This window comes from Nibrella viscosa (genome assembly GCF_039541875.1).
In the GTDB taxonomy this organism is placed as follows: domain Bacteria; phylum Bacteroidota; class Bacteroidia; order Cytophagales; family Spirosomataceae; genus Nibrella; species Nibrella viscosa.
In genome coordinates, this window is record NZ_BAABHB010000005.1 from 55,500 (window position 1) to 170,842 (window position 115,343).

Annotated in this window: 94 protein-coding genes and 6 tRNA genes (2 of these 100 cut by a window edge); 44 read left to right on the plus strand and 56 right to left on the minus strand. The window is 52.0% G+C overall.

The features are described 5' to 3' along the window. The 30 genes from tuf to ABD931_RS14165 form a co-directional block, all read right to left on the minus strand. Positions 1-665: the 5' portion of an elongation factor Tu gene (gene tuf / locus ABD931_RS14025; protein ID WP_345268118.1), read on the minus strand. Its footprint begins 523 nt before the window's first position; 665 of the gene's 1,188 nt are visible here — the first part of the coding sequence; its start codon is at positions 663-665; its stop codon lies off the left edge, out of view. Between the two features lie 128 nt (positions 666-793). Beyond that, positions 794-868: transfer RNA gene (locus ABD931_RS14030), tRNA-Thr, on the minus strand. 161 nt (positions 869-1,029) lie between these two features. Further along, a tRNA-Gly gene (locus tag ABD931_RS14035) sits at positions 1,030-1,102 on the minus strand. A 70-nt stretch (positions 1,103-1,172) separates the two neighbouring features. After that, positions 1,173-1,258, minus strand: a tRNA-Tyr gene (locus tag ABD931_RS14040). Between the two features lie 173 nt (positions 1,259-1,431). Beyond that, complete coding sequence (locus tag ABD931_RS14045) at positions 1,432-2,466, minus strand: outer membrane beta-barrel protein (RefSeq protein WP_345268120.1); 1,035 nt, start codon at positions 2,464-2,466, stop codon at positions 1,432-1,434. 4 nt (positions 2,467-2,470) lie between these two features. Beyond that, positions 2,471-3,307 (minus strand): hypothetical protein, encoded by an 837-nt coding sequence (locus ABD931_RS14050; protein WP_345268122.1) that lies wholly within the window; start codon positions 3,305-3,307, stop codon positions 2,471-2,473. After that, complete coding sequence (locus tag ABD931_RS14055; RefSeq protein ID WP_345268124.1) at positions 3,285-3,881, minus strand: RNA polymerase sigma factor; 597 nt, start codon at positions 3,879-3,881, stop codon at positions 3,285-3,287. The genes ABD931_RS14050 and ABD931_RS14055 overlap by 23 nt, the downstream gene beginning before the upstream one ends. A 149-nt stretch (positions 3,882-4,030) precedes the next feature. Next, positions 4,031-4,306 (minus strand): CAMCR motif-containing small membrane protein, encoded by a 276-nt coding sequence (locus ABD931_RS29440; RefSeq protein WP_502258373.1) that lies wholly within the window; start codon positions 4,304-4,306, stop codon positions 4,031-4,033. 11 nt (positions 4,307-4,317) lie between these two features. After that, positions 4,318-4,860: a DUF420 domain-containing protein gene (locus tag ABD931_RS14060; RefSeq protein WP_345268126.1), complete on the minus strand. Its 543-nt coding sequence runs from the start codon at positions 4,858-4,860 to the stop codon at positions 4,318-4,320. A gap of 7 nt (positions 4,861-4,867) precedes the next feature. After that, positions 4,868-5,431 carry an SCO family protein gene (locus ABD931_RS14065; RefSeq protein ID WP_345268128.1) on the minus strand — a complete coding sequence of 188 codons (564 nt, stop codon included), beginning with the start codon at positions 5,429-5,431 and terminating at the stop codon, positions 4,868-4,870. A 149-nt stretch (positions 5,432-5,580) separates the two neighbouring features. After that, a complete protein-coding gene (locus tag ABD931_RS14070; RefSeq protein WP_345268130.1) occupies positions 5,581-5,913 on the minus strand; it encodes a cytochrome C oxidase subunit IV family protein in 333 nt (110 codons plus the stop codon). A gap of 20 nt (positions 5,914-5,933) precedes the next feature. Next, positions 5,934-6,716 (minus strand): cytochrome c oxidase subunit 3, encoded by a 783-nt coding sequence (locus tag ABD931_RS14075; protein ID WP_345268132.1) that lies wholly within the window; start codon positions 6,714-6,716, stop codon positions 5,934-5,936. 17 nt (positions 6,717-6,733) lie between these two features. Further along, the gene (locus ABD931_RS14080; protein WP_345268134.1) at positions 6,734-7,327 is read right to left on the minus strand and encodes a cytochrome c oxidase subunit 3; all 594 of its coding nucleotides are present in this window, start codon (positions 7,325-7,327) and stop codon (positions 6,734-6,736) included. A gap of 3 nt (positions 7,328-7,330) precedes the next feature. Then, the gene (gene cyoE, locus ABD931_RS14085; RefSeq protein ID WP_345268136.1) at positions 7,331-8,230 is read right to left on the minus strand and encodes a heme o synthase; all 900 of its coding nucleotides are present in this window, start codon (positions 8,228-8,230) and stop codon (positions 7,331-7,333) included. Positions 8,231-8,233: 3 nt separating this feature from the next. Further along, positions 8,234-9,256 (minus strand): COX15/CtaA family protein, encoded by a 1,023-nt coding sequence (locus ABD931_RS14090; protein ID WP_345268138.1) that lies wholly within the window; start codon positions 9,254-9,256, stop codon positions 8,234-8,236. Further along, positions 9,231-11,114, minus strand: coding sequence for a cytochrome c oxidase subunit I (locus ABD931_RS14095; RefSeq protein WP_345268140.1), 1,884 nt, complete (start codon positions 11,112-11,114; stop codon positions 9,231-9,233). Before ABD931_RS14095 ends, ABD931_RS14090 begins: the two co-directional genes overlap by 26 nt. Before the next feature lie 25 nt (positions 11,115-11,139). Next, positions 11,140-12,270, minus strand: a complete 1,131-nt coding sequence (locus ABD931_RS14100) for a cytochrome c oxidase subunit II (protein ID WP_345268142.1) — start codon at positions 12,268-12,270, stop codon at positions 11,140-11,142. 25 nt (positions 12,271-12,295) lie between these two features. Then, complete coding sequence (locus ABD931_RS14105) at positions 12,296-13,606, minus strand: quinol:cytochrome C oxidoreductase (protein WP_345268144.1); 1,311 nt, start codon at positions 13,604-13,606, stop codon at positions 12,296-12,298. A 41-nt stretch (positions 13,607-13,647) separates the two neighbouring features. Beyond that, the gene (locus tag ABD931_RS14110) at positions 13,648-14,256 is read right to left on the minus strand and encodes a c-type cytochrome (protein WP_370469322.1); all 609 of its coding nucleotides are present in this window, start codon (positions 14,254-14,256) and stop codon (positions 13,648-13,650) included. 12 nt (positions 14,257-14,268) lie between these two features. Further along, on the minus strand, positions 14,269-14,802 hold the full coding sequence (locus ABD931_RS14115) for a DUF3341 domain-containing protein (protein ID WP_345268146.1): 534 nt from the start codon (positions 14,800-14,802) through the stop codon (positions 14,269-14,271). A gap of 25 nt (positions 14,803-14,827) precedes the next feature. Continuing rightward, positions 14,828-16,255, minus strand: a complete 1,428-nt coding sequence (nrfD, locus tag ABD931_RS14120; RefSeq protein ID WP_345268148.1) for an NrfD/PsrC family molybdoenzyme membrane anchor subunit — start codon at positions 16,253-16,255, stop codon at positions 14,828-14,830. A 33-nt stretch (positions 16,256-16,288) separates the two neighbouring features. Beyond that, positions 16,289-19,387 carry a TAT-variant-translocated molybdopterin oxidoreductase gene (locus ABD931_RS14125; protein WP_345268150.1) on the minus strand — a complete coding sequence of 1,033 codons (3,099 nt, stop codon included), beginning with the start codon at positions 19,385-19,387 and terminating at the stop codon, positions 16,289-16,291. A 43-nt stretch (positions 19,388-19,430) separates the two neighbouring features. Next, complete coding sequence (locus tag ABD931_RS14130) at positions 19,431-20,741, minus strand: c-type cytochrome (protein WP_345268152.1); 1,311 nt, start codon at positions 20,739-20,741, stop codon at positions 19,431-19,433. A gap of 295 nt (positions 20,742-21,036) precedes the next feature. Next, positions 21,037-21,107, minus strand: a tRNA-Cys gene (locus ABD931_RS14135). 101 nt (positions 21,108-21,208) lie between these two features. Then, on the minus strand, positions 21,209-23,005 hold the full coding sequence (rpsA, locus tag ABD931_RS14140) for a 30S ribosomal protein S1 (protein ID WP_345268154.1): 1,797 nt from the start codon (positions 23,003-23,005) through the stop codon (positions 21,209-21,211). Positions 23,006-23,208: 203 nt separating this feature from the next. Continuing rightward, entirely contained in the window at positions 23,209-23,721 is a 513-nt protein-coding gene (locus tag ABD931_RS14145) for an HNH endonuclease (RefSeq protein ID WP_345268156.1), read from the minus strand. 128 nt (positions 23,722-23,849) lie between these two features. After that, positions 23,850-24,311 carry an SsrA-binding protein SmpB gene (smpB, locus tag ABD931_RS14150; RefSeq protein ID WP_345268158.1) on the minus strand — a complete coding sequence of 154 codons (462 nt, stop codon included), beginning with the start codon at positions 24,309-24,311 and terminating at the stop codon, positions 23,850-23,852. 132 nt (positions 24,312-24,443) lie between these two features. Further along, complete coding sequence (locus tag ABD931_RS14155; protein ID WP_345268160.1) at positions 24,444-25,061, minus strand: OmpH/Skp family outer membrane protein; 618 nt, start codon at positions 25,059-25,061, stop codon at positions 24,444-24,446. Positions 25,062-25,143: 82 nt separating this feature from the next. After that, positions 25,144-25,482, minus strand: coding sequence for a hypothetical protein (locus ABD931_RS14160; protein WP_345268162.1), 339 nt, complete (start codon positions 25,480-25,482; stop codon positions 25,144-25,146). Positions 25,483-25,486: 4 nt separating this feature from the next. Next, positions 25,487-27,928 (minus strand): penicillin acylase family protein, encoded by a 2,442-nt coding sequence (locus ABD931_RS14165; protein ID WP_345268164.1) that lies wholly within the window; start codon positions 27,926-27,928, stop codon positions 25,487-25,489. A 282-nt stretch (positions 27,929-28,210) separates the two neighbouring features. Here ABD931_RS14165 and ABD931_RS14170 point away from each other — a divergent pair, with 282 nt between their 5' ends. The 3 genes from ABD931_RS14170 to ABD931_RS14180 all read left to right on the plus strand — a co-directional run bounded on the left by ABD931_RS14170 (position 28,211) and on the right by ABD931_RS14180 (position 32,027). Beyond that, positions 28,211-29,095, plus strand: a complete 885-nt coding sequence (locus ABD931_RS14170; RefSeq protein WP_345268166.1) for a glycerophosphodiester phosphodiesterase family protein — start codon at positions 28,211-28,213, stop codon at positions 29,093-29,095. Between the two features lie 70 nt (positions 29,096-29,165). Next, on the plus strand, positions 29,166-30,689 hold the full coding sequence (locus ABD931_RS14175) for a GH3 auxin-responsive promoter family protein (RefSeq protein ID WP_345268168.1): 1,524 nt from the start codon (positions 29,166-29,168) through the stop codon (positions 30,687-30,689). Positions 30,690-30,785: 96 nt separating this feature from the next. Further along, a complete protein-coding gene (locus ABD931_RS14180) occupies positions 30,786-32,027 on the plus strand; it encodes a 4-hydroxy-3-methylbut-2-enyl diphosphate reductase (RefSeq protein WP_345268170.1) in 1,242 nt (413 codons plus the stop codon). Here the strand turns inward: ABD931_RS14180 and ABD931_RS14185 are convergent. Then, on the minus strand, positions 32,015-33,628 hold the full coding sequence (locus ABD931_RS14185; protein WP_345268172.1) for a glycoside hydrolase family 10-like protein: 1,614 nt from the start codon (positions 33,626-33,628) through the stop codon (positions 32,015-32,017). The genes ABD931_RS14180 and ABD931_RS14185 overlap by 13 nt on opposite strands. A 32-nt stretch (positions 33,629-33,660) precedes the next feature. Beyond that, complete coding sequence (locus ABD931_RS14190; protein WP_345268174.1) at positions 33,661-33,813, minus strand: DUF2256 domain-containing protein; 153 nt, start codon at positions 33,811-33,813, stop codon at positions 33,661-33,663. A gap of 260 nt (positions 33,814-34,073) precedes the next feature. Between ABD931_RS14190 and ABD931_RS14195 the strand changes: the two genes are divergently transcribed. After that, positions 34,074-34,544: an Lrp/AsnC family transcriptional regulator gene (locus ABD931_RS14195; RefSeq protein ID WP_345268176.1), complete on the plus strand. Its 471-nt coding sequence runs from the start codon at positions 34,074-34,076 to the stop codon at positions 34,542-34,544. A gap of 82 nt (positions 34,545-34,626) precedes the next feature. Here the strand turns inward: ABD931_RS14195 and ABD931_RS14200 are convergent, their stop codons facing one another. Beyond that, on the minus strand, positions 34,627-35,865 hold the full coding sequence (locus ABD931_RS14200; RefSeq protein ID WP_345268177.1) for a tetratricopeptide repeat protein: 1,239 nt from the start codon (positions 35,863-35,865) through the stop codon (positions 34,627-34,629). A gap of 119 nt (positions 35,866-35,984) precedes the next feature. Between ABD931_RS14200 and hpt the strand changes: the two genes are divergently transcribed. Genes hpt through ABD931_RS14215 form a run of 3 tightly spaced genes read left to right on the plus strand, consistent with a single transcriptional unit; the run spans position 35,985 to position 37,162 of the window. Next, entirely contained in the window at positions 35,985-36,515 is a 531-nt protein-coding gene (hpt, locus tag ABD931_RS14205; protein ID WP_345268179.1) for a hypoxanthine phosphoribosyltransferase, read from the plus strand. Positions 36,516-36,518: 3 nt separating this feature from the next. Next, positions 36,519-36,809: a nucleotidyltransferase family protein gene (locus ABD931_RS14210; RefSeq protein ID WP_345268181.1), complete on the plus strand. Its 291-nt coding sequence runs from the start codon at positions 36,519-36,521 to the stop codon at positions 36,807-36,809. Further along, complete coding sequence (locus tag ABD931_RS14215) at positions 36,806-37,162, plus strand: HepT-like ribonuclease domain-containing protein (RefSeq protein ID WP_345268183.1); 357 nt, start codon at positions 36,806-36,808, stop codon at positions 37,160-37,162. Before ABD931_RS14210 ends, ABD931_RS14215 begins: the two co-directional genes overlap by 4 nt. A gap of 39 nt (positions 37,163-37,201) precedes the next feature. Here the strand turns inward: ABD931_RS14215 and ABD931_RS14220 are convergent, their stop codons facing one another. Beyond that, positions 37,202-38,422: an NADH-quinone oxidoreductase subunit D gene (locus ABD931_RS14220; protein ID WP_345268185.1), complete on the minus strand. Its 1,221-nt coding sequence runs from the start codon at positions 38,420-38,422 to the stop codon at positions 37,202-37,204. Positions 38,423-38,587: 165 nt separating this feature from the next. On the opposite strand from ABD931_RS14220, the gene rpmG reads away from it, so the two are divergent. The 15 genes from rpmG to ABD931_RS14295 all read left to right on the plus strand — a co-directional run bounded on the left by rpmG (position 38,588) and on the right by ABD931_RS14295 (position 60,824). Continuing rightward, on the plus strand, positions 38,588-38,770 hold the full coding sequence (gene rpmG / locus ABD931_RS14225) for a 50S ribosomal protein L33 (RefSeq protein ID WP_345268186.1): 183 nt from the start codon (positions 38,588-38,590) through the stop codon (positions 38,768-38,770). A 5-nt stretch (positions 38,771-38,775) separates the two neighbouring features. Next, positions 38,776-38,931 carry a DUF4295 domain-containing protein gene (locus ABD931_RS14230; protein ID WP_345248985.1) on the plus strand — a complete coding sequence of 52 codons (156 nt, stop codon included), beginning with the start codon at positions 38,776-38,778 and terminating at the stop codon, positions 38,929-38,931. Positions 38,932-39,125: 194 nt separating this feature from the next. Then, positions 39,126-40,082, plus strand: coding sequence for a signal recognition particle-docking protein FtsY (ftsY, locus tag ABD931_RS14235; protein ID WP_345268188.1), 957 nt, complete (start codon positions 39,126-39,128; stop codon positions 40,080-40,082). Positions 40,083-40,097: 15 nt separating this feature from the next. Next, the gene (locus ABD931_RS14240) at positions 40,098-40,436 is read left to right on the plus strand and encodes a nucleotidyltransferase domain-containing protein (RefSeq protein ID WP_345268190.1); all 339 of its coding nucleotides are present in this window, start codon (positions 40,098-40,100) and stop codon (positions 40,434-40,436) included. Beyond that, positions 40,426-40,800 carry a HEPN domain-containing protein gene (locus ABD931_RS14245; protein WP_345268192.1) on the plus strand — a complete coding sequence of 125 codons (375 nt, stop codon included), beginning with the start codon at positions 40,426-40,428 and terminating at the stop codon, positions 40,798-40,800. The genes ABD931_RS14240 and ABD931_RS14245 overlap by 11 nt, the downstream gene beginning before the upstream one ends. Positions 40,801-40,840: 40 nt before the next feature. Further along, the gene (locus tag ABD931_RS14250) at positions 40,841-41,308 is read left to right on the plus strand and encodes a hypothetical protein (RefSeq protein WP_345268194.1); all 468 of its coding nucleotides are present in this window, start codon (positions 40,841-40,843) and stop codon (positions 41,306-41,308) included. Between the two features lie 136 nt (positions 41,309-41,444). Then, positions 41,445-42,755, plus strand: a complete 1,311-nt coding sequence (gene rimO / locus ABD931_RS14255) for a 30S ribosomal protein S12 methylthiotransferase RimO (protein ID WP_345268196.1) — start codon at positions 41,445-41,447, stop codon at positions 42,753-42,755. A gap of 68 nt (positions 42,756-42,823) precedes the next feature. Next, a complete protein-coding gene (gene bshC / locus ABD931_RS14260) occupies positions 42,824-44,386 on the plus strand; it encodes a bacillithiol biosynthesis cysteine-adding enzyme BshC (protein ID WP_345268198.1) in 1,563 nt (520 codons plus the stop codon). Between the two features lie 5 nt (positions 44,387-44,391). Continuing rightward, positions 44,392-44,991: a 5-formyltetrahydrofolate cyclo-ligase gene (locus tag ABD931_RS14265; protein ID WP_345268200.1), complete on the plus strand. Its 600-nt coding sequence runs from the start codon at positions 44,392-44,394 to the stop codon at positions 44,989-44,991. A gap of 397 nt (positions 44,992-45,388) precedes the next feature. Next, the gene (locus ABD931_RS14270) at positions 45,389-48,598 is read left to right on the plus strand and encodes a SusC/RagA family TonB-linked outer membrane protein (RefSeq protein ID WP_345268202.1); all 3,210 of its coding nucleotides are present in this window, start codon (positions 45,389-45,391) and stop codon (positions 48,596-48,598) included. A 19-nt stretch (positions 48,599-48,617) separates the two neighbouring features. Then, positions 48,618-50,477 (plus strand): RagB/SusD family nutrient uptake outer membrane protein, encoded by a 1,860-nt coding sequence (locus ABD931_RS14275; protein WP_345268204.1) that lies wholly within the window; start codon positions 48,618-48,620, stop codon positions 50,475-50,477. A gap of 83 nt (positions 50,478-50,560) precedes the next feature. Further along, positions 50,561-54,064, plus strand: coding sequence for a VCBS repeat-containing protein (locus tag ABD931_RS14280; protein ID WP_345268207.1), 3,504 nt, complete (start codon positions 50,561-50,563; stop codon positions 54,062-54,064). Positions 54,065-54,121: 57 nt separating this feature from the next. Further along, positions 54,122-57,562: a ThuA domain-containing protein gene (locus ABD931_RS14285; protein WP_345268209.1), complete on the plus strand. Its 3,441-nt coding sequence runs from the start codon at positions 54,122-54,124 to the stop codon at positions 57,560-57,562. Positions 57,563-57,787: 225 nt separating this feature from the next. Next, positions 57,788-59,368, plus strand: a complete 1,581-nt coding sequence (locus ABD931_RS14290) for a sulfatase family protein (protein WP_345268211.1) — start codon at positions 57,788-57,790, stop codon at positions 59,366-59,368. 25 nt (positions 59,369-59,393) lie between these two features. After that, positions 59,394-60,824 (plus strand): sulfatase-like hydrolase/transferase, encoded by a 1,431-nt coding sequence (locus ABD931_RS14295; protein WP_345268213.1) that lies wholly within the window; start codon positions 59,394-59,396, stop codon positions 60,822-60,824. 56 nt (positions 60,825-60,880) lie between these two features. On the opposite strand, the gene ABD931_RS14300 is transcribed toward ABD931_RS14295, so the two are convergent. Next, positions 60,881-63,298 carry a TonB-dependent receptor gene (locus ABD931_RS14300; protein ID WP_345268215.1) on the minus strand — a complete coding sequence of 806 codons (2,418 nt, stop codon included), beginning with the start codon at positions 63,296-63,298 and terminating at the stop codon, positions 60,881-60,883. Positions 63,299-63,685: 387 nt separating this feature from the next. On the opposite strand from ABD931_RS14300, the gene ABD931_RS14305 reads away from it, so the two are divergent. From ABD931_RS14305 to ABD931_RS14315, 3 genes are all read left to right on the plus strand, one after another. Next, on the plus strand, positions 63,686-64,678 hold the full coding sequence (locus tag ABD931_RS14305; protein WP_345268217.1) for an aspartate-semialdehyde dehydrogenase: 993 nt from the start codon (positions 63,686-63,688) through the stop codon (positions 64,676-64,678). 150 nt (positions 64,679-64,828) lie between these two features. Next, a complete protein-coding gene (locus tag ABD931_RS14310) occupies positions 64,829-67,519 on the plus strand; it encodes a TonB-dependent receptor (protein ID WP_345268219.1) in 2,691 nt (896 codons plus the stop codon). A 103-nt stretch (positions 67,520-67,622) separates the two neighbouring features. Next, the gene (locus ABD931_RS14315; RefSeq protein ID WP_345268221.1) at positions 67,623-68,435 is read left to right on the plus strand and encodes a polysaccharide deacetylase family protein; all 813 of its coding nucleotides are present in this window, start codon (positions 67,623-67,625) and stop codon (positions 68,433-68,435) included. Here the strand turns inward: ABD931_RS14315 and ABD931_RS14320 are convergent. The 3 genes from ABD931_RS14320 to ABD931_RS14330 form a co-directional block, all read right to left on the minus strand. Next, the gene (locus tag ABD931_RS14320; RefSeq protein WP_345268223.1) at positions 68,418-69,656 is read right to left on the minus strand and encodes an acyltransferase family protein; all 1,239 of its coding nucleotides are present in this window, start codon (positions 69,654-69,656) and stop codon (positions 68,418-68,420) included. The two genes, ABD931_RS14315 and ABD931_RS14320, sit on opposite strands and share 18 nt — an antisense overlap. A 163-nt stretch (positions 69,657-69,819) precedes the next feature. Further along, positions 69,820-69,903, minus strand: a tRNA-Leu gene (locus ABD931_RS14325). A 139-nt stretch (positions 69,904-70,042) separates the two neighbouring features. After that, positions 70,043-71,452, minus strand: a complete 1,410-nt coding sequence (locus ABD931_RS14330) for an MBL fold metallo-hydrolase RNA specificity domain-containing protein (protein WP_345268225.1) — start codon at positions 71,450-71,452, stop codon at positions 70,043-70,045. Between the two features lie 208 nt (positions 71,453-71,660). Here ABD931_RS14330 and pbpC point away from each other — a divergent pair, with 208 nt between their 5' ends. From pbpC to ABD931_RS14350, 4 genes are all read left to right on the plus strand, one after another. Beyond that, a complete protein-coding gene (pbpC, locus tag ABD931_RS14335; RefSeq protein WP_345268745.1) occupies positions 71,661-73,925 on the plus strand; it encodes a penicillin-binding protein 1C in 2,265 nt (754 codons plus the stop codon). A gap of 65 nt (positions 73,926-73,990) precedes the next feature. Continuing rightward, positions 73,991-74,425 carry a nuclear transport factor 2 family protein gene (locus tag ABD931_RS14340; RefSeq protein ID WP_345268227.1) on the plus strand — a complete coding sequence of 145 codons (435 nt, stop codon included), beginning with the start codon at positions 73,991-73,993 and terminating at the stop codon, positions 74,423-74,425. Between the two features lie 84 nt (positions 74,426-74,509). Next, the gene (locus tag ABD931_RS14345; RefSeq protein WP_345268229.1) at positions 74,510-80,017 is read left to right on the plus strand and encodes an alpha-2-macroglobulin family protein; all 5,508 of its coding nucleotides are present in this window, start codon (positions 74,510-74,512) and stop codon (positions 80,015-80,017) included. A gap of 87 nt (positions 80,018-80,104) precedes the next feature. Then, the gene (locus tag ABD931_RS14350; RefSeq protein ID WP_345268231.1) at positions 80,105-80,614 is read left to right on the plus strand and encodes a gamma carbonic anhydrase family protein; all 510 of its coding nucleotides are present in this window, start codon (positions 80,105-80,107) and stop codon (positions 80,612-80,614) included. An 8-nt stretch (positions 80,615-80,622) separates the two neighbouring features. Here the strand turns inward: ABD931_RS14350 and ABD931_RS14355 are convergent, their stop codons facing one another. Continuing rightward, on the minus strand, positions 80,623-81,276 hold the full coding sequence (locus ABD931_RS14355; protein ID WP_345268233.1) for a DedA family protein: 654 nt from the start codon (positions 81,274-81,276) through the stop codon (positions 80,623-80,625). Between the two features lie 91 nt (positions 81,277-81,367). Next, positions 81,368-83,275, minus strand: a complete 1,908-nt coding sequence (locus tag ABD931_RS14360; RefSeq protein ID WP_345268235.1) for an ABC-F family ATP-binding cassette domain-containing protein — start codon at positions 83,273-83,275, stop codon at positions 81,368-81,370. 199 nt (positions 83,276-83,474) lie between these two features. Here ABD931_RS14360 and ABD931_RS14365 point away from each other — a divergent pair, with 199 nt between their 5' ends. From ABD931_RS14365 to ABD931_RS14375, 3 genes are all read left to right on the plus strand, one after another. Beyond that, the gene (locus tag ABD931_RS14365; RefSeq protein WP_345268237.1) at positions 83,475-84,467 is read left to right on the plus strand and encodes a formylglycine-generating enzyme family protein; all 993 of its coding nucleotides are present in this window, start codon (positions 83,475-83,477) and stop codon (positions 84,465-84,467) included. Position 84,468: 1 nt separating this feature from the next. Then, a complete protein-coding gene (locus ABD931_RS14370) occupies positions 84,469-84,795 on the plus strand; it encodes an antibiotic biosynthesis monooxygenase family protein (RefSeq protein WP_345268239.1) in 327 nt (108 codons plus the stop codon). 89 nt (positions 84,796-84,884) lie between these two features. Further along, positions 84,885-86,225: a Gfo/Idh/MocA family oxidoreductase gene (locus ABD931_RS14375; protein WP_345268241.1), complete on the plus strand. Its 1,341-nt coding sequence runs from the start codon at positions 84,885-84,887 to the stop codon at positions 86,223-86,225. 83 nt (positions 86,226-86,308) lie between these two features. Here the strand turns inward: ABD931_RS14375 and ABD931_RS14380 are convergent, their stop codons facing one another. Beyond that, positions 86,309-87,343: an FAD:protein FMN transferase gene (locus ABD931_RS14380; RefSeq protein WP_345268243.1), complete on the minus strand. Its 1,035-nt coding sequence runs from the start codon at positions 87,341-87,343 to the stop codon at positions 86,309-86,311. A 48-nt stretch (positions 87,344-87,391) separates the two neighbouring features. Here ABD931_RS14380 and ABD931_RS14385 point away from each other — a divergent pair, with 48 nt between their 5' ends. After that, positions 87,392-87,901 carry a PEGA domain-containing protein gene (locus tag ABD931_RS14385; RefSeq protein WP_345268245.1) on the plus strand — a complete coding sequence of 170 codons (510 nt, stop codon included), beginning with the start codon at positions 87,392-87,394 and terminating at the stop codon, positions 87,899-87,901. Between the two features lie 20 nt (positions 87,902-87,921). On the opposite strand, the gene aroC is transcribed toward ABD931_RS14385, so the two are convergent. Beyond that, complete coding sequence (gene aroC, locus ABD931_RS14390; RefSeq protein ID WP_345268247.1) at positions 87,922-89,001, minus strand: chorismate synthase; 1,080 nt, start codon at positions 88,999-89,001, stop codon at positions 87,922-87,924. Then, positions 88,998-90,284, minus strand: a complete 1,287-nt coding sequence (locus tag ABD931_RS14395; RefSeq protein WP_345268249.1) for a BatD family protein — start codon at positions 90,282-90,284, stop codon at positions 88,998-89,000. The genes aroC and ABD931_RS14395 overlap by 4 nt, the downstream gene beginning before the upstream one ends. 211 nt (positions 90,285-90,495) lie before the next feature. Between ABD931_RS14395 and ABD931_RS14400 the strand changes: the two genes are divergently transcribed. After that, on the plus strand, positions 90,496-90,699 hold the full coding sequence (locus ABD931_RS14400) for a hypothetical protein (RefSeq protein WP_345268251.1): 204 nt from the start codon (positions 90,496-90,498) through the stop codon (positions 90,697-90,699). Between the two features lie 60 nt (positions 90,700-90,759). Here the strand turns inward: ABD931_RS14400 and ABD931_RS14405 are convergent, their stop codons facing one another. The 4 genes from ABD931_RS14405 to ABD931_RS14420 all read right to left on the minus strand — a co-directional run bounded on the left by ABD931_RS14405 (position 90,760) and on the right by ABD931_RS14420 (position 95,826). Then, a complete protein-coding gene (locus tag ABD931_RS14405) occupies positions 90,760-92,097 on the minus strand; it encodes a dihydroorotase (RefSeq protein ID WP_345268253.1) in 1,338 nt (445 codons plus the stop codon). A 19-nt stretch (positions 92,098-92,116) separates the two neighbouring features. After that, positions 92,117-93,097 (minus strand): porphobilinogen synthase, encoded by a 981-nt coding sequence (gene hemB / locus ABD931_RS14410; protein ID WP_345268255.1) that lies wholly within the window; start codon positions 93,095-93,097, stop codon positions 92,117-92,119. A gap of 10 nt (positions 93,098-93,107) precedes the next feature. Then, on the minus strand, positions 93,108-93,788 hold the full coding sequence (locus ABD931_RS14415) for a response regulator transcription factor (RefSeq protein WP_345268257.1): 681 nt from the start codon (positions 93,786-93,788) through the stop codon (positions 93,108-93,110). A 112-nt stretch (positions 93,789-93,900) separates the two neighbouring features. Beyond that, positions 93,901-95,826, minus strand: coding sequence for a sensor histidine kinase (locus ABD931_RS14420; protein ID WP_345268259.1), 1,926 nt, complete (start codon positions 95,824-95,826; stop codon positions 93,901-93,903). A gap of 202 nt (positions 95,827-96,028) precedes the next feature. Between ABD931_RS14420 and ABD931_RS14425 the strand changes: the two genes are divergently transcribed. Together ABD931_RS14425 and ABD931_RS14430 are read left to right on the plus strand one after the other, a co-directional pair. Continuing rightward, positions 96,029-96,835, plus strand: a complete 807-nt coding sequence (locus tag ABD931_RS14425; protein ID WP_345268261.1) for a T9SS type A sorting domain-containing protein — start codon at positions 96,029-96,031, stop codon at positions 96,833-96,835. A gap of 125 nt (positions 96,836-96,960) precedes the next feature. Continuing rightward, a complete protein-coding gene (locus ABD931_RS14430) occupies positions 96,961-97,200 on the plus strand; it encodes a hypothetical protein (protein ID WP_345268263.1) in 240 nt (79 codons plus the stop codon). 21 nt (positions 97,201-97,221) lie between these two features. Here ABD931_RS14430 and ABD931_RS14435 read toward each other — a convergent pair whose 3' ends face one another. Next, entirely contained in the window at positions 97,222-97,716 is a 495-nt protein-coding gene (locus tag ABD931_RS14435; RefSeq protein ID WP_345268265.1) for a rhodanese-like domain-containing protein, read from the minus strand. Then, positions 97,713-98,432, minus strand: coding sequence for a DUF2490 domain-containing protein (locus tag ABD931_RS14440; RefSeq protein ID WP_345268267.1), 720 nt, complete (start codon positions 98,430-98,432; stop codon positions 97,713-97,715). The genes ABD931_RS14435 and ABD931_RS14440 overlap by 4 nt, the downstream gene beginning before the upstream one ends. 183 nt (positions 98,433-98,615) lie before the next feature. On the opposite strand from ABD931_RS14440, the gene ABD931_RS14445 reads away from it, so the two are divergent. The 7 genes from ABD931_RS14445 to ABD931_RS14475 all read left to right on the plus strand — a co-directional run bounded on the left by ABD931_RS14445 (position 98,616) and on the right by ABD931_RS14475 (position 108,680). After that, the gene (locus tag ABD931_RS14445) at positions 98,616-101,639 is read left to right on the plus strand and encodes a serine hydrolase domain-containing protein (protein ID WP_345268269.1); all 3,024 of its coding nucleotides are present in this window, start codon (positions 98,616-98,618) and stop codon (positions 101,637-101,639) included. A 135-nt stretch (positions 101,640-101,774) separates the two neighbouring features. Further along, entirely contained in the window at positions 101,775-105,437 is a 3,663-nt protein-coding gene (locus tag ABD931_RS14450; RefSeq protein ID WP_345268271.1) for an Ig-like domain-containing protein, read from the plus strand. 108 nt (positions 105,438-105,545) lie between these two features. Continuing rightward, entirely contained in the window at positions 105,546-105,995 is a 450-nt protein-coding gene (locus ABD931_RS14455) for a nucleoside deaminase (RefSeq protein ID WP_345268273.1), read from the plus strand. A gap of 80 nt (positions 105,996-106,075) precedes the next feature. Further along, positions 106,076-106,690, plus strand: a complete 615-nt coding sequence (locus ABD931_RS14460; RefSeq protein WP_345268275.1) for a superoxide dismutase — start codon at positions 106,076-106,078, stop codon at positions 106,688-106,690. Between the two features lie 92 nt (positions 106,691-106,782). Continuing rightward, positions 106,783-106,858: transfer RNA gene (locus ABD931_RS14465), tRNA-His, on the plus strand. A gap of 79 nt (positions 106,859-106,937) precedes the next feature. Next, positions 106,938-107,603, plus strand: coding sequence for a carotenoid biosynthesis protein (locus ABD931_RS14470; protein WP_345268277.1), 666 nt, complete (start codon positions 106,938-106,940; stop codon positions 107,601-107,603). Positions 107,604-107,801: 198 nt separating this feature from the next. Continuing rightward, a complete protein-coding gene (locus tag ABD931_RS14475) occupies positions 107,802-108,680 on the plus strand; it encodes a MerR family transcriptional regulator (RefSeq protein ID WP_345268279.1) in 879 nt (292 codons plus the stop codon). Positions 108,681-108,798: 118 nt separating this feature from the next. Here the strand turns inward: ABD931_RS14475 and ABD931_RS14480 are convergent, their stop codons facing one another. Further along, positions 108,799-109,746 carry a D-2-hydroxyacid dehydrogenase gene (locus ABD931_RS14480; protein ID WP_345268280.1) on the minus strand — a complete coding sequence of 316 codons (948 nt, stop codon included), beginning with the start codon at positions 109,744-109,746 and terminating at the stop codon, positions 108,799-108,801. Between the two features lie 94 nt (positions 109,747-109,840). Further along, positions 109,841-110,803 carry a YheT family hydrolase gene (locus ABD931_RS14485; protein WP_345268282.1) on the minus strand — a complete coding sequence of 321 codons (963 nt, stop codon included), beginning with the start codon at positions 110,801-110,803 and terminating at the stop codon, positions 109,841-109,843. Positions 110,804-110,860: 57 nt separating this feature from the next. On the opposite strand from ABD931_RS14485, the gene ABD931_RS14490 reads away from it, so the two are divergent. Beyond that, positions 110,861-111,304 (plus strand): hypothetical protein, encoded by a 444-nt coding sequence (locus tag ABD931_RS14490; RefSeq protein ID WP_345268284.1) that lies wholly within the window; start codon positions 110,861-110,863, stop codon positions 111,302-111,304. Between the two features lie 19 nt (positions 111,305-111,323). On the opposite strand, the gene ABD931_RS14495 is transcribed toward ABD931_RS14490, so the two are convergent. The 5 genes from ABD931_RS14495 to ABD931_RS14515 form a co-directional block, all read right to left on the minus strand. After that, positions 111,324-112,094 (minus strand): glycosyltransferase family 2 protein, encoded by a 771-nt coding sequence (locus ABD931_RS14495; RefSeq protein WP_345268286.1) that lies wholly within the window; start codon positions 112,092-112,094, stop codon positions 111,324-111,326. A 46-nt stretch (positions 112,095-112,140) separates the two neighbouring features. After that, positions 112,141-112,971 carry a glycosyltransferase family 2 protein gene (locus ABD931_RS14500; protein WP_345268288.1) on the minus strand — a complete coding sequence of 277 codons (831 nt, stop codon included), beginning with the start codon at positions 112,969-112,971 and terminating at the stop codon, positions 112,141-112,143. A gap of 1 nt (position 112,972) precedes the next feature. Beyond that, a complete protein-coding gene (locus tag ABD931_RS14505) occupies positions 112,973-113,950 on the minus strand; it encodes an aldo/keto reductase (RefSeq protein WP_345268290.1) in 978 nt (325 codons plus the stop codon). Positions 113,951-114,032: 82 nt separating this feature from the next. Beyond that, positions 114,033-114,818, minus strand: a complete 786-nt coding sequence (locus tag ABD931_RS14510) for a TauD/TfdA family dioxygenase (protein ID WP_345268292.1) — start codon at positions 114,816-114,818, stop codon at positions 114,033-114,035. A gap of 59 nt (positions 114,819-114,877) precedes the next feature. After that, positions 114,878-115,343, minus strand: partial view of a glycosyltransferase gene (locus ABD931_RS14515; RefSeq protein WP_345268294.1) — the end only. Its footprint extends 515 nt past the window's final position; the window shows 466 of its 981 coding nt (coding positions 516-981); its start codon lies off the right edge, out of view — the gene reads right to left on this strand; the stop codon is at positions 114,878-114,880.

Sequence of the window (115,343 nt, forward strand, 5' to 3'; positions counted from 1 at the left end):
GTGATTGAGAACACGTCTTCAACCGGCATCAGGAACGGCAGATCGGTCTGACGAGGAGGCAGCGGAATAAAGCTGTCAACCGCATCCATCAGCTCTTCAATCGTTGATACCCACTTAGAGTCACCATTCAGACCACCCAGGGCAGAACCCTGAATAACCGGGATGTTGTCGCCGTCGAAATCGTAGAAGCTCAGCAGTTCGCGAATTTCCATTTCTACCAGTTCCAACAGTTCCGGATCGTCTACCATGTCGACTTTGTTCATGAAGACAACCAGCTGAGGTACACCTACCTGACGAGCGAGCAGGATGTGCTCCCGAGTTTGGGGCATCGGACCGTCAGTAGCGGCAACTACCAGGATAGCACCGTCCATCTGAGCCGCACCCGTAACCATGTTCTTCACATAGTCGGCGTGACCAGGGCAGTCAACGTGTGCATAGTGACGGTTAGCTGTCTGATATTCTACGTGAGAGGTATTGATGGTAATACCACGCTCTTTTTCTTCAGGGGCGTTGTCAATAGAAGAGAAGTCTCTTTTCTCGGCCAGACCCTTTTCGGCCAGCACTTTTGTAATGGCAGCCGTCAACGTCGTTTTACCGTGGTCAACGTGACCGATCGTACCGATGTTTACGTGCGGTTTTGAACGGTCAAAAGTTTCTTTTGCCATGTTTAAAAAACGCTTAAGTGAACTGTAATTGGTTTTTGGATGAATTTGCCTATTATGAAGAAAGTGCCCATAGGGACACTTATCTGTAAAGCCGGGTCACCCTGGACATCCTTATCAGTTTGACGGCTTGGAGCCTTCTATCGGATTTGAACCGACGACCTCTTCCTTACCAAGGAAGTGCTCTACCACTGAGCTAAGAAGGCTTGTTTGTAATGCATAACGAACAATGCAGAATGAACATGATTACCCCACTATTCATTGTACATTATTCTATTTGCTCCGAGCGGGAGACGAGTCTCGAAGTGGACCGCCACCCTGGCCGCAACCTGCAGCTTGGAAGGCTGCCGCTATGGCCTTACTCTTGAGCGGGAGACGAGTCTCGAACCCGCGACCTGCAGCTTGGAAGGCTGCCGCTCTACCAACTGAGCTACTCCCGCTTCTTAGTCGGCAGTTGACAGTATTCAGTGTGCAGAAAATTGCTTACTGAGAACTGCCTACTGAAGACTTTGGTGGGGAGTGGAGGATTCGAACCTCCGAAGGCATACGCCAGCAGATTTACAGTCTGATCCATTTGGCCACTCTGGAAACTCCCCGAAAAATTAACCTGTTAAAGAACGCTTTTGGGCTGCCCGCCCGTTTGGAGTTGCAAAATTACACGGTTTTGGCTTCTTGTCAACATCTATCCTAAAATTATTTCCTGACCTGTTATCAAAAAGAGACCGCTCCTCTGCCTGGAGCGGTCTCACATTACTAAAGTTATTCCTTTTTAAAGGCCTATGCCAAAACTAATAGCTCTGACATCTGGACCATAGCCAGGTCTGAACAAAGGATTTAAGTCGTACTTTACAAAAAAGTTGGTTTTAGCGATTCCTAAATGAGCGATAAGGCCGTACCGAAAGTTGTTCAGGTAAAAGTTTGAGTGGTTGCGCTCTTTATTGTTGTTCAGTTCTTTTATCTTGGTGTAGCTGTCGATTCGGTAGCCGCCGTATACCCCGGCACCCAGATGAAAGAGTTTGCGACCACTTGAGCTGTAAAACGTCACGCGTGGCACAAATGGTATGTTAATGGTTGTCACTGTTAATTTGCTTTTCTTCAGGTCCCGGCCCGCATCCACAAAGGCTACACCGGTAGGCGTTTTTACTGCAATATTGTCCTGTTCAAACATAAAGTTATTCCAGGAGACTTCCAGTGCATAGTACAACCGGAGTGAAGCCGTTTTTCCCCGCACAACAGTCGGCATCTGCCCTACACCCAGGCTGACATACCGGGAGCCAATTGGTCGTAGTTCATAGGCTTCGGACGAGTAGGCAGGACTCGATGTTTTCTGGATTAGGCCGTTCAACCCAATCCCAACTCCTTCAATATTCAGATTCCAGTTTGCCCGCCGGCGACGTTCCTGATTTCGTCGGTATTCTCTGTCCGCATCAGTGCCATCTTTGCTCTCGTCTTTCCGTTCAACTTTACTCTGTTTGTCGCGATCTTTTACAGTAACCGTTACTTTGCCGTCTTTGCGGGTTATAACAATTACAGTATCCCGTAAATAGCGTTGTGTGCTCTTTTCGTCGATTACCAGGTATTTCTCACGACTGTCGGTGCTGTCCATCATCAGCCCCATTTCAGAAATGAGCTTATTGATGTCGTAATTGGAGAGCTGACGAATACCATTCTTATCATCAGAGTGGATGACCAGACGGGTCTTGTTACCGAACAGGATGACTAATGAGTCGGCCGGAGTAGCTATAGCAGCGGCTGCCCATCGGCTCATCAAAAGTAATAAGGCGGTGGTGAGAATATATTTCATGTTCTTATTTTTCTGCGTTTTTCTTAAAGGTGTTAGACCGTATATTCTCATACGAGTCAGCAATTTTCTCCCGACTTTCGTCCACAGTTTTAGTGGCTTTAGCCAGTAGGGCGCCCGGCTGTACACCTACCTCCTGCCAGTCGATAGGCTCACCTTCCCGAAGGTTATTTAACTGGTGGAGAATACGACTTACTTTGGTCCGTTTCTTTTTACCTGTTTGCTCTGCAAGACTTATTTGTGGCTCTGGCTCTTTAGCCGCCGGGCTAAGCATCTTCTGCGGGGGAACAAGCTGAACCACCAGCGTTTTTTCCTCAGCCGTGGGCGGTGCAGGGCTTACCTCCTGAGAAGGCACGGGAGTGACCTTAGCAATAACTACTGGTTCCGATTCGGTTGTACCTGACGTATTATCCGGTTGTGTTACCTCCTGTTTCCCTATTTCCACCGGCGCTTTTGGCAAATTTGGTGAAGCATGAGCTATATTCGCTGCCTTTTTATCCACTTTGGATTCTACAGAGGCAATAGCCGTTTCACCTGTATCTCGGCTTTCTGATTTTTGAGGTTTCTCTTTCGGCAGCGATTGTTCTGTTCGAAGTTGCGGTTTGGCCTCTCGGTTGGCAATTGCCGGCTTCTGTGCAGTATCTACATTAGTTTGCCAAACCCAGTAGCCGGCCAAGCCAATCAGCAGCAGGCAGGCTGCGGCTGAGGCATACCACCAGACAGCAACGGGGCGCATCTGCGTTCCCTGTCGCGCCTGAAGTCGTGCCCAGGCATCAGCGTTGGGTTTTAAGGATGCCTCTTCCAGTTTGCGGCCAAACAATTCATCTATGGGATGCTTTTGCATAATGGCTGTTGTTTACACGTATCTGTTCCTCTAGTTTCTTTAAATTTTGCTGGAGTAAGGCCCTTGCCCGGTGTAACTGGGACTTCGACGTACTTTCGGTTATGCCCAGCATCTCGGCTATCTCGGCATGGGTATATCCTTCAATGGCGTACAGGTTGAATACAGTTCGATAGCCATCGGGTAGCTGGCTAACCAGTCGCAGCAACTCCCCGGCGTTCAAAGCGTCATCGGCCCATTGGTAATCCGGCTCCTCGGCTACATCATCTATCGATATTTCCTGCCGCCAGGCTTTAGTCCGGCGCAGATACATCAGCGATTCGGTAACCATGATTCGCCGTATCCAGCCTTCCAGACTACCATCTTCCCGAAACTGCTGGATTTTCTCGAACACCCGCATGAAACCATCAATCATTACCTCCTCCGCATCAGCCCGGTTTGCCACGTAGCGGGTGCAAACGGCGAGCATCCGGGCTGCGTATTTTTCGTACACAACTTTCTGCGCCCGGCTTTCGCCCCGCTGAAGTGCCTTGACGAACTGACTTTCGGTTGTAAAGAATGGTAGAATTCGCATCATGCCTGCGTGCTAATCATCTACAAGATGATACAAGGTACTGCTGAGGTTGCACGGCTACCTAAAATTTTTGATAAATAATGAAGGTAACAAAAATAGGGGCCCTAAGGCCCCCTTCTATTTAACTTTTGTAAAGCTCCGATTCTACACACTTATGAGAGTGCCCGTTTCACCCTACTCATAACAGCAAGGCGCTGTTCGTGTTCTTTCCTGCTATTTCTGTACCATAAATAGGCAATGGCGGCCACCATCAGATAAGGTACGGCCAACAGATACAGAATACCTGTATTAAGGTTTGAGGCCACAACGCTACGACCGTTACTGACCGTACTCTCCACTGAGCCGCGACACATCGCGCACTGCGCCATCAGTTCCGGTGCTATTAACACTAATACGGCAACGGCTGCTACTAGTTTCCAACCCTTCATACCTGTTTTGATTAATGAGTGTAATACGGTGCAATCATCAGGTAAACAACTACGCCGGTGATGCTCACATACAACCAGATTGGGTACGCCCATTTCACCACCCGCCGGTGCTGTGCGTACTGCCCCGACAACGCATAATACAACGCCCGCAGTACAAACCAAACAACTACCACCGACAAGACAATGTGCGAAATCAGCAGGAAGTAATACACCGGCCGTATCCATCCTTCACCTCCGAAAGCTGTCGACTCGTTCGAGAGGTGGTAGAGTACATAACTAACCAGGAAAACCGACCCCAGTACAAAGGCCATAAGCATAGTTAGACGGTGGGCGGCAATGTTCTTTTGCCGAATAAAATACAATCCGGCCATTAACAGAATAGCAGTCAGTGAATTGATAATGCCGTTCAGATGGGGCAGGTAGGTAGTCCAGCTACCCAAATCAACCTTCTGACGGATACCTAACAGGACGGCTACCGCAACCGGAATGGCAACCGCCAAAATGTTGATAAGTTGATTTGCTTTTTTCTGTTTGCTAATTAAAACAGTTTCCATAGGTGGGTTACTGAGTTTTGTACATGTCCAGTAAAACGCGGATTTCAAGTATCAGCCGGTCTACATCTTCGGGATCTGTTCCGTCGTAAAACCCTCTGATATACCCTTCCTTGTCTACCAATACCAACTTCTCGCTATGGATAAAAGTTTCGTCGGGCTTACCATAACTAACTCCGTGATCGACAACGGGTAAAAAGTACCCTCGCTGCGCCATATTATAAATTTGCGCTTTGTCGCCTGTGAGGAAATACCACTTTCCCGGAATCGCTTCATACTTGCGGGCATAGGCCTGCAGCTTCTCCGGGCTATCGTGCTCCGGGTCTACCGAAAATGACAAAAAGACCAGATCCGGATTATCGCGAAAAATATCCTGAACACGGGTAAGCTGCGACGAAAGCTTTGGGCAAATGGTACCGCAACGGGTAAAGAAAAAATCGGCAACGTGAATCTTACCTTTGGTAACAGATTGATCAACCGCTTTGTCGTTTTGGTCTGTGAGCCGAAAGCCGGGGACTGTATGAAAGACAGTATCTATCACGTTTTCCCCTTTCAAATTAACTTGCTTCCGCATTAGCGGCTCGCCTGTTGTAGAATCAATACGGGGAATGTATTTGGGCAGAGTAAAGTGGTTACGCCCAAAAAGCTTCAAAAAAATAAACAGTAAAGCCGGGACCAGCAGTACAAGCAGCAGCGTCCCGGCTTTCCACGATTTAAACATAATTACCTAAGTCCAAAAATACTGCCGCCTTCGACCAGCAAGGCTACAAGGAGCCAAACAACAAACAAACAAGGCAACAAAATTGACCAAATTAAACTTTTAACCTCGTGCTTCAGGTGCATGAATTCACCCACAATGTAGAATGCCTTTACAATCGTCATCCCACAGAAGATTGCTATACGCAACGTTCCGGCAGGCATTGTAAACGCAATGAGGAACTCTAGTGCTGTGATTCCAGCCAGGATCCAGAACGTACGCCAGATAATAGCGGTTTGCGGTGGATTTACATCTGTTCCGCTATGATTGTCAAATTCAGGGTTATGATGACCAGCCATAAAATGTTATGCTTCTGAGCTTATACCAGATAAAAGAACGTAAAGACGAATACCCAAACCAGATCGACAAAGTGCCAGTACAGACCTACTTTTTCAACCATTTCATAGTGGCCCCGGCGATCATACAGGCCGGTAGCTGTACGGTAAAAAATCAGGATGTTCAGTACAACACCACTAAGAACGTGGGTGCCGTGGAAACCTGTAATAAAAAAGAACAGGTCGGCAAAGGCCGGCGGACCATACTGGTTTTCGATCAGATTAGCTCCAAAAATGGTGCGCTGTATCCACTCACCACTTACCAGTTCGCGAACAACTGTTCCCTTATCTGTACCGTGAATAAAGTGCGACCACTCCCAAGCCTGGCTACCCAAAAAGGTAAGACCACCCAGAATTGTCCACAGCATATATTTTTCTACATCCGCCCGATCCCGACGATGGCCGGCCTCAACCGCCAAAACCATAGTTACACTACTAAAGATAAGGATGAAGGTCATTAAGCCCACAAAAACGAGCGGCAATTCAACTCCATGGAAAAAAGGCACGGAATTGTACACTTTTTCAGGGATAGGCCAGTACAGGTTAGAAAACTGGAAGATTTCGCCGTGAATGGCCGGGTCCCAGGCCGGATAACTAAATCGGATTAAGCCATAGGTAACAAGCAGGGCCGAGAAGGTGAACGTATCCGAGATGAGAAAAAACCACATCATCAGCTTGCCGTAGCTGGCGTTCATCGGCTCAACACCGCCCATCCAGGTCTTTTTGTCGAATGTCGTTGTTGCGTCAGTCGTTGCAGTAGCCGCCATGCGTCAGAGTCTAATTATCAATGAAAGTAAACTAAGAAGAAAAATAAATACAACCACAGAATATCCAGAAAATGCCAATAAGCTGCACAAATCTCGATCTGCTCCAGGCTTTTGGCATGAACTTTTAGCCGAAACGTAGCCCTAAGGGCAAACAGCAGCACCAAAAGTCCCGTGATCAAGTGAAAGGCGTGAAGACCCGTAAATACATACATAAACGAGCCGGCCGGGTTACCCACAAAATACACATCCTGAGCAACCAGGCTTTTCCAACCTTCAAATTGCATCACCAAAAAGGCAATTCCGAATGCAAAAGTAACAGATATTGCTATTTTCAGGCTGGTAAAGTTATCTTTTTTTGCAGCCAGAAGTGCCCAATGCATAGTCAGACTACTAATGACCAAAACAACAGTGCTATAGCTGAATACAGCCGGTATGTCATACTCAAGCCAGTTACCCTCTGCCCGCCGGACCAGATAAGCACTGGTCATAGCGGCAAATAGCATAATGATGCTGACAATGAACAACCACAGGATAAACTTACGTGGATTCATTGAAAGCGTCTCTTCCGGCTCTTCCTGTACCCACTTCACGCTTTCTATTTCTTCTTTCATACGTTATATTTTGTCTAAAACGTAAGCTATTTGAACAACTGGCAAATAAATAAAGGAGCCGAACATTAATAGCCGCGCGGCTTTATCACTGCCGTTTTTTACCAATCTGTAATTCAGGTATAGGAAGAGTATGCCGAAAATGGTAGCTATCCAGGCTGCCGTAAGCCCCGTCAAACCTAATTGAGTGGGTAAAATACTCAGCGGTAGCAATACCATAGTAAACAGCATTACCAAGAGTGCAGTTTCGAATGATTTGGTACGATTCAACGGCAATAACCGGAATCCAGCTTTTTTATAATCATCATCCAGCACCCAGGCTATAGCCCAGAAGTGAGGGAACTGCCACACAAATTGAACCGCAAAAATAACCAATGCCTCCAGGTTAATTATTCCACTGGAAGCTACCCAGCCAATTAGGGGGGGTAGCGCTCCGGGAATGGCACCAACAAATACAGCAACAGGCCCTACCCGCTTCAGGGGTGTGTATACGTAGCCGTACAGGAAAAAAGAAAGAAACGAAAGAGCAGCCGCCAGCGGATTGTAAAATATAGTTTGAATGGTAAGCCCAAAAAACAATAAAGCCGCTATAAAAATCTGAGCATTTCGTTTACTTAACCGCCCTGATGGTAGTGGACGAGTGCCTGTTCGCTTCATCAGCTTATCCAACTCCACCTCCAGCACCTGATTCGTTGCATTGGCTGCTCCGGTAATCAGCAGTCCGCTAAGCGTAAATAGCAAAACCTTGCCAAAATCATATGGTTGTTTAGCAGCTAATAGGTACCCGATAGCCCCCGAAAAGCCGACAATGACTGAAAGCCGAAGCTTTAGCAGTTCAACATAAGCCTTTAACTGAGCTCTCCACCGTATCTGCGACGATTCAACTTGCTCCTCTACCATAATCATAACCTAAACCGCTTCTCCAGATTTTACCCCTGCATACCGTCTCGCAGGGAACAGGTACTCTTTATTCAGTAACAATAGAAGCACAAATTGGATTCCCAACGCCACTATTGCCAGGGTAAGATGCACCGGTTGTAAAAAGGTAGGTATAGCGAAGTACGCCATAATGGCCCCCGTGATGATTTCAACTCCGAGCAGAACAATTACCCAATTAGCCAGCAAAGCGATTACACCGGTATTAGTCTTCTGCGTCTTGAACTTGATTAACCAGTAGAGCTGGGCACCGAACACCAGGAGCGAGAATGACCGGTGAATATAAAAGCTCAGGCCCAGGTTCTCAACCCAAAGCTGTCGGGCCTGCTCACCAATTTGACCACCAATATGGTCAACGGCTTCACGAACCTGAGTTCCCAGTAATACCTGGGCCAACAACAGCAAAGTACTAATAGCCAGCCAGCGATTCAGGTTAGCCTTGTTTTGAATCGTAGCAATTTGAACATGCGCAGCATACGTTCTGGCGGTGACATACAGCAGCATACCAACGATGACAATGGCCAGCAGCATATGAAGTGTGATTATCCAGGGCGTAAGCACACTCGAAACCACCACAGCCCCAAGCCACCCCTGAACACCTACTAGTATAAAAGCCAGAAAGCTAAGAGCAGTTACCGGAAAATCGTGTTTACGATACCGTAAAGAAGCCAGAAAAGTAAGAAAGATAAAAAACCCAGTAAACACGCCAAGCAGGCGGTTCAGATACTCCGTCCAGGTTTTCACCACATTGAACGATGTGTTGGCGTATCCCCGATGGCTGTAAATCTCCTGATAATTAGGGGGTAATTGGGATACGTCGGTGGGCGGCACCCATTGGCCGAAGCATTTCGGCCAGTCCGGACAGCCCATTCCGGAACCGGTGCTTCTGACTATTCCTCCTACCAGAATCAGTAGGTAAATTACAACAACAGTCAGCAGCGCCAGTCTCCGGAACAGACGGTCACTTGTATTAGTGAGGTTGTTTGAATTGATCATTGAAGTTTTGGGCCTCAATCTCTTTCTCCAAAGCAATCAACTCGTTCTCATGCGGAAGGTTGGATTCAGGAGTCTGAGAGTACGGCACGTTCTGAGGAATAAAGTCCTCTTTGGCACCCGGCTTACTATAGTCATACGGCCAGCGGTATACCGCCGGAATCTCGCCCGGCCAGTTACCGTGACCCGGATTAATCGGCGCAGTCCACTCCAGCGTATTAGCTTTCCAGGGGTTCTGTGGTGACCGGCGGCCTCTGAACATGCTATAAATAAAATTGAACAGGAACAGGAACTGCGCGCTAAAGGTAATAATAGCCGCAATGGTCACAAAGCTGTTCAAGTCGCTAAAGACATTTTTCGTAAACTCATAGCTGGTAAATGCATAATACCGGCGGGGGAAACCTGCAATACCAATATAATGCATTGGGAAGAACACCATGTAGATACCAATAAACGTAAACCAGAAGTGAATATATCCCAGTTTCTCGTTCATCATCCGACCAAACATCTTCGGAAACCACTGGTATACACCAGCCAGCAGACCGAACGCCGACGACGCACCCATCACCAGGTGAAAGTGCGCCACTACAAAATAGGTATCGTGTAGTTGAATATCCAGCGCACTATTACCCAATATGATACCCGTTACACCACCTGAAATAAAGAACGATACCAAACCAATAGAGAACAGCATAGCCGGGGTGAACCGCAGATTACCTCTCCATAGGGTAGTGATGTAATTGAAGGCTTTTACTGCAGAAGGAACTGCAATAATTAGCGTCAGGAACATGAATATAGAGCCCAGGAATGGGTTCATACCCGTTACAAACATGTGGTGCGCCCACACAATAAACGCCAAAAACGCAATACCTAACATTGAGGCTATCATGGCACGATAGCCGAAGATTGGCTTACGTGAGTTAACCGCAATAATCTCTGAGGTAATACCCAGAGCCGGCAGCATCACAATATATACTTCCGGGTGACCCAGGAACCAAAAAAGGTGCTGGAACAGAATCGGGCTACCACCTACGTTTGGTAGCGCTTCGCCGTTGATAAAAATTTCTGACAGATAAAAGCTCGTTCCAAAGCTCCGGTCAAAAATTAACAACAAAGCGGCCGATAATAAAACCGGAAATGAAATTAAACCCAGAACAGCCGTCAGGAAAAACGCCCATATTGTAAGAGGAAGTTTGCTGAACGACATACCACGGGTTCTCAGGTTAATTACCGTAGTGATATAGTTGATACCACCCAACAACTGAGATACGATAAACAGAGCCATACTCACCAGCCATAGCGTCATACCCAGTTCTGAGCCTTTGTGGGCCTGCGGCAACGCACTCAACGGTGGGTACACTACCCAGCCACCGGCAGCCGGTCCTGATTCCAGGAATAGGGAAGCAAACATGATTACACTGGCTAAGAAGAAGAACCAGTATGAAAGCATATTCAGGAAGCCGGAAGCCATATCGCGGGCCCCCACCTGTAGGGGAATCAGGAAGTTACTAAAGGTACCACTCAAACCGGCAGTCAGAACAAAGAATACCATGATGGTGCCGTGCATTGTCACCAGAGCCAGGTAGAAATCAGGATCTAGATTACCGCTCTCATTCAGATAATGACCCAGGATAGGCCGAAGGAACTCAAGCTTAATTCCCGGAAAGCCAAGCTGAAGCCGGAATATAACGGAAAAGCTAATTCCAATTACGGCCCAGAATATTCCGGAAATCAGGTACTGCTTAGCAATTGTTTTGTGGTCTTCCGAGAAAATATACTTTCTCCAGAAACTCTGCGGCTCGTGATGTTCATGTTCTTCGACATGGACTGAGCTCGTCAGATTAGTCTCTACAGTTGCCATATTATGTTACGTTTATCAGTTCAGATTAATGTAAAGAGGCACTTGCGGCAGCCCCACCACCTTCTACCATTGTTGCGGCTGTTGTATTCTCAGCAGGAGCCGCTTCCGGCAAATATTTAGCTGCTTTTCCTTTCAGATTATCCGGTATACGGGATGCATACTCGGGGAATGTGGTCAGCAGAGGCTTCTGTTCTGAAACCCACTTATTGTAAGAATCTTCATCCTCAACAATTAACCGGATGCGCATAGAAAAGTGGCCCCGACCACAAACCTCAGTGCAGGCTATCTCATACGTAAAATCCTGGTTGTTAAGCAGATTCCGCATTTCATCCGTTGTTTTATCGGCAACGAACCAGAAGCGGGTCGGCATACCCGGAACCGCATCCATCTTCACCCGCATGTGGGGGATAAATACGCTGTGGAGTACATCACGAGCCCGAATTTTCAACAGAATGGGTTTGTTCACCGGAATGTGCAATTCTGTAGTCGATGTGAAATCATCGAAAGTAGCTGCATCTGAGAAGTCCAATCCTAACTCGTTGTTATTGTCAATCAACTTATAGTTAAAGGCCCCCAGCTTATTATCGTCGGCACCTGGATAGTGAATGATCCAGTTAAACTGCTTGCCCACTATTTCATACATCATTGAATCAGCCGGTGCTTCCGACATAATGTCGCGCCAGGCTCTCCAGCCGGTGAATACGAGCAACGCCATTACCACCGCCGGAATTACCGTCCAGATCAACTCCAATTTGTGGTTTTCCGGGTAGTAAGTAGCCCGCTTGCCTTCCCGGTACTGGTATTTCCAGGCGAAGTAGAAGAGCAATGCGTTTGTGATCACAAACGCAGCCGTGACAATGGCCATCGATAGCCAGAACAGACCATCTACCCGACGCCCGTGTGGTGAAGATGCTTCAGGCAAGAAATATTGCTGAGCATGTAGAAAAGACCAGACAATACCAATTATTCCTGTAACAAGGAACACAATGAACATAGCCCCGTTGATACGGTTGCTAAAGAGATCAACACGACTACCAGTGTCTTCCACAGCAGGAGTCGCTCCATTTACCCCTCTGAGTACTTTGGACAGTCTCGCAATGACGAGGATAGTCAGTACAAGAAAAACAAGTGATAATAAACCAACAATATAAACCATAATGCTACTTGATTAACAACCGGGATTAAATATCGTGGTGTACCGTTTCCTCCAGCATAGGGTGGTTTACCGGTACCAGATTCGCTTTAGTCAACTGGTTTGCTACCGACCAGATAAAGGCACAGGCAAAGAGCAGAATCATACCAAATTCCAGAGGGCCAAAACCACCGTGTTCACCTACTGTACCAGGCATGATATTGTTGTAAAAATCAAAGTAGTGACCAATGATTACGCCCCAGCAGGCAATCTTGAGGAAGATGTGCGTACGCTTTGCGTCTCTTGTCATTAGAACAAGGAATGGAAAGGCAAAGTTTAAGAAAACATTGATAAAAAATGGAATCTTATAGATGCCACCAAAGCCGCTAAACCGCTCCTCATAATAGATAATCTCTTCGGGCAGGTTGGCATAGTAAATCAGCATGAATTGGGCAAACCAGACATACGTCCAGAAGATACTGAATGCAAAAACAAACTTGCCCAAATCGTGCAGATGACTTGCGTTCACGGCTTGCAGGTAACCCCGCTCTTTCAGGGTAACAACCGTAAGGGTAATAACGGCCAGACCCGCTACATGCCAGCTTGCCAGTGTATACCAGCCAAACATCGTACTGAACCAGTGAGTATCAATTGACATCACAAAATCCCAGGCCGATGTTGATGACGTTACGGCAAATACCACCAGAAAAATGGTTCCGTACCGAATGCTTTTGTTATACTGATCCAAACCGCCCAGTTCATCTTCCTGTAATGACTGCTTACGCAGCATAAACCAGAGACCATACCACAGGGCAAAATACAGCACCATCCGTATCAGAAAAAATGGCGTATTCAGGTATCCTCGTTTACCATCAATAATTGGATCAAAAAGCTCATTGGCCGGATCATAGAGTTCTCCATGCGTCCAATGAAATAAGTCATGACCAGCAACCAAAAAGGTAATGAGCATAATAATACCCGTGAACGGCAAAAAAGCAGGCATTGCTTCAGGAATTCGCTTAAAGGCTACATGCCAGCCAGCTTGAGCCAGATAGGTATAGGAAAGAAAAAACATGCCTACAACCGCTAATCCGGTAAAATATACACTATTGAGCCAAATGTTAGCCCATAGACGAGTTGTCCAGTGGAACTCGTGTGGCCCACTTATTCCTCTTGCTGCTTCAGCAGCTTCAGGAGCTATTTCGTGCGTATCATGACCTCCAATACCGGAGGCCAGTAAAAACGCGCCTAAACCTATCAGAACTAAACCCGCTATGCCTCCGATGAGCAGACGGCGTTTGGTTTCCGAAGTAAACTCGTATTGTTCCTCTACGGATGGTGCTGCGTGAACCGATGCCATTAGTTAAGTTTATCAGTTATCTCAAATCTATATAGCAGAAATTACCCTCCCTGCTGAAGCTTATGAACATAATGAACGATTTTCCAGCGTTCCTCGGGTGTCATTTGGGAGCCATGCGGCCACATACGACCCTTACCGTGGGTGATGACATGATAGATATGACCATCATTCATGGTAGCGTAGTCGCCAACCGAATAGTTAGGTACACCTTTATATACCTGACCAACCAGACCATCCCCTTTACCGGCTTCACCATGACAATGCGTACAATACCGGCTGTACAGAATCTTTCCTTCTTCCAGTGTCTTATCGTTTAGCGGAATAGGGTTTCTCAGAACCTGTTCAGCAATGGCAATGCTGTCTTTAGGAATGTTATAGATCATCAGATCTCTCACTGCACTATCGCCTGTACCAAAAATGGTATGATAGTTGGGACGCGCTACCGTACCTCGGGCAGGTATGCGCATATTCAAACCGTTAGGATTAATCTTATTGGGTTCAAGCTGCTTGTAAGGCTCATACCCAACCGGATCATACATATTAGGAGCATATTCCATACCGGTATTGTCATGGCTACTCGTACAGGAAAGACCCATTACGGTAACCACGGCAAAGACCAAAGCAGGAATTGTATGTCTTATGCGAATCATTTGAAACCTGGTTTAAAACTGCTTAACGTTTACTTCTGCGGCCCCTGACTGTTTCAGGATATTCTCTATATCTCCTTCAGCCAGCTTGTTTTTGCTCAGGTCGATAGCCATAGCAAATTTGTTATCTGTTGTCCGGAGGTCGAACATCAGCGGCTTAACCGTTGGACCCAGGCCATTTGAGATGATGAACGTACCAACCATCCCTAAGGCACAAAGAAGAACCGTCAACTCAAAAATGATAGGAATGTAAACCGGGAACGAGTAAGGGTCTTTACCCCCTACTATCATTGGCCAGTCGAACCGTTCTGTATAAGCAGTAAGCAGGAGAGCGGTAATTGTACCTGAGAGGGCAAAAAGAAATGCTGCGATTCCCAACCGAGTGCGTGGGTGGCCAAGTACTACATCCAGCCCGTGGATTGGGAAAGGCGTATACACTTCGTGAATGCGTACTCCCGCTTCCTTAACCTTAACTACTGCTTTTAGGACTACATCGTCGTCATCATAGATGCCGACCAGAAATTTACCGTTACCGTTTGTGTAAGCCATAATGACTTTATATCAGCGTATTTATTTATTCGACATCTTTGTTGAACGTCGGGTTCGTAACTCGTTCGCCCTTTGCCACACCGGAAACCGACTTGGGCAGTCGCTCCGACGAAGATTTAATAATTGCTTTAACTTCGGCCATGTTTACTACCGGCAGGAACTTAGCGAACAGCAAAAACAAGGTAAAGAATAGACCAAAGGAGAAAATATAGTCACTAATATCAAACAGGGTCGGGTGGAACATTGCCCAGCTCGACGGCAGGTAATCTCGGTGCAGCGATGTTACGATGATTACAAAGCGCTCGAACCACATACCGATGTTTACGACCACCGACAGTACAAATGTCCAGACCACACTCCGACGGATCGACCGTACCCAGAACAACTGCGGAGAAATTACATTACAGGTCATCATGGCCCAGTATGCCCACCAATATGGACCAAAAGCCCGGTTAATAAAGGCATAGCTTTCAAACTCTACCCCTGAGTACCATGCCATAAAGAACTCCGTCAGGTAAGCGACACCCACAATTGAGCCAGTCAGAGTGATAACTTTATTCATCGACTCGATGTGCTCAACGGTAATGTAATCTTCCAGTCTGAAAACGACGCGAATAATAAGCATCAGGTTTTGCACCATGGCAAAACCGGAGAAGATAGCACCAGCAACGAAGTACGGGGGGAAGATGGTTGTGTGCCAGCCCGGAATAACCGAGGTAGCAAAGTCCATACTTACAATAGTGTGTACCGAAAGTACGAGTGGCGTAGATAAACCAGCCAGGATCAAGCTCATGTACTCGTAGCGAGCCCAGGTCTTGGCCGAACCATTCCAGCCAAGAGACAGCGCACCGTAGATGTACCGTGATACCCGGCTTCTGGCCCGGTCACGGATGGTGGCCAGATCAGGCACCAGACCCATATACCAAAACACCAGGGATACCGTAAAATAGGTACTGATGGCAAATACGTCCCAAACCAGTGGCGATTTAAAATTCACCCACAGCGAACCGAAGGTGTTCGGCAGTGGCAGTGCCCAATAAGCCATCCAGGGCCGTCCCATGTGCATCAGAATAAAGCTGGCGGCACAAATAACGGCGAAGATGGTCATAGCCTCCGCAGCGCGGTTAACGGCCGTCCGCCACTTCTGACGGAACAGCAACAGAATGGCTGAAATCAGTGTACCGGCGTGACCGATACCCACCCACCACACGAAGTTGGTAATGTCCCAGGCCCAACCTACTGTTTTGTTCAAGCCCCATACGCCGAGACCTTCCCACCAGGTATAGAATAAACAAGCCGTTCCGTACAGCAGTACAACAACAGATATGGTGAAAGCAATGGTCCACTCACGGGTAGGACGGCCTTCTACCTGTCTGCTTACATCCTCCGTAACATCAGCGTATGTCTTCCCTCCGGTGACCAGCGGAGTTCTTACGGGCGAACTTATATGCATAGTTTTACTTTATTAAGCTGTTTCGATTTAACCTTACGCATGCCTGTCCTCAGTCAACTCTTTTCTGAGTTCTTCATCCTTATTCCGGATTTTTCTGAGATAAGAGATTTGCGGTCTTGTGTTAATCTCTTTAAGTACGTGGAAAGCCCGCTCCTTTGCTTCGTATGCTAAAACTTTGGAAATCGTACTTTCCGGGTTGTTCATATCACCAAAAATGATGGCATTCGTTGGACAGGCCTGCGCACAGGCAGTCTGTATTTCATCCGGCAACGGCCGTCTCCGCTCTTTCTTGGCAGTAAGTTTACCCTCCTGAATACGCTGTACGCAGAATGAACACTTCTCAATAACCCCGCGTGAACGTACTGTCACATCCGGGTTAATCACCATTTTACCCAGATCGTTGTTATAGTGAAAATCAAACTTATCTTCGTCAAAATACTTAAACCAGTTAAACCGGCGCACTTTGTACGGACAGTTATTCGCACAGTAGCGAGTTCCCACACAACGGTTGTACGTCATCTGGTTCAGACCTTCTGTACTATGGGTAGTTGCCAATACCGGACAAACCGTCTCACAGGGAGCGTTTGAGCAGTGCTGGCAAAGCATCGGCTGGAAGATAACTTCCGGATTAGCCGAAGCAACTTCAAGCCCTTTCAGATCTTCAGGTTCAGCATCGCTGCTGTAGTACCGGTCAATCCGAATCCAGTGCATCTCCCGGCGGTTAATTACCTCCTGTCGACCCACAACCGGAATGTTATTCTCCGACTGACAGCCAATCACACAGGCATTACAACCAGTACAGGAGTTCAGGTCAATAACCATACCCCAGGAATGGTTCGGTTTACCATAACCATGCCACAAAGATAGATTGTCGGCAACGACAGGGCCTTCTGATGTTTCTACCTTAGGTACATAGCTACCAGCGGCTGGGTTCTTCTTGTAACTAGCCAGACGAGCTTCCTGCAGAACGGCCAAACGACCCATTACGGTGTCATGCGTCTGCGTTTGGGCAATTTCGTGACGGCCTCCTGCTTTCTCTACTTTGACGTTGGTAGCTGCAAAATTCAGGTAGCCATCTACAAAGCTTGCCAGCGGATATACATTCTGTCCTACGCCATTTGCGGCTTTTCCCGCTTTCTGACGACCATAACCGATAGCAACGGCAACCGTTCTATCCGGCTGACCTGGCTGAATCAGCACCGGCAGCTCAATAGTTGGCCGACCTTCAATCTGAATATTTACCAGATCAAACTGCTCAACACCAAGTTCACCGGCTGTTTTTTGCGACATGGCAGCGTAGTTATCCCAGCAGGCTTTTGATACCGGATCGGGTAACTCCTGAAGCCATGGATTATTCGCCTGACTACCCGTTCCTACGCTAACTGTCTCGTAGATCGCCAACTCCAAACTATTGGTCGGCTTGTACCGTTGAGCAATTGCAGAAGCGGCAGCGCCCAGGTTTCCGGCAAAAGTAGCCCCACCCCCTCCGGCAGAAGCGGCGCCCTTACCGGGCTCAAACACCCCGTTGTACAGCGCCTTAACCCAGAAATCATCAAACGAAGAATAACCCGTTGCCCGTGGATAAATGTTTGTGCGCCAATAATTTCTCAGATAATCCTGATAATCGTTGGGTAACCCGGCCCACGTTAGCAGACTTGACTGCATCTGACGGGTCTTAAAAATATATGTAATTGCCGGCTGCGTCAGGCTGTAGAATCCAGCTTTAGGTTCTGCATCATTCCAGCTCTCCAGGTAGTGAGGAGTAGGCGTGATGTATTTAGCTAAACTGGCAGTCTCATCGGCCCGATCAGCAAACGATACCGTTAATGGAATTCGAGGCATTGCTTCGGCCAGTTCGAGTCCCCGCGGATGGTCGTAAACCGGATTGGCGTTGAAGAACAAGGCTCCCTGAATCCGGCCGGCTTTTGTATCATTAATAAATGTGTTCATCTCCACATCATTACCCTGACGGTAATTAACGGGAGTGCTCAGGTCAATGGTAGTACCGTAGCTGCCCAGGAGGCTATTCAGGGCATTGACTACCACCTGAACGTTTGGATCATTGGAGCCACAAACAACCAGCGCCCGTCCGCGTGAAGCAGCCAGATCGGTAGCCGCCTTATCCAGATTAGGAACATCTATAGTTGCTGTGCTGACAGGGGATCCGCCCAGTTTTGCCGCTACTTTGTTGTAAAGAGCAGCAACCACCAACCCTTCCTGCGAGGGTTGGTAGGGAGTCCGGTAATCAGCATTTGCTCCGGTTGTCGTAAACGTAGGCTCAAACTGATAATGGCGAGACATATCCCGCTTATCAGGTCCCAGCTTACGTGTTCTGGCATACGGCATTGCATACTCCAGTGGATTAAGCCAGGTACCCAGAAAATCAGCGTTTATACCAACAATAATGTTGGCCCGGCTAAAGTCAAAAGAAGGAATGATTGCGCGGCCGAAAGACGTTTGATTAGCCTGCACAATGGCAAAGGCCGAGTTGGCATCATACATAATATGACGCGTAGTCGGGTAGCGGTTAATAAAGTCAGCGATAACAGCTTTGGTAGCCGGACTCAGAATTGTGTTACTAACTATACGAATAGCACCACCACGCGCAGCAATAGCCCCAAGCTGATTCACAATCTCCCGGTCGGCGGTAGCCCAATCGATGTCGGCATCACCGCGCTTAGGACCTCTGAGCTTGTCATTATCATACAACGAAAGTACCGATGCCTGAACCCGGGCAGTGGTTCCTCCAAACGTAACACCTGATTGGGGATTCCCTTCTATTTTGATTGGCCGGCCCTCACGCGTCTCTACCAGAACGCTGGCATAATCTCCACCGTCGTAATACGTAGACGCGTAATAGTCGGAAATAGAGGGAAACGTGTTCTCTGGTTTATTCAGATAAGGAATAGCCTTTCTGATGGGTGTTTCCCGACAGGCAGCCAGCGATACGGCCGCCATACCAAACCCTAAAGCTTTCAAGAAGTCACGGCGGTGGGTACCTGTACCGTCTACTATATTTTCGAGGTCATTCGTCGGTGCTAAAGGAAACTCCTGCTGAGCATTCTTGACAAAGGCTTCGTCATTACGAAGTTCCTCAAGCCCCCTCCAGTACCGTTTTTTTGTATGTTCCATACGTTCGATTAGACAAACAGAAACTCTCTATTTCAGTGGGTGATTAATAGTGACACTTAGAGCACTCCAGACCACCGATATTCGCCACTTTAAGTGGTGCCTTGCTTTGCTTTCGGTGAAGTGCAACCAGCTTATCGTAGTAAGCGTTGTCTTTTGTGTTTACCTCTGTGTTCCGGTGGCAGTCTATACACCAGCCCATTGTCAGCGACGAGCGCTGCTCAACAACTTCCATTTTTTCAATCTCGCCGTGGCAGGTCTGGCACTGCACATTGCCGACGTTGACGTGCTGTGCGTGGTTAAAATACGCCAGGTCCGGCAGGTTATGGACCCGCACCCACTCAATGGGCCGGTCCTGTTCAATGGCTGCGTAAATCTTCTGTATTTCTGGCGATTCTTTCTTAATTACGCCATGGCAGTTCATACAGATATTGGCGGAAGGAATCGTAGCGTTCTTTCCTTTATTTACACCAACGTGGCAATAATTACAGTCGATCTTGTACTGACCGGCGTGCAGTTTGTGCGAGTAAGCAATAGGCTGCTTGGGCGCATACCCCTGCTGAATACCTACGCTGTACAGTCCATCAATAGACTCTTTGGTTACCACAAAGATGAACAACCAGATGACGATAGACCGAACAGTCGAGTTATTGACCGTGTTAGCCAGCCCGGTTTTCAGTCGCTGAAGGAACGGCGTCGTTTCTGCACCGGCTGTTCCGACCACCGGCGCACTTATCGCCTTAGACAGCAGCGTTACGATCAGTAACAGTACACCTAATACCAGCAGCATGACAACCAGCAGCGCAACCAGCACGAAGGTAAACAGACTGGACGGTCCGGCACCAAAACCACCGGAGCCATTTTCTGCGGATGCACCACCACCACCTCGCTCCTGAGCCGCACCACCAACAGCAGCTTGCGCCGGTGCGGCATTAGCTTCTTCAATGTAAGCCAGGATGCCGTCAATGTCTGCATCCGTCAGGTTCGGGAAGCTGGACATTGGGATTTTGTTAAACTTATTGTAGACCTGGTTAGCATAAGGGTCTCCCGAGGCAATCACTGCCTGCGAGTTGCGAATCCAACGGTGCAACCAGTCTCTGCCAGGTGTCCGGGTCAGTACACCCTTCAAACCCGGACCCACCACCACTTCATCCGTTACGGCGTGGCATTGGGCACAGTTATTGTTAAAGAGGGTTTTACCAGCAGCTGCATCTCCCCCACCCGATGGAGCTGGCGTAGCTGCAGCGGGGCCTCCACCACCCGTTGCTACCGAGTCCTGCGCATTGACCTGACCGCTGCCGACCAGCATGGTCAGAGCCAGAGCCAACGCTCCGCATGACTTCGTTAAACGGCTCATATTGAACAAATTAGTGAGATTATTTACGTACATACCTACCTCTGATTTTCATTGGCACACAAAAGTAATGCAGGATTGCCTTTTATCAAAAATTGCGGTTTGATATTTTGGCATATAGATTTATTTATACTTTTTCTAACCAGTGGCGTCCTTCTAAAGCTAAGATTCTGACGCAATAACTTTTTGTGAAAGCTGATTTGTTTCAAAAAAAATTACCATTCAGCGCGACTTTGCAGGAAAGCACCGGCTGAATGGTAATCTTGTAAAAATGAAACTTTGATTAAATTATCCTGAGAGGTTCCGAGCGGATTCGAACCGCTGTAGAAGGTTTTGCAGACCTCTGCCTAGCCACTCGGCCACGGAACCTTATATGAAGCGTATCTCCTTCGTTCAAGTGATCTAATCGGAGGGCAAAGCTACGATTAAATTGCTTATAAAGGCGATACGCTTCCGAAAAATTCTACTTCTTAGCTATTCCGGCGACCTTCTAACTGCTCCTTCAGAGCAGACAGAGCTTCCAGATCACCTAAGGTAGCACCACGCTCTTCTTTCTGAGCAGGCTTGTCGGTCTTAGCCGCCGGACGGGGCTGCTGCTTACCGACGTCTTTCTTCGGCTCGTCTTTCTCCTGCCAGGTCCTCGTGTGCGACAGCATGATCCGCTTCTCATCTTTCGAGAACTCCTGCACTTTAAAGTCGAGTGATTCACCTACATCAGCCCATGATCCGTCTTCCTTCTGCAATTGCTTCAGGGAAGCAAAGCCTTCAATGCCATATGGCAACTCCAGCGTCGCTACTTTGTCGTTCTTGGCCAAGATGGTACAGCGGTGTACTGAACCCGGCGTAAATACCGACTCGAACGTATCCCACGGATTCTCCTCAAGCTGCTTGTGGCCCAGTGCCAGACGACGGTTCTCTACGTCCAGTTCCAGAACCACTACTTCCAGATCTTCGCCTACTTTGGTAAAGTCTGACGGATGCTTGATCTTCTTGGTCCACGACAGGTCGGATACGTGTACCAGACCGTCGATACCTTCTTCCAGTTCCAGGAAAAGACCAAAGTTTGTCAGGTTCCGAACAATACCTTTGTGACGGGTACCGACAGCATACTTGGCCGTCAGGTCCGGACGAGTCCAGGGATCTTCGGTCAGTTGCTTAATACCTAATGACATCTTCCGCTCGTTGCGATCCAGCGTCAGCACCACAGCCTCAACTTCGTCACTAACTTTAAGAAACTCCTGCGGGTTGCGCAGGTGCTGTGACCAAGACATTTCAGACACGTGGATCAGGCCCTCAACACCTGGCATGATCTCCAGGAACGCACCGTAATCAGCAACATTAACAATCTTGCCTTTTACGCGGGAACCAACCTGAATGTCCTGCGACAGTGAATCCCACGGATGCGCCTGAAGCTGCTTCATACCGAGAGAAATCCGCTTCTTGTCCTCGTCGAAGTCGAGTACCACCACGTTGACCTTCTGGTCAAGGTTGAGCACTTCAGACGGGTGATTGATGCGGCCCCAGGATATATCTGTGATATGCAACAGACCGTCGACCCCACCCAGATCGATAAACACACCGAAGTTGGTCATGTTCTTGATAACACCCTCAAGTACCTGACCTTTCTCCAGATTGTTCAGAATCTGAGCGCGTTGTGCTTCCAGATCTTTCTCGATCAGGACTTTATGCGATACTACAACGTTGTCGTTCGCGTAGTTAATCTTAACCACCTTCACTTCCATCTTCTTACCAACGAAGATGTCGAAATCGCGGATCGGCTTCACATCTATTTGAGAGCCTGGTAAGAAGGCCTCAATACTGTAAATATCAACGATAAGACCACCTTTAGTCCGACGCTTCACAAAACCATCAATAACAAGGTCTTCGTCCAGCGCCCGCTGGATTTTCTGCCAGGCAGTAATTACCTTGGCTTTTTTACGCGACAGCACCAATTGACCATTAGGATCTTCCTGGTTTTCTACGTAAACTTCAACTTCATCTCCAATCTTTAGGTCCGGCATATCACGGAATTCGGAAGCCGGCACCAGGCCATCTGATTTGAAACCGATGTTCAGGATTACTTCACGATCTGTAATGCCAACCACCGATCCCGTAACGACTTCTTTCTCGTTTACCTGCGCGAGGGTGTTGTCGTAAAGTTCTTCCATCCGGCTTCTTTCTTCAGCCGAATAACCGCTACCGAATCCTTTGTTGTCTGCCCTGTCCCAATCAAAAGCAGGCAGTTCGCTTTTCTGCGTTTTGCTCATAAAAAATGGTTACGTGACCCAAAACAGCTACATCAGCCTACTGGGTCGGGGCAAGCTGACTTTTAGTAAAACATGAGTTTTGAAAAAGGAACGCAAAGATAGTGAGGTTTTGCGCAAAAAAGCGCTCATCAGCACAAAAAAATGCAGAGCACCAATACAATACACTATGAGGCTCCCTCCTCCGCTTTCCTGAACCAGAGAGATCAGTACGCTTTTTCGCGCTTGCTGAGGAAAGGCATCCAGCTTTCCTCAATAGAACCGGAGAAGTCCCGGAGGAAAACGATAAAAGAAGGCTTAAACGGCTTCTGTCGCATCTTCATATTAGCCTCTTCCGGCGTAAAATCACCCTTCCGCGAATTGCAGCGCTTGCAGGCGGTAAGCAGGTTATCCCAATTGGTTTTGCCGCCTTTCGACTTGGGAATAACGTGGTCAAGTGTGAGGTCTTCGGTAGTGCCGCAGTACTGGCAGCGGTGATTGTCCCGCTTGAAAATATTCTGGCGAGTGAGCATGACGCCCTTGTAGGGTAAATGAACGTAGCGGTGCAGGCGAATCACCGTTGGCATAGGGTAGGTAGTGTCAACGGTGCGAAGAGCGTACGAATCAGACTCGGCGACGAGTTCGGCTTTGTTGAGGAAAACCAACAAAAAGGCTTTGGGAACAGAACAAATGCTAAGTGCGCTATAATCTTGATTTAAGACCAAAACTTTCCTGCCCATATCTTGGATAAAACACCTCTGGTTCGTAGCAAGTTAGCTATTTATCCTATTAACCGCAAGTAATCTCCTATGTTAAAAATTTTTTACCAAATCCTTAAATAAGCCTGTTTGGAAACTTCGTGTAGCTGTTAATAGCGTTCCCGGCTTAGTTCCCGCTCTACATCCCGTTCTTTGATGCTCTCGCGCTTATCGTACAGCTTTTTACCTTTAGCCAGGGCAATTTCCAGCTTGGCAAAGCCCCGTTCGCTGGTAAACAACCGCACCGGTACGATCGTCAGCCCCTGATCTTTTAGTTTCTCGCCCAGCCGGCGCAGTTCCCGTTTGGTCAGGAGAAGCTTGCGGTCGCGTAGGGGTTCGTGGTTATAATAGGTGCCTTCGGTATACTTGGAAATGTTCATCTGACGGATATACAGTTCATCGTTCAGAAAGAGGCAATAGGCATCCTGGAGGTTGACTTTTCCCTGCCTGATTGATTTGATTTCGGTACCCGTCAGGGCGATGCCGGCTGTGAAGGTTTCCAGAAAGCTATACTCAAAGGAAGCCCGGCGGTTGCGTATATCGACTTGTTTGACAATAGATGCGGAAGCCATTACAATAGGGGATTTGCGATTTCGGATTACCTGACCCGCGTTGCGTAACAAATAATAGACATTCTGGCGCTGGATTAAAATACAAAGCCAGCGGCAGATTGTTGCCGCTGGCCCGGTACAAAATCGCTTTATTTATTTCTTAGCCGGCGTTTTGGCAGTAGCCTGTTTATCCTGGTACTGCTTGTTTAACCCTTCGATTACTTTCCGGGTAACGTCATTATCCTGCTGCGCATACAAAATACCGCCCCCTTTAGTGTAACCAAGTACGAATTCGTATTGATTCTGCTTATTAACCTGGTTGAGGTATTCATAAATGCGGTTATACAGCTCTTCGTTCTTCTGCTGCTCTTCTTCGGCCAGGCGCTGCGCCGAGCGTTCGCGATAGGCCAGAAAATCCTGCTGCTTCTTTTGCAAAGAGGCTTCGGTGGCCCGAGCCTGCTCCATGGTCATGGTCTGGGCCCGCTGCTGAAAGTATGCCACTTCATTCTGTAGCGAGCGGCCCCGGTTGTTGAGGTCGTTGTCCAGTTGAAAACGCTTACTTTCAAGCACTTTGCGAGTGTCTTTAAAGAAGTCGTAGTTCGTCAGCAACGAATCAACGTTGACATACACAATTTTTTTGGCCTCCACTTCGGCCTTGGCGGGTTCAGCAGGGGTCGTCGTTTCTACAGAACGATCTTTAAAATGCAGGTAGTACAGTACGGCTACGGCAATCGCTAAAACAATGTTTAGGGCTAACGAGGCATTCTTCACGAGGTGAATTTGATTTTGGTTACTAAATATCTGACAAAGATACCGGATTAACCGGAAAAAGAAGCGGATACTATTCGGATTTTCAGCGCAAAGCCCGCCGGACCTGATACCCGGCCATGCCCGCCAGACCACCCACCAAACCGCCGATCACCGGCGTCAGCAGGAGCAAAACAACAGGCAGATCGGCCTTGAACAGAAGCTGACTCATGCGTCCGGTCAGAATACCATCGGTCCGAATGTGCAGCCAGAGGGCATACACCAGCCACACCAGCGCAATGCCTGCAAAGCCCTCCAGAAACGCACGGCCACTGCTTTGGCTCAGCCACCAGCAGATACCGAAAGTTACGGGCGCAATAATCCACCACGGCAGGAACAGTTGGGCAATAGTGCTGAGCACTATTATTATAAGGATGGAGCGCATGGATTTACCGGGCTGGCGATAAGGTTAAAACGGATTGAATACGCGGATTTTTATCGGTAGGCGATTGAAGGTACAGCAGTTCGTTCAGTTCACCCCGGCGCCAGGTTTCAAGCAGGTTGAGGTAGTACGGACTACCCGGATTACCCGACTGCCCGCCCGGGTACACACCAAAGCCTTTAGGCTGTGGCCCCAGCGCCACCACCATCCGCCACGATGGGCCGTTGCGTTCCGTTGTGGCATTTACTACACTACTTCCTCCGCCGTTCTGCACATCCAGGGCGCTAAAGGCATCGAGGCCGGGAATCAGGTGGCGAATATCCGTGCCTTTGTGCTTTCCCCAGGCCCATTCCGCGCCAAACGTACCGTGCTGCCGTACCAGCGAATCGACCGTTTGGCGGAAGCTGGTATTGACCAATTCAGGCATTGTTTCTTTCCGGTCGGTGGTTTTGACATTGTCGAACCAACGGGCGTTGGGCTCTTTGGTGATGAGTTGAAGCGTGCGGTCATACGTTGGGTAGCGCATGGGCTGTTCGCCGTCACGGCTGAACTCATCATCCCAGATTGATTTATACAGCCGGTTCAGCCATTCAGTAAACAGGGTTGCCCCGAGGGCGTCGACAGTATTGTAGTAATTCCAGCTACGCAGGGTTGAAAGGGCTTTTTGCTGCGGCTCATTCAGCCCCTGCGGATTAACCAACGGCAGCATCACCGGCAGGAAATTGGCCGCCCGCAGGTTGTAATTGTCGTTCTGCAACTGCCGTAAACTGTCGGGAGTTGCCTGCTTCATGGTGGTCAGTCGGTTGTTGATGCGAATACCCCGCTCGGCCGGCGCAAAAGTCCAGTTCAGGTAATACGGGTAGGAAGGGTCCGTAGAAAACTGATTGGCCGAGCTGACAAAGCCACGGGGCGGGTTTTTCACGCGGGGGTTCTGAGCCGCCGGAATCCAGCCCTGCCAGTCGTGGACTGGGTTGGTACCGTCGAGCAGAAATTTGCCCTGCTCCTTCCATTTCAGCGGAAATTTCCCGTTAGGGGAGATGGCAATATCGTTGTTGGCATCAGCGTACACAAAGTTCTGGGCTGGTGAGGCATACTGCGCCAGTGCAAAGACATAATCATCGTAGTTTTTGGCCCGGTTCAGAATATAAAAGCAGTTCAGTTCGTTGGAAACCTCATGGGCTATCCAGCGGGCTGCGTACCCAACCGGTACGTTAGACCGGAAGGGCTTTTCCTCCGCCTGGTACACTACCGGACCGTGGTGGGTATACCGAACTGTGTCTACCACGTCGGGCATCCCTTTTACCTTGATTACCTCTACCCGCTCCCGCACCGGTTTCCACTGATTGTTGTGCCAGTACTCTTTCCGGGTAGCGTCTTTGAACCTGATCTTATAAAAATCCAGCACGTCGGAGGCAACGTTGGTTACCCCCCAGGCCACCTGTTTGTTGAAGCCGATGATCACCCCCGGCGTGCCCGGCAGCGAAGCCCCGTACACATTAACTGTGGGCGATACAAGCTGTACCTGATACCAGATAGAAGGCAGGCTTAACTGTAAGTGTGGGTCATTGGCCAGAATCGGGTAGCCGGTGGCCGACTTGTCTGATCCCACCGCCCAGTTATTACTCCCAATGGTTGGGTCATGTTCTTTCCAGCGGAACGCCAGCGTACTGCCCGGTACCGAATCGGCTGGGGGCGTTGGTACTTTCAGGGGTGTAAAATCCCATTTGGTACCGGCCGGAATAATGGGCGACTCCTGCGACGGGTAGTCAGGAAACAAATTCGCCACTACATCCTTGCCGTACTTTTGTAGAATATTCGTCATCAGCAGGTCATCGGCCCCGGATGCCAGTGTCTGCGTCATCTGCTTGAGCAGCAGGGCACACTTAAGCGGAGTCCACGGCTCAGGTGCATAGCCCAGCAGTTTATACTCGATCGGGTATTTTTCAGGCGACAACTGACGAATGTAAGCGTTGATCCCGTCCGTATAGGCCTGCACAACGGCCGCACCGGCTTCATTGGCCGTCATGCCTTTCAGCGCCTGCTCAGCCCCGTAAACCATACCCAGCCGCCGGTTGTAGCGGTCCAGTTCAACAGCTCGCTCGCCAACAATTTCTGAAACCCGGCCGGCGGCCGCGTGGGTTTGGAACTCCATTTGCCAGAGCCGGTCGCGGGCGGTTACAAAACCCTGGGCGAAGTAAGCATCCCGGTCGTTTTGGGCGAAGATGTGCGGAACCCCGGTATCGTCGTACACAACCGTTACCGGCTGAGACGTACCGCTAATGGCCAGTGTCTGATCGGTGCGGTCCGATTTGGCTTCGGCGTTTTGCCAGAACCCCTTAAACGGACTGAGCAGCGGCCCAAAGGCCGGAACAGAACCCCAGTTCCGGCTCAGCGCCACAACCAGAACGGCTGTAAAGAGCAGTAATGCAACAGGTTTAATATAGCTCATTCAATTCAGGTCAGGTGCTATCTGTGCTGCAAAGTAAAATGATATTCTTCTCATAAAAAATATAACGCAGCTCCGGCTCTGAATTATATCGCCACCCAATATGCTTCCATAAAACCTATCAATGTCCAATACTGAGTAGTCTTCAATAAGTTAGTTACAGTAAGAGCGTATTAGGAAATTAAGTTTGGTGGAAATACGATATTGTAATGTATTGAAACACGATAAATTAGGCAGCCAACCCGGTTTCCCTTATTTTAGCGGTTTAGCTGTATACTTCCTCTTATGCATCTTTGCCTGTTATTTTTTGTACTCGCTACCCATGCGCTGGCGCAAAACCCATCGTATGACCTGCAGGGGCACCGGGGCTGCCGGGGGCTCATGCCGGAGAACTCGCTCCCCGCCTTTCTGAAAGCTCTGGACCTCGGCGTCAGTACGCTTGAAATGGATGTGGTCATCAGCCAGGACCGGCAGGTGGTGGTCTCGCATGACCCGTATATGAACGCCGATTTCTGCCTTACGCCCGCCGGTGCGCCCATCGACAAAAAAGAGCAGAAAAAACTGAATTTGTATCAGATGACCTACGCCGAAATCAGGCAGTACGACTGCGGTTCAATGGGGAATGTATTGTACCCGGAGCAGCAAAAGCAGAAAGTAGCCAAGCCGCTGCTGCGAGATGTGATCCAACAGGCCGAGGCCTACCGGAAGCAGAAAAACCTGCCGCCGGTATCCTATAATATAGAGATCAAAAGTGAGGCCGATCAGTACGACATTTCGCAGCCTAAACCGGCCGAGTTTTCCAACCTGGTTTATAAAGTCATCATCGAACAACTTCCGCCGGAGCAGGTTATACTACAAAGCTTCGACTTTGACGTACTGAAGCACTGGAAGCAGCAAATTGATGCCGGCATTTATAAGAAGGTTCGTTTGTCGGCGCTGGTGGCTAATCTGAAAAGTATAGATACTCATCTGAAGGAACTTGGTTTTGTACCGGATGTTTATAGTCCCAATTACCAGTTGCTGAGTAAGGATAAAATCACGCGCCTGCACGAAAAAGGTATGAAGGTGATTCCGTGGACGGTGAATAATGTAAACGATATGCGCCGGTTGCTAAATAATGGCGTCGATGGGCTTATTACCGACTACCCGGACCGGGCCCTGAATTTGTGAAGTAAAATTGATTCTGTTATTTTTCTGAAAATTAAACCAGTACCTGACGTTTAGATCTCATCGGACACCCATGACTCTGCTGAACACTACGCTCAAATGGCTCCTTGAACGGCGGTTACCCCGTATTGAAGCAATGAAGCAGCATCCGGGTGACGTGCAGCAGCGCGTGTTTCGTCAGTTAATCCGGCGTGGCCGCCATACCGAATGGGGCCGTTACTACCAGTATAAGTCCATTGAAACCGTCCGGGATTTTCAGCAGCGGGTACCGGTGTCTAGCTACGAAGACCTGTTTCCGTATATTGAGCGGATCATGAAGGGCGAAAACAATGTGCTATGGCCCTCGCCTATCCACTGGTTTTCGAAATCGTCGGGCACGACCAACGCCCGCAGCAAATTTATTCCGGTCTCGACCGAGTCGCTGGACGAGTGCCACTTCAAAGGCGGTAAAGATGCAATGGCGCTCTACATTGCCAACCGGCCCAACAGCAAGGTCTTTGAAGGAAAAGGCCTCTCCATTGGCGGTAGTCTGCACGAAAATCCCTATAGCAAATACGGGGTTGCCGGTGACATTTCGGCAGTAATTACGAAGAACCTGCCGGCCTGGGGTCAGTTTATCCGCACGCCACCCGTTGAAGTAGCCTTGATGAGCGAATGGGAAGCCAAGCTGGAGCGAATGGCCGAAATCACTTCGACCCAAAACGTAACCAGTATTCTGGGTGTACCAACCTGGGCACTGGTGCTGCTGGAAAAAGTGCTGGCTCGCACCGGTAAGGCCAACATTCTGGAGGTGTGGCCCAATTTTGAGGTATTTATTCACGGAGCGGTAGCGTTTCAGCCGTATCGGGAGTTGTTTTCTACGCAGGTTTTTCCGTCGACGCAGGTGGGCTACCAGGAGACCTATAATGCCTCCGAAGGTTTTTTCGCCATTCAGGACGATATGAGCCGGGTGGGTGAAATGCTGCTGATGGTAGATTATGGTATTTTCTACGAGTTTGTGCCCCTCGATGAAGCCGAGAAGCCGTTTCCCAAAGCCCTGACCATTGAAGACGTTGAGGTGGATAAGAATTACGCGCTTGTGATCTCGACCAATGGCGGTTTGTGGCGGTACCGGGTCGGCGATACGGTGAAGTTTACGTCGCTGTATCCGCACCGGCTTAAGGTTAGCGGGCGGACCAAGCATTTTATCAATGCCTTTGGTGAGGAAGTCATCGTTGAAAACGCAGAGATCGCCGTTACGCAGGCCTGCGAAGCAACCGGAGCGGTTATTAAAGATTATACCGCCGGGCCGGTTTATATGAGCAATGGTACCAACGGTCGTCACGAGTGGGTTATCGAATTCTCGCAGGAACCCGACGATCAGGAGACCTTTAACCAGGTGCTGGACGAAACGCTCCGGCGAGTCAACTCCGACTATGATGCCAAACGCTATAATGATATGGTGTTACAACGGCCGCTGATTCATGTGGTGCCCAAAGGAACATTCTACGCCTGGATGAAGCAGCGGGGTAAACTGGGTGGTCAGCATAAAGTGCCCCGGTTAAGCAATTCGCGGGATTATCTGGATGATATTCTGGGGCAGATTACGTGTTACTGATTGTACAATGCCAGACGAACAAACTGGATTATTCCGCTGTTAGACAAACAGGCAGAAAATAAAGGTCCTCTGCCTTTACCGGCTGTACTTACTTCAATGAAATCATTCAATATTCCTGATTATTACCGCAGTACGATTGTTAGCCCGCTGAAAGAACTGCGCCGGAAGCGGGATAAGCTGAAACGTGATTTTTCTCCTACCCTGCTGGACTTTGGCCCCGTACAAATTCTGCTCGCCCGGCATTTCGGCTTTTGCTATGGGGTAGAAAACGCCATTGAGATAGCGTACAAGGCTATTTCGGAGAATCCTAAAAAGCGCATTTTTCTGCTCAGTGAGATGATTCATAATCCTGAAGTCAATGGTGACCTGCTCAGCCGGGGCGTGCGCTTTCTGATGGATACGGCGGGGCGGCAACTGGTTCCCTGGGAGGAGTTGACGCAGGACGATATTGTAATTATTCCCGCTTTCGGTACTACACTGGAAACGCAGCAGAAGCTCTCGGCCATTGGACTAGACGTGGAGCGATATAATACTACCTGCCCGTTTGTAGAGAAAGTCTGGAATAAGGCCAATCAGATCGGGCAGAAAGCATACACCGTAGTTGTTCATGGCAAGCCGACGCATGAAGAAACTCGTGCTACGTTCTCGCACAGTAAGGAAGCAGCACCAACGGTGGTAGTCAAAGATCTGGCGCAAGCACAGCGGTTGGCCAAATACATCACCGGCGAGTTACCGCGTGAGCAATTTTTTCAGGAGTTTAATGGCCAATATTCAGAAGGTTTTGACCCGGCGCGGGATTTGCAGCGCATTGGTGTTGTAAACCAGACTACTATGCTGGCGTCGGATACACAAGGCATCGCCGATTATCTGAAGCAGGTGATGATTCAAACCTATACTCTGCTGCCCGATGAGGTAGAACGACGCTTTGCCAACACACGGGATACACTCTGCTACGCCACCAACGATAACCAGGATGCCACATACGAGTTGCTAACCAACAAGGCAGATTTTGCAATTGTAGCGGGTGGGTACAACAGTTCTAATACCTCCCACATTGTTGAGTTATGTGAGGAGAAGTTGCCGACTTATTTTATTGAGTCGGAGCAGAAGATTTTAACCCCAACACTGATTCGTCACTTCGACCTCCACCAACGAGAAGAAGTAGTTACCGAAAACTACCTCCCCACGCATGAGCCGGCTACGATCCTGCTTACCTGCGGAGCGTCGTGTCCGGATGCGGTGGTAGAAGGCATTCTGCTGAAACTGGTTTCATTCTTTCCCAACGCCCGCTCCCTGGCAACTGTCATGACCGACATTCAGCAAAGCTACAGCGCCTGAATAGGCGACGGTATGGAGGTGCCAATGCTTTCGTTGTGTAGCCGATCAAAGGCAGTGACCACATAGATGTAACGCTTTTTCCGCTCCACGTTTTTATCCAGAAATCGGGTCGTGTTCTCACCGGCACAGATGGCTATAATATTTCGGGGGTCGTCAATTCGCTGTTCCTGCTGTTCACTGAACCGATACACCACATAATATGTGGCGTTATCGCCATCGGGTGCTTTGGCAGGAGGTTGCCAGAACAGCTCGATTCCTTTCTCCAGCGGAGCTACCTTCAGATCACGCGGAGGTAAGGGCGCAATGTTGTCTTTCCAGGGCATAGGCGGAATCAGGGCCGGATAGCGGAAGAAGTTATTCCGGAGCGAATCCCGCACGCCTAATGGATTACTAAATATGGAGTGCGCACTGAAAAAGATGCTACCCTCAATTTGATCGCTCCTGCGGATATAGCGCATCTGAACCGGCATCTGGCTTGGATTCATCCAGATCTTATCGCGAGGGTGCGGCTGCCCGATCCGGTAAGCCGCGAGGCCGATGTACAAATGTCGTTTCCCCTTGTTCTGCGTCCACCAATCGACGAGCTTCCGGAAAGGAACCCGCTCAAACTCGGTATCAAAGTAGATCTGTGGCGCTACGTAATCAATCCAGCCTTCCCGAATCCATTTGCGTGTATCGGCGTAAAGGGTTCCGTATGAGGTTACCCCCGCCACCGTAGCAGAACCTTCAGGGTCTTCCTTCTGATTTCGCCAGACGCCGAATGGGCTAATGCCAAATTTGATCTTAGGTTTTATAGCCCGAATGCTATCCCGTAGCTGAAGGATCAGTTTATCCACATTGTCGCGTCGCCAATCGTGGATATTCATGCCGTTGTAATAGGCTTTGTATGTCAGTTCATCCCCCAGAACTTGGTTTGGGGCCGAGTAGGGATAAAAATAATCGTCGAAATGAATGCCGTCAACATCATACTGCCGAACCACATTAGCCATAATGCTGGCGATGTACGCACGCACTTCCGGAATGCCCAGATTAAAAAGTTTTTTACCTTCAAATGTGATCAGCCATTCGGGTTTGCGACGACTGATATGGGTGGGAATTATGCTAGACTTCGGACCATACGTAGCCCGATCAAGGTTCAGCCAGGCATGGAACTCCAGATTACGGCTGTGCGCTTCCTTAATCATAAACTCCAGCGGATCGTAGAAGGGATACGGCGGTTGCCCCTGCCTGCCCATCAGCCACTCCGACCAGGGCTCTGAGCTTTTAGCGTAGAAAGCATCAGCGGCCGCCCGCACCTGCACAATCACCGAGTTGAACCCAGCCGATGAATGTACATCGAGCAGTTCCCGGAACTCTCGTTGCTGTATTTCCGGCGAAAGCCCTTTCCGGCTAGGCCAGTCCATATTTTCAACCGTAGCGATCCAGACCGCCCGGAACTCCCGTTTGGGTGGGATAGGTGTTGTATCAGCCGGTGTCGAATTATTGGAAATGGTTACACCTTCGGCGGGGGCGGTACTATTGTTCTCCGTTTGCGCAGTACGACAGGTAAGGCCAAGGAGACCAATTAAGCAAAGAAACAGAAAAGCACGAGTAAACATCATAACGGCAGCAATCGACTAAATAACGAAACAAACTAGGTTTCGCGTAAAGTACGGTTTTTATTAGTACGGCACCGAACACTACAATAAACGATGTCTTCCCAATTGCCTGCCCATTTTTTCCGCCAGGTAAACGACAGCCCGCAGACCGGGCAAACCTTGGTCGGTAAATCAGATTTTTTACGCATTCAAAATGATAATTTCATGAGTAAATACCAGTGACAATCAACCTATAACCCTTTACCGCTAAGTAAAACCGACTGTCACATTATGTTACTTCTCATTTGGCATACGGTACTTTTCCCTTACTTTTGTGCGGTAAATCAGGGAGCAAAGCCGGTGTTTATTTTTTACATTGGTAAAAAACCAATATAAATTGAGAGTTTTTAGAGAAAGCATAGTAGCTTTGCGCCATCCTGAATCATTATTCCATCACACTATACCGATCATGTCAGGTACAAAATTAGATCAGATAGATCGCAAGGTTCTTGAAATCCTACAATCAAACGCAAAAATCACCAACGCTCAATTATCCAAAGAAATTGGTCTTTCGCCGGCTCCCACCCTCGAACGGGTGAAAAAGCTGGAAATGTCAGGTATCATAAAAAGCTATCATGCCCAACTGGATCGGGAAAAAGTGGGATTGGGCGTAACGACCTTTGTTATGGTGACATTGGTGGGCCACAAAAAGCAGGTAACCGAGTTATTTGTCGAAAAAGTAAACTCTATCCCGGAGATCATCGAGTGCCATCACATCACCGGCTCCGGTGACTTTCTGCTAAAGGTGATTGCCAAAGATATTGCTTCCTATCAGGTGCTAATGCTAGAGGTAATCAACGAAATAGAAGAAGTAGCCAGTACCCAGACAATGGTCATTCTCTCGACCTTTAAGGAAAGCAAAGTACTGCCCATTCCTTAGGGAGTTAAGAATTAAGAGTTATGAGTTAAGAATTAAAAAGAAGCGGCAGCAATAATTCTTAACTCATAACTCTTAACTCTCTTTAACTCCTTTTTCTCCGTTCTTCCCGCCGGGCTTTCTTCCCTTCTTCAATTGCCTTTTTAGCTTCCTGGTATTGACTGGATTTGCGGTCGGCGCGGTCCATTACTTCATCGAAGTACATACGGGCTTCGTTGTAATTCTTCTCCGCATTGGCAATTTTACCCAGGTTTAGCACGGACGACCAGTAGTAGCCCGCATCCAGTGAGTTCGTCTGTTTGGCAAACTCAATAGATTTCTGGTAATACGTTTTGGCCTCGGTGTTGTTTTTATAAAAGTGCTGGTTGATGTAAGCTAAAATGTAAGCTGCTGTTCGGCCACTTACGCCTTCATAGCCCACCTGTCCACGTTCAATCTTGCTGAGAATACTTTTAGATACGCTTTCTGCTTCACCCAGCATCCCTCGCACAAACGCTGAACGGGCGTAGTAGCGCTCAAAGAACGGATTATCCGGGTACTGCTGTGCCATGTACTTCGCCATATCGTAGGCCTTGTCGTACTGGTTCTCCATGCTATAAATCTGGAGCAGAAAGTACCGGGCTTCAACGCGGGTGTAAAAGGCATTGAAAGCCGTTTTTTCTAATTGCTGAATGCCTGTGTTTTTATTGCCTTTAGGGAAAAGGGCGAGTACCGGCTTTAGAATAGGATAGTTCTGCGGTATCCACTGCGAATAATAGTTGTAGAGGCCATCGCCAAAGAGCAATTCTGGGTTCAGGTCGCCGTTGCCCTTGCACTTCTCAAAATATTTAAGCGCATTTTTGCCGGCCAGGGTAGCTTTCGCCCACTTTTTCCGCTCGGAGTACAAACGACCTTTAAAGGCATAAGCCGCCGATAAAAAAAAGGAGGGCTCTATTTTATCTTCGCTTTCATCGTACAGCCGTTCAGCCAGCGCAATGGTCGTATCCATATACGCAACACACTTACTGTCGTAATCCGTTACGTCAGTATTCGGTACAATCTTCCACCACTCGGCGAGGCCCATCAGGAAGTACGGCATCGGATGGCGCGGGTAGCGAACCTTCAGCCAGCGGAACTCTTTATCAGCTTCGTAGAATTTGTAATTGTACAACTGGTTGATAGCCTCCGCCGACTCGATCTGTACGCCGGGGTGCTTTAGCAGCATGCCGTATTTTTTGTCAAAGTCAGACAGCGTGTACACGCCGGTACTGGCCTGCGCCTGATCCTGCGCATAAACCAATGATGTAAAACCGGCAAGAAACGCTACCAACAATAATTTTTTCATTCTTTGTTTCCCTGTTTTTGGTACTACCCTATCAACGTACAATCGTTTTAAACAGTTTACCCACCTGCTTTTTTCGGCAAATTTTGTCGGGCCCGACACACCCCGTATCTTTGGAGCCCATGCTGGAGATCAAAGACAAAACGTTTGTGCCCTTTATTGGGCATGAGACCTTACAGAGCCGCATTGCCGAACTGGCCGGGCAAATTAATCAGGATTACAAAGGTAAGCAGCCATTGCTGGTGGTGGTACTCAACGGCGCCTTCCTGTTTGCCGCCGACCTGATGAAGAACCTGACTATCCCCTGCGAAATCACCTTCATCCGGGTAGCCTCTTACGCAAAGATGGCCTCAACCGGCAAGGTTAAAGAGATACTAGGTCTCCAGGAATCCGTAGCCGGCCGGGATTTAATTGTTATTGAGGATATTGTTGATACTGGTTTAACGCTTGCCCAAATTAAAGAGCAGCTACAAGTGTTAAACCCAGCCTCCGTCGCCTTAGCTACATTGCTGTTTAAGCCGGAAGCCCTTATTAAAGAACTTCCGCTGGATTACGTCGGTTTTAAGATTGAAAACCGGTTCGTGGTTGGCTATGGTTTAGATTATGATGGTTTAGGGCGGAATACAAAGGAAATTTTTGTTTTAAAAGAGTGAGCTATGTTATCCGAGCAAGAGTTAGCGGAAAAGCTAAGGCAAATTAAACCAACTCTGGAGAGGCAGTTTGCCGTATCCCAGTTAGGCTACTTTGGCTCCTACTCGACTGGTGAAGCTAATGAAGAAAGTGATGTTGATATTTTAGTAGACTTCAATCAACCGGTGGGGTGGGAGTTTTTTCGGGTGCAGGATGTATTAGAGGCTTCTATCGGGAAAAGAGTGGATTTGATAACCCCAAGAGCGATCAAGCCCCAACTCAAGCAAAAGATTTTTCAACAACTTAAATTGGTGTGAAGAAGCCTTCCCGCGACTTCCTGTTTTACCTGGAGGACATCCTGGCAGCAATTGTCAAAATTCAGCAGTACACAGCCGGCGTCTCTATTAAACAATTTGAAGAAGACTCCATGCGGCAAGACGCTATTATCCGAAATTTGGAGATTATTGGTGAAGCCGCCAAGCACATACCTGACCATGTAAAAACTGCATTCCCAAATGTGCCTTGGGATGACATGTACCGGCTTCGAAACATTTTCATTCACCAGTATTTTGGTATAGACTTAACCATTGTCTGGCGAATTGTCTCCTTTCATCTCCCCACCAACAAAAAGGACATTGAAGCAGTAATAGCTTATTACCAAAATTTGTGAATTTGTGACCTTTCTGCCCACAGAAAATTTCAAATTACCTCACCGGTCCACTTCCCCCATCACTACATCTATAGAGCCGATAATAGCAATGAAGTCGGCGAGCATGGCTCCTCGGGAGATTTCGTGAATAACGGATAGATTATGAAAGCAGCAGGAGCGGCATTTGCAACGGACCGGAATGTCAGACTTGCCGTCGGTGCGGAAGAAGAAGCCCAGCTCGCCTTTGGCGCTTTCGGCGCGGGCGTAGAAGTCCATCGCTTTCGGACGGATCTTCTTTGGCACCATTGCCTGAGGGTCAAAGTCGCGGGTGCGCTTCAGATCGGTAGTTAAGCGGTTGAGGCATTGCTCAACCAGGCGGAGCGATTCCCAGCACTCCAGCACCCGTACGTAGTTGCGATCCCAGCAATCCCCAACGGTACCCATTTTACCCTCGCCAATTGGCACTTTGAACTCCAGTTCCGGATAGACCGAGTAGCCATCAACCCGGCGCAGGTCGTATCGCAGGCCGGAGCCACGAAGTACCGGACCGGTACAACCATAGTCTATCGCGACCGGAAGGGGTAAAACACCCACATTGGCGGTCCGCTGCACAAAAATTTTGTTGTCGATCACCAACTGCTGAAGCTCCTGTAATTTGGGCTTTACGTAGGCAACAAACTCCCGGCAGCGCTCCTCGAAGCCCACCGGCAGGTCAAAGAACAGCCCGCCAATCCAGATATAGTTGTAGAGCATCCGGGCTCCGCTGGCCCATTCGAGCATGCGCTGAATATGCTCCCGGTCGCGCATCAGCCACAGAAACGGGGTGTAGGCCCCAATATCCAGAGCATACGTACCGATGGCGACGAAGTGCGAAGCGATACGGTTTAGCTCCGCCACCAGTACCCGAATGTATTCAACCCGTTTGGGCAGATCGTTCTGGATACCCAGCATTTTCTCCACACCCATCACCCAGACATGCTCCGAGTTCATGGCGGCCATATAGTCCAGTCGGTCAACAAACGGGATGGTCTGGTTGAACGGCAGCGACTCGGCATGTTTCTCAAAGCAGCGGTGGAGGTAGCCCAGATGCGGCACCACATCGTTGATGATTTCGCCGTCGGTAATCACCTCAAACCGCAAAACGCCGTGCGTAGAGGGGTGTTGCGGCCCTACGTTTAAAATCATTTCCCCCTCTTGCAGCATACCGGGGCTATACAGGGTGGGCTCTGAAGCCTGAAAGTGGCCGGGCGCGTATTCGTATTCGATGATTTGCGTTGTCATGCGCGGCAAAGGTCCATAGTCAATCGGCAAATTCAAAAGAAGCGCTTACCTTCGTGACAGAATAACGCTAAGCGCTTTAGGTTCATCACATTTTGCTAAATCTTTTTTGTGAGAATAAAAGCTTTTCGTAAATTTGCACTCCGATTGAGAAAATGACGTACAGCAATGGCTAAGAAAGGCAATAGAGTTCAGGTTATTTTGGAGTGCACCGAACAGAAGGACAGCGGTGTTCCTGGCATGTCGCGGTACATTACCACCAAAAACCGCAAAAATACGCCGAGCCGGATCGAGCGTAAGAAATACAACCCGTTTTTGAAGCGCGTTACACTCCATAAAGAAATTAAGTAAGTGTTATGGCAAAGAAGGTAGTTGCAACCCTGAAGAAAGAAGGTTCTGGAAAGACCTTTGCGAAGGTAATTAAAGCGGTAAAGTCTCCAAAGACTGGCGCGTATACCTTCAAGGAAGAAATGGTTCCGGTTGATGAAGTGCAAAACGCTCTGAAGAGCTAAATAACGCACCAACAGCTAAACGTATGCTTAAAAGTCCCTTAAAGGGACTTTTTTTGTTATAGATTTGTTCCAGTCGAATGGAATGTAGTTTGAAAGCTGTACGGGGTCACCTGGCGACTTGGGGTTTAACGTCAAGAAGAATCTCCCCTACCCGTTAACTTCAAACTCCGAACCACAAACTTCAAACTAAAAGGATGGCACTGTTTGGCTTTTTCTCCAAAGAGAAAAAAGAATCACTCGATAAAGGGTTAGAGAAAACCAAAGACAATTTCTTTTCGAAGCTTGGCCGCGCCGTGGCCGGCAAATCGACGGTTGACGACGAGGTACTCGATGAGCTGGAAGAAGTTCTGATCACCTCCGATGTGGGCGTCGAAACAACGGTTAAGATCATCCGCCGGATCGAAGAGCGCGTGGCCCGCGACAAATACCTTGGCACCGACGAGCTCGACCGTATTCTGCGGGAAGAAATAGCCGGCCTGCTCTCTGGTGTACCGGATGGTAATGTAGCTGATGATTTTGTACTGCCTGCGGATAAGAAACCATATGTCATCATGGTCGTTGGCGTCAACGGCGTTGGCAAAACGACTACCATCGGCAAACTGGCCGCTCAGTTTCACAAGAAAGGCTACAAGGTTGTGCTGGGTGCGGGTGATACCTTCCGGGCGGCCGCCGTCGACCAGCTCAAGCTCTGGGGTGACCGCGTTGGCGTACCGGTAATTTCGCACGGCATGAATACGGACCCCTCGGCCGTTGCGTTTGATGCGGTGAAAAAAGGCGTAGATATGGCTGCTGACGTGGTCATTATTGACACCGCCGGCCGGCTGCACACCAAAGTGAACCTGATGAACGAGTTGTCGAAGATTAAACGTGTGATGCAGAAGTTCCTGCCCGAAGCTCCGCACGAGGTATTGCTGGTTCTTGATGGCTCCACGGGACAGAACGCCTTTATTCAGGCGACCGAATTCACCAAAGCTACTGAAGTAACCGCACTGGCGATTACCAAGCTCGACGGTACAGCTAAGGGTGGCGTGGTGATCGGCATCTCCGACCAGTTTAAGATTCCGGTCAAATACATCGGTGTCGGCGAAAAGATTGACGATTTGCAGACGTTCAACAAGATGGAGTTTGTAGATTCGTTCTTTAAGCGGTAAACTCCATAATTCAATATGGCTGTCGTAAGCAACATCAACGAGGTGAATTGTTACGTAACAGAGTCGATGAAGACGCTGTATGGCGACAAATTAGCCAAAATTGTTTTGTATGGCTCATATGCCAGAGGAGATTTCGATGAAGAGTCAGACGTAGATTACCTGGTTATTCTGAATGAGGAACAAGTCTCACCCGCTAAGGAGGTCTACAAAATAAGTCCTATCATGAGTCGCTTTGGCTTAGACACCTCTATTTACGTTTCGGCCTTTGCCGTTGCAGAAAAGCAATACAAAGAATCTAGTCGCCCTTTTTTTAAGGAGGTGCGAAAAGACGCCATAATAATTTATGAGCGATAACTTGAGCGAATGCCTAAAGAAGGTTGAACGGTATTTGGCTAATGCTCATGCGATTTTCGCAACGGAGTACCCCGCTGGAGCTATTACGCCAAGCTATTATGCGTTCTTCTGGTTAGTCCGCGGATTACTCTACGAGAAGAGCATTGTGACAAAACGGCATTCAGGATCGCGTGATATGTTCTCGCTCCATTATATTAAAACAGGTGAAGTTCCTGTTCAATTCTACGACGACTTTGTGCTATTGTTCGACCGCAGGCAACTTGCAGATTATGATATGGAAGGTGACTTTCCCAAAGAAGAAGTTGAGCGTCTGATTAGCTTGGCTGAAACATTTTACAAGTTTGTCAAAGAAAAATATGCGTAATACCTGCTCAACACGCTGGGCCTGCAATCTCTCTGCCTGGTTGGCTCTGGTAGGACTGGTGCTGGGCATTGCCTACGCAGCATCCGCCCAAAAACCAGTGGCAAAAAAAGCGGCATCCAAAGCTCCATTTCAGGGTATCTGCGGTACGGTGCTCTTCAAGTCCGGCAACCATATGCCGGGACCGGATATGCCCCGGCCCGGAACCAATGGCCGACCTGTTCAGCGGGAAATCCTGATTTATGAGCTAACGAACCTGGGACAGGTGGAAGCGGGGGAAGACGGCTTCTATAAGCAGGTAAACAGTAAGCTGGTCAAAACGGCGAAGTCGGATAAGAACGGCAAGTTTTGTGTAGCGCTGCCGGTTGGGCGGTACTCCCTGTTTGTGCGGGAAGAGAAAGGGCTTTACGCAAATCTCTTTGATGGGGAGAGTAATATTGTTCCGGTAGAGGTCAAAAAGAACTGCAAGACCACAATTACATTTGAAATTACGTACGCGGCTGTATTTTAATAAGCATCTTGCTTCTACAAATAGTTGATTAAACCTCTCTTCGTCTTCTTTCACGCTAATCGCTTATTTCCGAACTTTGTCCAATTTTTCAGCGTTCAGGATTAGTGCATTTCGGTACGAGTAAGATTACAGTCCCTTGAAAACAAAAGGCTTACGCAAGAATAAGATAAACATCGTTACGCTGGGTTGTTCAAAAAACCTGGTCGACTCCGAAGTTTTATTTACCCAACTAAAAGGCAACGGCTACGACGTCACCCACGAGTCGAAGCGCGATGATGCCAATATCGTGGTTATTAACACCTGTGGCTTCATCGATAACGCCAAGGAAGAATCCGTCAATACCATTCTGCGGTACGTTGATGCCAAAGATGCCGGTGTGGTTGATAAAGTTTACGTGACGGGTTGCCTCTCTCACCGCTACAAAAATGAGCTGGAGGTAGAGATTCCAACCGTTGATGCCTGGTTCGGCACCAACGAACTGCCCCGGCTGCTCAAGACGCTGAAGGCGGACTACAAAAAAGAACTGGTTGGCGAGCGATTGCTGACGACCCCGGCTCATTTTGCCTACCTGAAAATTGCCGAGGGCTGCGACCGGCCGTGTTCGTTCTGCGCCATTCCGCTGATGCGGGGTGGTCACGTGTCCCGCCCGATGGAGGAGTTGATCACCGAAGCCCAATCGCTGGCCCGGCGCGGCACCAAAGAACTGATTCTGATTGCCCAGGACCTTACCTATTATGGCCTTGACCTGTACAAAAAACGGAACCTGGCGGAGCTGATGAGCCAGTTGGCCAACGTAGAAGGCATTGACTGGATTCGCCTGCAATACGCCTACCCCTCCGGTTTTCCGATGGATGTGCTGGATGTAATGCGCGACCGGCCGAACATCTGCAACTACCTCGATATGCCGCTGCAAACCGGCTCTACCGAGCAGTTGAAGATGATGCGCCGGGGCATCACCCGCGAGAAAACAGAAGCGCTCATCGAAACCATTCGCGAAAAAGTGCCAGGAATTGCCTTGAGAACGACGCTGATTGCCGGCCATCCCGGCGAGACCGACGCCATGTTCGAAGAAACCTACGATTTTGTAGAGCGGATGCGCTTTGACCGGCTGGGCGTCTTTACCTACTCGCACGAAGAAAATACCCACTCCTATTCGTTTGTGGACGATGTAACGGCCGCGGTGAAGCAGGAGCGGACCGACGCCATTATGGAGTTGCAGCAGGGCATTTCCTACGAGCTAAATCAGGAGAAAGTCGGCAAGACCTATAAAGTGCTGTTCGACCGGAAAGAAGGCGGCTACTTCATCGGCCGCACCGAGTTTGATTCACCAGAAGTAGATAATGAAGTGCTGGTGCCGGCTGACCAATATGTACGTCTGGGTGATTTCGCTAACGTCCGGATAACAGAAGCCCACGAATTTGATTTATACGGCGAAGTAGTTTCGTAATATTGTGGCCCCGTAAGCGAAGAACCTTACGGGGTTTTTGATTGTTCAGCCGATTAAAACCACCCTGCATGGACTGTCAGTACCTACCGTTATCCGCTACCGGCCAATTTTCCCCGTTATTCTTAGATTACCTCAACCAAGCCGACTCCCTCCAACCGTTCTATACCCAGTTTCCTAGTCTGGAAGCGTTTGGTTCGCAGATTCAGCAGAAGCAGTTCCCGGCCGAACACCGGGCGGCATTGGTCAGCGCCCTGGAGCGACAGTACCAGCACATTGATAAGAAGCCTGACTTCTCGGTTCTGGCTCAGCCGAATACCTTCACCGTCACCACCGGCCATCAGCTTAACATCTTCACTGGTCCGCTGTATGTGCTCTATAAGCTGGTTACCATTGTCAATCTGGCCAAGCGGCTCAAATGGGTGTATCCGGAATATAATTTCGTGCCTGTTTACTGGATGGCGTCCGAAGACCACGATTTTGCCGAAATCAATCATTTTAGCCTGTTTGGTCGCAACTATACCTGGGAGACGCAGCAGCAGGGAGCCGTTGGACGGATGAACCCGCAGGAACTGAAAACGCTGTTCAGCCAGATTCCGGAGAAGCTGTTCCTGTTTGAAGAAGCGTACCTGAACCACAACACCCTCTCCGACGCCGTGCGCTACTACATGAACGAGTTGCTGGGCCACGAGGGGCTGATTTGTCTGGACGCCGACGATGCCGGGCTGAAACGGCTGTTTATTCCGGTGATGCAGGACGAATTGCTCCACCAATCTTCCAATAGCCTGGTGGCCGATACGTCACAGCAACTGGAGAGCCTCGGGTACAATACCGTTATCACGCCCCGCGAAATCAACCTGTTCTACCTCACCGACCAGCTTCGGGAGCGTATCACCTGCGAAGAAACAACAGAGGGAACGAAAGCATACAAGGTACTGCACACCAGCCTTCAGTTCAGCCAGGAGCAAATACTGACGCACCTCCGGGAACACCCTGAACGGTTCAGCCCGAACGTCATACTGCGGCCCGTGTATCAGGAAGTCATTCTGCCAAACCTCGCTTACATTGGCGGTCCGTCGGAGGTGCCGTACTGGCTGCAACTGAAAGGCGTATTTGACCATGCCGGCCTGTCTTTCCCGTTGCTGATACCCCGCAACTTCGCGCTGTATGTACCACGCGTGAGTGCCAAACGGATTGCCGGCCTGGGTTTAACCCCCGAAGAGTTGTTTAAGGACACGCTCACGCTTAAATACCAGTTTATCGAACAGCACACCCGCCACGCCCTGAAGTTTGACAAAGAAAACAAAACGGTGAATCAGGCCCTGGACGCCATGCTCCATAAGGCCATGATGGTTGACCCGACGCTGGAACGAACCGTACTGGCCGAAACCAAACGCTTTGCCAACGCGGTAGAGCGGTTACAGAAAAAAATGCGCCGGGCCGAAGAACGCAATCAGGCAACGGGTATCAGTCAGCTACTGGCCGTAAAAAACGAACTGTTCCCCGGCAATGGACTACAGGAGCGCACTGAAAACTTCCTGACCTTTTACCTGAACGACAAAACCTTTATCCAGCAATTGCTGGATGCCTTTGACCCGCTCGATTTCCGGATGCAGATTCTGCTGCAAAAGTAATTGGTATGCACAAGGCCAGCCTGCGAAAGTTGTACCGCGCCAAACGACAGGCGTTATCCGAAGCCGACTGGCAGCAGCGATGTGCCGCTATTCAGGAACGGCTGCTGGCTTTCCTCACCACTCAGTTTGAGCCAGAGGATGGGTTTACACTGCACACCTATTTGCCCATCCGTCGGCAACGTGAAGTCGACACGTACTCCATTATTGCGGAACTCCGGCAACGCTACCCAAAGCTCCGGGCCCTTATTTCCCGCAGCCATTCTGACGGCTCAATGAGGCACGTAAGCTGGTCTGACGATGTAACATTAACCGACAACCAATGGGGCATTCCTGAGCCAGCAGACACAAACCATCCAGAAGTAAATAGCCATGATATTGATGTAGTACTGGTGCCGCTGCTGATTTTTGATAAACAGGGACACCGGGTTGGATATGGCAAAGGGTATTATGACCGGTTTCTGGCTACCTGCCGACCTGATGTGCTGGCTATTGGCTTATCATTCTTTGAACCGATAGAAGCCATTTCAGATAAAACTCCCCTTGATGTACCAATACACGTTTGCTTTACGCCATTCAGGAATTGGTACTTTTTTAACCACTTATAACTTTATTTTTACAAAGTAGTACTAATACATTAAAAGGATCATTAGATTTGGTATACTTTTTCCTTCTAGCAGGATAAAGGAGTGTTCCATCTTTACAACCCTACCTATGCTCGACTATCTACTGCTTTCCTCCTATCTGCCTGATTAACAGCCTATTTGCTTTTTACGGTGCTTCTTCTATTCTGCCAGAAATAAGGCAGAGGACTGAGCTATAACTTAACTGATGTTTTTTGTAGGCTACACCGGCTATTTCTGATTCCTGTTTAACCAATAGCCAACCGTAGCAGAGCCCTGCTCTTTCGCAACCCGTTTCGTTCCAACCTATGCTTTTATCACCCAGATCATCTGCCCTGATAAAAGTAACAGTATCCCAAAACCTTAAAGCAGTTTAAACTCTATGGCAATTAGCTGTACCAGACAAGTGCCGTTTTCACCGGGAAGCCATTCACCGGCCGAAAACTGGCTCCGGCAGAAACATGCCTACGTTCTGTTTTTCCTATTACAGATTCTCTCTGTAAGCGTATTCGCCCAAACAAAAGTAGCCGGTAAGGTATCCGACGAACAGGGGCAGGGTCTTCCCGGCGTGAGTGTCGTAGTCAAAGGCACCACCAGCGGCTCGGTGACCGACATGGACGGCAAGTACACCCTGAATGTCCCGTCCGGAAACGCTACTTTAGTGTTCTCCTTTATCGGCTATGTTTCTCAGGAAGTAGCCGTTAATAACCGCTCGACTATTAATATTTCACTGGCTACCGACGTAAAGTCGCTACAGGAAGTTGTGGTAGTAGGTTACGGTGTTCAGAAGAAAGAGACCGTGACCGGCTCTGTTGTTTCGGTAAAAGGCGAAGAGCTGGTGAGATCGCCGGCCCTGAACCTGACCAACTCAATTGCCGGCCGGCTGCCGGGCGTTGTGGCGGTAAACCGTAGCGGGGAGCCCGGTAATGACGGTTCGGGCATTCGTATCCGGGGTTCAAACACGCTCGGAAACAATGACGCGCTGATTGTTATCGATGGTATTCCGGCCCGCGACGGCGGTATCGGCCGTATCAATCCGGCTGACATCGAAAGTATTTCGGTTCTGAAAGATGCCTCGGCCGCTATTTACGGAGCACGGGCCGCTAACGGCGTTATCCTGATTACAACCAAACGCGGAAAAACGGGCAAGCCTGAACTGTCATACCAGATGAACCAGGGCTGGTCGCAGCCAACGGTCATTCCGAAGCTGGCCGATGCCCGTCAGTACTCGGAAATGCTGAACGACCTCGACATCTACCAATTGCCCGTGAGTGAATGGGCCGCTGCCAACCAGGCTTACAAAACGAACGGAACCTACACCCGCCCCAACGGTCAGGTACGCCGGGCACCCTACTCACCGACAGACCTTCAGAAGTTCAGCGACGGTTCGGACCCCTGGCTTTATCCAAACACCGATTGGTACAGGGCCACGCTGAAGCCCTGGTCTCCGCAAAGCCGCCACAACCTACAGTTGACGGGTGGTACGGAAAACCTGCGGTATATGGCATCACTGGGTTACCAGAACCAGGATGGCTATTACATCAATTCAGCAACCGGCTACAAGCAGTACGACCTGCGCGTCAATCTCGATGCCAAAGTGAACAAATACGTCAACGTGCAGCTGGGTATGCTGGGCCGTGAGGAAAATCGTAATTACCCGACCCGTTCGGCTGGTGCAATCTTCCGGATGCAGATGCGTGGTAAGCCGAATCAGCCCGCTTTCTGGCCCAACGGTCTGCCGGGTCCGGACATCGAAAACGGTGAAAACCCGGTGGTTATCACTACGGACCTGACTGGATATGACCGTGATATTCAGGATTACATTCAAACCAACGGCCAGGTTGACATTAAAATTCCGGGCATCGAAGGGCTGAAATTTACCGGTACGGCTGCCGTCGATAAGCGCATTAGCAACCGTAAAATATGGCAAACGCCCTGGACGCTGTACCAGCTTGGTTCCGGAACAGACGCCAACGGTAACCCGAATCTGGTAGCCAGCCGCCGTGGTCCGGCAGAACCCAGCCTCAACCAGTCTACGGCTAACCAACTGAACATCCTGCTCGGTGGTGTGGGTACCTACGAACGAACCTTCGGCGAACATGGAGTTACCATCCTGGCCGGGGTAAACCGTGAAACCATTCGAGGAGAAAACTTCAGTGCCTTCCGGCGTTATTTTATTTCGTCGGCCATCGACCAGATGTTTGCCGGGGGTGACCTGGAGAAAAACAACAATGGTGGTGCCTTCGAGCGTGCTCGTTTGAACTACTTCGGCCGCGTTGCCTACAACTATAAAGAGAAGTACCTGGCCGAATTTCTGTGGCGCTACGACGGCTCGTACATCTTCCCGGAAGCCACCCGCTACGGCTTCTTCCCTGGGGTCATGCTGGGCTGGGTAGCGTCTGAAGAAAGCTTCGTCAAAAATGCGCTGCCGGCAGTTAACTTCCTGAAGTTACGCGGCTCGTACGGTCAGATGGGTAACGACCAGATCTTCTTTGGTGGCGTGCTACAGGAATACCAGTATCTGTCAACCTATGGTTTCCGGAGTTATATCATCAACAACGTCGAGACAAAGACGCTGTTTGAGACCCGCGTACCGAACAATTCCATTACCTGGGAGGTAGCCAACAACGCTAACCTGGGTCTGGAAGGCCAGATGTTTAACGGAAAGATTTTCTTCGAATTCGACGTCTTCTCCAACAAGCGGACAAATATCCTTTGGCGTAAAGATGCGTCGGTTCCGCAGAGCACCGGTCTGAGCCTGCCCGCCCAGAACATTGGCGAAGTGGCTAACCGGGGTTGGGAGTTCAACGTAGGTTACCGCAATCAGGCCGGCAACTTCAAGTACAACGTCAGCGTAAACGGCGGCTACGCCAAGAACAAGATTCTGTTCTGGGATGAAGCGCCGGGTGCTCCTGAGTGGCAGCGTTCGACGGGCAAGCCGATGAACACCTTCCTGGTTTACCAGTACGACGGCGTGTTCAAGGATCAGGCAGACATCGATGCCAACACGCTTGACTACCGGGGAGTTGTTAACGTTATTCGTCCCGGCGATATGAAGTACAAAGACATCAACGGCGACGGCAAAATTACTCCCGACGACCGCATCCGGATGGACAATAACGATATTCCGCTGTTCCAGGGTGGTATCAACGGTAACGCCAGCTATAAAGGCTTCGACCTGACGTTACTGATTCAGGGAGCCGCCGGAGCCCGCCAGTATGTGAGTGCCGGCGAATCGGGTAACATCGGAAACTTCCTGCTGGACATCTACCAGAACCGCTGGACCATCGACAACCCGAGCTCCGTACACCCACGGATAGCCAACCGCAGTGATCAGTATTACTCAGGCGGCAACACGTACTGGTTCCGTAAGTCAGACTACATCCGTCTGAAAAACGTTGAGCTGGGATACACCCTGCCGAACACCCTTACCAATCGAATAGGGGTTAGCAACCTGCGTGTTTACATCAACGGCTTTAACCTCTTCACGGTTGATAAGCTGAAGGTGTATGACCCCGAAACCAACAACTCGACAGGTCAATACTACCCGCAGTCACGGATTATCAACACCGGCCTAACTCTGAGTTTCTAATTTTAATCTTGTCTGAATTATGTTAAAAATAAAACATATAGTACTCTCCACTATAACGGCCTCGCTGCTCATGGTGGGTTGTAACGATAACTTTGTTAATACCCGGCCACTGGATCAGGTATCGGAGGCCGCTGTCTGGAGCGACGCGGCCCTGGCCGAAGCGTTCGTGTTGGAAATTTATGCCGGTTTTGGCAACGGTGGGTTTGACGAGCAGATGCTGGCGTCTTTGACAGACGAAGCCATCTTTACGCACCCCGGCCGCGGCATTACCACCATTACGGAAGCCCGCTCGAACCCGGCCGATATTGGATGGGTAAATGGTACCCTCAACTGGCCGAACATGTATACCCGTATCCGGGCGGCCAACCTGGCGCTGAAAAACCTCGAAAAACCGCAGTTTGCCAACACGAACGGTATTGTAGACCGGCTGCGGGGCGAAGCGCTCTTCCTGCGGGCTTACTATTACCAGCAGTTGATCCGCTATTATGGTGGAGTGCCCCTGATCGACCGACCCTTTGAGTTAGGGGAAGCCGACTATAACTCGCCACGTAATACCTGGGAAGAATGCGTTAACTTCATTGTAAAAGACCTGGATGAAGCGGCTAAACTGCTGGATGGCAAGTCCGTTGTCCGGGGCCGGAGCAGCCGTGCTGCAGCCCTCGCGCTGAAATCACGCGTACTCCTTTATGCCGCCAGTGATCTGCACGACATCCCCACGGCAAAAGCCAAGTCGGCCACGATTTCGGCGTTCTCAAAACCCGAAGTGCTGGGTTATCTGACCGGCAACCGCATTGAGCGCTGGACAAAAGCCCGTGACGCAGCTAAAGCCGTACTGGACCTGCCAAACCTCGGTAACCAGTTGAACCTGTCGGCTCCGCTGCCGCGTGAAGAAGCCATCCAGACGTATATCAATAACTCGATGGCCCGCAGCGGTGGTGAGCGTGAGATTCTGCTCGGTCGTTATTTTATCAACGCCAAGCAGGAAGGCGGAGGTCGTCAGGGTCTGTTCAACGGGCCTAACGGTTACAACAACTGGGCGGGCAACACCCCTGTTCAACTGCTGATCGATGATTACGAAATGATGGACGGTAGCCGCTTCAGTTGGAGCAAGCCCGAGCAAGCAGCCAATCCATACGCCAACCGTGACCCGCGTTTCTACGCATCGGTTCTGTACGACGGTGCGCAATGGAAGCCTCGCTCAGCCGCCAATCAGCCGCGTGATCCGCTGGGGCAAATTCAGACCGGCCGTTATGAGGTTGTCAATGCCTCGGGTGCCAAGGCAACTCACTTTGGTCTGGACACCCGCAACAGCCCCATCGAAGACTGGAACGGAAGCTACACCGGTTACTACTTCCGCAAGTTTATCGACGCTAATCCGGCGATTGTTGACCAGAACACCTGGCAGGAGGTCCCCTATCCGATGCTCCGCTTTACAGAAGCGTTGCTAAACTACGTTGAAGCCTCTATTGAGTTGGGTCAGGATGGTGAAGCCCGCACCTGGTTGAACAAGCTTCGCTTCCGCTCAGGGATGCCGGCCGTTACCGAATCAGGGGATGCCCTCCGCCAGCGCTACCGCAACGAACGGCGTATTGAAATGGCGTATGAGGAACAACGCTTCCACGATACCCGACGCTGGATGATTGCGCCGGAAACACTCGGACGCAAGGCAAACGGCATTAGCATTGTTGGTACTCTGAAACCAGGCAAAACACTATCGGTCTACCGCTATGATCCTACCAGTTATGATTATAGCTACCGGGTTGTAGAAATTGACCCCGGCAAGGAAAATCGTCTGTGGCTCGATAAGATGTATTATCTGCCGATCCATCGCGATGAAATGAACCGGAATAACAAACTGGTTCAGAACCCCGGGTACTAAGAAAATAGACTTATTTTCGTTACTTTTGAAACTATGCCGGCTACGTTTAGCTGGCATAGTTTTTTTCAGCCTGCCTTTTTTGCATGAAATTGAATATCGTTAACCTGCTCTGTCTGCTATTGGCGCTAGCCGGCGGACTAGTATCCGGGTGTCAGCCTAAAGATACCTCCGCTGCCGGCCAAGCCCCTGCCGATGCCCCCGGCAATGCGCTTTTTACCCTGCTCTCTCCTGACGAAACCGGTATAACCTTCTCCAATAACCTGACCGAAGGTCTGAATACCAACGTGCTGATGTACGAGTATTTTTACAATGGCGGTGGGGTGGCGGTGGGTGACCTGAACGGCGACGGGCTGGACGATATTTACTTTACCGCCAACATGGGTCCAAATCAGTTGTACCTTAACAAAGGCAACCTAAAGTTCGCAGACATTACGGCATCGGCGGGCGTTGCCGGTCGCGAGGGGCCGTGGAAGACCGGAGTGACCATGGCCGATGTGAACGGCGACGGTCGGCTCGATATCTACGTCTGCCATTCGGGGGCTGTGCGGCCCGAAAACCGTATTCCCGAATTATTCATCAACGATGGCCCCGACGCTAACGGCGTGCCGCACTTCACCGACCGCACCGCCGAGTACGGCCTGGCTAACCCGGCCCAAACCACACAGGCCGCTTTTTTCGACTATGACCTCGACGGTGACCTGGACCTGTTTCTGCTGAACCACAACCCACGCTTGCTGCCAATTCTGGACCCGAACGCAACAGCCTCTATCATGAAGCAGCCAAGTGCCGAAATTGGCGTGCGGCTGTTAGAGAATAAAGGCAAAAAGAACGGCTCTTCGTTCGTGCCGTTCTTTGTCGATATAACCGAGCGGGCCGGCCTGAGCAGTTCGGCCCTGACGTATGGGCTCGGCATTGGCGTAGCGGATTTGAACGGCGACGGCTGGCCCGACCTGTACGTATCCAATGATTATAGCGTACCCGACTACCTGTACCTGAACAACAAAAAAGGGGGCTTTACCAATGTTCTGCCATCTAGTATGGGGCATACGTCCAATTTCTCGATGGGGAATGCCGTGGCAGATGTTAACAACGATGCCCAGCCCGATATACTGACCCTCGATATGCTGCCGGAAGACAACCGGCGGCAAAAGCTCCTGATGGCCCCCGACAATTACGAGAAATACGACCTTGCCGTGCAATCGGGCTTTCACCACCAGATCATGCGCAACATGCTGCACATCAGCAACGGCACCACCTCAGGTATACCTACGTACCGGGAGATGGGCCAACTGGCGGGCATCTCCAATACCGACTGGAGCTGGTCACCCCTGCTGGCCGATTTTGATAATGACGGCTGGAAGGACCTGTACGTAACCAACGGTTATGTGCGCGACTACACCAACATGGACTTCCTCAAGTACATGAACGACTTTATGCAGAACCGGCCCACCAACCCAAGCCGGGAAGATGTGCTGGCCCTGGTTCACCAGATGCCGGCCTCCAATGTAGCCAACTACATGTTCCAGAACCGGGGCATGGGTGCCGGTGCCGTCACCTTTGCCAATGTAGGTACGGCCTGGGGGCTTACCCAAACCGCAAACAGCACCGGAGCTGCCTACGCCGACCTGGACAACGACGGTGACCTGGACCTGATTACCAACAACACCAACCAACCCGCTTTCATCTACCGGAACGATGGCCTTCGTACCGACGGCCCGGCTCAGGTTGCCAATCATTACCTGGCCGTTCGACTGGAAGGCAACACGCCCAATACGCAGGGGCTGGGCGCTAAAGTGCTGGTGTACCAGCAAGGCCATCAACAACTCCGGGAGCAGATGCCGACGCAGGGTTATCAGTCCAGCGTCTCGCCGGTGCTGCACTTTGGTCTGGGAGCCGATAAAACCATCGACTCGGTACGCATTGTCTGGCCGGGCGGCAAACAGCAGCTTCTGACCAACGTAACCGGCGATCAGCGACTGACGGTGCAGGAGAAAAACGCCACCAGTACGTACAAGGCTCCGGTGGCTCCAGCTCCGGTCTTTAAGGAAATAGCCGCTCCTATTGCGGTACAATTCCAGAAGAATGTAATCAATGATTTTAAACGGCAGCCGCTGCTGGTAAATCCGCTGTCGTTTTCCGGCCCCTGCCTGGTTAAGGCCGACGTGAACGGCGATGGCCTTGACGACGTGTTTGCCGGGGGGAATGCCGGTCAGGCCGGGGCGCTGTATATCCAGCAGGCACCGGGCCGGTTTGTACCGAAGCCACAGCCCGCTTTTGAAGCCGATAAGGCCAGCGAAGATGTGGATGCCCTCTTTTTTGATGCCAACGGTGACGGCTCTCCTGACCTATACGTAGCCGGCGGTGGGTACGGCAACTTTGCACCCGATGACTCCCTGCTGCAGGACCGGCTGTACCTCAACGACGGTAAAGGCAATTTCTCGAAAAGCCCTGATGCCTTACCGGTTATGCAGACCAGCACAAGCTGCGTACGGGCGGCCGATGTAAACGGCGACGGCCGGCTCGATCTCTTTGTGGGCGGGCGCGTGATACCCGGCCGCTACCCCGAAGCCCCCCGGAGCTACCTGCTCATCAATAACGGACAAGGGCAGTTTACCGACCAGACTACCCAGATCGCGCCCCAGCTTGAGCACATCGGCATGGTGACCGATGCCGCCTGGACCGACCTGAATGGCGACAACAAACCGGAACTGGTGGTAGTGGGTGAGTGGATGCCGGTGACCGTATTCGCCAGCACCAGCAACAAACTGACCGATCAGACCAGCACCTACTTTAACACACCCTACCGGGGTTGGTGGAACAAACTGCTGGTAGATGACCTGAACGGCGACGGTAAGCCTGATTTAATCATTGGGAATCATGGCCTGAACTCCCAGTGCAAAGCCAGCGAGCAGGAACCCGCCGAACTGGTGTACAAAGATTTTGATAACAACGGCAAAATCGACCCGGTGCTGTGCCTGTACGTGCAGGGCAAATCATACCCCCACGCTACCCGCGACGAACTCCTCGACCAGCTCGTTATGCTGCGTCAGCGTTTCACCACCTACGAGAGCTACGCCAACGCCACCCTGAAGGATGTATTCACCGAAGAAGAACTGAACGGAGCCGGTCGGCTGTACGCCAATCACCTCCAGACTACGTGCTTTATGAGCACCGCCACGGGGAAACTACAGGCCCAGGTATTGCCGGCCGAAGCACAGATTTCACCCGCCTTTGCACTGGCTTCGCTGGACTACGACCAGGATGGGAAGAAAGACCTGCTGGTATGCGGCAACATCAGCCACGGCCGGCTGCGCTTCGGCAAGTATGATTCCAATTACGGTGTCTTATTGAAGGGAGACGGAAAGGGGCAGTTTACCTATGTACCACAGAACCGGTCGGGCTTCCGGCTGCAGGGCGATGTCCGGAGTATTTTGCCGGTGGGTAACACCTGGCTGTTCGGTATCAACCAGCAACCCATTAAGGCGTATCAGGCAAAAAACGCTGAAAAAACGCTTACCCGGTCGCCTGCTGCCGCTGGTCGTGAGCGAATGCCGGAACCGGTAAGCGTAATTACCCGAACCCGGTAAGCGGCTTGGTATCCTATCAAAACCTGGCGTTTTATTTATTTCCCTAACCCTAAACATATGTTCACTTCAACGCGAACAAGGCAACTCAGCACAGCGCTTCTACTGGCAACCTCCATAGCCGGTGGATTCTATGGCTGTAAAACGCCGAAAGCTACTACCGCGCAGACCCAATCGGCACCGCCGGTAAAAGCTCCTGCTCCGGTAGCCGCCGTGGCCACAAAAGTGCCCCGGATTCTGGTTTTTTCCCGAACCAAAGGGTTTTACCACAAGTCCATTCCGGCAGGCATCGCGGCTATTCAGAAGCTGGGCCAGGAAAATAACTTCTTAGTTGATACCACCAAGAATGCGGCTCTGTTCACCGATGAGAATCTGAAAAAGTACAGCGCCGTGGTGTTTCTGAGCACGACCATGAACGTACTCGACCCCAAACAGCAGGTGGCGTTTGAGCGATACATTCAGGCAGGCGGTGGCTTTGTGGGCATCCATGCCGCTACGGATACCGAGTACAACTGGCCCTGGTACAACAAGCTGGTGGGCGCTCAGTTTTCCAGCCACCCAAAGCAGCAGCAGGCCGGCATCGATGTTATCGACAAAAGCCATATCTCGACCAGCCACCTGCCCGACCGCTGGGAGCGCTTCGACGAGTGGTATAACTTCAAAAACATAAACCCGGATGTCAAGGTCTTGGCTAAACTGGACGAAACCAGCTACCAGGGCGGTACCAACGGCGACAATCACTCGTTCGCCTGGTACCATGAGTTCGACGGTGGCCGGGCCTGGTACACGGCGGGTGGGCATACCGACGAAAGCTTTAGCGAGCCGCTTTTTGTGAAGCACCTGCTGGGCGGCATCCAATACGCTATTGGGCCAAACAAAGACCTGGATTATGCGAAATCGTACGCCGTTGAAACGCCGGAGGAAAACCGGTTTACCAAGACCGTTCTGTCTAACGACCTGAACGAGCCGATGGAACTGGCCGTAGCACCGGACGGACGGGTATTTTATGTAGAGCGGGCGGGCAAGTTCTACATGTATGACCCCAGGACCCGTAAGAATAAAATGGTGTACGACTTCCCGGTGAAGGCCGTGGAAAAGTACCTGAACGGCCTGCTGGGGATGACCATCGACCCGAATTTCAGCCAGAACCATTACCTGTACTTTTTTTACACCATTCAGGAAGGTCAGCAGACGAAGCAGCGCATCGGCCGTTTTGTTATGAACGATGATGGTACGCTTGATGTAGCCTCCGAAAAGCCCATTATCGAATTCCCGATCGACCTGGAGGTGAGCGCCCATACCGGCGGCTCTATGGCGTGGGACCGACACGGTAACCTCTACATCTCGACCGGCGATAATACCGTACCCTTCGAGTCCAGCGGCTTCTCGCCTACCGACTGGCGGGCCGGCCGCCTGACGTTCGATGCGGCCCGATCATCGGGTAACGCCAATGATTTGCGGGGCAAAATCCTGCGGATTCATGTAGAGCCGGATGGCTCTTATACGATTCCCGAAGGCAACCTCTTCCCGAAAGGCACACCGGGTACCCGGCCGGAGATTTACGTGATGGGCTGCCGTAACCCCTATCGGATCTCGGTTGACCCGGCGACATCGATCGTATACTGGGGCGAAATTGGCCCGGATGCCGGCACTGATGGCGAGCAGGGGCCCCGCGGCTACGATGAATTTAATCAGGCCAAAAAAGCCGGCAATTACGGCTGGCCATTCTTTGTGGGCGACAGCAAGCCGTATAAGGCATATAACTTTGAGACTAAAGCGGTGGGCGCTCAATACGACCCCAATGCCCCGGTCAACAACTCGCCGAATAATACGGGCATCAAGAACCTGCCCCCGACCCAGAAGGCGATGGTGTGGTACCCGTACAACAAATCGACCGAGTTTCCGGAGCTGGGTCAGGGTGGCCGCTGCGCCATGGGTGGTCCCGTATACCACTACGACCCGAACCTTAAATCGAACGTGAAGCTGCCGGCGTATTACGATAAGGCCCTGTTTATGTACGACTGGATGCGGAACTGGGTATTTGCCGTCCGTCTGGACGAGAATAACAACTACAAACGCATGGAGCAGTTCATGCCGACGCGGGGCGACTTCCGCCGACCGGTCGATATGGAAATCGGGCCGGACGGCTCTATTTATATGCTCGAATACGGCACCGTGTATGGAATCGACAACGACGATGCCCGACTGGTGAAGATCGACTACAACCCCGGCAACCGCGCTCCCGTTGCCGTAGCTTCGACCCGCGATACCATCGGTCTGGCTCCATTCAAAGTAGCCTTCAGCAGCCGCAGGAGCTACGATTTCGACGAGGACGATGAACTGCGCTACGAATGGCGCTTTGAGAATAACCAGGTTTCGACGGAAGCAAATCCAACCTATACGTTCCAGAAGAACGGCATTTACAACGTGACGCTGAAGGTAACTGACCCGGCCGGAAAAAGCTCGATAGACACGCTGGAAATCAAAGTTGGGAACACCCTGCCGCAGGTAGCCATCAATGTTGCCGACAACAGCACGTTCTTCTTCCCCGACCAGACTCCGCTGAAGTATGCGGTAGATGTAAAGGATAATGAAGACAAGGTGATCGACAAAAAGAATGTGAAGGTGGCGCTGAACTACATTCCGAAAGTGGCCGGCAACGATGCGCCCATTGGCCACCAGCAGATCAGCAGCACGTTTAATCTGGGCAAGAACCTGATGGCGGGTAGCGATTGCAAGGCCTGTCACCAGATCAACGGCAAATCGGTTGGGCCGTCGTTCATTGAGGTGTCTAAAAAATACCGGGGTGATAAAGGAGCCCTGACCCGGCTGGCCAACAAAGTTATCACCGGGGGCGGTGGGGTTTGGGGCGACCATGCCATGAACGCCCACCCGCAACTAACCCGCGAAGATGCCACCGAGATTGTGAAGTACGTGCTGTCACTGGCCAACGATCAGCCCGACGTTCGCCTGCCGCAGCAGGGCACGGCCCTCCTGAAAGAGCATGTGGGTAAAGACGAGCAGGGCCGCTACGTGCTCACCGCATCGTACACCGACAAAGGCGGAGCCATTACCCCGCTGACCAGCAGCGAAACGCTGATTCTGCGCCCGGCCAAAGTAATAGCGGCCGATGCCGACGACCTGCACAACATCAACCGGCAGGGCCGGCGTCTGGGCGGCATCAAGCATAATTCCTATTTCGTGCTGAAGAACGTCGACCTGAAAGGCATTGAGCAGTTGACCTATAATTATGCCGCCAAGGACTTCAACGGCACTATCGAGGTTCGCCTGGATTCGCCCAAAGGGCAGGTCATCAGCACCGCCACCTTCACCCCCACCGGCGACTGGCGTAAAGCGGCCGACATTAGCGCCCCCATTCAGGACCCCGGCGGCAAGCATACCCTCTATTTCGTGTTCACCAATAAAGAGCAGCCAACCCAAAACCTGGCCGCCCTGACCTGGATAAACTTCGAGAAGGGACAGGCGGTAAGCCGACGGTAAAGGTAGAAAAGCCGGATAAGGCAAGCCTCCGAAGAAACTGCCTGACTCCACCTGGAGTGCATCCGTACCTCTTCCGAAACACCCGCCCAAACTAGTCTGGGTGGGTGTTTCGTCCATCTTGCAGGAGTTTCCGGGCTGTTTTGAGCCAACCCGCTTTCATTCGCAGATTGTAAAGCCATGATTAAATAACCAGGTGCCAACTGTCAGGATTCCGTAAAATCGCCTATGCTAAACCGCGTTCTCCTTTTCCTGCTCCTCACGACCACAGGCTGCGCCACCAAACAGCAGACCGATACAGCATCGAAGCCCAACATCCTCATCATCTATGCCGATGATCTCGGTTACGGCGATGTGAGTGCCTATGGACAGGGTACGCTGAAAACGCCTAACATCGACGAACTGGCCGCTTCGGGCATCCGGTTCACCAATGGATACGCCACGTCGGCTACGTGTACGCCCAGCCGGTTCGCGCTGCTGACGGGCGTATATCCCTGGCGCAACAAAAACGCCAAAATCCTGCCCGGCGACGCCCCCCTGCTCATCGACACGACCGCTACTACGCTGGCCAGTATGCTCAAAAAGCAGGGCTACGAAACAGGGGTTGTGGGTAAATGGCACCTCGGACTGGGCAGCGGCAGCGTAGACTGGAACAAGGCCATTGCCCGAACACCCAACGACATTGGCTTCGATGAGTCGTACATCATGGCCGCCACCGGCGACCGCGTACCGACAGTCTATGTCGAGAACCGGAAGGTAGCGGGCCTGCAGGCCAACGACCCGCTGTACGTGAGTTACAAAGAAAACTTCGAGGGACAGCCTACCGCCCTGACCAATCCCGAACTGATGACCAAAATGAAGTGGCATCACGGCCACAACCAGAGCATCCATAACGGCATTCCGCGCATCGGCTACATGAAAGGCGGCAAGTCGGCCCTGTGGATGGATGAAACCATGGCCGAGGTCTTTCTGGACAAAGCCAAAGCGTTTATTGACGCGCATCAGGCCAAAAAATCAGGAGACCCGTTCTTCCTGTATTACGCCCTGCACGAGCCACACGTACCGCGGGTACCGGGGGCAACGTTTGCCGGAAAATCGGGGCTTGGGCCGCGTGGCGATGCTATTCTGGAAGCCGACTGGTGCGTGGGTGAAATCAGGAAAAAACTTGAAGCCGATGGTCTGTTAGCCAACACCCTGATTATTTTTTCGAGCGATAACGGTCCGGTTTTGAATGATGGGTATTACGACGAGGCCGTCGAGAAAAACGGCAGCCACACGCCCTGGGGTTCGTTGCGGGGCGGCAAATACAGTTTGTTTGAAGCCGGTACGCGGGTGCCGTTTATTGTCTCATGGCCCGGCCGCGTCAGGCCGGGCCACGTCAGGCCCGGCCGGATTCAGAAAGGGGTGTCAGACGCGCTGGTGTGTCAGCTTGATTTACTAAGTTCGCTGGCCGCGCTGGTCGGCAGCGATGCAAAAACCACCGACAGCGAAAATCTGCTCGGTGCCTTGCTGGGCGAGTCGGAAACGGGGCGGAAAAATCTGGTGCTGGAAGCCTCCGGACGGCTGGCGTTTCGGTCGGGCGAGTGGGTGTTTATTCCAGCCTATCCGGGCCGGCCGCTCAACAAAGAGGTTAATATCGAAACCGGCCTGAGTCAGCAGCCTCAATTGTATAACCTCCAGACTGACCCCGGCCAGCGAACCAATCTGGCTACGACTAACCCACAAAAAGTAGCCGAACTGGAGAAACAGATGAAGCAGATAGCGGGTGATGCATACCAGGCTAAAACGGAAGCGTTAAAACTACAATGAGATGAGCCTTCAGCGCTTTTGGTTAATGATTACTGGTATCGGCGCGGGAATCGCACTGCTTCAAGGCTATGGAGCAGGATCGCAGGCGGCCCACCCCTCCTTCGGGACAACAGCAATCCGGCGTACACAACCCCCTAACATTATTCTGATTCTGGTGGACGATATGGGTATTGGCGACGTGAGCTGTTACCGGCATACGGCTAGTTCTTTACCACCCACACCCAACATTGACCGGCTGGCGGCAGAGGGGATCCGGTTCACAAACTACTACAGCGCGGCCCCCATCTGTTCGCCCTCACGGGTAGCACTCACCACCGGCCTGGTAGCAGGCAAATGGAACATCACCTCTTTTCTGGCTGAGCGCAAACACAACCGCACCTGCGAACAGGCCGATTTCCTGGACGTGTCGGCACCCTCAGTGGCGCGGCAGCTCAAAACGGCGGGCTACGCAACAGCCCATTTTGGCAAGTGGCACATGGGCGGTGGGCGCGACGTAGCTAATGCACCGGGCATCAATCAATACGGGTTTGATGAATACGCCAGTACCTGGGAAAGTCCCGACCCCGACCCGTTGCTGACCTCGACCGACTGGATTTGGGCCAAAACCGACTCCATCAAACGCTGGAATCGCACGGCATACTTCGTAGACAAAACGCTGGAGTTTCTGAAACGCAATCCTGGTAAGCCCTGCTACATCAATCTCTGGCCCGACGATGTACACACACCCTGGGTACCCGACGAAACAACCCTCGCCGACCATCCGAAAGGCACCGAAAAGCCTCGCGAATTCAGGCTGGTACTGGCCGAACTGGACAAACAGATTGGCCGGTTGATGACCGGCTTGCAAACGCTGGGTATCGACCAGAACACGCTCGTCGTTTTTACCTCCGACAACGGCGCCTTGCCTACCTTTGAGGGTGACCGCTCCGGTATCTATCGGGGCAGCAAACTTTCGCTCTACGAAGGCGGCATCCGAATGCCGTTTATTGTGCGCTACCCCGCCCAAACGCCCAAAGGCTTGACGGACAACAAGTCTGTGCTTTGTGCCACCGACTTATTTCCCACCTTTCTGAGTCTGGCAGGCCAAAAACCCGCCAAAACGGGGGATGGGATAAACGCAGCCGCCATCTTGCTGGGCAAACCTAACGTCCGCCCAGTACCGATTTTCTGGGAGTACGGTCGCAACGATATTTCCTTCCGCTACCCCGCCGGGCGCGACCGCAGCCCCAACCTCGCCATGCGACAGGGCCAATGGAAACTACTCACCAACGACAACGGTAGCGGTACCGAACTTTATAACCTCGCCATTGACCCGTCGGAAAAGAACGACGTATCGGCGCAGGAACCCAGCCTTGTCAGCACCATGAAAGCAAAGTTGCTGGCCTGGCGAAAAGCCCTCCCAGCCACCACAGTACCAGCAACCCCAGAAAAGCCAAAACCTGGCAGAATCAGGTAACCCTATTAGTATTCCGTAAGAACCCTGCCTATTGAGAAACGCCTGGCGGTAAGCGGTCAATTCCCCGCCTTCTCCGGCGATTCGATGTTGAAGATATTGCTTCGCTCTTCCCGCTTCCGGATACCGAAGTTATAGCGCAGCGTCAGGCCAAACCGGCGGGTGTCGCTCCGGCGGAGGCCGTTAGCCGATAGGCTCCCCTGCTGAATAGTGAACTGGTAATAGTTGGTAAAGAACAGATCATTGGCCGTCAGCGTCACCATCAGTTTATCATCGAGGAAGCGCCGGTTCAGGCTCAGGTTAAGAGCACCAAAGTTACTCAGCTCGTAAAACTGAAGTTGTCCGTTGGTGCGGATAAACCCGTTGAGGGTAAACGTAGATCGCCGGTCGATCTTGAGCTGATGATAGGTAAAAAATGACCAGCTACCGCGCTGGAAATTTAGCGGCCGGCCTTCATATAAGCCGCTGTAATCGTTATAGTTGAACTGCCCTCCGAACACAAAGAAGTACCGCTTAATAGGTGGGATACCCGCCAGAATCCGGAAGTACGTTTCTCGATTGGTGCCCAAGTTATCGTAAGTACGAAAAGCCAGACTCCGGTTATTAGGGTCCTGGTATACTACATTGGTAAATATATCACGGGTGTGATTGCGGCCCAGGGCAAACAACGGCCGGTCTTCTACGCTGATGTTCACTTCATAGTTCTCCGTAAACTGCGGCCGCAGCGCCGGATTACCTGTTTCGTATAGGTACTGGTCTACGTAGCGGGGGAACGGATTCAGGTAGTCGTACACTGGTCGGGTAATAGACCGGCGATATACCAGATAGCTACGCACCTCATACCCGGCGATTTTGGCCACCCGCCGGCTCAGGTACACGTAAGGGAACAGGTCGGTGCGGTTGATTTGAAAGGAAGTATCGGCTGGTACCCGCTGCCGCCCATACATATTGGTATTTTCCAGCCGGACTCCTCCCTTCAGCAGAAACGCACCGAATCCTTTAGAAGCCTGCACATAGACGGCATTGATGTTCTCCCGGTAATTAAAGGTATTCGTTCGGAAGCGGTCGGGTATCCGCCGATCACTTACCTTTCTGAAATACGCCGACTCGCTGGTAAAATACTGAGCTGTAGTTTTGGCACCCGTTTCGAGCTTGATAGTGGGCGTTAGCTTATACTTCAGATCAATCTGGGCGGCTCCCAGATGGCGCAGGTTGTCGAATGAGCCGTCACCAGCAGTCCCAGGTCTGATGGGTAACAGGTACTGCGTGGTAAAGTCCTGTAAACCCCGGTTACCGATCAGGTTGTACGAGACATCGGTTGTCAGTTCGGAGCCGATGGTGTCAATTTTGTACTTAGTCGAAAACCCCTGGCTGAAGGAAAGAATGCGGTTTTGGTTACTGACCTGGTTCAGGTTTTCCGTCAATAAGCGTCCTGTGCTGAGTTGAATGATCTGGTTATCGTTACCCGCCTGCGAGTTGTTCTGATTCCACGAAAACCGGCCATCCAGGTCAATCGCCCACCGCTGGTTCAGCTCAAAGCCCAACCCGTAACCGGCATAAAATGTATGCGCCGGAAAGGTCGTGTATGCATCCTGCCGCAGCAGCGAGTCGGGCGAGAACCGCCGGTTGGTCTGAATCTCTTCGTACATATTCCGGCGGGTATAGTTCAGGTTCAGGTACGCCGTGCGGCCGTTCTGGCTATTGTTCAGGTTGATGCCGGCAAACTGATTACCAAAGCGTCCCTGGTTAAAACCCGCATTGGCCGAACCGGTGAGACCAATTTTCACGCCCTTCTTCAGCACAATATTCACAATGCCCCCACTGCCGGCCGCATCATACCGGGCTGAAGGCGTTCGCATGATCTCTATTTTGGCGATACTGTTGGGCGGCAGGCTTTTCAGCATGGAGGCAATATCGGCCGCGCTCATCTTCTGCTCCCGGCCGTTGATATAGATGGTGGCCGGGGTGGTACTGCTCAGGTAAACATTACCGTCGGGGTCCAGAAAAACGCCTGGCGATTTTTCCATGATCTCGTAGGCGCTGGTGCTGGTATTGGCAATCGGCTCCGGATCAACAATTGTCTTATCGTCTTCCTGCGTTACCAGCGGTTTGGCGGCCGTAACCGCTACCGTTTGCAGGGTAATATTGTCTTCCTCCATCACCAGTGCCAATACTGATTGCCCCGTAACCGGCTTAACCACCCGCTGCAATGCTTTCAGGCCTACCGAGGTGGCCAGTAGCCGGTATGTCTGCCCCTTCTGCACCTGAAAGGCGGCCAGACCGGTGGTATCGCTGATGGTATACAAATGCCGGGTGGTGTCGGTGATGCTGGTCAGGCGGAGTGTTGCGCCCACAACAGGTTGCCGGTTGGCTTCCTGCAACCGGACACGGAAGGGAAAGGTTTGTGCCCAAAGCGCAGGCAACGTAGTTTGTATGATGATCAGAGAAAGAACCCCTAATCGTAAAAATAAGCGCATAGGGCCGCGTTTAAACTTCAAAGATAAACTCTGAAATATAAAATTTGGCACATTTTAGCCTTTTACCTAATAATTTGCCTGCCAAAGTGGTAGTTTGGTTGATAACCTATTCCCAAACCAGCTATGCTATGAAAAAGCTATTTAGTTTACTGCTTCTGCTGGCCATACACGACTATGGCTAACCAGACACTCACAAGCCTATTGAAGAGTGACTGATTCATGCCGGCGTCTGGAGCGGCAATTCCTGGCGTAGGTTGCCCAATTCTGATGATGTTCGCCCCTGGCTGCAATTGTTAAAACAGGCTACCCTGTCTCTCAATTTTTTAGCGTAATTTTGCGCCAAACCGCCGGAGCGGTCAATTTTAAACTGATGTCCAAATAAAAATCATGAAAATTGCAGTAGTAGGAGCTACCGGCCTGGTCGGTGGCGAAATTATGAAAGTGCTGGAAGAGCGTAACTTCCCCGTAACCGAACTGATTCCCGTAGCATCTGAGCGTTCTGTTGGTAAACAGGTTACGTTTAAGGGTAAACAGTACACGGTGGTGAGCTACGAAGACGCCATCGCGGCCAAACCTGCCATTGCCATTTTCTCAGCCGGTGGCAGCACCTCCCTGAAACTGGCTCCGCAGTTTGCCGAAGCCGGTATTACTGTGGTAGATAACTCCTCGGCCTGGCGCATGGACCCCACCAAAAAACTGGTGGTGCCGGAGATCAACGCCGGCGAACTGACCAAAGACGATAAAATCATTGCCAACCCCAACTGCTCGACCATTCAGATGGTGGTGGTGCTGAATCCCCTGCATAAAAAGTACAAAATCAGGCGCGTGGTGGTATCGACCTACCAGTCGGTAACCGGTACGGGCAAAGCGGCCGTTGACCAGTTGTTTGCCGAGCGGGCCGGCGATAAAGAAGCGCCGAAGGTATACCCGCACCCGATTGATTTGAACGTGCTGCCGCACATCGACGTATTCCTCGACAATGGCTATACCAAAGAGGAAATGAAGATGACCAATGAGACCAAAAAGATCATGGGCGACGACAGCATCGCCGTGACCGCCACCACGGTCCGGATTCCGACCATCGGCGGCCATTCGGAAGCGGTGAACATTGAATTTGAGAACGAATACGACCTGGACGAGGTACGAGCCATCCTGAACGAAACTGAAGGCGTAGTGGTGCAGGATGATCCGAAAAACTTTCTGTACCCGATGCCGCTGACGGCCCATGGCAAGGACGAAACCTTTGTGGGCCGCATCCGTCGTGACGAAAGTCAGCCCAACACGCTGAATCTGTGGATTGTAGCCGATAACCTCCGCAAAGGAGCTGCGACCAACGCCGTTCAAATTGCTGAATACCTGGTGCAGCACGCATTAGTGTAGGAAAATCGCAGCCAAACAATACGCCCGCTGGTCAGCACCAGCGGGCTTTTTTGTATCCTTACTATCCTTGTGCTGTGGGGAATTGCAAACCTTTTCGGCTAAATATAGTCCTACTTATAGGAATACTATTACGCTTATCCACTCAACAGTATGAAAATACCAAATTACCTAAGCCTTATTCCGGTATTAGTGCTTCTGGTCGTTGGTACCGTTAGGGCGCAGGAGATTCGCACGGAACCGGCCGATACCACACAACGGGTGTCGCCCCCGCCCATCCGGCCTGATACGACCCAGCTTAACTCCGCCGACCGGCTGGATACCATTCAAACACGACCCGCACCGGCCATTGAGTCGGCTATCGGTATCCCGCAGTCGCCAACCACTCCCCAGCCTACAGCCTTACCCGAGCGCCGGCCCGCCAGCGAAGGTGCGGAAAGTACCGCCCGCATAGGCCGGGTAGCCGGCCGGCTGATGGCCACCCAAAACGGCAAAAACCAACCCGTCGAGTTTGCCAGTATCGGTGTCTTCCGTAGCCGCGACTCCAGTACGGTGGCCGGTACCCTTACCGACGAACGCGGGTATTTCCAGCTGGAAGGCCTGCCACCGGGCAATTATTATATCCTGATCCAGTCGCTGGGTTTTGAGGCCAAACGGCTGCCATCGGTAGCCATCAGCTTCCAGGACCCGGAGGTGGATCTGGGCAATGTGGTCATGAACGAAAGTGTCCGGCAGCTTCAGGAAGTGGTGGTGCAGGGGCAAAAGCAATTAATGGATTACTCCCTCGATCGTAAAATCGTGAACGTCGACCAGCTACCGACCACCCTCGGTGGTACAGCCGTCGATATTCTGCAAAATGTGCCCTCGGTAACGGTGGATGTAGACGGTACCCTCAGCCTGCGCGGCAGCAGCAATGTCATTGTCCTGATCAACGGAAAGCCTTCCGGCTTAACCGGTCTCGACCGGCAGGCGGTGCTGGAACAGGTACCCGCCAGTAATATTGAGCGCATTGAAGTAATTACCAATCCGTCGGCCCGGTACGATGCCGACGGGGGCGGTGGAATCATCAACATAGTCCTGAAAAAAGAACGGGCACCGGGCCTGAACGGCAATGTGCAAGTAAACGTGGGTACCCGCGACAAATACAATGCGTCGGTCAACCTGAACTACCGGGTTAACAAATTAAATCTGTTTGGCAGCTATAACTTCCGTGACGAACGACGGTTCAGTTACCGCGACTCCGACCGGCAGAACTTCTTTGCCGGTGATTCGACCAGTTTTCTGGTGCAGCGCAATGACGGTGTTCGGAACAGGGTCAATAATAACCTGCGGATTGGTTTTGACTATAGCCTCACGCCCCGCGACAATATATCAGCTTCCGTCCTGTACCGGCCGGAATACAGCCGGAATACCCAGATCGAGACCTTCAACACCCTTGATGCCAATCGGGCTCTGCTAGGCCGGATTATCCGCAACACCGCCGAGCGGGAGCCCGAAACGGGTTTTGACTACAACGTTGGCTACCGGCGTACCTTCCCGAAAAAAGGCCGTGAGTTGAATATTGATGGGACACTAACCAACCGGTTGGGCACCGAATACACAGATTACACGCAGAGCCTGCAATTACCGGAGTTTCTGATTACGCCTAATCTGCGGGCCAACCAGCAGCGGAGCACCAATCAGAGCGATAACCGCATTGGAATACTGCAACTGGATTTTGTGGAGCCTCTAAAAAAGAAAAAGCGGCTGGAGACTGGCCTGAAATACACCTACCGCCGGTTGGGGGCCGATTATGTTTTTGAGGATTTTCTGGACGGAAGCTGGCGACTGAACCAGAACATCTCCAACAATTTTATCTACAACGAGCAAACCAGCGCGGCTTACGTTAACTTCAGTGACGAAGTCAAAAAGTTCAGCTACCAGGTAGGGCTCCGGACAGAATACACCGCTATTGAGACCGATCAGCGCACAACGGGTCAGCGCAACCGGCGCGATTACATTTACTTGTTCCCGAGCGCCTTTATCAACTACAATTTCAGCGATGCCCAGAAGATGCAGGTCAACTACACCCGGCGCATCAACCGGCCGTGGGTGCGGGCACTGAACCCGTTTATCGACCTGACCGATCCCCTGAATATTTCCTTTGGTAACCCCATGCTAAATCCGGAGCTCGTCAACTCTTATGAACTCAGCCATCTGTGGTACGGCAAAACCACTTCGCTGACAAGTACGCTATTTTTCCGACAGACAACGAATGATGTGACCCGGTACCGCACCCTCCGCGAAGATGGCGTTACCGAAACAACCTATCTGAACCTAAACCGCTCGCAAAACTACGGTCTGGAGGTGGTAGTCACCCAGGAACTGCTGCGCTGGTGGAAGGTAAACGGTAATTTCTCGTTTTTCCAGTCCACTATTCAGCCGGGCCCGGGCATACCCAACCTACTAACGCGGACCAACCGGAGCTGGACCACCCGCCTGAATTCGACCCTGAGTCCGTGGAAAGGCACCGACCTGCAATTGACGCTCAATTACCGGTCGCCGTTTATTGTGGCGCAGGGGACAATTCAGGGCTTTTTCAATGTAGATTTCGGGTTGAAACAGGATGTCCTGAAAGGCCGTGGTTCTATCAACTTCCGGGTGAGCGATATTTTCAATACGCTACAGTTCCGGATCAACAGCTTTGGGCCAAACTTCGAATCGTATACAGTAGCCAAGCGTGAATCCCGTATTGCATTCATCGGCTTCAGCTACCGCCTGAGCAAACAGGTTACCCGCGAACGTGAGCGCCAGCGCCGGAACCGCGACGAAGGCAGCGACTCGGCCGGAGACAGCGAATTTTAGGCGAGCCGGGTCTGTACAGGCCAATCACGTAAAAACACCGTAACTTTAGGGCGCCGTTGACGCTAACAGCACTGGCTTGCTCCAGTGCTGAACGGCTTGTTGCATGAAAAACTACCGATATATAATTGGTATGGCCGCTCTGCTGCTGTTGGCCGGCCTGTACTACTACGTTTCCGTTAAGCAGCGTGCCGTTCGGGTTCCAACAGCCGGCGTAGCGCTATCCTTCGATGATCGGTTTATTGAAGACTGGTATCAGCTACGCCCCTTATTCCGGCAATACAATGCAAAGGCTACATTTTATATTTCGCAGTTTGACAGCCTGTCGGATAACGACAGGCGACTGCTGGACGAATTAGCTCAGGATGGTCATGAAATAGGATGCCACGGTGCCATTCACACCAATGCGGTTGATTTCATCAAAGGAAGAGGGCAGGAAGATTATCTGAACAGTGAAATCAGGCCGGCGCTGGCAGCTATGCGCCGGGCCGGGTATACGCCCAGTTCTTTTGCATATCCGGGAGGAGCCCGCAACAGAGAAACGGATAAACTCCTGTCCACCTATTTCTCAAGCCTGCGCGACGTTACCAAAATTGAACGAACCCTTGCGGGTATTTCTCTGCGCCGACCGGCCGGGTGGATGTTTGAAGCCTACTCAACGTTTGCCTCCGACGGGCTTTTCTTCGCACTATCAATTGACAATGGTGATGGGTTAACGCACAAAAACATCGACGCCAGCCTGGATAAAGCCGCTAATGATCAGTCGGTGCTGGTTTTGTTCGGTCACCAGCCCTTCTTTCAGCAGCAGCCACCTGGGTCATACGGGTTCGATGTAGCCCGCTTACGCTACATTCTTCAGGAGGCCAGTCGCCGGCATCTTCGGTTTTATACCATGTCAGAGCTAGTCCGACCGGGGTGAGGAGTTTTTAGAGAACTGCCCAAACCGTTCTTTCACGCGCAGGAACGGCTTTTCGAAATAGGTATATGATAATGCGGACACCAGGACGGATAAGCCGATAGCGAGCGGATACAGTATACTGTTGAAGGCCACGGCAGACAATCCAGGCGCTAAAAACCGGTTTATGCAATTAATGACCAGGACAATAACGGCCGTGTGGTACATATAGGTGCCATAGGAGATCTTTCCCAGAAAAGAAATAGCCGGAAACTCCAGATTAATGATTGAATCAGGATTGGCGGCTACATTCATGATAAAAAAGCAGAAAAACAGCGCGTAAAACTCCAGATTTACTCCTGACATATAAAAACCCGTGCCCAGGCAATAAACCAGCGTAGTGTACACAATCACCTGTACATCTCTGCGAAACAGGAAAGCCAGCACTCTTACCTGTTTCGAAAAAATAAGCCAGGAGCCCAATCCGCCAATAATCATGGTTAAGATCCTGAACTGGCTAAGGTAATGCCCGGTGAAATTCGACACCACCTCAGGCGATAAATTAGCCCGGTCCAGTGTTATCCATACGTAGCTGAAACAGAAAATGGCCAGACCGTAGATGACAACCGGCCGCAACGCCCGGATCAGGGTAGCACTACCAATTACCAGAGGCCATAGCACATAAAATTGTTCTTCAACGCCCACAGACCAGGTCTGAGCGCACAGATAAGGCGATTGGTATAGGATGAACCCGAAATTGGGCAGCATACATAAGAACAGGGCCAATCGTTTATAAAAATCAGCGTCGTAGATATAGCCGGCCGGCCGGCCATCATAGAACAGGGATAAATGGGGAAACACAAAAAAAGCAAGCAGCACAACCAACAAGTAGAGCGGCCATATTCGCAATACCCGGCGGACGTAAAAATTACCAAGTTCGATTTTTCCTTTTCTGTTTTTCTCAACCAGCAACAGAAAGGTTATCAGGAAGCCACTCAGAACAAAGAAAAGGCCAACACCCAGCTTCCCCATATCTTTGATAAGGTGGTTATCGTAGATATTATGTAAGCTGAACACTTCCTTTACCTGTTCAAGGTGGTGAATCAAGACCGAAAAGGAGGCAATAAAGCGAACCCCATTCAGGTTCGGAAAGTAGATAGTCTTTTTGGATACTAGTGTTTCCAGATGATCGGCCAGCTGACTCTCACGAGTCAGTCGGGAAACAACCCCTCTCTTTAAAACCAATCGGCTACTTCGTAAGCTATTTGTTAACTGAAGCTTCATATCGTTGTGATCATCCCGGAGGAAAACGCTTATTCCCATTAGCCTGCTTCGGTAGAAAACCCGGTTCTCTAAAAAGCCAAAAGGCCTAAGCATTCCGGAAAGGAGTACTTAGGCCTGTATGGGGTGCCGAAGGCGAGACTCGAACTCGCATGCCCGTGAAGGCACACGCCCCTGAAACGTGCGTGTCTACCAATTTCACCACTTCGGCATTTTTATTGCCCGGATTCGTGAATCGGGACTGCAAAGGTAGTGCCCCAGACAGGTTTTTGCAAGACCCTGCCGCCAATTTTCCCGAAAAATTTTGCTTTTCTACAGCAGCAGATACCTGTTGTTCCATCATTCAGGGTTTACAATTCGACCGACTCCAGCATATCCGGAATCTCAACGTGCCGAAAACCAGCAGCTTCCAGTTTGTTTTTAAAAACAAGCTGCCGCTCGTATTCGCCATGCACCAAAAACATTTTTTTTACCTGCGCCGGGTTCTGGCAAGCCAGATATTGAATCATCTCCTGGTAATCGCCGTGGGCGCTGAAAGAATCCATCACCTCGACCTTTGCTTTTACGTCGTAGGTCTCTCCGAAAATCTTCACGCGCCAGTCGCCCCGCTTGAGCGCACCGCCAAGGGTATTGGGAGCAGCATAGCCTACCAGTAGTATGGTGTTGCGGGCGTCGCCGATGTTGTTCTTGATATGGTGCTTGATCCGGCCCGCTTCGGCCATGCCCGATGAGGAGATGATAATGCAGGGGCCCTGCCAGTTGTTAATCGCTTTAGAGTCTTCCACATCGGATACGTAATGAAGGTTGGGAAAATCAAAGGCATCGCCGTCTTTTTCGATGTAATCCAGAATCTCCGGGTTGAAATCTTCTTCATGCGCCTGCATCACTTTGGTTGCCTTTACTGATAGGGGGCTGTCGATAAACACCGGCAGCACCGGTAGCTTGCCATCGTGGGAGAGTCGGTCGAGGGCATAGATAAGCTCCTGTGTCCGGTCTACGGCAAAGGCCGGAATGATGATTTTGCCGTGCCGTTTCACGCAGGTGTCCTCCACAATCCGGAGCAGGTGTTCCCGCATATCGGGTTCCGGCTCGTGCAGTTTATCACCGTAGGTCGATTCGCAGATGATGTAATCAGCCTGCGGGAACGGCGCAGGCATCCGGAGAATTTTATCGTAAGGCCGTCCGATATCTCCGCTGAAGAACAGATGTTTTTCAACTGGTTTTCCATCGGCACCGGTTTCACGAATGGTCAGGCTGACAGCGGCACTGCCGAGGATGTGGGCGGTATCGGTAAATTGAAAGCTAATAGCGTCGTCAATCCGGAAGACCTGCGCGTAGCCTACCGGCTGTATCAGGTCCAGGGCGGCACTCACGTCGCGTTCGTCGTAAAGTTGCTCCAGCAGGGGCCGTCCCTGCCGGAGACGCCGGCGGTTGAGCCGCTCCAGGTCTCGTTCCTGAATGCGGGCGCTGTCGAGCAGCATAATCTCGCAGAGGTCGGCGGTGGCCGGCGTGCAATAGATGGGGCCGGAGAAGCCTTTGCGCACCAGCCGGGGTATCAGGCCGGAGTGATCAATGTGGGCGTGCGACAGGATGAGGTAATTGACAGAAGAGGCATCAAAGCCTAAATCCTGGTTCAAGCCTTCGGAATCGATACCCTGGAAAAGTCCGCAGTCCAGTAAAATCTTTGTTCCTTTTTCGGTAGTTACCAGGTGCTTGCTGCCGGTAACGGTACGGGCGGCCCCATAAAATTGTAGCTCCATCAAGTTCTTGATTTGAAAATCAGACGGTAGACTTAGACTCCGGACGTTAGACGTTAGATATCAGCCCTGAAAAATTATCATCAATTTTCCTTATTTTTCTTTGCGCCCTTTGCGTTTACACTAAAACACGCGCCAAAGATTGAAAAAAATAACCAGCATCGCTAGGCAACTTACTCGACCCCTCTTGATAAAGCTAGCAGGCGGGCTAATGCTCGTCTTTGGCCTGCTGGACACCCTACTCCCCATCAACACCCGTGTCGACTATTCGACCGTTGTTACGGCCGCCGACAGCACCATCCTCCAGGCGTTTCTGAACCGGCAGGACAAATGGCGGATGTACGCCGAACTACCGGAAATTACCCCAACGCTCCGCAGCGCGATCGTCTACAAAGAAGATCGTTATTTTTACTACCACCCTGGTATCAACCCGCTGGCGCTGATCCGGGCCGCCGGAAAGAATCTGTTCAGCGGCCGGCGTACCTCTGGTGCTTCCACCATTACCATGCAGGTAGTGCGGCTGCTGGAGCCCCGGCAACGCACCTACGGCAGCAAGTTTATCGAAGCCTTCCGGGCACTTCAGCTCGAACTGCATTACTCCAAAGATGAAATCCTGCAACTGTACCTTAACCTGATTCCATATGGCAGCAATATCGAAGGCCTGAAGTCGGCCTCACTGCTCTACTTCGGGAAACCGCCGAAGCTGCTCAGCCTGGCCGAAATTACCACGCTGGCCATCATCCCCAACCGGCCGTCGAGCCTGCAATTGGGCATCAACAATGCCTATGTGATGCAGGAGCGAAACCGATGGCTGCGTCGCTTTGGGGAAGCGGGCTTATATGAAAATTCTGTTATTGCCGATGCACTGGAGGAGCCGCTGACAGCCCGCCGGCGGGAGGCTCCCCGGCAGGCTCCTCATCTGTCGCTCCGGCTCAAACAGGCGAATCCCGGTATGCCAATCATCCGGACAACAGTGCGCCCGGCCGTGCAGGCGGCCGCCGGGCAACTGGTGCAGAACTACGTCAACCGCGTGCGGGCCTTAAACATCCACAATGCCGCTGTGCTGGTCATCAATAACCAGACGATGGCGGTAGAAGCATACGTTGGCTCGGCCGATTTTGCCAATGCGCTCGACGGCGGACAGGTCGATGGCGTGCGGGCGGTGCGCTCGCCCGGCAGTACGCTGAAGCCCATGCTGTACGCCCTGGCGTTCGACAAGGGGCTGATTACCCCCAAAAGTAAGTTGAACGATGTGCCGACCAACTTCGGCGGCTACGAACCCGACAACTACGACCAGCGCTTCAACGGAGCTGTGACGGCGGAGTTTGCCCTCGCCAACTCGCTCAATATTCCGGCGGTAAAGCTGCTGAAAGAAATCGGCACGCCCACCTTTACCGGACTGCTCCGGAAAGCCGCGTTTACTACTATCCGGAAACAATCCAAAGATTTAGGTCTGTCCATGATTCTGGGCGGCTGCGGGGTTACACTGGAAGAAATGACCAGGCTGTTTACCGCGTTTGCCCATGAAGGGCAGCTAAAAGGCTTAAACCTGACCGTCTCAGCGTCTTCAGGAGAAGGCACGCGGCTCATTTCTCCCGAAGCGGCCTTTCTGGTTACCAACACCCTTACCCAGATTACCCGCCCGGATTTGCCGAACAATTTCGATAATAGCTACCACCTGCCCCGCATTGCCTGGAAGACCGGCACCTCCTACGGCCGACGCGATGCCTGGAGCATCGGCTACAACCGGCATTATACCGTAGGGGTGTGGGTCGGCAATTTTTCCGGCGAAGGCGTACCCGAACTCAGCGGGGCCAATACGGCCACGCCCCTGCTGTTCCAGCTTTTCAACACCATCGATTATAACTCGGCCAAAGGCTGGTTTCTGCCGCCGAAGGGCCTTGCCAGCCGGGCCGTTTGTCCGGAGAGCGGACAGGTACCGGGCGAATTCTGCACCGGCCGGGCGGTGGATTACTACATCATGGGGGTAACCCGCTACCAGCGCTGCCGGCATCAGAAGTCGGTCTTTACCAATCCGGCAGGCACCCTCAGCTACTGCGCCCACTGCCTGCCCGACAGGGGCTATGTACAACGACACTACCCCAACCTGTTGCCGGAACTGATTGCCTACTATGAAATAAAACGAATTCCCTACGCGGCCATACCGGTGCACAACCCCGCCTGCGAACGCATTTTCGAGCCGGGTACCGACCAGCAGGCGGCTCCGTTTATCGCCAGCCCCAACAACCGCAGTGAGTACTTTATAGACCCGAAAGCCCCGGCCGATATGCAATTAAGTTGCCAGACCGGTAACGAGGTGCGCACCGTGTACTGGTACCTTAACGACAGGCTGTACTGCAAAGCCCGGCCCACGGAAGCCGTTTTCTTTAAACCCCGGCCGGGAGTGCTGAAAATTTCCTGTGCCGATGACCGAGGCCGCCATTCCGACATTCGGGTTCTTGTTAAGAGTCTGTGAGTTCCTTTGTTTTTCCTCTACTTTTTTGCACTTTTCGGACCTCATTTTCATCTTTAACCAATTCCATGAAAACTGTAGTTTCTCTACTTGTAGCTTTACTCGTTACCTTGTCAACATTTGCCCAAACTGCTAACAACGCGCAGGACCCAACTGCCGCTACCAATAGCTTCTTCAAAGCCCTGCTGGACGAAGACAGTAACGCTTTATCGCAACTGCTGGTCAGCGACTTCACCTTCACCAGCGTCGATGGTCGCCTGCTCGATAGAGAGCTTTTGCTGACGGCTATAGGCGGAGGTTACCTGGTTATTGATAATGCGTCGGTTTCAAATCTGATTACCCGTACCTACAACGACAACGCGGCCATTGCCATCGGCAACTGGAAAGCCAAGGGGGCGGCTCAGGGTCAGACATTTGATAATACGGTAGCGTTTACGGTGGTAACGGTTAAGCAGGGTGGGCTCTGGCGAGTAGCCGGTGTGCAACTTTCGCCCAGGCCCTGACCTTTTACTAAACCAAAATGGCAATATGAAAACCCGTGCTTACCTTGAGCGTGGGTTTTTTCGTTATCAGATAAATCCTACCCCATGAACGTCCACCGTATCCTGAAAGCCTCCCTGGCATTAGCCGTGTCCGGATTCCTGTTTTGGCATTGCGCCCGGCTCTCCAATACCCTCTCTGTGGTCGGCCGCAACTTCGAGGATGAAGTGCAGCGTACTCAGAACCTGACCTTCACCTTCAATAAGAACCTGGTTCCCGAAAGCCGCCTGAACGAATGGGATTCTACGGAGTACGTGCGTTTTAAACCGGCCGTGCGCGGCAAGTTCCGCTGGGTAGCCGCCAACGAACTGGTATTTTCTCCGGCCGTCTCCTTCGACCCGGCGACCAGCTACCGCGCCGAACTCACCGACGCCCTGCTGACCAGCGAGGAACATAATGACCTGAGCGTTTCAGGCGAAGAGATTACCTTCCACACGCCTTACCTCCAACTGACCGGCACCGAAAGCTGGTGGAGCCGGTCGCCGGAGAGCAATCAGCCGGTGGCTAAAGTCCGGCTAAATTTCAACTACCCGGTCAACGCGCTGGAGGTGGGCAGTAAGGCAATGGTACTGGCAGATGAGAAGCCACTAACAACGCAGGTAGTCGTAGGCGGAGAAACCAGCAGTGTCGAGTTCACGGTAGCCAACGCCCCGGCTGAGCACAACACGCAGCCGCTGGCGGTGCGGGTTGATAAGGGGGTCAAAGTCCTGAATACTTCCTACCAGACCAGCGAGGTACTGAAGCAAACCGCCGGCCTGCCTTCGCGCTACCGCGTCGAGGTCATGGATGTGCAGACGGGTTTTGAGCAGAACCAGGGCTTTGTCCGGGTCATTACCACGCAGGAGTTGCAGCCCGAGAACCTAAGCCGCTACTACAGCCTGCAACCGCAGGTAAACACCACGGCCGAACTGACCAAAAACGGCTTTATCATCCGGGGTAATTTTTCGGAAACCGATAACTACGTACTGACGCTGACGGACCAGATTCGCGGAGTTCTGAATACGCAGTTGGAAGAGCCGGTGACACGGGACCTGTTTTTCGGGAAAATGCCGGCCAGCATCAGCTTTGCCACCAAGAAGGCCTTATACCTGTCGGCCAAAGGCCCGCGCAATATCGGGTTGAACATCGTGAACGTGCCGCAGGTGCAGGTAAAAATTGCCAAAGTGTACGAAAACAATCTGCTGCACTACCTCCGGATGGGCCGCTACGAAGAGTACACCCAGCGCGAAGATGCGTGGGCTCCTTCCGGCAACTTTGTGTATAACGATGACAATGAAAATCAGTTTAGCGATGTCCTGGTCAACAAAACGCTGTCGACGCGTGACCTGCCAAAAGTTCAGAACGTCTCCGTCCTGAACCTGAGCCTGCCGGTGCAATCCAATAACCGGCGTGGCGTATACGTGGTAACGGTAGGCTCCAAAGAATCGGCGTACCTGAACGCCAGTCAGCTCGTGTCGGTATCGGACATTGGGCTGATTGCCCGGCAGACGGCCGATGATGTGCTGGTTTTTGCGAACTCCATCCGGACGACCGAACCGCTATCGGATGTAGAGGTCACTCTGGTGAGTACCAACAATCAGTTTGTGGCCACGACCAAAACCGACAGCAAAGGTCTGGCGCGGTTTGAGAAGGTGAGCGAAACCGCCCCCGGTTTCAAAATAGCGATGCTGACCGCCCGCACCGATGACGACTTCAACTTTTTGTCGTTGCCCGATTCCCGCGTGGAGACCTCACGGTTCGAAGTGGAAGGCAAGCGAGACAACCCATCCGGTTTTGACGCTTTCATTTACGGCGACCGCAACATCTACCGCCCCGGGGAAACCATCCATTTTAACACCATTGTCCGTACCCAGCGATGGCAGAGCGTGGGCGAAATTCCGCTGACCATCCGGGTGCTGATGCCCAACGGCCGCGAATACCGGGCGCTCCGCAAAACGACCAATGCCGAAGGAGCCATTGCCACCGACATTGCCCTCGACCCGGCCACCGTTACCGGCACCTACACCATTGAGGTGCTGAACGCCAACGAAACCCTGCTGGCTTCCCGGCCGGTGAGCGTCGAAGAATTTATCCCCGACCGCATCAAAGTGGATGTGCTCACCGACCGAACCGTTTACCAAACTGGCCAAACTATCACCCTGTCGGCTACGGCCCAGAACCTGTTCGGTCCGCCGGCTGCCGACCGGACCTACGAAATGGAGCTTCAACTGAAGCAGAAAGCTTTTGCACCGAAAGGCTATGAGGAATACGTGTTCGATATTCCGAACGAAACCGTGTTCCAAAAAGACCTGCGGCAAGGCCGGACCAATGCCAACGGACAGGCGACCGAGCGTTTTCTGCTCCCGGCTACGTACCAGGACATCGGCCTGCTGGAGGGAAAACTGTTTGTGACAGTCTTCGACGAAAACGGTCGCCCGGTGAACCGGCTCCAACGCCTGGACATTCTGACGCAGAAAACCTTTTTCGGCATCCGGCTCGCCGACCGCTACGTAGCCACCAACGTACCGCTGGCCGTTGAACTGGTAGCGCTGAATAAAGACGGTCAGCCTCAGCCAAACGCTACGGCTACCGTGGAGGTAGTCCGGTTTGAGTACCAGACGGTCATTGAAAAACAGTATGACCAGTACCGCTACACCACCAAACGGCGGGAAAAACCAGTGTACAGCAACACACTCACGTTCCACAGCGACAAAAGCAGGCCGGGACTGGCTTCGTTCCGCTACGTGCCTACCGTCTCGGGCGAGTACGAGATTCGGGTACATCGGCCCCGGTCGGGGGGAGAAGAGCCGGGTACGGGTTACACGGCTGTGCCTTTCTACGCCTATGGGTACGGCAGTACGCAGGCATCGTCTTTTGAAGTCAGCTCCGAAGGGCAGGTGCTGATGGAGTTCGACAAGCCGGCGTACACCACGGGCGATAAGGTGAAAGTTTTGTTCAAAGCGCCCTTTAACGGCAAACTGCTGGTAACGATTGAACGCAACCGGGTGCAGGAACACCACTGGCTCACCACCGACAACAAATCGGCTGAGTGGAGCTTTCCGGTCAAGGACGAACACCTGCCCAATGTGTACATCACGGCCACGCTCATCCGGCCGATGGACCAAGTCAACCTGCCCCTGACCGTTGCCCACGGTTTTGCGTCGGTGCCGGTAAGTGATGCCGACACCAAACTGCCGGTAGCCATCTCAGCCGCCACGCAGTCGCGTTCCAAAACGAAGCAGACCATTCGGGTAAAAACGAAACCGAACACGCAGGTAACACTGGCGGTGGTCGATGAAGGTATTTTGCAGATAAAAAACTTCCAAACGCCGGATGTTCACGGCTTCTTTTACCAGAAGCGGGCGCTGGAAGTGGGTAGTCATGATTTGTACGCCCTGCTGTTTCCGGAGCTTTCGCTGGCGTCAACCTCCAGCGTCGGCGGTGACGGGTACGACGGGCAACGGCGTGTGAACCCGCTCAGCAACGGCCGGGTCAACCTGGTATCGTTCTGGAGCGGGGTGCTTACCACAGGCAGCAACGGTGAAGCTGAATTTACGGTCCATATTCCGCAGTTCTCCGGCGATTTGCGGGTAATGGCGGTGGCGTACAAAGGCAATGCCTTCGGCTCGGCCGCAGCCAATATGAAGGTGGCCGACCCGATTGTCATCAGCACGGGTCTGCCGCGTTTCCTTAGCCCCGGCGATGTTGTAGAAGTGCCGGTCAACCTGAGCAACACCACTAACAAAGCCACTCCCATAACGGCCACGCTGAGCCTGACGGGGCCACTCGCTGCCGACAGCCTGACCACCCGCAGCCTGACCATCCAACCCGGCCGCGAAGCACGGGCGGTGTTCAGGGTAAAGGCGCAGCAGGCCATCGGTCCCGGCTCGGTGCTGATTACCGTCAATGGCTTGGGCGAACGCTTTACGGAGAAAACCGACATCACCGTTCGGCCGGCCGCTTCATTGCAAAAGACGACCATAGCGGGTTCGGTAGCCGGTGGACGAAGTCAGGCAATAAACCTCGCAGGTGGTTTTCTGCCCGGTACCAGCCGGTCCAGTCTGGTGGTGAGCCGTTCGCCGGTAGCGCAGTTTGGGCGGGAGTTATCGTACCTGCTGGGCTATCCGCACGGCTGTCTGGAGCAGACCATCTCGAAGGCGCTGCCGCAGCTTTACTTTGCCGATTTAGCCCGAAGTATCGGCTCCGGCAATGTGTACTTCGTGCGGACGGGCGAGAGCGACCTCAACCCGTCAACCAATGTTCGACAGGCCATTCAGAAGATTGAAAGTATGCAACTGCACAACGGCGGTTTCAGCATATGGCCGGGAACAACGGTCACCACGGTAGTCCGGGGCGGCAATCGGGTAGAGGTCAATACACCGGAGGAAATCTGGATCAGTGCCTACGCCGTTCATTTCCTCACCGAAGCCCGGCAGGCCGATTATGAAGTGCGCAATGCCGTATATAGCAACGCCATCGACTATCTGACCAGCCGCACCAGCAACCCGGCGATGGAAGAAGAGATCCGGTACGATGAAGCCGGTGGGCGGTCGGTGCGCAAAGTAGCCAGCCGGAGTAATCTATACGGCCTGTACGTGCTGACATTGGCGGGTGTTCCGAACCGGGCGGCCATGAACTACTACAAGCAGAACAGTACCCTGCTGACGCCGGATAGTCGCTACCTGCTGGCATCCGCCTTCTACCGAATCGGCGACACGCGCAGTTACCAGGCCCTGTTGCCCAAGCAGTACAATGCTACTATTCAGTCCCGCCAAACTGGCGGCAGTCTGGCCTCTCCCCTGCGGAACCTGGCCCTGACGCTGAATACGCTGGTGGATACCGACCCCGATAACCTGCAAATTCCGACACTGGCCCGGCAGTTGTCTACGGCTCTCCAACAAACCCAGTACATCAATACCCAGGAAGCTGCTTTCGGTTTTCTGGCTCTGGGCAAACTGGCCCGCAAAGCCATTGCCGGAACCGTTACCGCCACCGTCAGCCAGAACGGCAAAACGTTGGGCACTTTTACCGGTGCCGACCTGCGCCTGAATCGGCTGGCTACGGGAGCCGCCGTGACGATAAACGCCCAGGGCTCCGGCAGCGTGTACTACTTCGGGCAGAGCGAAGGCGTGCCGGCATCGGGCAAAATACCCGAACAGGACAACGGCCTGCGGGTGCGCCGGACCTACCTCAGCCGCAACGGGCAGCCACTCAGCAGCGTCCGTCAGAACGACCTGGTTGTGGTAAAAATCACCCTGAGCAGCACCACCGGCCTGCCCGTCGACAATGTGGTGATTACCGACCTGCTGCCTGCCGGCTTCGAGATTGAGAACCCCCGCCTGACCGAGCCTAGGGATATGCCCTGGATAGAAAAGCCCACCAAGCCGGAGCATTTCGATGTGCGCGACGACCGCATCAATTTCTACACCGATGCCGGCGGCAGTGAACAAGCCTTCTACTACCTCGTCAGAGCGGTATCTAAGGGAAGCTTTGTGGTGGGGCCGGTCTCCGCCGATGCGATGTACAACCCGGAATTGCGGAGCTACAACGGAGCCGGCACGGTGAAGGTCAATTGATATACGCTCAACTTCTTGCGGTGCTAATTCCGGTTAGCACCGCTTTTTTGTACTCTTTTTGCAACTTTGCGGAAATCTCACTTTCGTATGGCTCTGATAAAACCTGTTCGCGGCATCCATCCTCAATTCGGCGAAAACTGCTGGTTTGCCGATAACGCAACCATCGTCGGCGACGTAACGATGGGCCGCGATTGCACTGTCTGGTTCAACGCTGTGGTCCGGGGCGATGTGAATTCCATTACGATGGGCGACCGCTGCAATGTGCAGGACGGAGCCGTTATTCATTGTACCTATCAGCGCTTTAAAACCACCCTCGGCAACTACGTTTCCATCGCCCACAACGCTATCGTTCACGGCTGCACTATTGAAGATAAGGTGCTGATTGGCATGGGCGCTATTGTGATGGACGGCGCGCATATCGGCTCTGGCTCCATCATTGCCGCCGGAGCCATTGTCACCCAGAATACCAAAGTACCACCCGGTTCGGTTTACGCCGGTAACCCCGCCCGCTTGCTCAAGACCGTCACGCCGGAGCTGGAAGAAATCTTTATGCGCACGGCCAACAATTACGTCATGTACGCAGAATGGTTTAAGTAGGGCAAAGTTTACGCCTGCTCCGCTTCCCGCTCCTGCTTCATATCCCGACGTGCATTTATGTATCCCTTGATGACGGTGAAGGTGGTAATAGCCAGAAAAAAGATGATGATATAGCCGACATAATCGATGAAGCCGGGGAAGGTTTCGCCGAGGTAAAATCCGCCACCGACCAGCGTTACTACCCAGATAGCCGCGCCAATTACATTATAAAGCATAAAATACCGGAAATCCATTTCGATCAGTCCTGACAGAATGGGGGCAAACGTGCGAACAACCGGCAGAAAACGGGCGATAATCAGGGTACGGCTCCCGTATTTCAGGAAGTAATTGCGCGTAGTTTCAATATGTTTCTTTTTAAAGAGCAGCGAATCGGGCCGGTTTCGGATGCGGTCGCCGAAGAAGCGCCCGGTTACATATCCGGTAAGCGAGCCTAACACAGCTGCTCCAAAAATGCAGAGCAGCATCAGCCAGAGTGGTACGTCCAGAATGCGCGTGCCGGCAAACATACCCGACAAAAACAGCAGGTAGTCACCCGGCAGAAAGAAGCCGAAGAACAGACCGTTCTCGATAAAAATAATGAGGGTTATCAGCACCAGGCCTCCGGTGCGAATAATTTCCTCGGAATTGAGCAGGTAACGGAAAAAGTCAATAATCTGGTCCATATCAGTAAAACGGAGCTGCCCTCCGTTTGCTCGGTCGTGTAAAACGGAGTTGTACTCCGTTTACGTGGTAGTAACGGAGTTGTACTCCGTTTTACAGGTACTCCGCCAGTTCAAGCCAGCGGTCCGATTTCTCGGATATGAGTTGGTCAATTTCTTCGATTTCTCGGGCCCAGGCCGTCAGTTGCTCGTGGTGACCGCCCGTATTAAGTTGATTCAAAACGGCAGCTTTCCGTTGCTCCAGTTCGGCAATTTCTTTTTCCAGCGTTTCGTACTCCCGTATTTCCTTAAACGACAGCTTCTTTTTCGGTTCCGGTTCGACTTTCGCCTGTTCAAGGTTAACTACCGGGGCGGCTTTTTGGTTCTTGCCCAGGCCGGCAGTATTGCCGGCATTTTTACCGGCAGTGTCGGCGGCAGGAGCCGGTACACTATTGCGCCATTCGCGGTAATCGGTGTAGTTGCCGGGGAAGTCGCGGATCCTGCCTTCGCCTTCAAAGACAAACACGTGTTCGACCAGTCGGTCCATAAAGTACCGGTCGTGGGTGACGATGAGCAGACAGCCGGGGAAGTTCAGCAGAAACTCTTCCAGCACGTTCAGCGTGGTAATGTCGAGGTCGTTGGTAGGCTCATCCAGAATCAGGAAGTTCGGGTTCTGCACCAGCACCAGCAGGAGTTGCAGCCGCCGTTTTTCGCCCCCGCTCAGCTTATGCACAAAGTCGTACTGCTTTTGCCGGCTGAACAAAAAGTGCTGCAGCAACTGACTGGCCGTAACCGTCTCACCCGACGCCAGCTTCATCACCTCGGCCACATCCTGCACTACATCAATTACCCGCTGATTTTCGGGCAGGTTCAGTTCGCTTTGGGTGTAGTAGCCGAACTTGACCGTTCCGCCGGTGACGATACGACCGGAGTCGGGGCGAATCTGATCGGTCAGCATGTTCAGCAGGGTGGTTTTGCCCATGCCGTTCTTGCCGATCATACCAATCCGGTCCAGCCGCTTGAAGGTATAGGTAAAGTGGTCGAGCAAGACCTTGTCGCCGAATTTCTTGCTGAGGTTTTCCACCTCCAGAATCTTGCTGCCCAGGCGGGTGGTACGCAGGTTCAGCTCCAGCCCATCGTCGTTCCGGCGCTGGCTGGTTTTCTCCTTCAGGTCATTAAAGGCGTCAATGCGGTACTGCGCTTTGGTACCACGGGCTTTGGGTTGCCGGCGCATCCATTCCAGTTCGCGCCGGAACGTATTCCTGTTTTTGTCCAGTTCGGCGGCCGCTACGGCTTCCCGCTCGGCTTTCTTTTCCAGGAAATACCCATAATTGCCTTTGTAGCCGTACAAGGCCCCGTTGTCCAGCTCGGCAATATGGTTGCAGACCTTATCCAGGAAATACCGGTCGTGCGATACCATCAGCAGCGTCTGGTTCTGCGTACCCAGGTAGTTTTCGAGCCATTCGATGGCCTCCAGATCGAGGTGGTTGGTCGGTTCGTCCAGAATCAGCAGGTCGGGGTTCTGAATCAGCACTCGCGCCAGGGCTACCCGTTTCCGCTGCCCACCGGAGAGCGTCGCCACCGGCTGCTCCACATCCTGAATACCCAACTGACCAAGAATCTGCCGGATTTGGGCTTCGTAATCCCAGGCCTGTAGCTTCTCCATATCGGCCATGGTACGCTCCAGTGCCGCTGTATCGTTATGCGCCAGGGCGTGTTCGTAGGCGCGGATGGCTTCCAGTTGGGCGCTATCACCGGCCAGTACCACTTCCATCACTGTCAGGGCATCGTTGAGGTCGGGCTGCTGGTCGAGGTAACCGATGGTAATATCTTTGCGGTGACTCACCAGCCCCTCATCGGGCGGAACGGTGCCCGCCAGAATCGACAGCAGCGTGGTTTTGCCGGAGCCGTTGGCCCCCACAATGGCTACTTTGTCGCCCCGGTTGAGGCCGAAGGTGAGGTCCCTGAATAAGTATTTGTCGCCGTATGATTTGGTTAAATTTTCGGCTGATAGGTAGTTCATTGACTCAATACTAGGCCGCTGCAATGATCCACCGGACGATGGCACAAAGGCATTGGCAACTACGGAATGACAAAAATACATCGGCGCGGCCGACAAATTTTACTTTTTTTGATGAACGGGTGATTATCGCCTGTACAGGAGTAATATCGGTTGTACTTTTACTTTCTTTACTGATAACCCGCTTAGTTCTAAACTGAAAATGTGCTTAAAAAGTCTCTTGCCGGTTGCTTTATTTGTCGCCGGCTGTTTCCTGCCCACCTACGCTCAGGAACCAGGTAAACCGTATACGCTGGCGGTGCCGGGCAGTAATATTTCGTACGACATGGTGGCTATACCCGCCGGCGAATTCATGATGGGTAGTCCGGCCAGCGAGAAAGGCCGTAGTGCCGACGAAGGGCCGCAGCATAAAGTAAAAATCGAGCCGTTCTGGATGGGCAAGTACGAAGTTGTCTGGGATTTTTACGACCTGTTTACCTCCAAAAATATGGAGAAAGACATGGCTTCCAAATATCCCGGCTTCGATGTTGCCAAAACGGATGCCTCTACCCGCCCCAGTCCATCGTACGTGGATATGTCGTTTGGCATGGGCCGCGCCGGCTATCCCGCCATCAACATGACGCAGTACGCAGCTATTAAGTTCTGCAAATGGCTGTACGACAAAACCGGCGTTTTCTACCGCCTGCCTACCGAAGCCGAATGGGAATACGCCTGCCGGGCCGGTACCAGCACTCCGTATTCGTTCGGTGCCGATGCCGGCAAGCTGGGCGAATATGCCGTTTATAAGGCAAACAGCAACGGCTCTTACAAGAAGATAGGCACCAAAAAGCCGAATTCCTGGGGTCTTTACGATATGCACGGCAATGTGATGGAGTGGACCAAAGACCAGTATGTTGCCGATTACTATGCGAAGAAAGCCAAAGGGCAGGTTAAAGAACCGTATGCGCCCGTTACCACGCTCTACCCGAACTCGGTACGGGGTGGCTCGTGGGATGATGACCCGGACGTGCTGCGCTCGGCCGCCCGCACCCCTTCCGATGCATCGTGGAAAGTGCGTGACCCGCAAAGCCCGAAAAGCGACTGGTGGCTGACCGATGCTTCGTTTGTCGGTTTCCGAATAGTACGCCCGGTCAAAGTACCGTCGAAGGAGGAAATTGACGCCTATTACAACATCAAGCCGATTAAAGACTACTAAGATGCTTGCCCACACCCCGGAGCCGCCCTATTACACGGTTATTTTCACCTCGGTCCGTACAGAAGTGAACGAAGGGTATGCCGATACGGCGGCCCGCATGGTTGAATTAGCCGCCGGACAGCCCGGCTTTCTGGGCGTTGAGAGCGCCCGCAACGACGTTGGCATCACCGTTTCATACTGGGCTAACCTGGAAGCGATTCGCAACTGGAAACACCAGGCCGAGCATACGCTGGCCCGGCATCAGGGAAGAAAGAACTGGTATCAGTGCTTTAAGACCCGTATCTGCCTGGTAGAGAGAGATTACAGCTTTGAGCGGCAGCCAGAGTAACTTTCCAAAAAATTACAAGTAATTCCGCCTTTTCACTTACTTTTATTACATATATCAACCCTTTTCGTTACACATTGACCTTTACCTCTATGACGAACGATACGAACCGTCGGGATTTCCTGAAAGCCTCCGGCCTGCTGACGGGCGGGGCTTTGTTAAGCAGCCTACCCTTTGGCGCTAGTGCCGGAGGTTTCCATAACTCCATGGACGATACCATTAAAGTAGCCCTTATAGGCTGCGGAGGTCGGGGTAAGGGGGCTGCTCAGCAGGCGCTTAACACCAAGCAGAATGTTAAAATCGTCGCTCTGGCTGATGCCTTCCGTGACCGGCTCGACGATGCGTATAAAGTCCTGACTAGCCGTGAATTGAAAGATGCCAGCGGCAATCCCAAAGTAGACGTGCCGGACGAGCGTAAGTTCGTCGGCTTCGACGGCTATAAGCAGGCGATTGCACTGGCCGACGTCGTTATTCTGGCAACTCCTCCAGGCTTCCGGCCGATGCACTTTGAAGAAGCCGTCCGGCAGGGTAAGCACGTCTTTATGGAGAAACCCGTAGCCACCGATGCACCGGGTGTTCGCCGGGTACTGGCGGCTGCCGAAGAAGCGAAAAAGAAGAAGCTGAACGTGGTAACCGGTCTGCAACGGCGTTACCAGCCCAGCTACCGGGAAATGGTGAAGCGCATTCAGGATGGCGCACTGGGCGATATCATCGGCGGACAGGTCTATTGGGTGAGCGGTGGCGTCTGGCAAAACCCCCGTAAACCGGGTCAGACCGAGATGGACTACCAGATGCGTAACTGGTATTACTTCAACTGGCTGTGTGGCGACCACATTACCGAGCAGCACGTGCACAACATCGACGTAGCCAACTGGGTAAAAAACAGCTACCCGGTTTCCTGCCAGGGAACAGGCGGACGTCAGGTGCGGACGGATAAGAACTATGGCGAGATTTTTGACCACCACATCGTTGACTTCGTCTATGCTGATGGCACGACCATCAACAGTCAGTGCCGTCACTACGAAGGCACTTACAGCCGGGTAGACGAAATGTTCCTCGGCACCAAGGGCAAAGTAGAAGGGATGGAAAAGAAAGCCAGTGCCCTGATGGCCTACAACGGCACACCGATTTACAGCTACAATGCCAAGGCCGACGGCAACCCGTACCAGATTGAGCACGACGAGCTGTTTGCCGCCATTGCCAAAGGTGAATACAAATTTGCCGATGCCGAGCGGACCGCGAAAAGTACCATGACGTCGATTATGGGTCGTATGGCAACCTACTCCGGTAAAGTGGTGAAGTGGGAAGAAGCGCTCAACTCCCAGATCGACCTCTTCCCCGATCGTCTGGCCTGGGATGCCATGCCTAAAGTACTGCCCAACGCGGATGGATATTATCCGATAGCGGTTCCGGGTAAGACTATCGCAGTGTAGTTTGTAGTTTGAGGTTTGAAGTTGCTCCGCTGGTGCTAGCCGGGTGGCGGCCTCGTTCATACTATGAACTAGAGACCTCAAACTCACTTAAAAGCGGCCGACTTCCAGCTACGGAGTCGGCCGCTTTTGTTTTCAAGGAGGTAGAGTTCGGTCTGGGGAAAGCGCTGGAGGAGGTGCCGGCTTTTGCGCCAGCCCGCTACGCTGAATACTTTGGTGAGGGCATCGGCCCGCCAGCCGTCGGGGGCGAGTACAGTAGCCCGGACAAAATGGCGCAGCCCCAACCCGCTGCGGGGGTCCATAATGTGTGAGTACCGTCTGCCGTTGTGCTCCAGGTAGCGGTATGTATCGCCGGAGGTAGTAATGGCTGTATTGGTTAGGATCAGCGTCAGCGTATCGGCATCATTGGCTTTACCCGAGCCCACATCAATGCGCCAGCCGGGTTGGTTCGGAGGGGCATCACCTACCAGTATATCTCCCCCTAAATCGATTAGAGCAGAGCGAATACCGAAGAAGTGAAATACCTTTAAGGCTTCATCAATGGCAAATCCCTGCCCAATGCCGCCCAGATCGAGTTTCATGCCGCTGCGGGTTAATCGTACCGAGCGCGTAGCAGAATCTACTTGAACCAACCGGTACCCCACTGCCCGCCGGGCTTTTTGCAATTCGGCTTTGGAGGGGAATAGGTGCCGGCGAACGGCCCGTCGCCAGAGTTGCGAGAGTGGGCCGATGGTGGGATCAAACCGGCCACCAGAGTTTTCGGCAATCCAGAGGGCTTTGGATAGGACATCAAATAATGCCGGCGATACCTTTACCCAGCGGCCGGAACCGGCGGTTTCAGACAGGCGATTGATTTCGCTGCCGTCGAGGTAATCGCTCATGATCTGGTTGAGCGTATCCATACGGGCGTATACCGCCTGAACGGCCTGCTTCGCCTTTACACTGTCCGGCGCATAAAAAATTAGTTTGAATTGCGTACCCATCAGGCCACGTTCAAAACTATAGCGCCGGAGGATCTGGGCGTGTATCGTGCTGGTCAGAGCAGACAGGAACAGCAGCGTACAGCATGTCACCAGAAACAGATTATTTTTGTGTTTCCAGCGCTGGAATTTATTGTACATCTGTTAGTTTAGGCGCTTCATCAAAACAAATTACCAATTTTCTCTACCATGACTACTCAAGTTCGTAAAGCAACCGCTCTTTGCCTGGCGGGTTCCATCCTGCTGGCGAGTTGCTCTAGTTCCACCACCATTATTTCCAAACCGAGCGGAGCTAAAGTGTACCTTAACGGACAGCCCGTAGGCACCACACCCTACACCCATTCCGATACCCGCATTGTGGGCAGCACCACTACAGTTCGGCTGGAGAAAGAAGGCTACGAAACCCTGAATACCTCCTTCTCCCGCGATGAGCAGGCAGATGTGGGTGCCATTATCGGCGGTGTCTTTCTGCTGGTCCCGTTCCTCTGGACGATGAAATACAACCCCACGCACACGTATGAGCTGATAGAGGCCGGTTTCCAGCCGCCCCGGACCATGCCTATTGGTGTTGTGTCGGAAAGCGTTGTAAAATCGAAAGCCGATAAGCTCCGGGAACTGAAGCAACTGCTCGACGAGAAGTTGATTACCCCGGAAGATTACGAAAAGCAGAAAGCCAAAATTCTTTCAGAAGAAAAATAAACCACCGAAATAAGGCGGCCTTATAGGTGTGCCGCCTTGTTCCGCAAATACATATCGGCCAGTACTAGCGCGGCCATAGCCTCTACAATTGGCACCGCTCTGGGCACAACGCAGGGGTCATGGCGACCTTTGCCGGATACCGTTACCGGCTGGCCATGTACATCGATACTGTCCTGATCCTGCATAATGGTAGCCACCGGCTTAAACGCCACCCGGAAGTAAATATCTTCACCATTGGCGATACCCCCCTGTATACCGCCCGACAGATTAGTAGCCGTTCGCACCTGCCCCTGCTCATCCGTATAGAAGGCATCGTTATGTTCAGAGCCATATAGCTCAACGCCGGCGAAGCCGCTGCCGTACTCGAACCCTTTAACGGCGTTGATGCTGAGCATAGCCTTGCCCAACTCGGCGTGCAGCTTATCGAACACCGGCTCGCCCCAGCCGGCTGGTACGCCTGTAATGACGCAACTGACCACGCCCCCAATAGAGTCACCTTTCTTACGGGTTTCGTCAATGTAGGCAAACATCTGCTCCGCCATGTCGGGGTCCGGGCAACGCACGGCGTTCTCTTCGGCCTTTGCCAGTTCCAGTTCCTGATACGATTTTTCCAGCTTCAGTTTGCCCACCTGCGATACATATGCCTGCACCTGAACGCCCTGCTGCCGCAACAGCATCTTGGCCACGGCACCGGCGGCTACGCGGGCGGCCGTTTCGCGGGCCGACGAACGCCCGCCCCCCCGGTAATCGCGGGAGCCGTATTTGACGTGGTAGGTATAGTCGGCATGTGAGGGCCGGAACTGTTCGGAAATATGCGAATAGTCTTTGCTCCGCTGATCGGTGTTGCGGATGATGAGGGCGATGGGTGTTCCCTGTGTTTTGCCGTCAAAGACACCGGACAGTACCTCATATTCGTCGGCTTCGCGCCGTTGGGTGGTGATGCGTGACTGACCGGGTTTCCGGCGGTCCAGTTCTGATTGGATAAAATCTGCGTCGAAGTCCAGGCCGGCGGGGCAACCATCAATGACCACACCAATGGCCGGGCCATGCGATTCGCCGAAAGTCGACAGTTTAAACAGGGTTCCGTAGGTACTACTCATTTTCTAAATAATAAAAAGATCATGCCGATTATCATCAGGGCAATCAGCACATTAGCGATGGCCCGGACGAGTACCGGCCAGTTGATTGCCTGCTCCGTACTATCCAGCTTTTCGATGCCGGTGTAGATGGAGCCCGGTAAATTGGTACGAACGGTATCCGCCGTAGCCACCGTTTCGCCTACCCGCAAGACCATTTTTGGCCGCAGAGTGTCGTACTTCGCAATTTTAGGGTTGAAGTAAATCCATTGGAAGGTCTTTTCCAGCGGAAACAGCCCATTTTGTTTCGGAACCAGAAAGTACTGGAACGTTTTGTAACCAGATACCCCATCGATACTCCGTTTTTTGGTTTCCTGCAATTTTGGCGGAAATACCTCTATTGCATCGCTTAGGCTTACGCGGGGCGCATAAAGCGCCGAGATATTGCCCTCCCCAATAACCCTGAAATCGTAGCGGACGCTCTGCCCCACTCTGACACCCCGACGCTCCAGGCCCTCCTGTAACCGGAAAGAGCCAACGGCAACCTGATCCCGTAGCGGATGCGACGGCAGGCGTTTCACGTCAATACTGGCAGAGGCACTCGTGAATTTAATGTTTTCGGTTTTTTGCCGGCCGGCACCCGGTTTAACCGCAAGCATTGTCAGGCTTACCTCCGGCATCCTGATCGTACGGGCGGTCAGCGGAAAATAAATGGCCTCGTAAATCCTGAACTCGTTATACTTTTTACCCTTACTGGTAACCGGAATGCGCTTCACCTCCGTTAAGCCGAGATTTTCTTCCCAAATATCAAACGGACGTATTTTCTTCAGCATAGCCTGCAACTGTTGCTCCAGGTGCTCAAAGCGAAGTTCGTACGGGTAATCTTCAGCAACATATAAAGAAAGCTTTACCGGAAAACCTTCGCCCTTGTAAACGGATGCAGCCGTTGCCAGCGCAAAGAAAGCCGCGTCTTTGCCGACCACAGGTGTATTGGCCGAAAGCGTCTCCTCGTCATCAATGGAGCGAACGGTCAGGGTAGCCTCTTCTGAACGGACGGCAATCTTGCCAATATTTATGGTAAACGGCGCCAGGCGATACGTACCCGGTTTGCCGGCTATATAGTTTTGGGTAATAATGCGGCTACCGATAGGTTTGTCACCTCCTTCTTCGGTAATAACACTGGTTGATATTTCCCGTTTTGTAAAGCCGGGAATGGTTGGAAAGGTAATAATAGGCCGCTGTTCGCTGTCCCGGATCACCACCGAAATGGTAAACGGCCGTTCAATCGGAAAATCGGTTGCACCCAATTCGATACTGACCGAATTATCAGTAACTTGAGCCTGAGCTGCTAACAGGCAACAAAAAAATAATGCAACTGTTCTTTGGAATATTTCTATAAACATCCTTAAATTCGGGCAACAATTTCGAAAACAGGCCGTTAGTTTATAAACGGTCTAAACAAGAGTACCGTTAACGTTCACCATTCCATAGGCTGTTAACCAAAAATGATCAAGTAGTATGGCAACAATGCTGGAGTACATTAAGACTATCTTGCAAAAGGTAAGTTTTGACAAAGCCCTGTTCGAAAAAGAACTCCGTAAAGCCGTCAATATGCTGGTACCCGACGAACTGAAAGAACTAAAATCATGGTGTTATAAACAGTTCGGCAAAATGTACCGGGTCATTTTGAACCGATGTTTTTCCAGGGTGGTACCAGGCTAACTTTTTTTTCGTATCAACTAATCTGACTAACCTCCGGCCCACCCCGGAGGTTTTTATATGTTATCGATTGAACAATAAGCGCTGCCCGGCCCGCTCAACCAGGATGTTCCCGTTTTCGTATACCAATTCTCCGGACACGATCGTATGTGTAATAGAGGAACTAAACGACTGCCCCTCCAACGGCGACCAGCCGCATTGATACAACAACGATTCTTTTGTCACGTCTGTCGGGTGCCTTGTATCAACCAGGACTAAATCAGCCCAATATCCCTCACGTATATACCCCCTACGTTCAACCTGAAAACAGTCGGCCGGAGCATGGCTCATTTTCCGCACCAGTGTCTCCAGCGACAGCTTTCCCTGCCGGACAAATTCAAGCATCATCAGCAACGGATGCTGCACCAGCGGCAGCCCCGCAGGTGCCTGCCAGTACGACTGCTGCTTTTCGTCCCAGGTATGCGGAGCATGGTCGGTGGCGATAATATCCAGCCGGTCGTCGAGCAGAGCCGCCAGCAGTTGCGGCTTATGCTCCGGTCCTTTAATAGCCGGGTTGCATTTGATCAGATTGCCCAGCCGCTCATAATCCGTGCTGTCGAACCACAAGTGGTGTACGCAGACCTCGGAGGTAATCCGTTTTTCGGTGAGCGGAATATCATTGCGGAACAGGTTCAGTTCGTCGGCGGTGGAGATATGCAGGATGTGCAGCCGGGTGTTGTGTCGCTTCGCCAGCGCCACCGCCATTGATGATGATTTCAGGCAGGCTTCCTCGTTGCGGATGAGCGGATGCAGCCGGGCGGTAGCCGAGTCTCCATACGCCTGCCGGTAGCGTTCGGCATTGTCCCGTACGGTGGCCTCATCTTCGCAGTGGGTAGCAATCAGCATGGGGCTTTGGCGGAAAAGCGCCTCCAGCACCCGCTCTTTATCCACCAGCATATTGCCGGTTGATGAACCCATGAAGATCTTAATGCCGCACACATTCCGCGTATTGGTCTTCAGCACCTCCTCCAGGTTATCGTTGGAGGCTCCCATAAAGAACGAGTAATTGGCGAAGGCAGTTCGGGCCGCTATCTCGTATTTATCGGCCAGCAGTTCCTGCGTCAGTGCGTTCGGCACCGTATTGGGCATTTCCATAAAGCTGGTCACTCCACCGGCCACGGCTGCCCGCGACTCGGTCCGAATGGTGGCTTTGTGCGTCAGGCCCGGCTCCCGAAAGTGCACCTGATCATCAATTACTCCCGGCAACAGGTATTGGCCGTTGGCATCAATGACCCGATCGGCGGCCCTTCCCGACAGGCCGGAGCTAATCTGGGCAATCAAGCCGTCTTCGATATAGACATCGGCATCGGTAATCCGGCCTTCGTTGACAAGTCGGGTATTCAGCATTAACAAACGGCTCATAGGCAAGGTATCAGTAGGGTCAGGCGTTGGCTTTGAGTTGGGCAACTTCTTTGGCAAAGTAGGTCAGAATGATTTTGGCCCCGGCGCGTTTAATGGCCGTCAGCGATTCGAGCATGGCTCGTTCGCCGTCAATCCAGCCGTTGCGGCTGGCCGCTTTAATCATAGCGTACTCCCCGCTGACGTTATAAGCGGCAATGGGTAGGTCAAAATTATCCTTCAGCAGCTTAATAACATCCAGGTACGCCAGCGCCGGCTTCACCATCAGGATATCGGCTCCTTCGGCATAGTCCAGTTCGGCCTCAACCAGCGCTTCTCGGCTGTTGGCGTAATTCATCTGGTATGTCTTTTTATCGCCAAAGCGGGGGGCTGACTCCAACGCGTCGCGGAATGGCCCGTAGAAGGCGCTGGCGTATTTAGCCGTGTACGACATAATGGCTACGTTGGTAAAGCCCTGGCTGTCGAGTGTGTTTCGGATATAGCCGACGCGACCATCCATCATATCCGACGGCCCAACCATATCGGCACCAGCCTTTGCCTGCGCCACAGCCATGTTGCCGAGGATTTCCAGTGTCGGGTCGTTCAGGATTTTGCCGTTCTCGACAAAGCCGTCGTGGCCGTCGGAGCTGTAGGGGTCCATAGCGACATCGGTCATCAGGCACACATCCGGGAAGCGATTCTTTATCTCGCCAATTGCCCGCAGGTAAAGTCCATCCGGATTGGTACTCTCGGTAGCGTACTTATCTTTTTTGGATTCAGGAAGATTAGGAAACAGGTCGAAAGCGTTAATGCCCAGATCGACACACTCCTGAATTTCGTCGAGCAGGAGATCCAGCGAACGCCGGTAAATGCCGGGCATGGATTCTACTTCGGTCTTGGTTTTTTCTCCCTCAATTATGAAGAGGGGAAAGATAAAATCAGTTACCTCCAGCCGGGTTTCCTGCACCAGATCACGGATAGCAGCCGACTGCCGGTTGCGACGCGGTCGTCTAATCAGATTCATAATCTACAGATCAAGCAATGAGTTTAAAGCCTTCGCCGTGTACGTTCACCAACTGAATGGTCTCATCCTCTCTGAGATATTTCCGGAGTTTGGTTATGTACACGTCCATGCTACGGGCGTTGAAATACGAGTCGTCGCCCCACACCATTTTGAGTGCAAAGCTACGGCTTAATGGGTGATTCAGATTCTGCGCAAATAATTTTAGGAGTTCCGACTCTTTGCTGGTTAGTTTCTGGCTATGCCCGTTGCGACTCAGCATCTGGTGGGGGTAGTCGAAGCTAAACGACCCAATCTGGTACACCGCCGTTTCCGGCTGAACGGCCGTGCGCTGGTACCGCCGGAGAATAGCCTGAATCCGCAGCAACAGTTCCTCCATGCTGAACGGCTTGGTGATGTAGTCGTCCGCCCCAACTTTAAAGCCCTGGATCGTATCCTCCTTCATCGACTTAGCCGTCAGAAAGATAATCGGCACATCGCGTTCCGACATCCGAATTTCTTTGGCGAGCGTAAAGCCATCCTTCTTCGGCATCATCACATCCAGAATACACAGGTCGTACTCTCCCTGCATAAACTGCTGCAGGCCCTGGTTGCCGTCGGTAGCGCGGTCGGTTTCGTAGCCTTTCAGGGTGAGGTATTCCTCTAACAACTGACCCAGGTTGGGGTCATCTTCTACGACAAGAATTTTTGGCATACAATATCCCGGAATGTAATTCCGGCAGTTAAAGGTCTGGTTCAGCCTCCGGTGCCGTACCCCGAACCGGGTGGCAGGAGCCATGTAATTCCGGTATACACAAAAGCCGGAATTACATGCCGGGGTATAGGGCCGGCTGTTTATACGGCAGTACCACCTCAAACGAGCTACCCTGGCCCGGCCGGCTTTCAACCTGGATCTGGCCGTGGTGTTCATCCACCATGCGCTTCACGTAGCTAAGTCCGAGGCCAAAGCCTTTTACATCGTGCAGGTTGCCGGTAGGGACTCGGTAAAACTGCTCAAAGATACGGCTCATTTGCTCATTTGTCAGCCCAATACCGTTGTCGGCTACGGTGATACTTACCCCATCGGCCAGGCTGCGGGTCCGGATGGTGAGGTGCAACTGCTCCGGCGAATACTTGATGGCGTTATCGACCAGGTTATAAATAATATTGGTCAGGTGAACCTCATCGGCTTCTATGAGCTCGTTTTCGGCCTCAAAATCAAGCTCCACCTCGCCCTGCCGCTGCTCAATCTGCAGGCCGGCATTGTTCAGAACTTTTTCAATCACGTCATGAATATTCACCTGCGCCAGCGTTAGCTTCACCTGTCCGCGGTCGAGCAAAGCCATTTGCAGAACTTTCTCAACGTGCGACCCCAGCCGGCGGTTTTCGTCCCGGATAATGCCCATATACCGCGACAACCGCGCGGGCTCTGGTACCGAACCGGGTCGGATCTCGTGGGTTACACCAGGTTGGTTCAGTTGCTCCTGCGCGAGCTCGACGGCCAGCGAAATGGTTGAGATTGGTGTCTTGAACTCATGCGTCATGTTATTGATGAAGTCATTTTTTATATCGGCCAGCTTCTTCTGCCGCAAAATAGTCGTGATGGCAATGTAGAAACAAGCCATTATCACCAGGATCAGCACGGCCGAGCCGGCAAAGGCAAAGCCCATCCGGTCCAGGATATACTGCTGCCGGGTGGGGAAGTAAAGATAAACGTAATTGCCGGTTTCGAGCAGGTTGTTGGGGAACAGGGCCGCCTTATACCCCCGCTGTTCAAACTGATCCGGCTCAGCATTCATAGAGGTAAACAGAAACATAGAAGGCGAAGGTGTATTCTTGGTACGCACCGCATACGCATAGGGTATATTGATACTCCGCTCCTGAAGTGCCTGGCGCAACAACGTATCCAGGGTCATCCGGTTAAGTCGCTCTTCAATGGGTCGGTCCGACAGCAGCAGCCCTTTCAGCACATCTTTAATCATCTGCGACTGCTCCTCGGTCTTCTTCTGCTCAGCCGCAGCTACGGCTGTCGATGTCGATGTTGCCGGTGAAACCGGCTGCTGCGGCTGTAGGGGTCTGGCGGGGTCGGCCGGTTTTACGTTGCGAGATTGTCTGGCGGCCCGCTGGGGTGCGGCCATACCGTTGGTATCGGCATAAACAGATACTCCCGCCCGGCTGTTGAGCATTTGTAACTGGCTGATGACAATATGGTCGATCCACTCCTCAAACCGCTGCTGCTGCTCCAGTTGCGCCTGCCAATTGCCGGTGGCCATCAGCTCCTCCTGCTGACGAAAAAACTGCTCTACAATCAGCATCTGCTCGGCGGTCAGCGGCTGCACACTTTGGTGCAATACATCGGAGGGCGGTACCATGCCCCCCGAAAACATCCGGCCCGATTCGGTATACGGTGCTTGTCCCGGCCAGCGGTCGCGTCGGGGAGCCTGATACGCCACCCCTTCCTCATTTTTAGCCGGTGGCCCTATTGGCTGCTCCGCCTTAGTATCTTCTTTTTTGCCAATAGCCATCAGCCGCTGCTGGTGCTCGCGGGCCTGTATACGCTGGCGGGTCAGGTATATGATCTCCTGCCGCTCCAGCGTACGGACCACCTCCTGCAGCGCATCCGTTACTTTATAGTCGAACTGCTCTTTCTGCAACCGGAAGGCATTCGTGATCCAGTACAGTTGAAAGCCAACCAACCCCAGCAGCCCCACGGCCATCAACGCCACTATCCAACTGATATGCTTCTTCGACATTTCTTATTCGTCAATGCAACTTCTTTACGACTTCCGGCATCTTTACACTAGTCGCCTATAAAAGGTCCCCTGTAAAAGTACGAACTGACCAGGCCAGCCGCGTCTGTTTAACAAACTTTAACAGGCGGCTAAGATTCTTTAACAAACGCACAATCAGTCAATTTGTAGGTTTGCAACGCTTATTCACCCTCTGTTAGTCTGTATGAAACGAACAAACACAACTCTCCTCCGGTTCGCCCTGGCGCTGTTATTGACCGGCAGCATCAGCGGACTAGCCGTAGCCCAGCAAGCAAAAGAGAAAGCGAAAAACGATCAGCTTCGGGTCAGGATTATCGAGCGCAACGGCAACCGGGTCAGCGAAGTTGACCGTACCTATCCGCTGGACGGCATGACCGATGAGAAGCGCGATGCCCTGGTCAAACGTCTGGTCGACTCGGTTCAGACGGCTCGTAAAGAGAAGGGTAACAGTCAGCTTACAATTATTATTGAAGAAGGCAACAATGAGCTTCGGATCAAAAGCCGCCGGCCGGAAGCCTATGCGCTCCGCCCCAACCGGTCACTACCCAAAAACGACCGTCGGTTATACTTCTACAACGACGGCAATGGGCAGTTTGATTTCCGCATGAACTTCGATTCGCTGGCCAACCGGCTCAACCGCAGGGAGCTGAACCTGCCCCGTAATTTTGAATACCGCCTGGCCGAGCCGTTCGAGAACTGGTCGCGCAACGGTAGTTTCGGCACCAAAGCCTCAACCGTTCGGAGCCTGGATGCTTACCCGAACAACCCCGACCAAAATCTGCTGAATGTTCGCTTTGTTGCTCCGGCCAAAGGAGATATCACCATTACCATTACAAATCCCAAAGGCAAAGAGGTGGCCCGGAAGGAGGTTAAAGACTTTTCCGGAGAATACGTGGGCCAGATTGATCTGGGTAAAAACGCTAAGGGTACATACTTCATTACCGTTACGCAGAACGAAGACGGAGCCGTAAAACGCATTGTCATTCCGTAAGCACCCGCAGGACCGGTTATTGAATTTGCCGGTCCTGCAAAAAAATTTTCAGAAACAAGGTACTATGTATTGCATAATACCAAACAAAACCTATATCTTTGTGTTGTAAAGAAAAACAGACGGAGATGAAAACGCGAATCTTAATTCTGATGATGGCTTTGGGTAGTTTGCAAGCCGCCGGTATGGGTAAGCCAAATAATCTGTTTGCCGCTCGTAAGCAACTGAACAACAGAGTAGCCACCGCACCGGCCACCCACCCGTCAAAAACGAAAGCGTGGCACATAACCCGTGAGGTTAAATGCCAGATAACTTTATTGGGAAAACTGGTAGAGACAATCAGCAACTACCGCCGTTACCTGGCCTGAGTGACGGCGGTAGTTAGTTACTCAATCGTACACTTTTTGGCCTTTGTTGAGCCAGATACCCCATAATTTTGAATAGGCGTGTACCCGCTGAGTCGGCCGCTCCTGTATATCGACCACCGGATTTCCCTGGTTAACCCACTCAAACAAACTGCCGTATAGGTTCTGCACATTTGTGTACCCGGCCGCCAACAGTTTCTCACCCACCCGTTCGCTACGGACGCCTACCGAGCAGTAGGTGACGATAGTTGCCGACTTAGGTATATCTCTCAGCCGCCGGAGATCAAAGTCGTTATAACCAATCCACCGGGCACCCGGCAAATGGCTAACTTCATATTCGTTCCTCTCACGGGTATCCAGCACCACCACATTCTGCCTCTGTTTCAACTCCTCAACAGTAATGAACGGCACCGACTTCTTGTAAAGCGTCTCCAGCATTGCTTTATAGGCGCTGCTCGTTGTCTGTGCGTTTACGCTCATACTCAGTCCCAGTAAACCTATCCGGAGCAGCATCTTCATATGCGTAGAAATACGGTTAGCAGCAAAGCGTGTTCCTCGTCGAATTCTATAAGGGATTTACGCCGGCGATGTGAGAATTGATAACCACCCTCACAGGAAACATGTTCAGAAATAGTGTACCCCAGGTTCAGGGCAGTCCGGTTAATTTCAAAGGGATGGAAACGGTTCCAGTTGGGCGGCCCGGCCAGTAGTGTTTCGTTCCAGACGTAGAAATAGTACAATTCCGATAGTTGGTGACGCGTCATCAGGCGGAAGCGCATACGGCCGGCAGTAGTGCCATTAGCAAACAGCCGGTACTCATACCCTCCGCGTAGGCGTACATCCATTTGCCGGCTCACCGGCAGATTCCATTCCAGCAGCGCACTCATCCGAAACTCTTTATTGACCGGGCGACTGAAATCGGCCGTTGTGCCCAGCGCCGGGTACGACTGAAAGTACATGAGCGGATTCAATTGCAGCGACCAGCTTCCGTACCGGTAGGTTAAACCTAAGCGCCCTGCTTTTGTCAAAGGTGCGTATACAGGGTTCAGCAGATGATCGGGATCACTCTGCCGACGGTAATGAAAATCGCCGGAAATGAGCACAGACTTACTAATAGTCCACGACGGTGCCAGCCGCAACCAGATAGCCGTGTGCGAATAATGCTGAGCCAGCCCCTCCGTTTTGTTCCCGAGAAGCGTAAGTAGAACGACAAAGTAACAGTAAATTCCGCGCAACCTAAGATTAACTGATTTTTAGTAGTAAAAATGAACATTATAGGTATTTTCTACTGTTAAAATACCGTTAAACAACTGGATGATTCTAATATTCGTTATGAGTTAACGGGCAGTTTGGCTAACTTTAGGCTTGCCGTTATCAACCGTTAACTTGTAGTGTTCATTTAGTGACTGTTAAGAACCATGAAGAGCAAAGTTGTCTCGTTGAAGTTGGTAATCTGCCTGTCGGCAGTGGGATTGTTGACAGCTTTCAGTCTTATTAGAGCTGATCTTATTGGGTCCCGAAAATCAGCTTCGGTCGCTCCCATACATGCGTATGCTCCCCATAAACCACTGGATGTCCTTTCGCTGGAAAAGGCTGGGCAGCAGTGGGTAGACAGTGTTTTTCAGACGATGACGCCGGAACAGAAAATTGGTCAGTTCTTTATGGTGGCCACCTTCTCGAACCGGGATGAACACCACTACCAATATATCGAAACGCTGGTTAGAGATTACCATATTGGCGGTCTGATCTTCTTTCAGGGCGGCCCATACCGGCAGGCGGTACTCACCAACCGGTACCAGTCTAAAGCCAAAGTTCCGCTGCTGATCGGTATCGACGGGGAGTGGGGACTGGGTATGCGGCTGGACAGCGCCATGGATTTTCCCAAGCAAATGACGCTGGGTGCCATCCGCGACAACGAAATCATTTACCGGATGGGTCTGGAGATTGGCCGGCAGTGCCAGCGCCTGGGCGTACACATCAACTTTGCACCGGTATCCGACATCAACAGCAATCCTGCCAACCCGGTAATCGGCGTACGCTCCTTTGGCGAGTCAAAAGAAAACGTAGCTATTAAAGCGTCGGCCTATATGCGGGGCCTGCAGGCCAACCGTATCATTGCTACGGCCAAGCACTTCCCCGGACACGGCGATACCAACGCCGATTCGCATCACACGCTGCCGACCATCAGCCGGTCGTCGGAGCAACTGCGCGATGTTGACCTGTTTCCCTTTCGTAAGCTCATTGCCGATAGCCTGATGGGCGTTGTTACCGGCCATCTGTACGTACCGGTTCTGGATAAAACCCCTGCGCTGGCGGCCACCCTTTCGGAGAAGGTGGTCACCGAACTACTGAAAAAAGAGCTTGGTTTCCGGGGGCTGGTTTTTACCGATGCCCTGAACATGGGTGGGGTAACCCGGTCACTGCGCCCGGTGGATGTCAACATGAAAGCGCTGATGGCGGGTAATGATATTTTGCTGTACCCGGAAAACGTAAAAGAAGCGGCCAGAGCCATTCTGGAAGCCGTACAGCAGGGTCAGATTTCGCAGGAACTGATCGACGAGCGGGTCAAAAAAATTCTGCGGGCCAAATACTGGAGCGGGCTGAATACCTACTCGCCCATTGCACTGGCTAATCTGGATAAAGAACTGAACTCCGACGAAGCCAATGCGCTGAAACGCGAGCTGAGTGCCCAGGCCGTAACGGTTGTCAGCAACAACCAGAAGGTGCTGCCGCTGAGCCGGCTGGATACGCTGAAGCTGGCTTCGGTTGCCATTGGAGCCGGTGTGGGCAATACCTTTCAGAAGACGCTCAGCTTCTACGCTCCGTTCAACCACGTTGCTTTGGCGGAAAAGCCGGCCTCCGAGGCCGATGTCAGCGACATATTGGCGCGGGTAGGCGATGCCAACGTGGTCTTGCTGAGTTTTCACCGGATGAGCCAGTCGGCTTACCGACGCTACGGCATTACCAAGCCCTCTCTGGATCTGATAGCCCGGCTGAAACAGCAGGGCAAAAAAGTTATTGTCAACGTATTCGGATCACCTTACAGCCTCAGCCAGTTCAGCAATGCCGATGCCTTGATCTGTGCCTATGAAGACTACCCGGAGATGGAGCAAACCGTACCACAGGTGTTGTTTGGGGCGCTGCCGGCGCGGGGTGTTCTGCCGGTATCGACCGGTAGCTGGCGAGAAACGCATGGCTATGCCTACGATGCCACCGGGCGGCTCTCGATGGGTTCGCCGGAAAGCGTGGGTATGAAAACAGCAGTTCTGGCCCGCATAGACGATGTCACGCGTGGAGCCGTTGCCAACCGGGTGGTGCCGGGTTGCCAGATCATTGTGGCCCGCCGGGGTAAGATCGTTTACGACAAAAACTTTGGCACGCTCACTTTTAACAGCAATGACAAAGTAACCGACGAGACGCTGTATGATCTGGCTTCGGTCACAAAAGTGATGGCTACCCTCCAGGCCGTCATGATGTTATACGACCGGAAGGCCATCGACCTGAACCAGAAGGTATCGTTTTACCTGCCGGAACTGCGCGGCTCCAATAAGCAGAACATCACCATTTACGATGTGCTGCTGCACCAGGCCGGGCTGATTTCGTATTATCCCTCGCTATGGGACCGCACCCGTGCCCCCGGCGGTGGGCTGAAGCCGGAATACTACAGTCTGAAACCCGACAGTGCACATCCGCTACAGGTAGCCACAACGCTGTGGGCAACGCCGGCCCTGAAAGATTCAGTCTGGAAGTGGGTGATCAAATCGCCTATGGCCCGGCAGGTCGACACGGATGGTAAACCCGCTTATATTTACAGTGATCTGGGCTTTCTGACCATGCAAAAGCTGGTAGAACGGGTGAGTGGCAAATCCCTGGACCAGTTTATTGAAAACGAATTGTACCGGCCCATGGGCCTGAAATCGGTCGGCTTTACCCCCCTGCTGAAGCTGGCGAATCCAAAGATTGCCCCCACCGAAAAAGATACGTATTTCCGTAACACCCTGCTCGTCGGTACGGTACACGACCAGATGGCGGCCGTACAGGGAGGGGTTTCGGGCCATGCTGGTTTGTTTGGTAATGCCCACGAGATAGCACAACTTTTACAGATGAACCTGCAGAAAGGCATTTATGGGGGGCAGCGGTTTTTACAGAGTGCAACGGTGCCTTACTTTACGCAGACACTGAGTACCCGTAGTCACCGGGCCTTAGGCTGGGACAAACCCAATCCTGGTCATAGCAGCAGCTACCTGTCCAGCCAGGCATCGCTCCGTTCGTTTGGGCATACCGGCTTTACCGGCAACGTGATCTGGGCGGACCCGGATGAGGATCTGGTGTTTGTGTTCCTGTCGAACCGGATACATCCGACAGCCGCCAATAACAGCATCAACACAACTGCCCTCCGGAAAAAGATACATGATATTATTTATGCCGCTATCACCGAATAGGTAGCTCGTAAAGCAACCAGAAATAGCCACCCGAGGTTTCGGGTGGCTATTTCTGGTTGGCCCCTTCTGAGAAGTTCCGGCTTTTGGTTAATAACTATTATCTTTAGGGCTTGATTTGCAACTTCTTCAGGCGGTATGTTTAAACTGTTTACCTTCAGCGCTATTGGATTAATTGGAATGCTTAACCTGCTTCTTGCGGGTAGTGGCGTTGCCCAGTCAATTACCACCGGTGCCTTATCCACTACCAGCGTTTGTGCCGGTGGCACCCTCACCGTACCCTTTACCACGACCGGTTCGTTTGGTGGCTCTAATCAATTTACGGTTCAATTGTCAAACGCGGCCGGCAGTTTTGCCTCTCCCGTTGTGGTGGGTACCGGCACCAGCAGTCCGCTTACAGCAACCATTCCGACAACCACCGGTACAGGGACCAGTTACCTCTTGCGCGTTGTGGCCAGTACGCCCTCGACTATTGGCACAGCCAGCCCTACAACACTCGCCATAACTACTGTCCCCGGTGCCCCCCAGGTTACACCGGTTAATCTCTGTTTAAATAGTTCCACTCAGCCTCTTACGGCCACAGCTTCAGCGGGAGCCACGTTAAACTGGTACGGCACCAATGCCACCGGAGGTACAGCATCCGGTACGGCTCCCACGCCACCATCAAGTACCACGGGTACCACTACGTATTATGTTAGTCAGAGCCGGAATGGCTGCGAAAGTGCCAGAGCCGCCCTGACGGTTACGGTTAATGCCCTGCCAGCTGCCCCAACGCCGGGGGCATCGGTTACGTATTGTCAGGGGGGTCAGGCCAGTTCGTTAACGGCGACACCCTCTGCGGGGGGAGTGTTGAACTGGTACGGCACCAATGCCAGCGGAGGCACCGGATCATCGATAGCACCGATACCCACCACCACAACTCCAGGCACAACCAATTACTACGTCAGCCAGACTGTGAACGGCTGCGAAAGCCCCCGCGTGGCTATTGCGGTTACCGTGGTAGCCGCACCGGCGGGTCCGCAGGTAGATGCTCTCAGCTACTGTCTGAACACGCCCGTCTCCTCGTTAGCTACTTCCGTGACGGCTACGGCCGGGGGCGTTTTAAAATGGTATAGTGCCCTAACCGGCGGAACCCAGTACCCGTCTACACCTGCTCCGCCAACCACCGCAGGTACCACCGTTTATTATGTTTCGCAAACCATTGATGGTTGCGAAAGCCCCAGAGTCGCCTTGTTTGTAACAGTCAAACCTGTTCCGGCCGCGCCAACCGTCAGCGCGGTAACGCTATGCCAGAACGGACCTGCCCAGGCCCTGTCGGCCTCGCCTGTTGCTGGTGCTACGCTATTGTGGTACGGCACCAATTCAACCGGCGGTACAGGCTCTGCAACCGCACCTGTGCCCCCAACATCAGCTACGGGTACAACAACCTATTATGTGAGCCAGATACTAAATGGCTGCGAAGGCCCAAGAGCCGGCCTGTCGGTTACTGTCAACAGTGTCCCTGCTGCGCTGGCGACAGCAACCGCATCGCTTACCTATTGTCAGAGCGCGCCGGCAGGACCTTTATCGGCCACCGCCAGCGCGAGTGGTACCCTGAACTGGTATGGACCTAACCAAACCGGTGGCACGGCAACCTCCTCCCCGACCATTCCGTCGACCACAACGCCTGGTACCGTCACATATTACGTCAGCCAGACCGTTGGGGGTTGTGAAAGCCCCAGAGCATCGGTTGGTGTGACTGTCAGACCCACGCCTTCCGCTCCGGTTGTTAGCGCAGTCTCATTCTGCCAGAATACCCCGGCCCCATCTCTCCCAGCTTCGGTAACAGCCCTGAGTGGCGCAACGCTGCTCTGGTACGGTACCAGTGCTACAGGCGGAACAGGCTCCGCCACGGCTCCGGTACCCTCCGGCACAACCGTAGGTAGTACCAACTATTACGTGTCGCAGACCCTAAACGGCTGCGAAGGCCCAAGAGCCCTTTTACCGGTACAGATCAATGTAACACCCGCAGCTCCCGGTGTAAATCCGGTAAGCTATTGTAACAATGCACCGGCCCAACCGCTAACGGCTACCGGAAGCAATCTGAGATGGTATACGAGTACAGGAACGCTGCTAGGACCAACCGCTACACCATTAACCGGAACGGTAGGTCAGGAGACATACCAGGTTACCCAAACGTCGGCTGCCGGCTGCGAAAGCCCTAAAGCGTCCCTGTTAGTGACTATAAACGCCCTGCCCTCCGCTCCCGGGGTTTCTCCGTTGACGTACTGCCAGGCCGTACCCGATCAGCCGGGGCAGAATGTTGGCCCACTCTCGGCATCTGGTCAGAACCTCCGCTGGTATAATACAGACGGCAATCCGTTCCCAAATGCCCCCACCCCCCCGGTCGACAATGCCGGCGTCATCAACTATCAGGTCACCCAAACGTCGGCTGCCGGCTGCGAAAGTCCCAAGGCTACCATAACGGTAACCATTCAGACCACACCGGCCCCGACCGTACCCAACCCGGTGGTCACGTATTGCCGTGACGAAAATGCAACACCCCTGGTGGCCAACGGTACCAATATGCGCTGGATAGATCCGTACGGCCGAATTACCCAAAACGCCCCTACCCCCTCCACGCTGAATGCGACCAGACCGGGCGGAGAACTGTTTTATGTGTACCAAATAGGAGCTAACGGCTGCGCCAGCCAGAGAGCCAGTATTAAGCTGATTGTCAACTCTACACCCACGCTGTCCCTGATCGGGAACCCTACCGTTAATTTAGGCCGGCCGGCTACGCTGCAACTGCGGTTTACCAGCGTTCCGCCGTTTTCATATACCCTATCCGACGGTACATCCGGAACGGCAAACGACACGATCCAGACAATCTCCGTGACCCCGGCTCAAACTACCATCTATCAGGTGGTAATGGTGCGAAACACCTGTGGCAACGGACTCCCCGGCAACCCCGCCACGGCCACGGTAAACGTGCGAATTCCAACCATAACCACTACAGCGCTCGCCAGCACGACACAGTGTGTGGGTACCAGCATTACCGTTCCGTTTACCACCACTGGTGAGTTCAATCCGGGCAGCGTATTTAGACTTCAGGTGGCCGATACCACCACGAAACAATATGTCGACATTTCGACGGGCTCACTGTCCAGCCCTATTACCGCGACGCTCCCGGCCAATCTGGCCGGCGGGCGCTATTTTGTCCGGGTCATGGCCACCAACCCAACCATTCCGGTACTGGGTAGTAACAGCCCAACGATCCTGACAATTCAGTCGCTGCCGACAGCTACGCTCACAGGCACTCAGGAACTTTACGAAGGCAGTATCGGCAAGCTGAACGTAGCCTTTACAGGTACCGGACCGTGGACCTTCTCGTATACCGACAACGCCAGCACTCAGACCGTAACCACCAATGCCAACCCCCATGTGCTGGAGGTGAAGCCCTTAAAAACAGCAACATACCAATTGGTATCCGTTACCAACAACTGCGGAACAGGCACCGTATCCGGAACGGCAGTAATCACGGTCCTTCCCCTGCTAAGTGTTGAGGAGGACCCGTTCTCCGCGGGTATTTTGGTATTCCCGATTCCTGCTACATCGGAACTGACAGTTGAATTTGCGGTCCCGCTGCAACGCGAGCCGGCTCATCTGGAGCTAACCGATCTGACCGGTCGCCCGGCGCTCAAGCGTACAACCTACGAACGCCGGACAACGCTGGACACCCATACTCTGCTACCAGGCCTGTACATGCTGAAAATTCAGGTAGGAGACCGGCATACCCTTCGAAAAGTGTTAAAACAATAACGCTCTGCCGTTTGATCCATAAAAGCACCATAGCCAACGCCCACAGCAGGCTAGGGTGCTTTTTTTACGCAGCAGAATCCAGCTTATCCGGCAAACCCTGTACGTGAAATGACACCAGCCCTTTTCTCCGATGACCATTTTATGACCGAAGCGCTGCAACAAGCAAAAAAGGCTTCCGACGCCGGTGAAATTCCGGTAGGAGCCGTTATAGCCTGTCGTAATCGGATTATTGCCAAAGCCTTCAATCAAACCGAACGGCTCAACGACGTTACCGCTCATGCCGAAATGCTGGCCATTACGGCCGCTACCCAATATCTGGGGGGTAAATACCTGATCGACTGCACCCTGTACGTTACGCTGGAGCCCTGCCTGATGTGCGCCGGCGCATTATACTGGTCGCAGATCGACCGTATTGTGATTGGGGCTCCTGACCCCAAACGGGGATTCAGCCGGATACAGAGCCCGGTATTGCACCCAAAAACCAAACTAATGACAGGGGTGCTGGCTGCGGAAAGCCAAGTCCTGTTAACAAAGTTTTTTCAGCGGTTAAGAACATAATTAAACATGTTCGTGTTACCGAACTGACACATCCTCACTTCGTTGGTTTCTTGATATTGCAACTTAAATCTTCTCACACAATGGCATTTGTATTAGAACCACTACCGTATCCAAGTGACGCTCTTGAGCCTAACATCGATAAGCAAACGATGGAAATTCACCACGACAAGCACCATAATGCGTACGTGACCAACCTCAACAACGCGGTAAACGGTACCGATATGGAGAATAAATCGCTTGAAGAACTGCTGGCCAGCATCAGTCAGTACCCGGTAGCGGTACGGAACAATGGCGGTGGGCATTACAATCACTCCATGTTCTGGACAATTTTGTCGGCCAACGGCGGAGGAACGCCGACAGGTTCGTTAGCTGAAGCCATCAACCAGAAGTTTGGTTCGTATGATGCGTTTAAAGAAGAGTTTACCAAAGCGGCTACCACTCGATTCGGCTCGGGCTGGGCGTGGCTGATTGTTACGCCGGAAGGTGAGCTGGCGGTAACCTCGACACCGAACCAGGATAATCCGCTGATGGATGTAGCCGACCAAAAAGGGTTTCCCATTATTGGTCTGGATGTCTGGGAACATGCTTATTATCTGAAATATCAGAACCGCCGGCCCGAGTACATCAGTGCTTTCTGGAATGTGGTCGACTGGAATGCTGCCGAGCAACGTTTCCAGCAAGGGAAAGCAGCTTAAAATAATGAACGATTAATGATGATACAGCACGAGATTTTTTCATCGTTTATCATTCATCATTAATCGTTATTTATTATCTTTGCACCATAAATGGTGATCGTAGCTCAGTCGGTTAGAGCGCCTGATTGTGGTTCAGGAGGTCGTGGGTTCGAGCCCCATCTTTCACCCGGTAAAAAGTCCCGAACAGTTTCGGGACTTTTTTGTTTAGGGCCCTAACTTTGGGTTGCTTTTCAGTTGTTGATCTGATATGACCTCCACCATTGCCTCTGTTGACCGCTATTATTCCCTGGCGGCTACCCTGTTGACCTTAGCGTATGTGGCAGGGATTGTTGGCTTACAACTGCCTGCCCTGGCCCCTTTTTTCCGCCCGCTGGTGCCTGTCAATCTGGTGGTATCCCTGGTCGTTCTGCTCCTGTACCATACCGACTGGCGGCCTTCGTTTGTTTTTTACGCCGTTTTGGCAGTTCTGACCGGTTTTTTTGTGGAAGTCTTGGGTGTTCAGACCGGCTACGTTTTCGGTCGGTATGCCTACGACACCGGTTTAGGCGATCAGCTCTGGGCCGTGCCCCCGGTAATTGGGCTGAACTGGCTTACACTCTCTTATTGCTGTGGTACAGTCTGCGACCGCTTGCCGTTTCCCATTTACATGAAAGCTATTGCAGCCGCTACCCTGATGGTGGTGCTGGATATCTTTATCGAACCGGTGGCCATCCGGCTTAATTTCTGGACCTGGTTTGGTCAGCCGGTTCCGATCCGTAATTATGTAGGCTGGTGGCTGGTATCGCTGGCGTTATTGGCAATCTGGTACGGACTACCGTTTCAAAAGAAGAACCGATTGGCAACCCTGATGCTTCTCCTACAGTTTGTCTTTTTCGTGGGACATAATATTATCTTTTTGTTGCAAAGTCGTTAAACAAAATATTAATTTTGAGAGTTATAGAATAAATTATCGGATCAGCCCATAGTTTAAATTAGTTAACGGCTTGCGTGTTATCTTTTAGTGAGTTTTGCGATTAGGTAAAGAACAATCAGTTCAGCAAATCCCTGTGGTTACGTCAGTAACTTTAGTATGTTATGAAACACGCGTTGACACCCGTAATTTGTATGCTCCATGAGTAATTACTCCATAAAAGATTTAGAGCAACTTTCAGGCATTAAGGCTCATACCCTGCGCATTTGGGAGCAACGGTATAACATTATTACACCAAAGCGCACGGATACCAACATCCGCACGTATGATGACCGGGATCTGAAACTGGTACTGAATATTTCGCTGCTGAAAGAACACGGGTATAAAATCTCCGAGATATCAAAAATGTCGGTGGAGGAAATGTACCACGAAGTCATTAAAATCTCCGATAAGCAGCTCAACTATCCCGATCAGATCCACGCGCTGACGATTTCGATGATCGACCTCGACGAGGAGCGGTTTGATAAGATCATCAGCACCAACATCCTACAGTTCGGCTTTGAGAATACGATGATTTATATCATCTACCCGTTCCTGAGCCGCATTGGTACGCTATGGGTAACCGGCTCTATTGGCCCGGCGCAGGAGCATTTTATAACCAACCTGATCCGGCAAAAAATTATCGTAGCCATTGATGGGCAGGTGAGCAAGCAGCGCCCCGACGGCAAAACATATATGCTGTTTCTGCCGGAAGGTGAATTACACGAAATCAGCCTGCTGTTTGCCAATTATATTATCCGGGCGCGTTACAATAAGGTAATATACCTGGGGCAGAGCCTGCCGTTCAACGAGTTGGTCTTCGCGTATAACGTTCACAAGCCGGATTACCTGTTTACGGCAATTACGTCTGTACCCTCAAATCATGAAGTGCAGCCGTATGTGGATCAGATGACAAAGCATTTTCCGGACTCCCACCTGTTGTTTACTGGCTACCAGGTTGTAGGTCAGGATATTAATATGCCCGAGAACGGTACTATTATCAACAATATTGAAGATCTGATTCGGATTGCCAGCTACTAATCTGATTGGGGATTTAGGATTTCGGAGTGCCAGCCCCCTGATTATAACTTCGATTGCTATATCTAACCTATGAGGCTATAACGGGAAAGCTCGTCTGCGCAGACGGGCTTTCTGCTGTTCAGGTTACCACATTTTGGGGCCGGCCTTGCTGGTATGTATTTAGGTTAGCAATGGCCGATTGCAACAGCCGCTGCCGCGCTTCGAGAGTAGCCCAGGCAATATGCGGGGTAATAATTGTGTTTTGGGCGCCGATCAACGGATTTCCCGATACAGGCGGCTCTACTGATAGCACATCCAGCCCTGCACCAGCCAAAACGCCTTCGTTCAGAGCGGCCGCCAGATCGGGTTCGGTAATAAGGCCGCCCCGGCTGGTGTTCAGCAGAAAAGCCGTGGGCTTCATCTGACTCAGCAGATTCCGGTTTACAAACCCTTTGTTCTCGTCGGTCATGGGGCAGTGCAGGGTCACCACATCGCTTTCGGCAAATAAGGTTGGCAGATCAACGTACCGAACACTATCGGCAGGATCAGGCTGCCGGCGATTCACCAGTATCTCCATACCGAAAGCCCGGCCTATCTCAGCTACCTTCTGCCCAATATCGCCATACCCGACAATTCCCAGCGTTTTGCCGGCCAATTCTATCAGCGGCCGCTTCCAGTAACAAAAATCCTCAGTAGTGGCCCAGTCACCCGCCCGCACACTCGTATTGTGTAAGCCTGCGTGCTGGGTCAGTTCGAGCAGCAGGGCGAAGGTCATTTGCGCCACTGAGTCGGAGCCGTATCCTTTCACGTTTGTCACGGTAATACCCCGCTCCCGGGCAGCCGGAATATCAACATTGTTGTACCCTGTAGCGGTAACGCCAATGTATTGCAGGGCCGGTAACTGGCCCAGCATCTCTCGGTTCAGCACAAGTTTATTCACCAGCAGTGCCTCAGCGTGCCTGGCCCGCTCCAGCACCTGCTCCGATGGTGTACGGTCGTAAATAGCTACGGTGCCCAGGGCTTCGAGCGGAGACCAGTCCAGATCACCCGGATTGAGGGTATACCCATCCAGAACAACAATGTGCATAAGACAGAAGGGGCGGTTTTGGAGAATGTTGGTTTGTATCAGGAGCGAAACTCGTGAATCTTTGCCAACTAATCAAACGCTCAGCCTCGTCTGGTTAGTCAGTTACGAACGACAGCGCCCGGCGTTCGGCATAGGTATACGGATCACGGGCTACCAGAAAACCAACATGGCCACCGCTGCGGGGTGTCTCCAGATAAATGTTCGGATGAGTTTCGGCCAGCCAAGCCGGAGAACATTCCGGCGAGAGAATCGGGTCATTCTGGGCGTTCAGCACCAGCGACGGCACGGTGATACCCGGCATAAAATTTACGGCGGATGCCTGGGCATAGAAATCATCGGCATCACGGTACCCGTTGACCGGAGCGGAGAAAAAATCGTCAAAATCACGCCAGACGGCTACTTCTTTCAGCTTCTGCATATCAAGCGTACCCGGAAAAAGAGCCGCTTTCTGACGGAGCTTCCGGACAAGCTTTTTCATAAATCGATTGCGGTATAGCCGGTTCGAGGGCCGGTCGAGCAGGCAGGCACTGGCCCGCAGATCGGTGGGAGCCGAAATGGCCACCGCCCGCCGGATCACGTCCGGTACCTCCCGTCCATGAACGCCCAGGTACTTCAGGGTTATATTGCCACCCATGCTGAACCCTACCAGGGCTACCGTTTTGTAGCGTCTGGTCCGGAGCGCATGCCGGATAACATCGCCGATGTCGTCAATATCCCCGTGGTTATAAAGCCGGAAAGCCTTATTCATCTCTCCGCTGCACGACCGGCAGTTCCACGCCAGTACGTCCCAGCCGTTTCCGGCAAACAAGCCGGCCATGCCCATCATATACTGCCGCCGGCTGTCGCCTTCCAGCCCATGGGTCAGGATCACCAGTTTCGGCCGGCCACGCTCAATCCAGTCGAGGTCGATGAAATCACCATCCGGCAACACCAGACGTTCGCGCTCATAGCCCACATCCTGCACCCGGCGAAACATACTTGGAAAGATGGTCTGCAAATGTCCGTTGTAGAGGTAGGCGGGAGAACCGGGGTAAGCAGACGTTTGGATAAGTGGCATGAAGGATCTACTTTCTTTTTAAAACACCTGATATGGCTTGCGTGTTCAACATATGACATGGATGTCGCTAAGTACATAACGGTTATTCTGGCTAGTGCGCTAAAATTTATCGGCGGGCCACTCACGGGTATAGCAATGGGATTAACATGGGCACAAACGGCCGCCTGCACGGTTGCCGGTATGATGCTGGCTGTGGTGGCCGTGGCTTACACTGGTGAATTGCTGCGCCGGCTGTCGCAGCGTATCAGTCCAACCCCCCCCCGGCGGTTTACCCGCCGGACCCGCCTGGCCGTAAAGATCTGGAAACGATCGGGTATGGCGGGCATTGCCCTGCTAACACCCCTGATTCTGACGCCCATCGGGGGCACGGTACTGGCGGTATCGTACCGGGTACACCGGGGGCAGATTATGTTGTATATGTTGCTCAGCGCCTTGTTCTGGAGCATTGTCTTGACGCTGGCTACGTACAACATACCCGGCCTACAGGAATTGTTTGAGTGAACCACCCAGGAGAGGCTTTCTAATTACCGGCTTCGACCGGCTGGCGGACAGCCGTTACTTTTTTACGGTAATCGCCCCGTGAGAAATACTTTTCTATCAGGCAGTAGAGCAGGATGAAGAAGTATCGGCTGCCCATTTCCTTAATCTTCAGCTTCGATTCGCCGTATTTTCGGTTTGTCCAGCTATTGGGTACCACGGCAAAGGTATAACCCCGGACAATAGCCTTAAGCGGCAATTCAATGGTCAGGTTAAAGTGGGGGGAGAGAAACGGCTTGATACCCTCGATGGTCTCGCGTTTGTACAGTTTGAAGGCATTGGTGGTATCATTGTACTTTATCCCCATCAGGATGCGCACGATAAAGTTGGCAACCCGGTTGATGTACTTCTTCACGGCCGGGTAATCAACCACTTTACCCCCTTTACCCCAGCGGGTGCCAAACACAGCATCATAGTCGCCTTCCTGCATTTTCTGGTAATACTTCACCAGATCTTCCGGGTCATCCGACATATCGGCCATGAACACCGCTACGCAATCACCGGTAAAGCGCTCAAGGCCATAGCGAACAGCATACCCGAAGCCATTAGGTCCTGTATTGGTAAAATACACCAGGGTAGGAATCTCCAGCGAGAGTTGCTGCAGTACCTGAAGCGTATTGTCCTTTGAATTATCGTTGGTAACACAAATCTCATGATCAATGCCATATGTCGATAGCGTTTGGTACAACGTGCGCAGAGTATCCGGCAGAGACTCTTCCTCATTATAGGCGGGGATAACAACGCTTAGCTTCATATGAAATACAGTAAGATGGACTGATTGTGTAGGCAAGGTGGCAAAGTTACACGGCATTCAGCAAAGTTTTGTACCGGGAGATCGTTTCCTGTACCGTAGCATTGTATTGGTAATTAAGCCATTCGTTAACGGCGGCAAACATCTCCAGCCGGTTTTGCAGAAAAAACCGGTTGCGGTCGGAGTGAACATTGCTCATTCCCCCCCGGTGTTTCCGGTATACTCCCATCACCTCGTTGAGGTAGCCAATTGGCCCGTGGGCCGCTAACTGAATCACCAGCGCCCAGTCGCCCGAGGCTGCCCGTGCGTGCCAATCGGCAAATTTTCCGCTTTTAAAACTATTCCGATATAGCATACTGGCCGTTGCCACAATCCAGTTGTCGGCGAGTACATCCTGAATCGTGCTGGTAGTGCGCTGATCGGGCGGATTAAACAGGTGCTCTGCCGGCCCCGCCGATGGCGGCCCGTCTTCGTAAACAACCCGCATGTTATGGTGGCAGATAAAGTAGTCTGGGTGGGCATCCAGAAAATCGACCTGCTTCTGAAGCTTCAGCGGATCGGTCCAGTAGTCGTCGCCCTCGCACATGGCTACGTACTCGCCCCGACAGGCCGTGAGCAGACCGAGTACATTATTGCGTCCGGCAAATTCGCGCGGTTCCGCCGGTCCAAGGTTATGCGGGTGCAAAAAAGCCCGGATAAGGCCCGGATGCTGTTCGGCATAACGCCTGATAATGGCCGGCGCTCCATCCGTCGACCCATCATCGCCGATAACAATTTCAAACGCGAAAGTTGTTTGTTGCATCAGCGCCCCGTCGAGCATCTGCGCAATAAAGGCTTCGTGATTGTAGGTCGGTACACAAACACTAACTTTTGGGAGCATCTCAGGCCTTAGGTTTCCAATGATCCGGCACGTCCGGCACGGCTTCGCGAATGCGGCTGAGTACGTCAGGGGGTAAAGGACCAGCCTGAGCCGCTACCCAATTCGCCTGCACCTGCCGTTCATGACGCATACCGGGAATAACAACAGACACTGCCTTGTGGGACAGGCAGAACCGGATGGCCGACGTTGCCATACCGCCGGGTAAGTCGTTTAAAAAAGCCAACTGTCGCATCGACCGGAGCAGCCAATTGGTATCGCGCTCCGGCAGGTAGTGGCGGTACTGATCGTCCGGAAACACCGGATCTTCAGTCAGGTAGCGCGGGTTCAGAAAACCGGACGCCAGCGGTACCCGCGCAATAAAGCGGTACCGGTCGGCTTCGGCAACCGAAAAAAGCACATCTTCGGCCCGACGGTCAAGGGCGTTATAGAGCACCTCCAGCACCGAGCCGAAGCCGGCCTCCAGCACCCGGCGGGCACCATACACACTCTTTGAACTAACGCCATACGCCCTGATTTTACCAGCCTGCACCAGTTGGTCAAAAGGCGCAGGATCGTACGTCGACCAATCGAAGAGGTCGGGAGGGCTATGCAGCAACAGCACATCAATGGTGTCGCGCTTTAACCGACGCAGGCTGTTTTCTACCGCCTGCGCTAACCAGGTGGTCCCAAAATCCTGAAATGGTGCCCCATCGGTAGCCATCCGGTTACCGAATTTTGTACAGATTATAGCCTGCTGCCCCGGCGCAAACTGAGTCAGCGCCGTCCCCAGGATACGTTCTGCCTGCCCTTGTCCGTAACTATCGGCCGTATCAATAAAATTGATTCCCTGTTCCAGTGCCGTCTGAATGGCACGAATGGCTTCGCCTTCGTCAACAGTGCCCCAGCCTGTTGGCTTACCATGTACCACATTAGGCCCCCCGAATTGCCAGGTGCCAAAACCAAGGCGTGAGGTCAGCATCTGTTCCAGTGAAAAGGTCATAGGCAGAAAAAAGCAGAAGCCAGCCTGCAGATATCTGGTTGGGGCGGGTACCAGCCGACCGACTTCTGACTTCTTTGAACGTTTACACCGCGGCCGTTGCGGGTGTCAGAATGATTTTGCCCTTGATAAGACTCCGCTGACCGGGATACTCCGCAAAGAAAGAATGGCGACCATGCAGCAGGCGATCATCGTGGAAGAACACGGCTTCTCCCTTCTGCAATTGAACAGCCATCACCACGCCGGCGTTGTGAATCCGATTCTCCAGAAACGTCTGGAAGCGCTCCACCATGTCGAGCACGTCGGCCGGGTTCTCCTCTTTTGAGATGCAATAGTAGTTATAATTGGCCAGGTAGCCTTTTTCGTCTTTGTCGATAATCTTGCGAACTTTCCGGCTCCCTCCTTTTTCGTGTACCACATCTGTGGTCATAAGTTCCTCCAGCAGTTTTTCTTCGCCATCGAGTTTCAGGCACTCAATCAGGTCCGGCAGATCGTAAAAGGTGGTAGCCCCGCCAATTTTAGCCCGCGAAGCGCAGTAAAAGAAGTTTATGGCTTCTTCGCCGTGTAACTCCACATACGAGTCGTCGGTATGCAGCGGCTGACGCGTATTGCTGGAGCGGTACCGATCCGGAATCTGGGGATCGTAGGTAATATCGATCCAGCGGCTTCCGGTGGCCTGACCCGTAGCAATGTCTTCGCCGGCCGCGTGAATTTTACCAATTGTTTCCGACAGCCGGGTGTAAAAATCATGCACAGGCAGGTCTTCTTTAAAGCCTTGCAGATACACCAGCTTATTGTTCAGAACGGCTTCCCTGACGTTCTGAATAGTTTCATCTGGAGTTGTGTACGTTAGTTGCTGGAAAAAATTCATGGCATCGTTTGGTTTATAAAGAACTTACTCGTTGAGACATTCTGTAGATACCCGTAGCGCTACGTTTTTGCACTCAGACTTTTACGTAATCGGTACAGGCCGATAGCAAGCGAACTGTAGGCTTTGGATAGGCCGGGCGGCAATATATCCTCGTAAATAACAGTTTTGCGCTCCTGCCAGTCGGGCCGGGCCAGATACAGGTACTTAACGGCCAGCAGCAGCCGCGAAAAATACTGGTTGCGGTACTGCCGGCTACGCAGCATCATTTTGTAATAACGCGCTATGTTTCGCTGTAACTGCCGGTTGAACCGGTAGTCCAGTTCTTGGTTTATGCCTTCGTACATCTCAATCCGGTTCTTCAGGAACCGGGCATCATCGTACCGGTCGGTATAACTGGTTCCGCCCGTATTTTTCCGATATACCGACATGACATCGGGCAGATAGCCGATTTTACCATGCTTGGCCAGCAGGACATACCGCGGAATATCGCCACTGACCGATTTCAGGAACCATTGCGGATAGTCT

Excerpts from the sequence above, each read along its gene's own strand:
- ABD931_RS14245 (WP_345268192.1), top strand. The coding sequence starts at position 40,426 with ATGAGCGATAACTTGAGCGAATGCCTAAAGAAGGTTGAACGGTATTTG.
- ABD931_RS14425 (WP_345268261.1), top strand. The coding sequence starts at position 96,029 with ATGAAACGAACAAACACAACTCTCCTCCGGTTCGCCCTGGCGCTGTTA.
- ABD931_RS14125 (WP_345268150.1), bottom strand. The coding sequence starts at position 19,387 with ATGGAACATACAAAAAAACGGTACTGGAGGGGGCTTGAGGAACTTCGT.
- ABD931_RS14290 (WP_345268211.1), top strand. The coding sequence starts at position 57,788 with ATGCTAAACCGCGTTCTCCTTTTCCTGCTCCTCACGACCACAGGCTGC.
- ABD931_RS14500 (WP_345268288.1), bottom strand. The coding sequence starts at position 112,971 with ATGCTCCCAAAAGTTAGTGTTTGTGTACCGACCTACAATCACGAAGCC.
- ABD931_RS14240 (WP_345268190.1), top strand. The coding sequence starts at position 40,098 with ATGGCTGTCGTAAGCAACATCAACGAGGTGAATTGTTACGTAACAGAG.
- ABD931_RS14470 (WP_345268277.1), top strand. The coding sequence starts at position 106,938 with ATGACCTCCACCATTGCCTCTGTTGACCGCTATTATTCCCTGGCGGCT.
- ABD931_RS14270 (WP_345268202.1), top strand. The coding sequence starts at position 45,389 with ATGGCAATTAGCTGTACCAGACAAGTGCCGTTTTCACCGGGAAGCCAT.
- ABD931_RS14180 (WP_345268170.1), top strand. The coding sequence starts at position 30,786 with ATGAAATCATTCAATATTCCTGATTATTACCGCAGTACGATTGTTAGC.
- hemB (WP_345268255.1), bottom strand. The coding sequence starts at position 93,097 with ATGAATCTGATTAGACGACCGCGTCGCAACCGGCAGTCGGCTGCTATC.
- ABD931_RS14110 (WP_370469322.1), bottom strand. The coding sequence starts at position 14,256 with ATGATTCGCATAAGACATACAATTCCTGCTTTGGTCTTTGCCGTGGTT.
- ABD931_RS14475 (WP_345268279.1), top strand. The coding sequence starts at position 107,802 with ATGAGTAATTACTCCATAAAAGATTTAGAGCAACTTTCAGGCATTAAG.
- ABD931_RS14060 (WP_345268126.1), bottom strand. The coding sequence starts at position 4,860 with ATGGAAACTGTTTTAATTAGCAAACAGAAAAAAGCAAATCAACTTATC.
- ABD931_RS14330 (WP_345268225.1), bottom strand. The coding sequence starts at position 71,452 with ATGGAGCTACAATTTTATGGGGCCGCCCGTACCGTTACCGGCAGCAAG.
- ABD931_RS14300 (WP_345268215.1), bottom strand. The coding sequence starts at position 63,298 with ATGCGCTTATTTTTACGATTAGGGGTTCTTTCTCTGATCATCATACAA.
- ABD931_RS14360 (WP_345268235.1), bottom strand. The coding sequence starts at position 83,275 with ATGAACTACCTATCAGCCGAAAATTTAACCAAATCATACGGCGACAAA.
- aroC (WP_345268247.1), bottom strand. The coding sequence starts at position 89,001 with ATGAGTAGTACCTACGGAACCCTGTTTAAACTGTCGACTTTCGGCGAA.
- pbpC (WP_345268745.1), top strand. The coding sequence starts at position 71,661 with ATGCTCGTCTTTGGCCTGCTGGACACCCTACTCCCCATCAACACCCGT.
- ABD931_RS14480 (WP_345268280.1), bottom strand. The coding sequence starts at position 109,746 with ATGCACATTGTTGTTCTGGATGGGTATACCCTCAATCCGGGTGATCTG.
- ABD931_RS14340 (WP_345268227.1), top strand. The coding sequence starts at position 73,991 with ATGAAAACTGTAGTTTCTCTACTTGTAGCTTTACTCGTTACCTTGTCA.
- ABD931_RS14285 (WP_345268209.1), top strand. The coding sequence starts at position 54,122 with ATGTTCACTTCAACGCGAACAAGGCAACTCAGCACAGCGCTTCTACTG.
- ABD931_RS14295 (WP_345268213.1), top strand. The coding sequence starts at position 59,394 with ATGATTACTGGTATCGGCGCGGGAATCGCACTGCTTCAAGGCTATGGA.
- cyoE (WP_345268136.1), bottom strand. The coding sequence starts at position 8,230 with ATGATTATGGTAGAGGAGCAAGTTGAATCGTCGCAGATACGGTGGAGA.
- ABD931_RS14100 (WP_345268142.1), bottom strand. The coding sequence starts at position 12,270 with ATGGTTTATATTGTTGGTTTATTATCACTTGTTTTTCTTGTACTGACT.
- ABD931_RS14510 (WP_345268292.1), bottom strand. The coding sequence starts at position 114,818 with ATGAATTTTTTCCAGCAACTAACGTACACAACTCCAGATGAAACTATT.
- ABD931_RS14355 (WP_345268233.1), bottom strand. The coding sequence starts at position 81,276 with ATGGACCAGATTATTGACTTTTTCCGTTACCTGCTCAATTCCGAGGAA.
- ABD931_RS14075 (WP_345268132.1), bottom strand. The coding sequence starts at position 6,716 with ATGGCGGCTACTGCAACGACTGACGCAACAACGACATTCGACAAAAAG.
- ABD931_RS14220 (WP_345268185.1), bottom strand. The coding sequence starts at position 38,422 with ATGACAACGCAAATCATCGAATACGAATACGCGCCCGGCCACTTTCAG.
- ABD931_RS14345 (WP_345268229.1), top strand. The coding sequence starts at position 74,510 with ATGAACGTCCACCGTATCCTGAAAGCCTCCCTGGCATTAGCCGTGTCC.
- ABD931_RS14065 (WP_345268128.1), bottom strand. The coding sequence starts at position 5,431 with ATGCGGAAGCAAGTTAATTTGAAAGGGGAAAACGTGATAGATACTGTC.
- ABD931_RS14385 (WP_345268245.1), top strand. The coding sequence starts at position 87,392 with ATGACTACTCAAGTTCGTAAAGCAACCGCTCTTTGCCTGGCGGGTTCC.
- ABD931_RS14380 (WP_345268243.1), bottom strand. The coding sequence starts at position 87,343 with ATGTACAATAAATTCCAGCGCTGGAAACACAAAAATAATCTGTTTCTG.
- smpB (WP_345268158.1), bottom strand. The coding sequence starts at position 24,311 with ATGGCTTCCGCATCTATTGTCAAACAAGTCGATATACGCAACCGCCGG.
- ABD931_RS14280 (WP_345268207.1), top strand. The coding sequence starts at position 50,561 with ATGAAATTGAATATCGTTAACCTGCTCTGTCTGCTATTGGCGCTAGCC.
- ABD931_RS14200 (WP_345268177.1), bottom strand. The coding sequence starts at position 35,865 with ATGAAAAAATTATTGTTGGTAGCGTTTCTTGCCGGTTTTACATCATTG.
- ABD931_RS14185 (WP_345268172.1), bottom strand. The coding sequence starts at position 33,628 with ATGATGTTTACTCGTGCTTTTCTGTTTCTTTGCTTAATTGGTCTCCTT.
- ABD931_RS14230 (WP_345248985.1), top strand. The coding sequence starts at position 38,776 with ATGGCAAAGAAGGTAGTTGCAACCCTGAAGAAAGAAGGTTCTGGAAAG.
- ABD931_RS14070 (WP_345268130.1), bottom strand. The coding sequence starts at position 5,913 with ATGGCTGGTCATCATAACCCTGAATTTGACAATCATAGCGGAACAGAT.
- ABD931_RS14050 (WP_345268122.1), bottom strand. The coding sequence starts at position 3,307 with ATGCAAAAGCATCCCATAGATGAATTGTTTGGCCGCAAACTGGAAGAG.
- ABD931_RS14435 (WP_345268265.1), bottom strand. The coding sequence starts at position 97,716 with ATGAAGATGCTGCTCCGGATAGGTTTACTGGGACTGAGTATGAGCGTA.
- ABD931_RS14445 (WP_345268269.1), top strand. The coding sequence starts at position 98,616 with ATGAAGAGCAAAGTTGTCTCGTTGAAGTTGGTAATCTGCCTGTCGGCA.
- ABD931_RS14485 (WP_345268282.1), bottom strand. The coding sequence starts at position 110,803 with ATGCCACTTATCCAAACGTCTGCTTACCCCGGTTCTCCCGCCTACCTC.
- ABD931_RS14170 (WP_345268166.1), top strand. The coding sequence starts at position 28,211 with ATGCATCTTTGCCTGTTATTTTTTGTACTCGCTACCCATGCGCTGGCG.
- ABD931_RS14455 (WP_345268273.1), top strand. The coding sequence starts at position 105,546 with ATGACACCAGCCCTTTTCTCCGATGACCATTTTATGACCGAAGCGCTG.
- ABD931_RS14430 (WP_345268263.1), top strand. The coding sequence starts at position 96,961 with ATGAAAACGCGAATCTTAATTCTGATGATGGCTTTGGGTAGTTTGCAA.
- ABD931_RS14175 (WP_345268168.1), top strand. The coding sequence starts at position 29,166 with ATGACTCTGCTGAACACTACGCTCAAATGGCTCCTTGAACGGCGGTTA.
- ABD931_RS14080 (WP_345268134.1), bottom strand. The coding sequence starts at position 7,327 with ATGAAAGAAGAAATAGAAAGCGTGAAGTGGGTACAGGAAGAGCCGGAA.
- ABD931_RS29440 (WP_502258373.1), bottom strand. The coding sequence starts at position 4,306 with ATGAAGGGTTGGAAACTAGTAGCAGCCGTTGCCGTATTAGTGTTAATA.
- ABD931_RS14210 (WP_345268181.1), top strand. The coding sequence starts at position 36,519 with ATGTTATCCGAGCAAGAGTTAGCGGAAAAGCTAAGGCAAATTAAACCA.
- ABD931_RS14375 (WP_345268241.1), top strand. The coding sequence starts at position 84,885 with ATGACGAACGATACGAACCGTCGGGATTTCCTGAAAGCCTCCGGCCTG.
- bshC (WP_345268198.1), top strand. The coding sequence starts at position 42,824 with ATGGACTGTCAGTACCTACCGTTATCCGCTACCGGCCAATTTTCCCCG.
- ABD931_RS14275 (WP_345268204.1), top strand. The coding sequence starts at position 48,618 with ATGTTAAAAATAAAACATATAGTACTCTCCACTATAACGGCCTCGCTG.
- ABD931_RS14160 (WP_345268162.1), bottom strand. The coding sequence starts at position 25,482 with ATGCGCTCCATCCTTATAATAATAGTGCTCAGCACTATTGCCCAACTG.
- ABD931_RS14365 (WP_345268237.1), top strand. The coding sequence starts at position 83,475 with ATGTGCTTAAAAAGTCTCTTGCCGGTTGCTTTATTTGTCGCCGGCTGT.
- ftsY (WP_345268188.1), top strand. The coding sequence starts at position 39,126 with ATGGCACTGTTTGGCTTTTTCTCCAAAGAGAAAAAAGAATCACTCGAT.
- ABD931_RS14105 (WP_345268144.1), bottom strand. The coding sequence starts at position 13,606 with ATGGCATCGGTTCACGCAGCACCATCCGTAGAGGAACAATACGAGTTT.
- ABD931_RS14265 (WP_345268200.1), top strand. The coding sequence starts at position 44,392 with ATGCACAAGGCCAGCCTGCGAAAGTTGTACCGCGCCAAACGACAGGCG.
- ABD931_RS14045 (WP_345268120.1), bottom strand. The coding sequence starts at position 2,466 with ATGAAATATATTCTCACCACCGCCTTATTACTTTTGATGAGCCGATGG.
- ABD931_RS14420 (WP_345268259.1), bottom strand. The coding sequence starts at position 95,826 with ATGTCGAAGAAGCATATCAGTTGGATAGTGGCGTTGATGGCCGTGGGG.
- ABD931_RS14090 (WP_345268138.1), bottom strand. The coding sequence starts at position 9,256 with ATGATCAATTCAAACAACCTCACTAATACAAGTGACCGTCTGTTCCGG.
- ABD931_RS14115 (WP_345268146.1), bottom strand. The coding sequence starts at position 14,802 with ATGGCTTACACAAACGGTAACGGTAAATTTCTGGTCGGCATCTATGAT.
- ABD931_RS14095 (WP_345268140.1), bottom strand. The coding sequence starts at position 11,114 with ATGGCAACTGTAGAGACTAATCTGACGAGCTCAGTCCATGTCGAAGAA.
- ABD931_RS14165 (WP_345268164.1), bottom strand. The coding sequence starts at position 27,928 with ATGAGCTATATTAAACCTGTTGCATTACTGCTCTTTACAGCCGTTCTG.
- ABD931_RS14145 (WP_345268156.1), bottom strand. The coding sequence starts at position 23,721 with ATGGGCAGGAAAGTTTTGGTCTTAAATCAAGATTATAGCGCACTTAGC.
- ABD931_RS14450 (WP_345268271.1), top strand. The coding sequence starts at position 101,775 with ATGTTTAAACTGTTTACCTTCAGCGCTATTGGATTAATTGGAATGCTT.
- ABD931_RS14505 (WP_345268290.1), bottom strand. The coding sequence starts at position 113,950 with ATGACCTTTTCACTGGAACAGATGCTGACCTCACGCCTTGGTTTTGGC.
- ABD931_RS14315 (WP_345268221.1), top strand. The coding sequence starts at position 67,623 with ATGAAAAACTACCGATATATAATTGGTATGGCCGCTCTGCTGCTGTTG.
- ABD931_RS14195 (WP_345268176.1), top strand. The coding sequence starts at position 34,074 with ATGTCAGGTACAAAATTAGATCAGATAGATCGCAAGGTTCTTGAAATC.
- rpsA (WP_345268154.1), bottom strand. The coding sequence starts at position 23,005 with ATGAGCAAAACGCAGAAAAGCGAACTGCCTGCTTTTGATTGGGACAGG.
- ABD931_RS14055 (WP_345268124.1), bottom strand. The coding sequence starts at position 3,881 with ATGATGCGAATTCTACCATTCTTTACAACCGAAAGTCAGTTCGTCAAG.
- nrfD (WP_345268148.1), bottom strand. The coding sequence starts at position 16,255 with ATGCATATAAGTTCGCCCGTAAGAACTCCGCTGGTCACCGGAGGGAAG.
- ABD931_RS14490 (WP_345268284.1), top strand. The coding sequence starts at position 110,861 with ATGGATGTCGCTAAGTACATAACGGTTATTCTGGCTAGTGCGCTAAAA.
- ABD931_RS14400 (WP_345268251.1), top strand. The coding sequence starts at position 90,496 with ATGGCAACAATGCTGGAGTACATTAAGACTATCTTGCAAAAGGTAAGT.
- rpmG (WP_345268186.1), top strand. The coding sequence starts at position 38,588 with ATGGCTAAGAAAGGCAATAGAGTTCAGGTTATTTTGGAGTGCACCGAA.
- ABD931_RS14370 (WP_345268239.1), top strand. The coding sequence starts at position 84,469 with ATGCTTGCCCACACCCCGGAGCCGCCCTATTACACGGTTATTTTCACC.
- ABD931_RS14190 (WP_345268174.1), bottom strand. The coding sequence starts at position 33,813 with ATGCGTAAAAAATCTGATTTACCGACCAAGGTTTGCCCGGTCTGCGGG.
- ABD931_RS14460 (WP_345268275.1), top strand. The coding sequence starts at position 106,076 with ATGGCATTTGTATTAGAACCACTACCGTATCCAAGTGACGCTCTTGAG.
- hpt (WP_345268179.1), top strand. The coding sequence starts at position 35,985 with ATGCTGGAGATCAAAGACAAAACGTTTGTGCCCTTTATTGGGCATGAG.
- ABD931_RS14350 (WP_345268231.1), top strand. The coding sequence starts at position 80,105 with ATGGCTCTGATAAAACCTGTTCGCGGCATCCATCCTCAATTCGGCGAA.
- ABD931_RS14305 (WP_345268217.1), top strand. The coding sequence starts at position 63,686 with ATGAAAATTGCAGTAGTAGGAGCTACCGGCCTGGTCGGTGGCGAAATT.
- ABD931_RS14130 (WP_345268152.1), bottom strand. The coding sequence starts at position 20,741 with ATGAGCCGTTTAACGAAGTCATGCGGAGCGTTGGCTCTGGCTCTGACC.
- ABD931_RS14405 (WP_345268253.1), bottom strand. The coding sequence starts at position 92,097 with ATGAGCCGTTTGTTAATGCTGAATACCCGACTTGTCAACGAAGGCCGG.
- ABD931_RS14310 (WP_345268219.1), top strand. The coding sequence starts at position 64,829 with ATGAAAATACCAAATTACCTAAGCCTTATTCCGGTATTAGTGCTTCTG.
- ABD931_RS14415 (WP_345268257.1), bottom strand. The coding sequence starts at position 93,788 with ATGCCAAAAATTCTTGTCGTAGAAGATGACCCCAACCTGGGTCAGTTG.
- ABD931_RS14495 (WP_345268286.1), bottom strand. The coding sequence starts at position 112,094 with ATGAAGCTAAGCGTTGTTATCCCCGCCTATAATGAGGAAGAGTCTCTG.